The organism is Enterobacter sp. P82 (assembly GCF_037053385.1).
GTDB lineage: Bacteria > Pseudomonadota > Gammaproteobacteria > Enterobacterales > Enterobacteriaceae > Enterobacter.
On the sequence record NZ_JBALHX010000004.1, the window covers coordinates 171,149 to 283,350 of the forward strand.

The 112,202-nt window shown below is 53.9% G+C and carries 115 protein-coding genes, 1 tRNA gene, 2 pseudogenes and 1 riboswitch (2 of these 119 running past the window's edge); of the genes and pseudogenes, 68 read left to right on the top strand and 50 right to left on the bottom strand.

All coding sequences use genetic code 11. From position 1 onward, the window contains the following. The 4 genes from sstT to WB237_RS18030 all read right to left on the bottom strand — a co-directional run. Positions 1-556, bottom strand: partial view of a serine/threonine transporter SstT gene (sstT, locus tag WB237_RS18015; protein ID WP_114978797.1) — the beginning only. 686 nt of this gene lie to the left of the window's left edge; 556 of the gene's 1,242 nt are visible here — the first part of the coding sequence; the start codon lies at positions 554-556; the stop codon falls past the left edge of the window. Positions 557-782: 226 nt separating this feature from the next. Beyond that, positions 783-1,751, bottom strand: coding sequence for a TerC family protein (locus WB237_RS18020; protein ID WP_336215032.1), 969 nt, complete (start codon positions 1,749-1,751; stop codon positions 783-785). Between the two features lie 252 nt (positions 1,752-2,003). Further along, complete coding sequence (locus WB237_RS18025) at positions 2,004-3,002, bottom strand: Gfo/Idh/MocA family protein (protein WP_336215034.1); 999 nt, start codon at positions 3,000-3,002, stop codon at positions 2,004-2,006. Between the two features lie 70 nt (positions 3,003-3,072). Continuing rightward, the gene (locus WB237_RS18030) at positions 3,073-3,576 is read right to left on the bottom strand and encodes a M48 family metallopeptidase (RefSeq protein WP_336215036.1); all 504 of its coding nucleotides are present in this window, start codon (positions 3,574-3,576) and stop codon (positions 3,073-3,075) included. A gap of 82 nt (positions 3,577-3,658) precedes the next feature. On the opposite strand from WB237_RS18030, the gene rlmG reads away from it, so the two are divergent. After that, the gene (gene rlmG / locus WB237_RS18035; RefSeq protein WP_028017110.1) at positions 3,659-4,795 is read left to right on the top strand and encodes a 23S rRNA (guanine(1835)-N(2))-methyltransferase RlmG; all 1,137 of its coding nucleotides are present in this window, start codon (positions 3,659-3,661) and stop codon (positions 4,793-4,795) included. Here the strand turns inward: rlmG and WB237_RS18040 are convergent. The 3 genes from WB237_RS18040 to lsrR all read right to left on the bottom strand — a co-directional run bounded on the left by WB237_RS18040 (position 4,792) and on the right by lsrR (position 9,557). Next, positions 4,792-6,813, bottom strand: coding sequence for an NADPH-dependent 2,4-dienoyl-CoA reductase (locus WB237_RS18040; protein ID WP_336215039.1), 2,022 nt, complete (start codon positions 6,811-6,813; stop codon positions 4,792-4,794). The genes rlmG and WB237_RS18040 overlap by 4 nt on opposite strands. A gap of 165 nt (positions 6,814-6,978) precedes the next feature. Further along, complete coding sequence (lsrK, locus tag WB237_RS18045) at positions 6,979-8,553, bottom strand: autoinducer-2 kinase (RefSeq protein ID WP_336215041.1); 1,575 nt, start codon at positions 8,551-8,553, stop codon at positions 6,979-6,981. Positions 8,554-8,585: 32 nt separating this feature from the next. Continuing rightward, complete coding sequence (gene lsrR / locus WB237_RS18050) at positions 8,586-9,557, bottom strand: transcriptional regulator LsrR (protein WP_114978791.1); 972 nt, start codon at positions 9,555-9,557, stop codon at positions 8,586-8,588. 215 nt (positions 9,558-9,772) lie between these two features. Here lsrR and lsrA point away from each other — a divergent pair, with 215 nt between their 5' ends. From lsrA to lsrG, 6 genes are read left to right on the top strand one after another with little or no spacing between them, the layout of a single operon-like run. Continuing rightward, positions 9,773-11,260, top strand: coding sequence for an autoinducer 2 ABC transporter ATP-binding protein LsrA (gene lsrA / locus WB237_RS18055; protein ID WP_336215351.1), 1,488 nt, complete (start codon positions 9,773-9,775; stop codon positions 11,258-11,260). Continuing rightward, positions 11,257-12,288: an autoinducer 2 ABC transporter permease LsrC gene (gene lsrC, locus WB237_RS18060; protein ID WP_336215044.1), complete on the top strand. Its 1,032-nt coding sequence runs from the start codon at positions 11,257-11,259 to the stop codon at positions 12,286-12,288. Before lsrA ends, lsrC begins: the two co-directional genes overlap by 4 nt. Further along, positions 12,289-13,266, top strand: a complete 978-nt coding sequence (lsrD, locus tag WB237_RS18065) for an autoinducer 2 ABC transporter permease LsrD (protein WP_336215047.1) — start codon at positions 12,289-12,291, stop codon at positions 13,264-13,266. Position 13,267: 1 nt separating this feature from the next. Continuing rightward, a complete protein-coding gene (lsrB, locus tag WB237_RS18070) occupies positions 13,268-14,269 on the top strand; it encodes an autoinducer 2 ABC transporter substrate-binding protein LsrB (protein WP_028017117.1) in 1,002 nt (333 codons plus the stop codon). 11 nt (positions 14,270-14,280) lie between these two features. After that, positions 14,281-15,168: a 3-hydroxy-5-phosphonooxypentane-2,4-dione thiolase gene (gene lsrF, locus WB237_RS18075; RefSeq protein WP_028017118.1), complete on the top strand. Its 888-nt coding sequence runs from the start codon at positions 14,281-14,283 to the stop codon at positions 15,166-15,168. Further along, complete coding sequence (lsrG, locus tag WB237_RS18080; RefSeq protein ID WP_049007647.1) at positions 15,165-15,458, top strand: (4S)-4-hydroxy-5-phosphonooxypentane-2,3-dione isomerase; 294 nt, start codon at positions 15,165-15,167, stop codon at positions 15,456-15,458. Before lsrF ends, lsrG begins: the two co-directional genes overlap by 4 nt. Before the next feature lie 36 nt (positions 15,459-15,494). Here the strand turns inward: lsrG and ygjG are convergent, their stop codons facing one another. Next, positions 15,495-16,874, bottom strand: a complete 1,380-nt coding sequence (gene ygjG, locus WB237_RS18085) for a putrescine aminotransferase (RefSeq protein ID WP_167587185.1) — start codon at positions 16,872-16,874, stop codon at positions 15,495-15,497. A gap of 435 nt (positions 16,875-17,309) precedes the next feature. Here ygjG and WB237_RS18090 point away from each other — a divergent pair, with 435 nt between their 5' ends. Beyond that, complete coding sequence (locus tag WB237_RS18090; RefSeq protein WP_108090497.1) at positions 17,310-18,830, top strand: methyl-accepting chemotaxis protein; 1,521 nt, start codon at positions 17,310-17,312, stop codon at positions 18,828-18,830. Between the two features lie 336 nt (positions 18,831-19,166). After that, positions 19,167-20,726 (top strand): methyl-accepting chemotaxis protein, encoded by a 1,560-nt coding sequence (locus tag WB237_RS18095; protein ID WP_316942988.1) that lies wholly within the window; start codon positions 19,167-19,169, stop codon positions 20,724-20,726. Here WB237_RS18095 and WB237_RS18100 read toward each other — a convergent pair. Then, complete coding sequence (locus WB237_RS18100; protein ID WP_336215054.1) at positions 20,723-21,217, bottom strand: PadR family transcriptional regulator; 495 nt, start codon at positions 21,215-21,217, stop codon at positions 20,723-20,725. The two genes, WB237_RS18095 and WB237_RS18100, sit on opposite strands and share 4 nt — an antisense overlap. A gap of 146 nt (positions 21,218-21,363) precedes the next feature. On the opposite strand from WB237_RS18100, the gene WB237_RS18105 reads away from it, so the two are divergent. After that, positions 21,364-22,128: a siderophore-interacting protein gene (locus tag WB237_RS18105; protein ID WP_336215059.1), complete on the top strand. Its 765-nt coding sequence runs from the start codon at positions 21,364-21,366 to the stop codon at positions 22,126-22,128. Here the strand turns inward: WB237_RS18105 and WB237_RS18110 are convergent, their stop codons facing one another. Next, positions 22,129-23,298 (bottom strand): DNA repair protein, encoded by a 1,170-nt coding sequence (locus WB237_RS18110; protein ID WP_336215061.1) that lies wholly within the window; start codon positions 23,296-23,298, stop codon positions 22,129-22,131. Between the two features lie 366 nt (positions 23,299-23,664). On the opposite strand from WB237_RS18110, the gene WB237_RS18115 reads away from it, so the two are divergent. Further along, positions 23,665-24,348 (top strand): outer membrane protein, encoded by a 684-nt coding sequence (locus WB237_RS18115; protein WP_336215064.1) that lies wholly within the window; start codon positions 23,665-23,667, stop codon positions 24,346-24,348. 609 nt (positions 24,349-24,957) lie between these two features. Here the strand turns inward: WB237_RS18115 and WB237_RS18120 are convergent. The 6 genes from WB237_RS18120 to WB237_RS18145 all read right to left on the bottom strand — a co-directional run bounded on the left by WB237_RS18120 (position 24,958) and on the right by WB237_RS18145 (position 29,863). Further along, positions 24,958-25,410 carry a Shiga toxin A subunit gene (locus WB237_RS18120; protein WP_336215066.1) on the bottom strand — a complete coding sequence of 151 codons (453 nt, stop codon included), beginning with the start codon at positions 25,408-25,410 and terminating at the stop codon, positions 24,958-24,960. Then, complete coding sequence (locus WB237_RS18125) at positions 25,407-25,775, bottom strand: tlde1 domain-containing protein (RefSeq protein WP_336215068.1); 369 nt, start codon at positions 25,773-25,775, stop codon at positions 25,407-25,409. Before WB237_RS18125 ends, WB237_RS18120 begins: the two co-directional genes overlap by 4 nt. An 11-nt stretch (positions 25,776-25,786) precedes the next feature. Then, complete coding sequence (tssD, locus tag WB237_RS18130) at positions 25,787-26,278, bottom strand: type VI secretion system tube protein TssD (RefSeq protein WP_336215070.1); 492 nt, start codon at positions 26,276-26,278, stop codon at positions 25,787-25,789. A gap of 963 nt (positions 26,279-27,241) precedes the next feature. Next, a complete protein-coding gene (locus WB237_RS18135) occupies positions 27,242-28,279 on the bottom strand; it encodes a hypothetical protein (RefSeq protein WP_336215072.1) in 1,038 nt (345 codons plus the stop codon). Continuing rightward, a complete protein-coding gene (locus WB237_RS18140; protein WP_336215075.1) occupies positions 28,266-29,285 on the bottom strand; it encodes a phage integrase in 1,020 nt (339 codons plus the stop codon). Before WB237_RS18140 ends, WB237_RS18135 begins: the two co-directional genes overlap by 14 nt. Then, on the bottom strand, positions 29,285-29,863 hold the full coding sequence (locus WB237_RS18145) for a phage repressor protein CI (protein WP_336215078.1): 579 nt from the start codon (positions 29,861-29,863) through the stop codon (positions 29,285-29,287). The genes WB237_RS18140 and WB237_RS18145 overlap by 1 nt, the downstream gene beginning before the upstream one ends. 129 nt (positions 29,864-29,992) lie before the next feature. Here WB237_RS18145 and WB237_RS18150 point away from each other — a divergent pair, with 129 nt between their 5' ends. From WB237_RS18150 to WB237_RS18200, 11 genes and pseudogenes are all read left to right on the top strand, one after another. Beyond that, complete coding sequence (locus tag WB237_RS18150; RefSeq protein WP_064149077.1) at positions 29,993-30,256, top strand: hypothetical protein; 264 nt, start codon at positions 29,993-29,995, stop codon at positions 30,254-30,256. A gap of 30 nt (positions 30,257-30,286) precedes the next feature. Next, complete coding sequence (locus tag WB237_RS18155) at positions 30,287-30,796, top strand: phage regulatory CII family protein (RefSeq protein WP_000459331.1); 510 nt, start codon at positions 30,287-30,289, stop codon at positions 30,794-30,796. Between the two features lie 7 nt (positions 30,797-30,803). Then, complete coding sequence (locus tag WB237_RS18160) at positions 30,804-31,004, top strand: phage filamentation protein Fil family protein (protein ID WP_336215081.1); 201 nt, start codon at positions 30,804-30,806, stop codon at positions 31,002-31,004. After that, a complete protein-coding gene (locus tag WB237_RS18165; RefSeq protein WP_029883532.1) occupies positions 30,968-31,306 on the top strand; it encodes a DUF5347 domain-containing protein in 339 nt (112 codons plus the stop codon). Before WB237_RS18160 ends, WB237_RS18165 begins: the two co-directional genes overlap by 37 nt. Positions 31,307-31,372: 66 nt before the next feature. Continuing rightward, positions 31,373-31,600, top strand: a complete 228-nt coding sequence (locus WB237_RS18170) for a DUF2732 domain-containing protein (protein WP_029883533.1) — start codon at positions 31,373-31,375, stop codon at positions 31,598-31,600. Next, on the top strand, positions 31,600-31,821 hold the full coding sequence (locus WB237_RS18175; protein ID WP_336215087.1) for a TraR/DksA family transcriptional regulator: 222 nt from the start codon (positions 31,600-31,602) through the stop codon (positions 31,819-31,821). Before WB237_RS18170 ends, WB237_RS18175 begins: the two co-directional genes overlap by 1 nt. A gap of 1 nt (position 31,822) precedes the next feature. Beyond that, the gene (locus tag WB237_RS18180) at positions 31,823-34,039 is read left to right on the top strand and encodes a replication endonuclease (protein ID WP_336215091.1); all 2,217 of its coding nucleotides are present in this window, start codon (positions 31,823-31,825) and stop codon (positions 34,037-34,039) included. A 115-nt stretch (positions 34,040-34,154) separates the two neighbouring features. Beyond that, positions 34,155-34,343, top strand: a pseudogene (locus tag WB237_RS18185) (DinI family protein); the annotation flags it as partial. Positions 34,344-34,694: 351 nt separating this feature from the next. Further along, the gene (locus WB237_RS18190) at positions 34,695-35,261 is read left to right on the top strand and encodes an ABC-three component system protein (RefSeq protein ID WP_336215093.1); all 567 of its coding nucleotides are present in this window, start codon (positions 34,695-34,697) and stop codon (positions 35,259-35,261) included. Further along, positions 35,255-35,755 (top strand): ABC-three component system middle component 5, encoded by a 501-nt coding sequence (locus tag WB237_RS18195; RefSeq protein ID WP_336215098.1) that lies wholly within the window; start codon positions 35,255-35,257, stop codon positions 35,753-35,755. The genes WB237_RS18190 and WB237_RS18195 overlap by 7 nt, the downstream gene beginning before the upstream one ends. Next, the gene (locus WB237_RS18200) at positions 35,742-37,679 is read left to right on the top strand and encodes an AAA family ATPase (protein WP_336215101.1); all 1,938 of its coding nucleotides are present in this window, start codon (positions 35,742-35,744) and stop codon (positions 37,677-37,679) included. Before WB237_RS18195 ends, WB237_RS18200 begins: the two co-directional genes overlap by 14 nt. 321 nt (positions 37,680-38,000) lie before the next feature. On the opposite strand, the gene WB237_RS18205 is transcribed toward WB237_RS18200, so the two are convergent. Continuing rightward, positions 38,001-39,029, bottom strand: coding sequence for a phage portal protein (locus WB237_RS18205; RefSeq protein WP_336215103.1), 1,029 nt, complete (start codon positions 39,027-39,029; stop codon positions 38,001-38,003). A gap of 1 nt (position 39,030) precedes the next feature. Continuing rightward, positions 39,031-40,800: a terminase ATPase subunit family protein gene (locus WB237_RS18210; protein ID WP_336215106.1), complete on the bottom strand. Its 1,770-nt coding sequence runs from the start codon at positions 40,798-40,800 to the stop codon at positions 39,031-39,033. 165 nt (positions 40,801-40,965) lie between these two features. Between WB237_RS18210 and WB237_RS18215 the strand changes: the two genes are divergently transcribed. From WB237_RS18215 to WB237_RS18265, 11 genes are all read left to right on the top strand, one after another. Further along, positions 40,966-41,820 carry a GPO family capsid scaffolding protein gene (locus WB237_RS18215; protein ID WP_336215110.1) on the top strand — a complete coding sequence of 285 codons (855 nt, stop codon included), beginning with the start codon at positions 40,966-40,968 and terminating at the stop codon, positions 41,818-41,820. Positions 41,821-41,877: 57 nt separating this feature from the next. After that, positions 41,878-42,972, top strand: coding sequence for a phage major capsid protein, P2 family (locus WB237_RS18220; protein ID WP_095450156.1), 1,095 nt, complete (start codon positions 41,878-41,880; stop codon positions 42,970-42,972). 3 nt (positions 42,973-42,975) lie between these two features. Next, positions 42,976-43,725, top strand: a complete 750-nt coding sequence (locus WB237_RS18225; protein ID WP_336215116.1) for a phage terminase small subunit — start codon at positions 42,976-42,978, stop codon at positions 43,723-43,725. Positions 43,726-43,824: 99 nt separating this feature from the next. Then, complete coding sequence (locus WB237_RS18230; protein WP_095450158.1) at positions 43,825-44,331, top strand: head completion/stabilization protein; 507 nt, start codon at positions 43,825-43,827, stop codon at positions 44,329-44,331. Further along, on the top strand, positions 44,331-44,534 hold the full coding sequence (locus WB237_RS18235) for a tail protein X (RefSeq protein WP_336215120.1): 204 nt from the start codon (positions 44,331-44,333) through the stop codon (positions 44,532-44,534). Before WB237_RS18230 ends, WB237_RS18235 begins: the two co-directional genes overlap by 1 nt. Further along, positions 44,525-44,746, top strand: coding sequence for an HP1 family phage holin (locus tag WB237_RS18240; protein ID WP_095450160.1), 222 nt, complete (start codon positions 44,525-44,527; stop codon positions 44,744-44,746). The genes WB237_RS18235 and WB237_RS18240 overlap by 10 nt, the downstream gene beginning before the upstream one ends. Beyond that, positions 44,730-45,239 (top strand): lysozyme, encoded by a 510-nt coding sequence (locus tag WB237_RS18245; RefSeq protein ID WP_336215123.1) that lies wholly within the window; start codon positions 44,730-44,732, stop codon positions 45,237-45,239. The genes WB237_RS18240 and WB237_RS18245 overlap by 17 nt, the downstream gene beginning before the upstream one ends. Next, positions 45,236-45,661, top strand: a complete 426-nt coding sequence (gene lysB / locus WB237_RS18250) for an Rz-like lysis system protein LysB (protein WP_336215125.1) — start codon at positions 45,236-45,238, stop codon at positions 45,659-45,661. The genes WB237_RS18245 and lysB overlap by 4 nt, the downstream gene beginning before the upstream one ends. Then, positions 45,549-45,794, top strand: coding sequence for an Rz1-like lysis system protein LysC (gene lysC, locus WB237_RS18255; protein WP_095450163.1), 246 nt, complete (start codon positions 45,549-45,551; stop codon positions 45,792-45,794). Before lysB ends, lysC begins: the two co-directional genes overlap by 113 nt. Continuing rightward, positions 45,757-46,224: a phage tail protein gene (locus WB237_RS18260; RefSeq protein WP_095450164.1), complete on the top strand. Its 468-nt coding sequence runs from the start codon at positions 45,757-45,759 to the stop codon at positions 46,222-46,224. The genes lysC and WB237_RS18260 overlap by 38 nt, the downstream gene beginning before the upstream one ends. After that, on the top strand, positions 46,217-46,672 hold the full coding sequence (locus tag WB237_RS18265) for a phage virion morphogenesis protein (protein ID WP_336215129.1): 456 nt from the start codon (positions 46,217-46,219) through the stop codon (positions 46,670-46,672). Before WB237_RS18260 ends, WB237_RS18265 begins: the two co-directional genes overlap by 8 nt. 55 nt (positions 46,673-46,727) lie before the next feature. Here WB237_RS18265 and WB237_RS18270 read toward each other — a convergent pair whose 3' ends face one another. Beyond that, complete coding sequence (locus WB237_RS18270; protein ID WP_255220598.1) at positions 46,728-47,744, bottom strand: pentapeptide repeat-containing protein; 1,017 nt, start codon at positions 47,742-47,744, stop codon at positions 46,728-46,730. Between the two features lie 148 nt (positions 47,745-47,892). On the opposite strand from WB237_RS18270, the gene WB237_RS18275 reads away from it, so the two are divergent. The 14 genes from WB237_RS18275 to WB237_RS18340 all read left to right on the top strand — a co-directional run bounded on the left by WB237_RS18275 (position 47,893) and on the right by WB237_RS18340 (position 59,722). Continuing rightward, positions 47,893-48,534, top strand: a complete 642-nt coding sequence (locus WB237_RS18275; RefSeq protein WP_095450166.1) for a phage baseplate assembly protein V — start codon at positions 47,893-47,895, stop codon at positions 48,532-48,534. Next, the gene (locus WB237_RS18280) at positions 48,531-48,881 is read left to right on the top strand and encodes a GPW/gp25 family protein (protein ID WP_095450167.1); all 351 of its coding nucleotides are present in this window, start codon (positions 48,531-48,533) and stop codon (positions 48,879-48,881) included. Before WB237_RS18275 ends, WB237_RS18280 begins: the two co-directional genes overlap by 4 nt. A gap of 5 nt (positions 48,882-48,886) precedes the next feature. Beyond that, positions 48,887-49,795 (top strand): baseplate assembly protein, encoded by a 909-nt coding sequence (locus WB237_RS18285; protein WP_336215136.1) that lies wholly within the window; start codon positions 48,887-48,889, stop codon positions 49,793-49,795. Next, the gene (locus WB237_RS18290) at positions 49,788-50,318 is read left to right on the top strand and encodes a phage tail protein I (protein WP_336215138.1); all 531 of its coding nucleotides are present in this window, start codon (positions 49,788-49,790) and stop codon (positions 50,316-50,318) included. The genes WB237_RS18285 and WB237_RS18290 overlap by 8 nt, the downstream gene beginning before the upstream one ends. An 11-nt stretch (positions 50,319-50,329) precedes the next feature. Then, positions 50,330-52,576, top strand: a complete 2,247-nt coding sequence (locus WB237_RS18295) for a phage tail-collar fiber domain-containing protein (RefSeq protein ID WP_336215140.1) — start codon at positions 50,330-50,332, stop codon at positions 52,574-52,576. A gap of 3 nt (positions 52,577-52,579) precedes the next feature. Beyond that, on the top strand, positions 52,580-53,002 hold the full coding sequence (locus tag WB237_RS18300) for a tail fiber assembly protein (protein WP_336215142.1): 423 nt from the start codon (positions 52,580-52,582) through the stop codon (positions 53,000-53,002). A 123-nt stretch (positions 53,003-53,125) separates the two neighbouring features. Further along, positions 53,126-54,319, top strand: a complete 1,194-nt coding sequence (locus WB237_RS18305) for a phage tail sheath protein (RefSeq protein WP_336215144.1) — start codon at positions 53,126-53,128, stop codon at positions 54,317-54,319. A gap of 12 nt (positions 54,320-54,331) precedes the next feature. Further along, entirely contained in the window at positions 54,332-54,850 is a 519-nt protein-coding gene (locus tag WB237_RS18310; RefSeq protein WP_023209060.1) for a phage major tail tube protein, read from the top strand. Positions 54,851-54,910: 60 nt separating this feature from the next. Beyond that, on the top strand, positions 54,911-55,204 hold the full coding sequence (locus WB237_RS18315) for a phage tail assembly protein (protein ID WP_336215148.1): 294 nt from the start codon (positions 54,911-54,913) through the stop codon (positions 55,202-55,204). 32 nt (positions 55,205-55,236) lie between these two features. Then, entirely contained in the window at positions 55,237-55,359 is a 123-nt protein-coding gene (locus WB237_RS18320; protein WP_032658721.1) for a GpE family phage tail protein, read from the top strand. Continuing rightward, positions 55,349-57,796, top strand: a complete 2,448-nt coding sequence (locus WB237_RS18325; protein WP_336215153.1) for a phage tail tape measure protein — start codon at positions 55,349-55,351, stop codon at positions 57,794-57,796. Before WB237_RS18320 ends, WB237_RS18325 begins: the two co-directional genes overlap by 11 nt. A gap of 11 nt (positions 57,797-57,807) precedes the next feature. Next, on the top strand, positions 57,808-58,272 hold the full coding sequence (locus tag WB237_RS18330) for a phage tail protein (protein ID WP_336215155.1): 465 nt from the start codon (positions 57,808-57,810) through the stop codon (positions 58,270-58,272). Beyond that, positions 58,269-59,435, top strand: a complete 1,167-nt coding sequence (locus tag WB237_RS18335; protein ID WP_336215157.1) for a phage late control D family protein — start codon at positions 58,269-58,271, stop codon at positions 59,433-59,435. The genes WB237_RS18330 and WB237_RS18335 overlap by 4 nt, the downstream gene beginning before the upstream one ends. A gap of 68 nt (positions 59,436-59,503) precedes the next feature. Further along, positions 59,504-59,722: a DNA-binding transcriptional regulator gene (locus tag WB237_RS18340; protein ID WP_095450178.1), complete on the top strand. Its 219-nt coding sequence runs from the start codon at positions 59,504-59,506 to the stop codon at positions 59,720-59,722. A gap of 156 nt (positions 59,723-59,878) precedes the next feature. Here the strand turns inward: WB237_RS18340 and WB237_RS18345 are convergent. Beyond that, positions 59,879-59,954: transfer RNA gene (locus WB237_RS18345), tRNA-Ile, on the bottom strand. A 124-nt stretch (positions 59,955-60,078) separates the two neighbouring features. On the opposite strand from WB237_RS18345, the gene mug reads away from it, so the two are divergent. Next, on the top strand, positions 60,079-60,585 hold the full coding sequence (gene mug, locus WB237_RS18350) for a G/U mismatch-specific DNA glycosylase (RefSeq protein WP_336215160.1): 507 nt from the start codon (positions 60,079-60,081) through the stop codon (positions 60,583-60,585). A 30-nt stretch (positions 60,586-60,615) separates the two neighbouring features. Here mug and WB237_RS18355 read toward each other — a convergent pair whose 3' ends face one another. From WB237_RS18355 to rpsU, 5 genes are all read right to left on the bottom strand, one after another. Continuing rightward, entirely contained in the window at positions 60,616-62,613 is a 1,998-nt protein-coding gene (locus tag WB237_RS18355; protein WP_336215162.1) for a TonB-dependent receptor domain-containing protein, read from the bottom strand. 10 nt (positions 62,614-62,623) lie between these two features. Beyond that, positions 62,624-63,673 carry a 7-bladed beta-propeller protein YncE gene (gene yncE, locus WB237_RS18360; RefSeq protein ID WP_336215164.1) on the bottom strand — a complete coding sequence of 350 codons (1,050 nt, stop codon included), beginning with the start codon at positions 63,671-63,673 and terminating at the stop codon, positions 62,624-62,626. A gap of 161 nt (positions 63,674-63,834) precedes the next feature. Then, positions 63,835-65,682 carry an RNA polymerase sigma factor RpoD gene (rpoD, locus tag WB237_RS18365; protein ID WP_114978745.1) on the bottom strand — a complete coding sequence of 616 codons (1,848 nt, stop codon included), beginning with the start codon at positions 65,680-65,682 and terminating at the stop codon, positions 63,835-63,837. A 154-nt stretch (positions 65,683-65,836) separates the two neighbouring features. Further along, positions 65,837-67,582, bottom strand: coding sequence for a DNA primase (gene dnaG / locus WB237_RS18370; protein ID WP_442892517.1), 1,746 nt, complete (start codon positions 67,580-67,582; stop codon positions 65,837-65,839). Positions 67,583-67,697: 115 nt separating this feature from the next. Further along, on the bottom strand, positions 67,698-67,913 hold the full coding sequence (gene rpsU / locus WB237_RS18375; protein ID WP_001144069.1) for a 30S ribosomal protein S21: 216 nt from the start codon (positions 67,911-67,913) through the stop codon (positions 67,698-67,700). A gap of 236 nt (positions 67,914-68,149) precedes the next feature. On the opposite strand from rpsU, the gene tsaD reads away from it, so the two are divergent. Then, positions 68,150-69,163 carry a tRNA (adenosine(37)-N6)-threonylcarbamoyltransferase complex transferase subunit TsaD gene (tsaD, locus tag WB237_RS18380; protein ID WP_024906472.1) on the top strand — a complete coding sequence of 338 codons (1,014 nt, stop codon included), beginning with the start codon at positions 68,150-68,152 and terminating at the stop codon, positions 69,161-69,163. A 43-nt stretch (positions 69,164-69,206) separates the two neighbouring features. Here tsaD and ureG read toward each other — a convergent pair whose 3' ends face one another. From ureG to plsY, 9 genes are all read right to left on the bottom strand, one after another. Beyond that, positions 69,207-69,824 (bottom strand): urease accessory protein UreG, encoded by a 618-nt coding sequence (ureG, locus tag WB237_RS18385; protein WP_028017131.1) that lies wholly within the window; start codon positions 69,822-69,824, stop codon positions 69,207-69,209. Positions 69,825-69,833: 9 nt separating this feature from the next. Then, on the bottom strand, positions 69,834-70,508 hold the full coding sequence (locus WB237_RS18390; protein WP_336215170.1) for an urease accessory protein UreF: 675 nt from the start codon (positions 70,506-70,508) through the stop codon (positions 69,834-69,836). Beyond that, positions 70,508-71,047, bottom strand: coding sequence for a HupE/UreJ family protein (locus tag WB237_RS18395; protein ID WP_336215172.1), 540 nt, complete (start codon positions 71,045-71,047; stop codon positions 70,508-70,510). The genes WB237_RS18390 and WB237_RS18395 overlap by 1 nt, the downstream gene beginning before the upstream one ends. 9 nt (positions 71,048-71,056) lie before the next feature. After that, positions 71,057-71,521, bottom strand: a complete 465-nt coding sequence (gene ureE / locus WB237_RS18400; protein WP_108090491.1) for an urease accessory protein UreE — start codon at positions 71,519-71,521, stop codon at positions 71,057-71,059. A 9-nt stretch (positions 71,522-71,530) separates the two neighbouring features. Beyond that, positions 71,531-73,234 carry an urease subunit alpha gene (gene ureC, locus WB237_RS18405; RefSeq protein WP_336215176.1) on the bottom strand — a complete coding sequence of 568 codons (1,704 nt, stop codon included), beginning with the start codon at positions 73,232-73,234 and terminating at the stop codon, positions 71,531-71,533. After that, complete coding sequence (locus tag WB237_RS18410) at positions 73,227-73,541, bottom strand: urease subunit beta (protein WP_336215180.1); 315 nt, start codon at positions 73,539-73,541, stop codon at positions 73,227-73,229. The genes ureC and WB237_RS18410 overlap by 8 nt, the downstream gene beginning before the upstream one ends. Positions 73,542-73,551: 10 nt before the next feature. Next, positions 73,552-73,854 (bottom strand): urease subunit gamma, encoded by a 303-nt coding sequence (locus WB237_RS18415; RefSeq protein ID WP_003862556.1) that lies wholly within the window; start codon positions 73,852-73,854, stop codon positions 73,552-73,554. 10 nt (positions 73,855-73,864) lie between these two features. Then, a complete protein-coding gene (locus tag WB237_RS18420; RefSeq protein ID WP_028017137.1) occupies positions 73,865-74,692 on the bottom strand; it encodes an urease accessory protein UreD in 828 nt (275 codons plus the stop codon). 110 nt (positions 74,693-74,802) lie between these two features. Continuing rightward, positions 74,803-75,417, bottom strand: coding sequence for a glycerol-3-phosphate 1-O-acyltransferase PlsY (plsY, locus tag WB237_RS18425; RefSeq protein WP_028017138.1), 615 nt, complete (start codon positions 75,415-75,417; stop codon positions 74,803-74,805). A gap of 107 nt (positions 75,418-75,524) precedes the next feature. Between plsY and folB the strand changes: the two genes are divergently transcribed. Further along, positions 75,525-75,893 carry a bifunctional dihydroneopterin aldolase/7,8-dihydroneopterin epimerase gene (gene folB / locus WB237_RS18430; protein WP_023309215.1) on the top strand — a complete coding sequence of 123 codons (369 nt, stop codon included), beginning with the start codon at positions 75,525-75,527 and terminating at the stop codon, positions 75,891-75,893. A 107-nt stretch (positions 75,894-76,000) separates the two neighbouring features. After that, complete coding sequence (bacA, locus tag WB237_RS18435; RefSeq protein WP_114978737.1) at positions 76,001-76,822, top strand: undecaprenyl-diphosphate phosphatase; 822 nt, start codon at positions 76,001-76,003, stop codon at positions 76,820-76,822. Positions 76,823-76,832: 10 nt separating this feature from the next. Here the strand turns inward: bacA and WB237_RS18440 are convergent, their stop codons facing one another. Further along, a complete protein-coding gene (locus WB237_RS18440) occupies positions 76,833-78,074 on the bottom strand; it encodes a multifunctional CCA addition/repair protein (RefSeq protein WP_129994944.1) in 1,242 nt (413 codons plus the stop codon). Between the two features lie 60 nt (positions 78,075-78,134). After that, positions 78,135-78,755 (bottom strand): TIGR04211 family SH3 domain-containing protein, encoded by a 621-nt coding sequence (locus WB237_RS18445; protein ID WP_028017142.1) that lies wholly within the window; start codon positions 78,753-78,755, stop codon positions 78,135-78,137. Between the two features lie 229 nt (positions 78,756-78,984). On the opposite strand from WB237_RS18445, the gene WB237_RS18450 reads away from it, so the two are divergent. Genes WB237_RS18450 through hldE form a run of 3 tightly spaced genes read left to right on the top strand, consistent with a single transcriptional unit; the run spans position 78,985 to position 84,634 of the window. Further along, entirely contained in the window at positions 78,985-80,286 is a 1,302-nt protein-coding gene (locus WB237_RS18450) for a CYTH domain-containing protein (RefSeq protein WP_336215187.1), read from the top strand. 18 nt (positions 80,287-80,304) lie between these two features. After that, positions 80,305-83,163, top strand: coding sequence for a bifunctional [glutamate--ammonia ligase]-adenylyl-L-tyrosine phosphorylase/[glutamate--ammonia-ligase] adenylyltransferase (gene glnE, locus WB237_RS18455; protein ID WP_336215355.1), 2,859 nt, complete (start codon positions 80,305-80,307; stop codon positions 83,161-83,163). 40 nt (positions 83,164-83,203) lie between these two features. Next, entirely contained in the window at positions 83,204-84,634 is a 1,431-nt protein-coding gene (hldE, locus tag WB237_RS18460) for a bifunctional D-glycero-beta-D-manno-heptose-7-phosphate kinase/D-glycero-beta-D-manno-heptose 1-phosphate adenylyltransferase HldE (protein ID WP_336215189.1), read from the top strand. 78 nt (positions 84,635-84,712) lie between these two features. Here the strand turns inward: hldE and ubiK are convergent, their stop codons facing one another. Further along, positions 84,713-85,009 carry a ubiquinone biosynthesis accessory factor UbiK gene (gene ubiK / locus WB237_RS18465; RefSeq protein WP_336215191.1) on the bottom strand — a complete coding sequence of 99 codons (297 nt, stop codon included), beginning with the start codon at positions 85,007-85,009 and terminating at the stop codon, positions 84,713-84,715. Between the two features lie 120 nt (positions 85,010-85,129). Continuing rightward, positions 85,130-85,280: riboswitch (FMN riboswitch) on the top strand. Between the two features lie 107 nt (positions 85,281-85,387). Here ubiK and ribB point away from each other — a divergent pair. Next, positions 85,388-86,041 (top strand): 3,4-dihydroxy-2-butanone-4-phosphate synthase, encoded by a 654-nt coding sequence (gene ribB, locus WB237_RS18470; RefSeq protein WP_336215193.1) that lies wholly within the window; start codon positions 85,388-85,390, stop codon positions 86,039-86,041. A 45-nt stretch (positions 86,042-86,086) separates the two neighbouring features. Here the strand turns inward: ribB and WB237_RS18475 are convergent, their stop codons facing one another. From WB237_RS18475 to WB237_RS18495, 5 genes and pseudogenes are all read right to left on the bottom strand, one after another. After that, entirely contained in the window at positions 86,087-87,148 is a 1,062-nt protein-coding gene (locus WB237_RS18475; RefSeq protein WP_336215195.1) for a type 1 fimbrial protein, read from the bottom strand. Then, entirely contained in the window at positions 87,132-87,890 is a 759-nt protein-coding gene (locus tag WB237_RS18480) for a fimbrial biogenesis chaperone (RefSeq protein WP_336215357.1), read from the bottom strand. Before WB237_RS18480 ends, WB237_RS18475 begins: the two co-directional genes overlap by 17 nt. Positions 87,891-87,899: 9 nt before the next feature. Further along, the gene (locus WB237_RS18485; protein ID WP_336215197.1) at positions 87,900-90,344 is read right to left on the bottom strand and encodes a fimbria/pilus outer membrane usher protein; all 2,445 of its coding nucleotides are present in this window, start codon (positions 90,342-90,344) and stop codon (positions 87,900-87,902) included. 74 nt (positions 90,345-90,418) lie between these two features. After that, positions 90,419-90,979 carry a fimbrial protein gene (locus WB237_RS18490; RefSeq protein ID WP_336215199.1) on the bottom strand — a complete coding sequence of 187 codons (561 nt, stop codon included), beginning with the start codon at positions 90,977-90,979 and terminating at the stop codon, positions 90,419-90,421. Positions 90,980-91,309: 330 nt separating this feature from the next. After that, positions 91,310-91,435: pseudogene (locus WB237_RS18495) on the bottom strand (zinc transporter ZupT); the annotation flags it as partial. A 143-nt stretch (positions 91,436-91,578) separates the two neighbouring features. On the opposite strand from WB237_RS18495, the gene ygiD reads away from it, so the two are divergent. Next, a complete protein-coding gene (gene ygiD / locus WB237_RS18500) occupies positions 91,579-92,367 on the top strand; it encodes a 4,5-DOPA dioxygenase extradiol (protein ID WP_336215201.1) in 789 nt (262 codons plus the stop codon). A 72-nt stretch (positions 92,368-92,439) separates the two neighbouring features. On the opposite strand, the gene WB237_RS18505 is transcribed toward ygiD, so the two are convergent. The 3 genes from WB237_RS18505 to tolC form a co-directional block, all read right to left on the bottom strand. Continuing rightward, positions 92,440-93,600 carry a glutathionylspermidine synthase family protein gene (locus WB237_RS18505; protein ID WP_049005062.1) on the bottom strand — a complete coding sequence of 387 codons (1,161 nt, stop codon included), beginning with the start codon at positions 93,598-93,600 and terminating at the stop codon, positions 92,440-92,442. A 2-nt stretch (positions 93,601-93,602) separates the two neighbouring features. Continuing rightward, positions 93,603-94,268, bottom strand: coding sequence for a DUF1190 family protein (locus WB237_RS18510; protein ID WP_336215205.1), 666 nt, complete (start codon positions 94,266-94,268; stop codon positions 93,603-93,605). Positions 94,269-94,429: 161 nt separating this feature from the next. Beyond that, positions 94,430-95,908 carry an outer membrane channel protein TolC gene (tolC, locus tag WB237_RS18515; protein WP_108090477.1) on the bottom strand — a complete coding sequence of 493 codons (1,479 nt, stop codon included), beginning with the start codon at positions 95,906-95,908 and terminating at the stop codon, positions 94,430-94,432. 204 nt (positions 95,909-96,112) lie between these two features. Here tolC and nudF point away from each other — a divergent pair, with 204 nt between their 5' ends. The 5 genes from nudF to parE are packed head-to-tail and all read left to right on the top strand — an operon-like array spanning position 96,113 to position 100,521. Next, complete coding sequence (nudF, locus tag WB237_RS18520; protein ID WP_028017156.1) at positions 96,113-96,745, top strand: ADP-ribose diphosphatase; 633 nt, start codon at positions 96,113-96,115, stop codon at positions 96,743-96,745. Beyond that, positions 96,742-97,164: a DUF1249 family protein gene (locus WB237_RS18525; RefSeq protein WP_014833293.1), complete on the top strand. Its 423-nt coding sequence runs from the start codon at positions 96,742-96,744 to the stop codon at positions 97,162-97,164. Before nudF ends, WB237_RS18525 begins: the two co-directional genes overlap by 4 nt. Before the next feature lie 27 nt (positions 97,165-97,191). After that, positions 97,192-98,019: a 3',5'-cyclic-AMP phosphodiesterase gene (gene cpdA, locus WB237_RS18530; RefSeq protein ID WP_108090476.1), complete on the top strand. Its 828-nt coding sequence runs from the start codon at positions 97,192-97,194 to the stop codon at positions 98,017-98,019. Next, positions 98,019-98,600: an esterase YqiA gene (gene yqiA, locus WB237_RS18535; RefSeq protein WP_336215210.1), complete on the top strand. Its 582-nt coding sequence runs from the start codon at positions 98,019-98,021 to the stop codon at positions 98,598-98,600. The genes cpdA and yqiA overlap by 1 nt, the downstream gene beginning before the upstream one ends. Before the next feature lie 28 nt (positions 98,601-98,628). Next, on the top strand, positions 98,629-100,521 hold the full coding sequence (parE, locus tag WB237_RS18540) for a DNA topoisomerase IV subunit B (RefSeq protein WP_049005057.1): 1,893 nt from the start codon (positions 98,629-98,631) through the stop codon (positions 100,519-100,521). Between the two features lie 36 nt (positions 100,522-100,557). Here the strand turns inward: parE and WB237_RS18545 are convergent, their stop codons facing one another. Next, positions 100,558-102,699, bottom strand: a complete 2,142-nt coding sequence (locus WB237_RS18545) for a TonB-dependent siderophore receptor (RefSeq protein ID WP_336215213.1) — start codon at positions 102,697-102,699, stop codon at positions 100,558-100,560. A gap of 383 nt (positions 102,700-103,082) precedes the next feature. Between WB237_RS18545 and WB237_RS18550 the strand changes: the two genes are divergently transcribed. From WB237_RS18550 to WB237_RS18570, 5 genes are read left to right on the top strand one after another with little or no spacing between them, the layout of a single operon-like run. Continuing rightward, positions 103,083-103,895 carry an ABC transporter ATP-binding protein gene (locus tag WB237_RS18550; protein ID WP_336215215.1) on the top strand — a complete coding sequence of 271 codons (813 nt, stop codon included), beginning with the start codon at positions 103,083-103,085 and terminating at the stop codon, positions 103,893-103,895. After that, positions 103,892-104,875: a FecCD family ABC transporter permease gene (locus tag WB237_RS18555; RefSeq protein WP_336215217.1), complete on the top strand. Its 984-nt coding sequence runs from the start codon at positions 103,892-103,894 to the stop codon at positions 104,873-104,875. The genes WB237_RS18550 and WB237_RS18555 overlap by 4 nt, the downstream gene beginning before the upstream one ends. Continuing rightward, positions 104,872-105,912 (top strand): FecCD family ABC transporter permease, encoded by a 1,041-nt coding sequence (locus WB237_RS18560; protein WP_336215219.1) that lies wholly within the window; start codon positions 104,872-104,874, stop codon positions 105,910-105,912. Before WB237_RS18555 ends, WB237_RS18560 begins: the two co-directional genes overlap by 4 nt. Before the next feature lie 10 nt (positions 105,913-105,922). Further along, on the top strand, positions 105,923-106,873 hold the full coding sequence (locus tag WB237_RS18565) for an iron-siderophore ABC transporter substrate-binding protein (RefSeq protein WP_336215221.1): 951 nt from the start codon (positions 105,923-105,925) through the stop codon (positions 106,871-106,873). Then, positions 106,870-107,757, top strand: coding sequence for a MurR/RpiR family transcriptional regulator (locus WB237_RS18570; RefSeq protein WP_336215223.1), 888 nt, complete (start codon positions 106,870-106,872; stop codon positions 107,755-107,757). Before WB237_RS18565 ends, WB237_RS18570 begins: the two co-directional genes overlap by 4 nt. Positions 107,758-107,802: 45 nt before the next feature. On the opposite strand, the gene WB237_RS18575 is transcribed toward WB237_RS18570, so the two are convergent. The 4 genes from WB237_RS18575 to qseB all read right to left on the bottom strand — a co-directional run bounded on the left by WB237_RS18575 (position 107,803) and on the right by qseB (position 110,829). Beyond that, complete coding sequence (locus WB237_RS18575; protein ID WP_028017166.1) at positions 107,803-108,117, bottom strand: putative quinol monooxygenase; 315 nt, start codon at positions 108,115-108,117, stop codon at positions 107,803-107,805. 31 nt (positions 108,118-108,148) lie between these two features. Further along, positions 108,149-108,730: an NAD(P)H-dependent oxidoreductase gene (locus WB237_RS18580; protein ID WP_023616895.1), complete on the bottom strand. Its 582-nt coding sequence runs from the start codon at positions 108,728-108,730 to the stop codon at positions 108,149-108,151. Between the two features lie 105 nt (positions 108,731-108,835). Further along, positions 108,836-110,173 (bottom strand): quorum sensing histidine kinase QseC, encoded by a 1,338-nt coding sequence (gene qseC, locus WB237_RS18585; protein WP_336215228.1) that lies wholly within the window; start codon positions 110,171-110,173, stop codon positions 108,836-108,838. After that, the gene (gene qseB / locus WB237_RS18590) at positions 110,170-110,829 is read right to left on the bottom strand and encodes a quorum sensing response regulator transcription factor QseB (protein ID WP_336215230.1); all 660 of its coding nucleotides are present in this window, start codon (positions 110,827-110,829) and stop codon (positions 110,170-110,172) included. The genes qseC and qseB overlap by 4 nt, the downstream gene beginning before the upstream one ends. 138 nt (positions 110,830-110,967) lie before the next feature. Between qseB and WB237_RS18595 the strand changes: the two genes are divergently transcribed. After that, positions 110,968-111,369 carry a YgiW/YdeI family stress tolerance OB fold protein gene (locus tag WB237_RS18595; RefSeq protein WP_336215232.1) on the top strand — a complete coding sequence of 134 codons (402 nt, stop codon included), beginning with the start codon at positions 110,968-110,970 and terminating at the stop codon, positions 111,367-111,369. 118 nt (positions 111,370-111,487) lie between these two features. Continuing rightward, on the top strand, positions 111,488-112,202 hold the 5' portion of the coding sequence (gene parC, locus WB237_RS18600) for a DNA topoisomerase IV subunit A (protein WP_336215234.1). 1,544 nt of this gene lie beyond the right edge of the window; 715 of the gene's 2,259 nt are visible here — the first part of the coding sequence; its start codon is at positions 111,488-111,490; the stop codon falls past the right edge of the window.

A 112,202-nucleotide genomic window follows, 5' to 3' on the forward strand; every position in this document is an offset into this window, starting at 1 on the left:
GTTTCACCATGAAGGTCACGGCGTTGGACATATCGTTGACCAGATTTTTGGTGGTGTCATTACCGTGACGCAGCGCAAAGCCCAGACCAATCGCCCAGACCAGGATGCCGATGTAGTTTCCGCTCATCAGTGCTGTGACTGGGTTAGAAACCATGCTCATCAGCAGACCACGCAGCACTTCCACAATCCCGGATGGCGGTGTGATATCACCCGCAGCGCTGGTCAGATGCAGCGTGGACGGGAAGAGGAAGCTAAACACAACGGCAGTTAATGCAGCAGAGAAGGTTCCCAGAAGATACAGGAACAGAATAGGGCGAATGTTGGTTTTTTGTCCGTGCTGGTGGTTAGCAATCGATGCCATGACCAGCATCAGTACCAGTACCGGTGCGACGGCTTTCAGTGCGCCAACGAAAAGGGTACCGAGCAGTCCCGTGGCTTCTGCAGCAGGTTTTGACACCATCGCCAGCAGAATACCCAGTACCAACCCGACCAAAATTTGTTTAACGAGGCTGCCCTGCGCCAGGCGCGCGAACAGACCGCTTGATTGTGTGCTCATACGTTATTCCTGAGTGAAATTGCGTTCCATCCTGGATGTGCTCTTAGTCACATTTATGTCCGGATGTAAGTATTTGTTTGCCTGGTTGAGTATCAGGGAAAGCAGTGAAAGGCGGAAGAGTAAAATGCTGGATTTTACGTGTTGCATCATATTTTTTAACTACTGCGTTACAAAAGTGTGTTCACCCTCTCCCTGTGGGAGAGGGCATCAGTCCGCACTGAACGTTTTACTCCACCTGCTGCTTCTTATCGTGCTGGCGGTTAACCCAGGTATTGATAATCAGCGTCACGATCAGAATGCCAAACACTACGCCGAGCGAAATGGCGATAGGGATATGGTAGAAATCGACAATCAGCATCTTGATACCGATAAATACCAGGATCACCGACAGGCCGTACTTCAGCATTGAGAAGCGCTCCGCCGCACCCGCCAGCAGGAAGTACATGGCACGCAGGCCAAGAATGGCGAACAGGTTAGAGGTCAGAACGATAAACGGGTCAGTGGTCACGGCGAAGATAGCCGGGATACTGTCTACCGCGAAAATCACGTCACTCAGCTCCACCAGAATCAGCACCAGCAGCAGCGGGGTGGCAAACAGCAGGCCGTTCTTACGTACAAAGAAATGTTCGCTCTCGATCTTGTCGGTCATGCGCAGATGGCCACGGATCCACTTCACCAGCGGGCGATCGCCAATCGCTGAGCCATCTTCTTTTGCCAGAGCCATTTTGACCCCGGTGAACAGCAGGAACGCACCGAAGACATACAGCAGCCATTCAAACTGAGTAATCAGCCAGCTACCGGCGAAGATCATGATGGTACGCAGAACGATCGCGCCAAGCACGCCATAGACCAGCACGCGGCGCTGCAGGGCAGCAGGCACGGCAAAGTAGCTGAACAGCATCAGCCAGACGAAGACGTTATCAACCGCCAGGGCTTTTTCAATCAGATAACCGGTGAGGAAGGCGAGCGCTTGAGGATCGGCCACCGCGCGGCCTTCAGTCGAGGCCAGATACCACCAGAAGGCAGCACAGAAGAGCAGGGAGAGGGTAACCCACACCAGCGACCAGACGGCGGCCTGTTTCATGGTCATACCGTGTTCGCCACGACGCCCCTGCAAAAAGAGGTCGATCGCCAGCATGATGAGCACGACAACCGCGAATCCGCCCCACAACATTGGAGTGCCGACAGAATGCATACTATTTTCCTTACACATAAAAAAACAAAAACGGCTATGGTCAGAAGACGATAGCCGTTAGCTTTTTATGCATAGACCTCGCCTTCCGGCAAGGTCTCACTTACAACCACGAGGGTTGCCCGGCGACCGGATGCGGTATTGCACGCATCGTAATGACGATCCACCGGCAAGGAAGTTACTCCCCTTTGCGGGTAACAAAATATGTCAGACCATCGGTTTCGTCAATGGTTGACAGGGTTTCATTACACAGCTTTACGCGATAGCTTCTGCGCTCATGTCATCTGCCGGGAAGACCACGCCAGTCTGACGGCGGATCTCCGTTTGCAGTTTCGCGGTGGTGCGACTGACCGCGAGTCCAGGGTGGTTCACTTCGTTGTCTTCGACCAGACGGGCAAAGACCTCTGCCTCATAGAGCATAGTGTTAATATGCTGAGGCTGCGTCAGCTCTTGCGCTTTACCGCCGCGCGGGACAAAGCTCAGCTTCTGACACTCAGAAATTTTTTCGATAACCAGCGATCCCGCTTCACCCTGAATTTCACTTGGCAGCACAGAATCACTCACTTTTGAATGTTGCAGCGTGACGCTGAAATCCCCGTAATCCAGCGTCACTACGCCGTGCGCATCTACGCCGCTTTCCAGCAGGCTGGCTTGTGCACTGACGCTGTGTGGCTCGCCCCACAGTGCCACGGCGGAAGCCAGGCAGTAAAAACCGATATCCATAATCGAGCCGTTAGAGAAGGCTGGGTTAAAGGTGTTCGGGTTCTCGCCGTCGAGGTAACGCTGATAGCGAGATGAGTACTGGCAGTAGTTAATAAAGGCTTTACGCACTTTGCCAATTTTCGGCAGGGACTTCTGCAACAGCAGGAAGTTCGGCAGGCTGGCGGTTTTGAACGCTTCGAACAACACCACCTGGTTTTCGCGGGCAAGCGCAATGGCGGCTTCCACTTCCTGAATATTCGAGGCCAGCGGCTTCTCGCAAATCACATGCTTTTTATGGCTGAGGAACAACCTGGTTTGCGGGAAGTGCAGGGAGTTCGGGCTGGCAATATAGACCGCGTCAATGGCGTCACTTTTTGCCATCTCGTCGAGCGAGGTGAACAGATGTTCGACCAGGTAATCGTTCGCGAAGGTCTGCGCCTGCTCAAGGCTGCGGGAATAGACTGCGGTGAGTTTATATTTGCCGGTTTCGTGGGCGGCGTCGACGAACTGGCGTGTGATCCAGTTCGTTCCAATGACTGCGAAACGTATCATAAACGTTTACGTACTCCGTAGCTGGGAACCTTTAGCCACTGTAGCACGTCATCATGACAATTCGCGTGCGCTACTGCGCATTACCCTTTAACGATAAATGCGTAAGCCACAAACGAGTATCAAACTCGAGCTGGTGGTACTGTGGCTCCATATGGCAGCACAGGGAATAGAACGCCTTGTCGTGCTCTTTCTCTTTCAGGTGTGCGAGCTCATGCACGACGATCATTCGCAGAAAGGCTTCCGGCGCGTTACGAAATACGGTCGCAACCCGGATCTCCGCTTTGGCTTTCAGCTTGCCACCCTGCACGCGGGAGATGGCGGTATGCAGGCCGAGGGCGTTTTTCAGCACGTGGATCTTGTTGTCGTACATTACCTTGTTGATCGGCGGCGCGCTCTTCAGATACCGGCTTTTCAGATCCTGCGTATACTGCCAGAGGGCTTTGTCGGTCGTGAAATCGTGGGTCCCGGGGTAGCGTTTTTCCAGCACCGCGCCCAGCTTCTGCTCGGCAATCAGGCTGTGAACCTGAGAAAGTAAATGCTCCGGGTAGCCCTGGAGATAAGTAAGTTGGTTCATCAACGCCCCAAATCGACAATAAAACGGTATACTCACGCACCCTTTTCAGGGATACGCCAAATTTTACCATTCAGGAGGGCCGATGAGCCACTTAGACAACGGTTTCCGTTCACTCAACCTTAAACGTTTCCCGGAAACGGACGACGTTAACCCACTTCAGGCGTGGGAAGCGGCGGATGAATATCTGCTGCAGCAGTTGGATGACACTGAAATCAGCGGCCCGGTTTTGATCCTGAATGATGCGTTTGGCGCGCTGGGCTGCGCCCTGGCGGAACATACGCCATACAGCATTGGTGATTCCTATTTAAGCGAGCTGGCGACGCGTGAGAACCTGCGTCATAACGATATCGAAGAATCCAGCGTGAAGTTTCTCGACAGCACGGCGGAGTACCCGCAGGCGCCTGGCGTGGTGCTGATTAAAGTGCCCAAAACCATGGCGTTGCTTGAGCAACAACTGCGCGCGCTGCGTAAAGTCGTCACCCCTGAAACCCGCATCATTGCGGGGGCCAAAGCGCGTGATATTCACACCTCGACGCTGGAGCTGTTCGAGAAAGTGCTCGGCCCAACCACGACCACGCTGGCGTGGAAAAAAGCGCGTCTGATCAACTGTACTTTCAGTGCACCGGAACTGGCTGATGCGCCAGAGACGTTGAGCTGGAAGCTGGAAGGAACCGACTGGACTATCCACAACCATGCGAACGTCTTCTCCCGCACCGGTCTGGATATCGGGGCGCGTTTCTTTATCGAACATCTGCCGGAAAATCTGGAAGGCGAAATTGTAGACCTGGGCTGCGGTAACGGCGTAATTGGCCTGACGCTGCTGGCGAAAAACCCGCAAGCCAGCGTGGTGTTCAGCGATGAATCGCCAATGGCGGTGGCTTCCAGCCGTCTGAACGTGGAAACCAACATGCCAGAGGCGCTGGATCGCTGCGAGTTTATGATCAACAACGCGCTGTCGGGTGTGGAGCCTTTCCGCTTCAATGCCGTTCTGTGTAACCCGCCGTTCCACCAGAAGCACGCCCTGACAGATAACGTCGCCTGGGAGATGTTCCACCACGCGCGCCGTTGCCTGAAAATTAACGGCGAGCTGTACATCGTAGCGAACCGCCATCTGGACTACTTCCACAAGCTGAAGAAGATTTTCGGTAACTGCACCACGATTGCCACCAACAACAAATTCGTGGTGCTGAAATCCGTGAAGCTGGGTCGTCGTCGCTAAATCTTCAGTGCCAGCTGGGTGCCCTGCGCAATTGCGCGCCGTGCATCCAGCTCCATCGCCACATCACATCCGCCAATCAAATGCACTGTTTTACCCGCTTCGCGCAGCGGATCGGCCAGATCGCGCTTCGGTTCCTGTCCGGCACATAAAATCACATGATCAACCTGCAGCAGCTGCGGTTCACCGCCGATCAGCACGTGCAGCCCCTCATCGTCGATCTTCTGATAACTGACCGCCGGGATCATCTTCACGCCGCGAGAGAGCAGGGTGGCGCGATGGATCCAGCCGGTGGTTTTGCCCAGCCCTTCGCCTGGTTTGCTGGCTTTACGCTGCAACATCACGATCTGACGCGGGCTTTTGGGGAGTTGCTGCCCTTCAGGGCGTAACCCACCGGACTGATTCAGGCTGGTGTCGATGCCCCATTCCACGCAAAACTCGGCAATATTCTGGCTGGTTGCTTCTCCCGGCTGACTTAAATACATCGCGGTATCAAAACCGATCCCGCCGCAGCCGATAATCGCCACCTTTTCGCCGACGGGTACTTTGTCACGCAATACATCCAGGTAGCTCAACACTTTCGGATGATCGACGCCCTCGATCGCCGGGGTACGCGGGGCGATCCCGCTCGCCAGGATCACTTCGTCAAAATCTACCAGATCGTCTGCCTTCACAAACTGGTTAAGACGCAGATCGACCCCTGTGAGTTCGATCATCCGGCGGTAGTAGCGCAGAGTTTCATAGAACTCCTCTTTGCCGGGGATCTGTTTGGCGATATTAAACTGTCCGCCGATCTCCGTTGCGGCATCAAACAGCGTCACGCTGTGTCCCCGTGAGGCGGCATTCACCGCGAATGCCAGCCCTGCCGGACCCGCGCCGACCACAGCGAGGCGTTTTTGGTTGAGAGCCGGTACGACGGGCATTTTGGTTTCGTGGCAGGCGCGCGGGTTGACGAGACAAGAGGTGACTTTGCCGACGAAGATCTGATCCAGACACGCCTGGTTGCAGCCGATGCAGGTGTTGATCTCATCCGCGCGGCCGCTTTGCGCTTTGGACAGCAGTTCGGCATCGGCCAGGAACGGACGTGCCATCGACACCATATCGGCATCGCCGCGTGAAATGACATCGTCCGCCACCTGCGGATCGTTAATACGGTTGGTGGTCACCAGCGGAATAGAGACTTTGCCTTTCAGCTTGCGCGTCACCCAGCTGAACGCCGCGCGCGGTACCGGTGTGGCGATGGTCGGAATGCGCGCTTCGTGCCAGCCGATGCCGGTATTAATGATGGTTGCACCTGCGGCTTCAATCGCCTGTGCCAGTTGCACGGTTTCGTCTAATGTTCCACCTCCCTCCACCAGATCGAGCATCGACAGGCGGAAGACGATAATAAAATCAGCACCCGCACGTTCACGCACGGCGCGTACCACTTCTACCGCAAAGCGCATGCGGCGGGCATAATCACCACCCCATTCGTCGTCACGATGGTTAGTGCGGGCGGCGAGGAATTCGTTAATCAGGTAGCCTTCTGAACCCATCACCTCGACGCCATCGTAGCCCGCTTCGCGTGCCAGCGCGGCGCAGCGGGCAAAGTCATCGATCAGCGCCAGGATCTCGTCGTGGCTGAGGGCATGCGGTTTGAAGCGGTTAATGGGAGCCTGAATCGCCGAGGGGGCGACCAGATTCGGTTGATAGCTGTAGCGGCCGGTATGCAGGATTTGCAGAGCGATTTTCCCGCCTTCATTATGTACCGCATCGGTCACGATGCGGTGGTGAGGTAGTTGTGACACGTCATTCAACACCGCGCCGCCCTCCATGCCGACGCCGGAAGGCGCAGGCGCGACGCCACCTGTAACAATCAGCGCCACCCCGTGCCGGGCACGCTCGGCATAGAAGGCCGCGAGACGTTCAGCCCCGTCCGGATGCTCCTCCAGACCGGTGTGCATAGAGCCCATTAACACGCGGTTTTTGAGCGTTGTGAACCCCAGATCAAGGGGGGCGAATAGCGACGGGTAGCGGCTCATAGTGTCTTCCAGTGTAAAATTATTGTTATGTGGTCGGATGAGTTACTAATTTAGCCAGCGTCAGCAGAAAGGTAAAAGCGGGATCAAATGATTGTGATAGAACTCAAAGAACTTCCCCGGTGGCGCTGCGCTTACCGGGGCTACAAAACTTAATCGCCCTCTTCCTCAGGGGGAGCGCACCAGCCCCGGAGCCTGCCACATCGACGTCGTCAGCCCGCTGTCCACCAGCCCAAGCTGGTCGGCATACACCGCCTGCCACTTCTGCATCATGCCGTCGTACAAGTCGCGGTGTTCCGGATTCGGCGTAAACTCCCGGCTCCACTTCACCAGCCGCTCACCCGTTGAGGCCATATCTGCAAACAGTCCCGCCCCCGTTCCGGCTGCAATCGCACAGCCCAGTGCCGTGGCCTCTTTCACTTCCGGAACACGTACCGGCAGCCCGGTGACGTCGCTTAAAATCTGGCTCCACAAGGCACCTTTCGCTCCCCCACCGGCGAAGACGAGGCTCTCAAACGTCACGCCGGAAAAGCGCGAAATCTGTGCCAGATTGCAGGCCGAAACAATTGCGGCGTTCTCTTCCAGCGCACGAAACAGCGTCGCCTTATTGCACTTTTCCGGGTCGATGGAGAGGTTAATAAACGACGGTGCAGCGTGATACCACTGCTTAAAATGCATAGCATCAGAGAAGATCGGCATCACCCCATGTGAGCCCGCAGGCACGCGGCTGGCCATCTCTTCCAGCAGGGTGTAGGTATCCATGCCCATCCGCTCAGCAATCAGCTTTTCCTCTGCGCAGAAGGCATCACGGAACCAGCGCATCGTCAGCCCGGTAAAGAAGCTGATTGACTCCGCCTGAACCATGCCAGGAATAACATGTGGGTTTACGCGGATGTTCATCTCAGGATCGGTTCGTACCTGAGGCAGGTTGACCACCTGTTGCCAGAAAGTTCCGCCTAACACTGCCGTTTGCCCGGCGCGCACCACGCCCAGCCCCAGACCCCCAAGCTGCACGTCACCGCCACCCATTACCACCGGCGTCCCTTCACGCAGACCGCTCTGCTGCGCAGCGGCTTTGGTGATCGCGCCCAGTACGGTGCCGGTTTCTTTTACCGGGGAGAGGATATCGGCGCGCAGCCCGGCCATGTCCAGCAGTGCGGGTCGCCAGTCGCGGGAGAAGAGATCCAACATGCCGGTCGTGCCCGCGTTCGACGGATCAACCGCCAGCTCGCCGGAGAGTTTCGCCGCCAGCCAGTCGCTGATCATAGTGATGGTCGCCGCTTTGCGGTAGATATCCGGACGATGGTGCGCCAGCCAAAGCAGGCGCGGCATGGCGCTCAGGGCCAGGGTCTGGCCGGAGACGTCATACACTTCGGATTCAAAATGGTTGTCGTGGATCTCTTTGAGTTCAGCCACCTCGCGGCTGGCGCGGGCGTCGACATTGGCGCAGGCCCAGATGGCTTCACCGTTGCGGTCATACAGCACAATTCCCTCGCGCATTGAGCAACAGGCAACGGACTGAATATCCGCCGCGCTCAGTCGCGCACGTTCCAGCGCCTGGTGAATGCACTGGCAGGTGAGCTGCCAGTTGGTGTCGAGGTCAAATTCCATCGAGCCCGGCACGTTCTCCACGCTCAGGTGTTTCCACTCGGCCTGGCCGACTGCAATCTGGTTGCCCTGCAAATCAAAAATAACGGCGCGAACGCTGCCTGTCCCTGCATCTAACGCTAAAAGGTAACTCATGAGCTTGCCTCGTGTCAGGCGCAGGGCTGCTCTTATCCAGCCAGAGCCAGCACCGCGCGGGCTGTCGTCTCTTCCGTCACCAGGCCATTGATACGGCGACCTTTCAGTGCGGCATAAATCGCATCGGCTTTCTCTTCACCTCCGGCCACGCCAACGATGGTGGGCAACTGCGCCAGTTCATCGAGCGTGACGCCCAGTAATTCTTTATGGATCTCCAGCTCCTCGACGCATTCCCCTTCGGCATTCAGGAAGTACCCGAGAATGTCCCCCACCGCCCCTTTACGGGCATACATCAGCTGTTCACCTTCACTGATATAGCCAGAGCGCAAGATCGTCGCGTCACGGCGCTGGTTCACGGAACCAATTCCCACCACTGCGACATCGGCCGCCTTCGCGGCGAGGATCACGTCCCGCACGCTGGTTTCGCGTTTTAAGATCCCGGCTACTTCGGCAGACGAAACGCGAAGCGGAGCGGGGATCATGCTGACGCTACAGGCCGCATCGAGCTGACCAATGCCGGTCATATACGGTCCTACACCGCCGGAGAGCGTCACCAGGCGGATCTGCTGCGAGCTAATAAAACCGCTTAAGTGCTGCAGGCTGCTCATGGTGGTTTCACCAAATCCCACCGCTAAAAGCTGTCCGGGTTCCAGCACGCCCATCAGAGACTGTGCGGCACCAATGCCCAGTCGGACGTTCATTGGCGGAGTATTCAGGGCGGGCATCACGCGCACCAGCTTGAGCCCAAAACGCTGCTGTAATTCAGTTTCCAGCGCCAGACAGCCCTCATAACGAGAGTTGATCTGCACGCGGATCACTCCGGACTGGCGGCCTTTTTCCAGCAGGCGCGAGATCTTCAGACGCGGCAATCCGAGCCGTTCGCCAATATCGTTCTGGGTCAATCCATCGTGGTAGTAACACCACGCCACGCGAGCCACCAGCTCCTCTTCCGCCAGTGCCAGCCCGGCAAACCGACCTTCTTCCGCAGTGCGTTTATCGCTCATAATTGAACTCTTATAAAAATTTAGATCATATGTTCGTGATGACGCGGGTGGAAAGTGTGAGCCGCGCGGCAAAACGGATCTTTTAGTTTGTTTCTGGTTTATCTGGATCTTAATCAATAAAACTGTGATCCCTGCACGGTTGTAAATATAGTTCACCGTCTACGCTTTTGAACATTATTAAATCTAAAAATCATTTGTTCAATAGCGGGGCGATGATGACCTTACTTCTCGAAGCGCGTGATATCTGCAAGCAATTCTCCGGCGTGCCGGTCTTAAAAGGCATTGATTTCACGCTGTTTGCGGGTCAGGTGCATGCGCTGATGGGCGGTAATGGCGCGGGGAAATCGACGCTGATGAAGATCATTGCCGGGGTGGAGACGCCGGACAGCGGTGAACTTTCGGTATCCGGACAGTCATTTGCGCGGCTTACCCCAGCGCAGGCACACAAGCTCGGCATTTATCTGGTGCCGCAGGAGCCATTGTTGTTTCCCAACCTGACGGTGCGGGAAAACATCCTTTTTCGCCTGCCGCGTGAACGCGAGCTGAATAAACGCCTGGCGGAGAAACTTCAACAGTTGCAGTGCCAGCTTAATCTGGATGCCACTGCCAGCACCCTGGAAGTGGCGGATCAACAGATGGTGGAGATCCTCCGCGGGCTGATGCGCAACGCGACGATCCTGATCCTCGACGAACCTACGGCGTCACTCACGCCGGGGGAAACCGAACGGCTGTTCCGCCAGATCCGCGCCCTGCAGGATCTCGGCGTTGGCATTGTCTTTATCTCGCATAAATTGCCGGAAATCCGCACGCTTTCGAGCCACGTCTCGGTGATGCGCGACGGCGCGGTGGTACTTAGCGGCGAAACAGCACAGTTCGACGATAACGCCCTGATCGCCGCCATGACGCCGGTGAGCCGTGAAAAAGGCTTAAGCGATGCACAAAAACTGTGGCTGGCCCTGCCGGGTAACCGCCGCACCCAGCCGCAGGATTTCCCGGTGTTGCGCGTGGAAGAGCTCACCGGGGAAGGTTTTATCGATCTGAGTCTGGAGATTTACGCGGGTGAGATCGTCGGTCTTGCGGGGCTGGTGGGGTCCGGACGCACCGAGTTAGCCGAAACCCTCTACGGCTTGCGCCCTGTGCGCGGCGGCCGCGTCTGGCTCGAAAATCAGGAGATCACCGACGATCCGGTATTTTCACGGCTCGATAAAGGCCTGGTTTATCTGCCGGAAGATCGGCAGGTTTCCGGCTTATTTCTGGATGCGCCTGTCCGCTGGAACACCGTAGCGCTGAATGAACCTTCCCTCTGGCAGCAGCGCAAGCGGGAATCTGCGGTGGTGGAGCGTTACCACCGGGCGCTGGGGATCAAGCTTAACCATGCGGAGCAAACCGTGCGCACACTCTCCGGTGGTAACCAGCAGAAGGTGCTGCTGGCGCGCTGTCTGGAGGCCAATCCGTTACTGCTGATTGTTGATGAGCCGACGCGCGGCGTGGACGTCTCAGCACGCGCCGATATCTATCAACTGCTCAAAAGCGTGGCGGCACAGAACGTGGCGGTACTGATGATCTCAAGCGATCTCGATGAGTTTCCCGGGCTTGCTGACCGCGTGCTGGTGATGCACCAGGGCGTACTCAGCGGCGAATTGCCGCGCCACGCCGTCAGCCTCGACAGAATGATGGCGCTGGCGTTTGGAGGGCAATCATGAAGATCTTACTGAAAAACCGTGAACTGAGCGCCTTTCTGGCGATCCTCGCCCTGTTTGCTGTGCTGGTGGCGCTCAATCCTGCGTATTTCAGCTTGCAGACGCTGGGGATGATCTTCGCCAGTTCGCAAATTCTGATCCTGCTGGCACTCGGTGCCGCGCTGGTGATGCTGACCCGCAATATTGATGTCTCTGTGGGCTCGACTGTCGGGCTGTCTGCCATTGCCGTTGGCGTGGCACTGAACAGCGGCTACAGCCTGTCGGTATCCATGCTTTTTGCGTTATCGGTTGGCGCGCTGGCGGGGGCATTCAACGGTTTTCTGGTCGTGGGCCTGCGCATCCCGGCGATTGTCGCCACGCTCGGTACGCTGGGATTGTATCGCGGGGCGATGCTGCTCTGGACGGGCGGGAAGTGGATTGAAGGGCTGCCGCCGCAGCTGAAATCTCTCTCTGAACCTGTCGCCTTCGGTATATCACCGCTCGGTATGGTGGTGCTGTTTTTCGCGGCGGCAGGGGCGTGGACGCTGTCGCGCACCGCCTTTGGTCGTGATTTTTATGCCGTAGGCGATAACCTGGCAGCCGCGCGCCAGTTGGGTGTGGCGGTGAATCGCACGCGGATGATCGCCTTCACGCTGAACGGCATGCTGGCGGCCTGTGCCGGGATTGTCTTTGCCGCGCAGATCGGTTTTGTGCCGAACCAGACCGGAAGCGGGCTGGAGATGAAAGCTATCGCCGCCTGCGTGCTCGGCGGTATTTCGCTTTTGGGTGGCACGGGCACGCTAATTGGCGCGTTACTTGGCGCCTTCTTCCTGACGCAAATCGACACCGTGCTGGTGTTGTTTAAGCTCCCGGCCTGGTGGAACGACTTTATTGCCGGGCTGGTGCTACTTGGCGTGCTGGTGCTCGATGGACGTCTGCGCCAGGCGCTGGCGCGTCATCAGCGGGCACTGAAGTACAGCCGTTTCCAGCCGGGAAACAAAGGGGGAAAGCATGTCACCCCGTTTCCGAAACGCAAAAAAGAGGTGGCGTAAATGAAGCTTAACTGGGAAAGCACGCTGCTGATTTTACTGGTGCTGGAGATCCTGCTTTTTGGTGCCATCAACCCGCGTATGCTGGATATCAATATGTTGCTGTTCAGCACCAGCGATTTCATCTGCATTGGCATTGTGGCACTGCCGCTGACGCTGGTGATTATCAGCGGCGGGATCGATATCTCCCTCGGCTCGACCATTGGCCTGTGCGCCATCGCGCTGGGAGTGATGATGCAGTCGGGGTGGCCGATGGCGGTGGCGATTCCGCTGACTTTACTGCTCGGTCTGCTGTGCGGTTTATTCAACGCCGCGCTTATCCACTACACCGGCATTAGCCCACTGGTGATCACCCTCGGCACGCTCTACCTCTACGGCGGCGGGGCGCTGCTGCTCTCCGGTATGGCGGGGGCGACGGGCTATGAGGGCATTGGTGGCTTCCCGGACAGCTTTACCGCGTTCGCCAACCTCACACTTTTCGGCTTACCGGTTCCGCTGGTGCTCTTCGCGGCGATCACCGCTTTCTTCTGGCTGATTACCCATCGCGGGCGCTTTGGCCGTCATCTGTTTTTGATTGGGCAAAACCCACGCGCAGCGCGCTATGCGGCGCTGTCGGTCAACGGCATGCCGTACGCGCTGTATGGTCTGGTCGGGGTTGCCTCGGCGATTGCCGCGCTGGTGATGGTCTCCTATTTCGGTTCCGCGCGCTCGGATTTAGGGCGCGATTTACTGATGCCTGCGCTGACCGCCGCTGTACTTGGCGGGGCCAATATCTACGGCGGTTCAGGTTCGGTAATCGGTACTGCACTGGCGGCACTGCTGGTGGGGTATCTGCAACAGGGTTTACAGATGGTCGGCATCCCCAACCAGGTGTCGAGCGCGCTGTCAGGGGCGCTGTTGGTTGTGGTGGTGATGGGACGTTCGTTGAGTCTGCACCGTGAATGGGTGCGATCTCTCTTCACAAAACTACCCGGAGCGTAAGATGAAAACAAAACTGATAGTCCTGGCGATGGCCCTTAGCATCGCATCGGCGCAGGCGGCGGATCGCATTGCCTTTATCCCGAAACTGGTGGGCGTGGGTTTCTTTACCAGCGGCGGCAACGGTGCAAAAGAGGCGGGAAAAGATCTGGGTGTGGACGTCACCTACGATGGCCCGACCGAGCCAAGCGTCTCTGGCCAGGTGCAGCTCATCAATAACTTCGTTAACCAGGGCTATAACGCGATTATCGTCTCCGCCGTGTCACCGGATGGCCTTTGTCCGGCGCTGAAGCGCGCGATGCAGCGCGGCGTAAAAGTTCTGACCTGGGACTCCGACACCAAACCGGAGTGCCGCAGCATTTACATCAACCAGGGAACGCCGGAACAGCTTGGTGGCCTGCTGGTGGAGATGGCATCGAAGCAAGTGACGAAACCGAATGCCAAAGTGGCATTCTTCTACTCCAGCCCCACCGTCACCGACCAGAACCAGTGGGTGAAAGAGGCGAAAGCCAAAATCGAGAAAGATCATCCTCAGTGGCAGATCGTCACCACGCAGTTTGGCTATAACGATGCCACCAAATCCCTGCAAACCGCAGAGGGGATCTTAAAAGCGTATCCGGATCTGGATGCGATCATCGCCCCGGATGCCAACGCGTTGCCTGCGGCAGCGCAGGCGGCGGAAAACCTCAAGCGGGAGGGGGTGGCGATCGTTGGTTTTAGTACGCCGAACGTGATGCGTCCGTACGTTGAGCGCGGCACAGTGAAAGCCTTCGGTCTGTGGGATGTCGTGCAGCAAGGCAAAATTGCGGTCAATGTCGCCGATCGTTTGCTGAAAAAAGGCGATCTTAACGTTGGCGACAGCGTGGACGTAAAAAATATCGGGGCGCTGAAGGTCGAGCCAAACAGCGTACAGGGCTACCAGTATGAAGCGAAGGGCAACGGCATCGTGCTGCTGCCGGAGCGTGTGGTGTTCACCAAAGAGAACATCAATAAATATGATTTCTGACGGGGGAGCAAATGGCTGATTTAGACGACATCAAAGACGGTAAAGATTTTGGCATTGGCACACCACAGCAGAACGTACCGTTCACCCTGAAAGGCTGCGGTTCGCTGGACTGGGGCATGCAGTCCAGGCTGGCGCGCATCTTCAACCCGAAAAGTAACCGCACGGTGATGCTGGCCTTTGATCACGGCTATTTCCAGGGGCCGACCACCGGTCTTGAGCGTATCGATCTTTCGATTGCCCCGCTGTTTGGTGAAACCGACGTGCTGATGTGCACCCGCGGTATCTTGCGGAGCACCGTACCTGCCGCGACGAACAAACCGGTGGTGCTGCGCGCCTCCGGCGGTAACTCGATTCTGGGTGAGCTCTCCAACGAGTGCGTGGCGGTAGCGATGGAAGATGCGCTGCGCCTGAACGTCTGCGCGGTGGCGGCACAGGTGTACATCGGCAGCGAGTTCGAGCATCAGTCGATCAACAACATCATCAAGCTTGTCGATGCGGGCGCGCGCTATGGCATGCCGACGCTGGCAGTGACGGGTGTCGGCAAGGAGATGGCGCGCGACGCACGCTATTTCTCGCTCGCCAGCCGTATTGCCGCCGAAATGGGGGCACAGTTCGTCAAAACTTATTATGTGGATGAAGGCTTTGAAAAAGTGACCGCCAGCTGCCCGGTGCCGATCGTCATCGCCGGGGGCAAAAAACTGCCGGAGCATGAGGCGCTGGAGATGTGCTGGCGGGCAATCGACCAGGGCGCATCCGGTGTGGATATGGGACGCAATATCTTCCAGTCCAGCGCGCCGCTGGCGATGCTGAAAGCGGTGAAGAAAGTGGTTCATGAGAACATGAGCGCGCGGGATGCGTTCCAGTTCTGGCAGGAAGAGAAACAGGGAGAAGCGAAATGAACGTGACGTTAGTGGAGATCAACATCAAGCCTGAACGGGTGGATGAGTTTCTGGAGGTATTTCGCGCCAACCACGAAGGGGCGATCCAGGAGCCGGGAAACCTGCGTTTTGACGTGTTGCAGGATCCAAGGGTGAAAACCCGGTTCTTTATCTACGAAGCCTATAAAGACGAAGCGGCGGTGCTGGCGCACAAGCAAACGCCGCATTATCTGGCGTGCGTGGATAAGCTCGAGGAGTTGATGTCGGAGCCGCGCAAAAAACGCAGTTTTGTGGGTTTGTTACCGGAGTAAAAACTTTCCCCCTCCAACGAGGAGGGGGAATTCAGATCACGCCTCTTCCACGCTCACTCTCAGCGCTGCCAGCGCTTTACGCGCCGCTTTCAGCACCTGCTCACACTGCTCAATGGTCAGCGTCAACGGTGGTTCAACACGGATGGTTTTCGAGTTGTTGAGTGTCCCGGCCACCAGTACCCGCTGGCGGAACATCTCGCTTGCGAAGCTATAACCGATTTCGTTATCAACAAACTCAATTGCCATCAGCATCCCTTTGCCGCGTGCGTCCTGAACCAGATCCGGGTATTCCCGTCCTAACTGGCGGAAGCCGTCCAGCAGCATGTCACCTTTCTGCTCCGCCTGAGCAGGCAGGTTTTGATCCAGCAGTACGTTGATGGTCGCCAGCGCCGCTGCACAGGCCAGTGGATTACCGCCAAAGGTTGTGGTGTGCAGGAAGGGGTTATCGAACAGCACCGAGAACACCTCTTCGGTGGCAACCGTCGCACCAATAGGCATCACGCCGCCGCCGAGCGCTTTCGCCAGACACAGAATGTCCGGCTGAACGTTCTCGTGCTCGCAGGCAAACATCTTGCCGGTACGCCCCATCCCGGTCTGGACTTCATCGAGGATCAGTAGTGCACCAAACTCATCGCACAACTGACGCACGGCAGGCAGATAACCCTGCGGAGGGAGGATCACACCGCCTTCACCCTGAATCGGCTCCAGGATCACCGCTGCCACGTCATCGCCGGTTTTACGGCATTCGCTCAGCACGGTGCGCATAGCGTTAATGTCACCAAACGGCACGTGGCGGAAGCCCGGCAGCAGTGGCATAAACGGTTTACGGAAGGTGGATTTCGCGGTAGCAGACAATGCGCCCAGAGATTTACCGTGGAACGCGCCGCTGGTGGCAATAAAGGTGAATTTCCCGCGCGGAGACTGGTACGCTTTGGCAAGTTTAATCGCCGCTTCGACCGATTCCGTACCGCTGTTGCTAAAGAAGCTGTATTTCAGTTTGCCGGGCGTTAAGGCTGCCAGCGTTTTCGCGAGCATGGCGCGAAGCGGGTCGAGCAGTTCCTGGCTATGGAGAGGTTGTTTCGCAAGTTGATTCTGTACGGCGGAAACCACAACTGGATTACGGTGCCCCACGTTGAAGATACCAAAACCACCAAGGCAATCGATAAACTCCTGTCCCTGGGTGTCGACAAGCGTGTTCAGACTCCCCGCTTGCCACTCTACGGCTCCGTAATCCCCGCCGGCGGTAACAGATTTGCGATACTCCAGAAAACCTGGATTGACGTGCTCTTTAAAGTAATCGATGACCTCTCGGTTAAGTTGTTTCATCTCCTCATGATCAAGCGTTCGCTTCTCAATGAGATTCAGTGCGTGCGCGGTACAGGCAAGAGCCGAGGCGCTGGAAGGTAACCTGTTCAAAATGTGCTCCCGGGGATCGCGTATCACATGATACTGCGTTAAGTATTGCAGGGATTACGCCACTTCAGTTGACTTAACGAAAATCGGGATAAACACCAGGTTAAAATTATGTTGCACAATATTTAATCATGCCGATGCAACCGAAACGGGATTTCGCTATCCAGGGCAGATAGCTTAAAAAGAGGCAGGAAAAGGCAATCGCACCAAAGTGGGGCATTTGCTGCTACTTAAGTGGGCGTTAACACGTCATGCTTTGCAGGTAATTTCTTTGCGAAAGTATTTGAAATCAATGAATTATAAAATCTCACAAAAAGTGCGGTTTAAGTGAAATCTGCGATCTCTATCAAGTTTAACAACTAAAGATAAATTGTTTACCGCCGAAAAAACATAAATCCACAAAATTAACATTCAAATAACCTGCAAGGGATGCTCACGATGTCTTCTCCTATCTATGTCAGCCAGAATGAATATCCTCTGGATGATGACACCACCTTAATGTCTACCACAGACATCCATAGCTACATTACACACGCTAACGACACGTTTGTGCAGGTGAGCGGCTACGAGCTCGACGCGCTGACAGGCCAGCCGCACAACATGGTGCGCCACCCGGATATGCCAAAGGCGGCATTTGCCGATATGTGGTACACCCTGCAACAGGGCGAGCCGTGGAGCGGGATTGTCAAAAACCGACGTAAAAACGGCGACCACTACTGGGTTCGCGCTAACGCAGTGCCGATGGTGCGTCACGGGCAGGTGACAGGCTATATGTCCATCCGCACCAGAGCCACGGAACAAGAGATTGCCACCGTGGAGCCTCTCTACCGGGCGCTGAATGACGGAAGCTGTAAGAAACGTATTCATAAAGGGCTGGTAGTACGTAAAGGCTGGTTGGGGAAACTCCCGGCAATGCCGCTGCGCTGGCGTGTTCGCAGCGTGATGGCAGTGCTTTTTGCTGTGCTCGCGGCCACGCTGGTCACGACTTCCGCAGGCTGGGTACCGCTCGCGGCGGCTGCGGTGGTGATGCTGCTGGGAACACTGATGTTTGAGCAGCAGATTGTCCGTCCGGTAGAGAATGTGGCACGTCAGGCGTTGAAAGTGGCGACCGGTGAGCGCAACAGCGTGCAGCACCTGAACCGCAGCGACGAACTGGGGCTGACCTTGCGTGCGGTAGGGCAACTGGGGCTGATGTGTCGCTGGTTAATCAATGATGTATCAAGCCAGGTGGTGAGCGTACGCGACGGTAGCGACAAGCTTGCGCAGGGTAATGAAGATTTGAACGATCGTACGCGCCAGACTGTAGCGAATGTGCAGCAGACCGTCGCGACAATGAACCAGATGGCGGCTTCTGTTCAGAGTAATTCTGAAACCGCAGCAGAAGTGGACAAACTCTCTGTGGCCGCAAGTAGTGCGGCAACGAAGGGAGGGAATGCGATGCAGACCGTGGTGAAAACCATGGATGATATCGCCGACAGCACGCAGCGCATTGGTTCGATTACCTCCTTGATTAATGACATCGCTTTCCAGACTAATATTCTGGCGCTCAACGCGGCGGTTGAAGCAGCAAGGGCGGGTGAACAGGGCAAAGGTTTTGCTGTGGTCGCGGGCGAAGTTCGCCATCTCGCCAGCCGCAGCGCCAGTGCGGCTAATGATATTCGTAAGCTCATTGATGCCAGCGCCAGCAAGGTGCAGTCCGGCTCTGAACAGGTTCACGCCGCAGGCCGTACAATGGATGACATCGTTGAGCAGGTGAAAAACGTGACCCAGCTTATCGCCCAGATTAGCCACGCGACCTCCGAGCAGGCAACTGGATTGTCTGAGTTAACCCGTGCCGTGGCAGAGCTGGACAGCATCACGCAGAAAAACGCCGACCTGGTCGAGGAGAGTGCGCACATTTCCGCCATGGTGAAACATCGCGCCGGACGTCTTAAGGATGCGGTGACGGTTCTCCATTGAGTGAGTCATGTTCCAGAAAAGCCGTTTATTCCTTACGGGGTAAACGGCTTTATTATTTGAGGTTGTAATTATTGATGTGTTTTATTGTTAATTTAATATTAAATAACTAAAAAAATTACCTCAGTTATTTATTCCTGCCTAAGCCAATTTTCCACGATGCTATTTTGAAAAAACCTCATCCGATGGTTGAGTAACGATCAATGAGGCAATATTAATAGTCTCCACCTATCCATTGTGATGGTTATGAAATAAAAAAACTATCAAAGTCATAAAGTTAGCGAATTAGTTACCGATAACAGCGATCGTCTGAGAAATAATCACATCGATGGAGAAAATATGTTCTTACATGACGTAAAGATCGGCACGAAATTATTTCTGGCATTTGGGCTATTAATTGTCCTGATGGTAGTGAGTGCGAGTTTGTCCTTGCTGAGCCTGAACCGGGCCAATAACGGGATGCAATCTATCATTACCAGTGACTATCCTACGACGGTAAAAGCGAACCAGTTAATCGACAACTTCCAGGAATTTATTAGCACTCAGCAGCTCATGTTGCTGGATGATCAGGGAACCTATACGGCGCAATCGCAACAGCGTCTGAAGGAGATCAGTGGGAATATCACCGTGATCCTGGGTGAGCTGAACAACGCGCTGCATGATGCAAAATCACAGCAGGCACTGGCGGATATCCGCGGTGTGCGTCAGCAGTATCTGGACTCGCGTTACCGTATTTTACAGGCAGTGCAGAATAACGATCGCGCGGGTGCTATCAGGGAGATGATGACCACGACCCTTAACCTGCAGCAGGAGTACAAAGCGAAGGTGCAGGCGCTGATTGCTATTCAGAACACCGAAATGCAGGACGCAGGCGCGCAGGTGGAGGGAGATTTCAGAACCAACCGCCTGCTGCTGATCCTGATTACCCTTTTCAGCGTCGCGGCAGGCAGCCTGATTGGCTGGTTTATCGTACGCTCGATTACCCGTCCTCTGGGCCAGGCCGTGACTTTTGCTGAAGCCATCGCCGAGGGTGACCTGACCGGCAGTATCACGCCGCACGGCAAAGACGAAACGGGTCTGCTGCTGCATGCGCTGATGGAGATGAAAACACGCCTGATGGACATTGTGCAGCAGGTGCAGACCGGCTCGGAGAATATCTCCAGCGCTGCCGCGCAGATTGTCGCCGGTAACCAGGATCTGGCCGCGCGCACGGAAGAGCAGGCAAGCTCTGTTGAACAGACCGCCGCTTCCATGGAGCAGATCACCGCTACGGTGAAAAACACCGCGTCGCATACCGGTGAGGCGACCACCCTCTCAGCAGATGCCGCTACGGTGGTTAAAAACAACGGTGAGATGATGAAGCAGGTGACCAGCAAAATGCGCCTGATTAACGAGACCTCAAATCGGATGTCCGACATTATCGACCTGATCGATGCCATTGCTTTCCAGACCAACATCCTGGCGTTGAACGCGGCAGTGGAAGCGGCACGTGCGGGTGAACATGGCCGTGGCTTTGCGGTTGTGGCAGGCGAGGTGCGTCAGCTTGCTCAGAAAAGTGCATCGTCTGCCAGTGAAATTCGTGAGCTGATTGAGAGCTCCACCAGTCAGACCCAGGACGGGATGAACCTGGTCGAAAAAGCGAGTGGGCTGATCAACGGGATGGTCGGTAACGTGGAAGAGATGGATGTTATTCTGCGTGAGATCCGCCAGGCCAGCCACGAACAGACAGAAGGTATCTCGCAGATCAACAGCGCGATTGGCCTGATTGATGCCACCACCCAGCAAAACTCTGCGCTGGTGGAGGAGTCTGTCGCGGCGGCGGCATCCCTTAACGAACAAGCAATGCACCTGAAAGAGCTGGTACGCGTCTTCCGCGTGAGCGAGTACGCACCGGCTTAATCCAGCTGGGAGATCTCCAGCGCTGCGCGGTCGATTACGCCGATGATCTGCTTAAGCTGCGCATCGCTGAGCTCTCCCTGATTGACCTTCAGGTCTAATACCGCTTTGAAGTTATCCAGCGCCCGCTTCATCTGCGGGTTTTTTCGCAACTGGAAACCGACGGAACGCGCTTTGATACGCGCCTGTATCTGCGCCAGATGTTCCTGATTTTCATCCAGCCACTGCTGACCCGCCACGGTAATCGTAATGCTCTTACGACCGTTTTCTTCTTCCGTAATGGTGATAAAGGCCTGATCCTGTAGATAATCCAGAGTCGGGTAGATTACGCCCGGGCTTGGGGTGTAATTCCCCTGAGTCATGTTTTCGATCTCTTTGATCAACTCGTAGCCGTGGCTCGCATTGCGCGTCAGGATATCCAGAATCACCAGACGCAGATCGCCGTGGCCAAAAAAGCGCGGTCGACGTCCGCCGCCATCATGTTCGTGTCGCATACTGTGCCCTTTGTTTTGATATATCTAAACTATATCTAAGATATATTCAGATGCAATCTAAAAGATCTTGCATTCTTGCTGATTAGCAATCATTATCATTTAAAATTAATTTAGATATATCGTATTCACCTGAGAAGGGTCTAAAAATGACATCTACCCGTTACCCACAACGTGTTCGTAATGACCTGCGTTTTCGCGAGCTGACGGTGCTCCGTGCTGAGCGCGTAAGCGCGGGTTTCCAGCGCATTGTTTTAGGCGGCGAGGCGCTGGAGGGCTTTAGCTCACGCGGTTTCGACGACCATACCAAAGTCTTTTTCCCGGCACCCGGAGCGACGTTTACGCCGCCGGTGGTTACCGATGAAGGTATCGACTGGGGCGACGGTGTGCGTCCACAGGCGCGCGACTATACGCCACTGTACGATGCGGTAAATCATGAGCTGGTGCTCGATTTCTTCGTTCATGACGGCGGAATTGCCAGCCACTGGGCGGTCGAGGCGAAGGCGGGAGACAAGCTGACGATCGGCGGTCCACGCGGTTCGCTGGTGGTACCGGAAGATTACGCCTGGCAGTTGTATGTCTGCGATGAGTCCGGCATGCCCGCGCTGCGCCGTCGTTTAGAAGGCATCGCAAAACTGCCTGTTCGCCCGGAAGTTCATGCAGTGGTGACGGTTGGGGATGAATCGTATAAGGATTATCTGGCACACCTGAGCACGTTCAACATCACCTGGATTGTTGGTCATAACGAGCAGGCGGTGGCGGACCATCTGGCGACGTTAACCGTCCCGGCGGAAGATTACTTTATCTGGCTGACCGGTGAAGGGAAGGTGGTGAAACGCCTGAGCCGCCAGTTTGAAACCGAAACGATTGATCCGCAGCTGGTGCGTGCCAGCGCTTACTGGCACGCCAAATAATCAGGCTGCGGAATCCAGTTGCGCTTCGCTCACCTGATGTTCGAGCGAGGCGCGAACTTCGTGCAGCGCTTTCTCCTGCTGAGCGAAGTAGGCTTCCATATTGCTCAGCGACGACACCAGAAGCCAGGACTCCTCTTTCTCCAGCTCCGCCAGCTCGTTCACTAAAATGTCGATTTGCTCGCGGACCTGCGCCATTTTTTTGCGGATACGTTCCAGATCGTTCAGCCTGTCGCTGGCCATCAGAGGCTCGAAGCCTTGCTGCAGGCGCGCCACCAGAGAGCGTATGGCTTTGACGTCGCCACGCTGTTTGGCCTGGTTGAGTTGCACCATCATCGCGTTGGCTTCTTCTTTCAGATCGTCGGCCACCAGATCCGGGTGGCAAAGCTTGCTCGCCTGGCGCCAGAGGCGCTTCAGTTCGTTCTGATCTTCTTCCGAGAGAGCCTTACCTTTACGCAGACGCACTTCGGCATCGTGGTGCTGCTCGCGGTATTTCTCGTACTCTTCGTTGGCTTCGTCACGCGCCTGACGCGCAGGCTCTTCTTCGCGCGTTAAGCCGCTTTCAAGCTCCAGCGCTTCGGCCAGCAGGTTGGCAATCAGGTTACTTTGCTGCTGCAAATGTTTGCGCGCTTCAGCGGCTTGCACGGAATCGGCAGGCAGATCGCGCCAGCGCTGGGTAAGGGTTGCCAGCACCTCCACTGCCTGCGCCATATATTGCTGGCAGCGACGGTAATCTTCCTCACGACGACGGGCTTCCGCCTGCTGACGACGCAGGTTCAGCTCCGCCAGCGTTTTGCGCAGGGCGAGGATCTGCTGCATCAGCGGGCCGAGGCGAGAGAAATAAAGATCGTTGAATTCATCCAACTGCTGCACCCGCGCATTGCGGCGGTCTATCAGATCGCGTAGACGTTCTTCCAGCGCCTTCAGCTCCAGCTTGCTGGCCGCCACCTGTGGATCGCGCCACTGGGTGATTGCGCGTTGGCTCTGTAGCCAGGCGGTAATGGCCGCCATAGCCGCGGTGTAGTTCTTCTGCTCAAGCGCCACGACGATTGCCTGTAGCTCCTCGTCAAACGCTTCATTTTTCAGCCGGGTCAGCTGGCTCTGGATGATGTCGTCATCTTCCAGTTCAATGGCATTTTTAATGATTTCTAGCCGTTTGATCGGTGTGCTCATGATGCCTTTCGCTTTGGCGCTTAAGTATTTGAGTTAAGGTTAGTTGTTGTAAAAGCTACAGGAAATAATACACACGGATGATGATCGGCGCGATGGGGGATTTCTTTAGTTTTGCAGTTTGTGAAGGAGGGGGGAAGTGAGACGCTTCACGCAGTCCGTTGAAAATCTCATATATTAATTCATTGAAACTACTAATTATTGTTAGAAAAATAAGACCAGTCCCTACGTAACATTACCAGGTAAAACCCGTAATCACCCGAATAGTTTGCCCGTGACGGGCCATTTACTATCCCTCTCACTGACTATTTTTCCTGACATCGGCGGGCGACTGTTCGACGTGCGGAATATTTTTTCAACGGAGTAGAGATGAGTATGAAAGCTATTTTAGCCGCCCTGCCGATCGCGATGATCCCGGTCACGGTTCTGGCAGCAAATACTGAAGAAGGGTATTACGGTTCCGCAAAATACCTGCAGATTGAACAGCGTGCGAAGGAGATGGATACCAGTGCACGTCCTGGAGTAGGGCAGTTTGTGGGCGGTAAAGAGAAAGAGCACTTCGGCGGCGCGGCGATTGCTGCGGGCTATCAGTTTGGTAATGGCTGGCGTACCGAGGGCGAATATACGTTCAGGCAAAAGGCCGAATACACCAGCGGTTCCAGTACCTTTGCCAACAGCTATAACCACCTGAAAACCGAAACCGAGCGCCTGATGGTCAATGTTTATCGTGATTATGAGCTGGGGTATGGTGTTTCCCTGTACGGTACGGCAGGTTTGGGCGTAAGCAAGATTAAAGCCAACGGCTGGCAGGGTAACTCTAGCCGCGAATATGCTTCTACCACGCAAAACAACCTGACCTATGCTGTAGGGGCTGGCGTGAGCTATACGCCACTTGAACGTCTGTATGTCGACCTGGGCTACCGTTATATTGATATGGGCAAGATCGAAAGTGGGTATAACAACTTCACTAACGCGCGTGGTTTAAAAGACGAGCAGATGAAAGCCCACATCGTCTCTAACGAATTTACCCTTGGCATGCGTTATGTCTTTTAACCTGTTGTAACTGTCACTGCTTTAAAACAGGGCCAACTCCGTGGGAATATGGGGTTGGCTTTTTTGTGGTTTGTCGATACCACCACGTTCTATCACTGATTCTGCAGTTCCTGCAATGCTACTTGCGCTGTATTTTCAATCTTTTCTCAGGATGGTTGATTATTTTCCGGGCAAAGCTCCCTGGTGTTTTTCATTACTTCAGTCCTAAATGGCAGAGGCGGCGTTATCTGCTTTGTCCATTTCTTTAACAGAAGTACAGTCATTTGCATAAGCGCCGTGAAATATCAGCCTAACCCTGGCGGGTGACTGGGTTAGGCTGACAGACCAGTCGATCACTGAAACCTCTGTTGCGCGTGTGGTGAAGGTTGATGCGGAACAGCGGGAGCAGGTCAATGAAATAATCGTTCCCTACTTAGATTTTGCGTTTTTGTAATCTTAATTTCTTTTGATGTGAAATATATCCCGCAAACTTTATGTTGAAAATCTAAATTTTGATCCCCTGGTTGCTTTAATTGATTGTTGATTACTTTGTAAATATCTTCATTTTTATTCATGAGTAAATCTGTAATATTATGTTTGCCCGCCAAGGAATAAGGTGGGCTTTAATCATTAAAACTCTCGCGATAACGTCAGATAACCATTAAAGAGTACTGAGCACTCATCGTTGTTGAACAGGCTGGAGGCAATGAATACATCACGCTTTCCGCTGGTGGATGTGTAGGTGTACTTTGCCGTGATGCTTTTCGCGCCGTTGGCATGAAAGCTGTCGAAATACTCTTTTTCTGTCAGATCTGCCTTTCCTCCATTCCTTTTTTTGTCCGCTTCGAAATACGATCTCGCCAGCTGGTGAGCGAGGAAATAGGAAACCGGAGTGACGTCAATCAGGTCTGACGTGATTTTGTCATTTTGGATAGTGGCGATATCAATGCCCAGCTCGTTTTTAATCGTGACCTGCAGCATGTTGTCCATATAGTGCCCTGGCGCTGCGCACTCGGTATCAGGGGAGGATGCGTAAACAAATACCGGCAATCCCATGAGCGCCAGCAGGAGTATACGAATCATCGGACGACCTCCAGCTCTGCGCCATGATTTTGTTTTACCAGCAGGCGAGTTGAATGGCTCATGATGATGCAGCCCTCTGAGGCGAATCCGGGAATGCCGTGGGCTTTATCGCCGTGCATACGAAACGACGTCATATCTCGATTGTAGCTATTGCCGCTGACGTGTATCAGCGTGATGGTTAGAGGGCCTTTGCTGGTGCCGCTACTACCGATTTTCCACATACCACGAGGAAGTGGGCCCATGCCGCGTACATGCTCACGATCTGGATTGTTTTTGTTGGTCAGTGCACCAGAATAGCCTGTTTCAATTAATTTGCCGTTGCGAAACAGTTCGCCGGTACTTTGCTTATAAAGCCATTTAGCCATGAGTGATCTCCTTATGCTGTTTTACGGTCTTTCCAGCTGTCGGCGTGCTGGATATTGCCATCGACATAGTTCCACGTGATTTTTTCGTAACGCAGGCCTACATGCTCTATATGCCCGTGTTTTTCGAAGTCGGGATCTTTGATATCAAACATAACTGGCACAACGTGGCACACCTTCACGTTTTCCAGCACAACATTGAAATATTCTTCTTCCATGCCGTTATGGTTGATGCGGTAGTATTTGAATTCGGCTTTTACCAGCGTGCGACCGGTTGTCAGTGCGCGATACAAAAGCGGGGATGATGGGTCGATCTCTTTTTCAAAAGTATATGCTTCATGCTGACGTGTTCCGGTAACGGCTCCGGTCATATCGTCTGTGGGAATAAACACGTCGTGCTGCATACCCACCAGCTCTATGCTTCCCTCTCGTCCATTAACATCAACACCGCCTTTCAGTAGCTTTCCGTCCTCTTCGTAAAGCCATAGATAAACTGGTATTGCCATTGCTATATATCCTCATGTGTTTATGAATTTAAGTAACCATACTGCACGTAAGGTTTTTAATTTGTAATAATTGGTTTTAACTGATTAACCGCTATTCAGATGATTTATGATTAGCTGATATTCATTCGTAAATCACAGGTAATGCGCTGACTGGGAGCTGTCTATGAATAGAGAAAGCCAGCATCATGACAATAGACCTAATTTTTAGCAGTCCACGTAAGGGGGGGCAAAAAAAATTGCACAGATGGCACATGTTCATCTTCTGAAAACACGGGTTTATTTGTCACATCATTCCTACTTCACAATATTATAAAATAGCAATATTGATCAGTTTAAAAAGAATTTGGAAGAAATCAGCAATACTAATCAACTTCGTTTTGATGAGCTTTTTAACACTGAATTTCTTTCTGAGCATACATAATTCACGTCCTTAGAAGATATGATTCGAAAAATCAGGCTTTAAAGTCGAATCAGCAGATGACTCCAGGGCGATTCCCGATCAGGAATGGGAAGATTTTATTATTGCTAATACTTCCTTTGAACGCTGGGAAGATATGCAAAAAGCAGCGGCCGTGGCAGTGTTGAGTAAACGGATGCATTTAGAGTTGAAGTGATAAATCTTGTAGTTAAGTCCCTCTGAGTATCAGGGGGATTTTTTTATTGGGGGGGGGGAAAGTTAACAGTGAGGGGACAAAAAGGGGGGCATCACACAATGCTAGAATAAAAAAGCCACTCAATCGAGTGGCTTAATCATATGATTTTAAAGCTAAAATTTGGTGGCCCCTGCTGGACTTGAACCAGCGACCAAGCGATTATGAGTTCCTACCAGAACAACCGAAAATCAATACTTTGTATTATTTATCATTGACATAGTTTGCATCTGTTTGCCAATGATAACCCATTATTCGCCATTTCTACCGCCACTTTATCGCCATTGAGTATGCTCAGATTTAGATGGGGCACTTACATGCGAGCTTCAATTATAGGGAGTGCGTGCCTGACCATCAGATTGTGGTTTAGTGCACATTTTTTTGCCTCGTCATATAATGTGTTGAAAAATGTTTCTAATCCTTCCTTTTGTGTAAATTCCGTAAGAATTGCAGAGTAGAAGTCTAAACATGGTTTCCAATTCTCAATAATGAAGTTTATGTCGTTGTCTTGACATTTGAAATTATGAATAATTCTGTTCCTTGACTCTACAAATTTTTTGAATTTATTTATTCCTTTTCTATGTTTGTTATATATTTTAGGGTTGGTTCTGGAAGAGAAATCTAAGTTTATTCTGAGTAATAGATTTAAATCCCCCATACCTTGCTTGGATATTGTTTTAATATTATCATTTAATTCTGTAATTACATCCTTATGCTTGGTTAATAAACGTAAGAATTTTAGGCTGCTTAATTTTATTATTTCACGAATTAAAGGTTTTGAGCAATCTTCGACATAGCTTGCTAGTGTTCTGGCGAATGAGGATCTTGTCATGTATAACATTTCTTGTTTGTTTTCTGAGTTTGAAAATTCAATGCACTCAAGCACCTCAAGCATTACGAATTGATAGTCAAAAAGAAAATTCAATACCCCAGAATATATATCTATTGAATCATCACTTATACTATTTTCTATGATGAAATCATTTTTTATGTCATTCATTATATCTCGTTCTAATGCGTCAAGCACATCATTTAATACTTTTTTGTTATATGTGTAAACATCGTTATCAAAATCTTCAATAATTTTTTCAATATAATTTGAGGATAGGTTGTTTTCCTCTAAAACTACAGTTGTATGCTCTTGGTAAAGTATCGATAAGTGGCGGAAATAAAACTCATTCCAATAATTTTTTGTTTTTACTATCTCTAATGAGGATCTATTTATTTTTGGGTTTCTTAGTAAATTAATAACATATAAACTCAATAGAACACTCAGTGTCAGCGTTAGAGAGCCACTTAAATTTCTTTTCAGATTGTTACTGTGCTGGCTTAATTTTTCAGTCGTTGCCATCGAATTTTTCCATTTTTCTTAGGGGATTCAATTTTACCGCGTCTTCTAAATGGTCAGGGGCAAAGTGCGCATAACGCATCGTCATTTTGATATCTGTATGACCAAGCACACGCTGCAAAACCAGAATATTACCACCATTCATCATAAAGTGACTGGCGAAGGTATGGCGCAATACGTGGGTCAGTTGTCCTGCCGGTAGTTCGATGCCTGTTCTTTCCAGAGCTGACCGGAACGCGCCATAACAATCACTAAATAAAAGGCCTTTTTTATCATCAGGCAGAGACTCATAGAGCTCTTTGCTGATTGGGACGGTGCGGTTTTTTCTGCCTTTCGTGTTGGTGTATGTGATTTTGTATTTCGCGAGCTGGCTTTTTTTCAAACTCTCGGCCTCAGACCACCGTGCACCAGTGGCGAGACAGATTCTTACCACGGTCTCTAAATCAGGGTGGTCATGTCGTTTACACTCTCCGAGCAACTGCGAAATTTGGTCGTGAGTTAGCCAGGCCATTTCCATTTCTTCTGTGCGGAATGGACGCATATTTTTCAGTGGGTTTTCACCCTTCCATTCTCCGAGGCGGTTTAGCTCATTAAACACTGCCCGGAAGTAGGCCAGCTCAAGATTAAGCGTGCGAGGCGATACCTCTTTCACTCTGTTTGAACGGGCATACTCACCTTTTAACCGTTTTTCTCGGTAGCGGGAAAACATCTGCGCATCGAAATCGCGTGCGAGTGGTTCGCCCATACACTCAAAAGCATGGTGCATAGCTAACTGGCGTTTTAAGCCGTCTTTCAGGGTAATGCCATGAGCGCTATACCATGAGTCAACGAGCTCTTTTAACGTGCGCCTGTCTTCCTTTTCTTCCTGCCACGGGTTTTGAACGGTGTACTGTTCAAACGCCAGAGCCTCGCCCTTAGTAGCGAATTTCTTTCTGATACGTTTGCCTTTTGCACCGTTTGGGTATAGTTCACAAATCCAACCGCCAGCTGGATTTTTACGGACGGTCATTAGTTAACCTCGCTGTATACACCCACCACACGCCCCAGCGCTTTAATATCGTCAATGCCGCATTCGAAAGGAACTTTGCCACCTGCTACATGGAGTTTCTTACCGGGGAGTTTGGTTAGCTCTCGAATGCTTATCGCATCATCAATGTTAACTAACCACAAACCATCGGAGAGAGTTGAGTCTCTATCTATGAAGTGAAGTTTTCCATCAGCACGAACTACGTAGCAATCAGATTCCGGCTTGTTGATTAACTTAGGGTCAATACTCAAAGGGGAGTCTTCAGTTAATCTTTCTTCACTCAAAGTGAATAATGGGATTTCTTTTGCGTTGGAGTTAATTGCGTTTTCGCTGTACTGCTCTCCCTCTCCCGTCAGTAACCATTTTAGGCTGGCACCAGTTTCCAGCGCGCATATAGCCGCAAAATCATATGAGATAGTGCCGCGTGTATAGCGGTTTGAAAGAGAGCTTGCGGAAATTTCAAAATGGTCTGCTAACTGAATTTTCTGGCGAAAACCATAAATTTCGCATATGCGATCCAGTATAGACACAGCCTCAAATGTGTAGTCTCTAATCTTCATTTGTGATTTCCATGTTGACAGCTACTCATTTGTTGAATAGAGTCCTCAATTGTGAAGTTCATTGATGGCAAATGTTGGCAAAACTTCGGCTATCAATGGAAAATGTTTACCAATGGGGAATCATGCAATATGGCTTCTGAAATCGCAATCATCAAAGTGCCTGCACCTATCGTTACTCTGCAACAATTTGCCGAGCTTGAGGGTGTTTCTGAACGCACCGCTTACCGCTGGACAACTGGCGACAACCCTTGTGTACCAATCGAACCCCGCATCATCCGTAAAGGTTGCAAGAAAGCCGGTGGCCCGATTCGCATTTATTACGCACGCTGGAAAGAAGAGCAGTTGCGTAAGGCGTTGGGTCATTCCCGTTTTCAACTTGTTATCGGTGCTTAATTCACTTTATGTGAATTTTAAGGATGCAACATGTTTGATTTTCAGATTTCCAAACATCCCCACTATGACGAAGCGTGCCGCGCTTTCGCGCAGCGTCACAACATGGCGAAGCTGGCCGAGCGTGCGGGTATGAATGTTCAGACGTTACGCAACAAGCTAAACCCGGAACAGCCTCACCAGTTCACGCCGCCTGAATTGTGGCTGCTGACTGACCTGACCGAAGACTCAACCCTTGTTGATGGTTTTCTGGCGCAGATTCATTGCCTGCCATGCGTGCCGGTTAATGAGCTGGCTAAAGACAAATTGCAGTCTTATGTCATGCGCGCAATGCGTGAACTCGGCGAACTGGCGAGCGGTGCGGTATCAGATGAACGTCTTACCTCCGCCCGTAAACACAACATGATTGAAAGCGTTAACGCTGGCATTCGCATGTTGTCATTGTCGGCGCTGGCGCTGCATGCGCGTCTGCAGACTAATCCCGCTATGTCGAGCGTGGTCGATACCATGAGCGGTATTGGCGCATCATTCGGTCTGATTTGAGGTGCTCATGCTGAAAAATGAACCGTCATTTGCGTCTCTGCTCGTTAAGCAAAGCCCCGGCATGCACTTCGGCCACGGCTGGATCGCAGGTAAGGACGGCAAGCGCTGGCACCCGAGCCGCTCACAGGCTGATTTACTGGCTGACCTCTCTACTCAAAAGCAGGGGGAATCATGGCTATCGAAGCTGTATCCGCGACTGTTCCGCTAAAAGCGGGTCAACGTCTGGCCGGTCTCAATCATGTGGCTGAATTGCGCGCGAGATATTGGGGTGATAGTTGGAAAGAGGTTGAACGTTTTGTCGATGATATGCGCGATAAACGCGATCCACAATTTGAAGAAAATACTCGGGCGCTGGCCGCTATTTTCTTTCTGGCAAAAATACCGGCGGCTCGTCATGAGCTCGAATTAAGTGAGCTGACTACTGATGAGAAAAAAGCATTGATTACAGCGATGAATCATTTTCGTGCAGTGGTGAGCTTATTTCCAAAACGGCTAACCATGCCGAATTAATCCAAACAGAAATTAATGGCGTAAACCCGCCGGGCTTCTTATTGCCCGAAATCAGGAGAGTCAATTATGCGTATAACCGAAACTCGTTGTTTTAACACTGATAGTGATGCGCTGGCCGTATTGCTGACCGATGCCAAAAAAGAAGAGCGCAAAGACCGCGCTCTTGCTGTTTCCATCCGCCTTGAGGCACTGGCTATCCATATCACCAAAGAGGGGATGAGCGGCACCGAAGCTGCGGAGCTGCTGCGCCGTGAGGCTACCCGCTATGAGAATGAATCACAGGAGTTGCACTGATGGCCGATGCAATGGATTTAGCACAACAGCGCGAGCAGGAAGACCGCGAGCGCCACATCAGCAACGCGCGCAGCCGTATCACCGCGCCATCTAGTTTCCTTTGTGAAGCATGTGAAGCTCCAATCCCAGAGGCTCGTCGTGCTGCAATTCCGGGCGTGGTCTTTTGTGTGACCTGTCAAGAAATCTCAGAACTGAAATATAAACATTATCGGGGGGTATGAATTGGCGGTTCAATTCGCTTATCCGTGGAATAAACCACGGTCGGCAATAGCCAGCCCATATCTTACCTACGATCAACAGCATCGCCGTGACCGTATGTTCGCGGCTTTGCTGCATGCGAGAAAGGTGCTTTCTCTGCAGCCAGAGTGTGTGCGTTTTGATGTATACCGCACCGCTGCGGTGCTGGGGCAAAATCAGGGCAGTCAACGAGCCAATGCGTTTTTAATTAGTTTTTGCAAAAAGGCATTGCCGCGTCTTGAGCTGGTCGCAAAAAAATACGAGTGCGTGGGTATCGACAGCAAAGTTTCAGTCGCTGTTTTCGGTGGTCATTTCGATACTGAGCTTAGGCAGTATTTGGCGTCACGCATGGTCAATATGGTTGCCAGATTCAACCGCCTCCCTGATATGTCGCGCGCCGATATTGACCTGCTGGCCGCTGATATCGCTAATTTCATTCGCGCTGAACTGGCTGACATTGATGACGCCGGATTTAGTGAGCTAAAAACGCTGTACACCTGGTATATACGCGCCGGTTTTATTTCCCTGCAATTCAACGTTACCCCGCCGCATTGGGATCGCGTGACAAAAAAGTATGTCGGTCTGGATGAGATCGCACCGGCAGTAATGCGCATGTTTAATGAGGTTTGGTGGCGTGGCCGTCTGCGACGCATTGCGGCGTCATGGCGCGAACATCTAAAAATTGCAGTCGGCAACGTAAGCAAGAAACGGCACGCCTACGCGAGTAAAAACTGCGTGACAGACTGGCGCGAGCAAAAGCGCCGCACGCGTGAATTTCTCAAGGGGCTGGATCTCGAAGACGAAGACGGCAACCGCATCAGCTTGATTGAAAAATACGACGGTTCTGTCGCTAACCCTGCGATACGCCGCTGCGAGCTGATGACCCGCATCCGTGGGTTTGAAAATATCTGCAATGAGCTCGGTTATGTCGGGGAGTTTTACACCCTGACCGCGCCGTCTAAATATCACGCCACCACTAAAGCAGGCTACCGTAACAGCAAATGGAACGGAGCCAGCCCGTCGGACACTCAGAGCTATCTAACAGGCCTTTGGGCGCGTATACGTGCCAAGTTGCACCGGGAAGAAATCCGCATTTTCGGCATACGTGTTGCCGAGCCTCATCACGACGGCACGCCGCACTGGCACATGCTTATGTTCATGCTGCCGGAAGATGTCGAGCGAGTGCGCCTCATCATTCGCGATTATGCGTGGGAGGAAGACCATCACGAACTGAGAAGCGATAAAGCCAAAAAGGCACGCTTTCACGCCGAGGCCATTGACCCGGAAAAAGGCAGCGCCACCGGCTATGTCGCTAAATACATTTCAAAAAATATCGACGGCTATGCTCTCGATGGTGAGACCGATGACGAAAGCGGCGAACTACTGAAAGAGACAGCACCCGCCGTTTCAGCATGGGCGGCGCGCTGGCACATCCGACAGTTTCAGTTTATCGGCGGTGCGCCGGTAACGGTCTACCGTGAGTTGCGTCGTCTCGCTGATACAGAGACTGCGCACTGTCTGAGTGTTGAGTTTGCTGCCGTCCATGATGCCGCCGACGCCGGTGATTGGGCTGGTTACGTTAATGCGCAGGGTGGGCCGTTTGTCCGTCGCGATGATTTGCAGGTGCGCACACTGTATGAACCGCGCGCCGAATTTAATCAGTATGGCGAGGAAACCGTATGCATCCGTGGTGTATACGACTCTGTTGTCGGCGCTGGCACCCCGATTTTAACCCGGCTAACGCAGTGGAAAATTGTGCCGAAGCGTGCCGTTGATTTGGCCGTTGACGTTAAGGGCGCTCCTGCGCCCTCTCGGAGTTCTGTCAATAACTGTACGGGAAGCGAAAGCGATCCACCGATACTGGATTTATCAAAACCACTGAGTTGGCGTGAAAGGCGAGATCTGACGAACCGACTCAGGAAGCAAAAGCCAGCAACACGGCGAAAATTTCTCCACGGAACGGATGAGCAAAATGCAGCCATAGCGAAAATTATCGACGAGATACATCTGACAACCGACACCACTATCAGCCGGGGAGAAGCCCTGCATCTGATGGCCGGTGGTAAAAGTTGTTTTAACGGAAAATGGTTGCGCGGAACGGCCAAAGGAGAGGTTTTTCCTGCAGCCCCATCACTCGCTTTCCGGGCTAGAAAAATCCTTAATCGCGTTGCGATTTTAGCCAGAGCTGCAACGAGGAATTGATGTTAATCGTTTTTCCTATCATGCACATACGAGCCAATGAATATTGAATTTTTTCTTCCATTTTTATCAATACATGATACTGTATGTATGTACAGTATCTCGTTTTGGAGGTTGTGTGGATAGAGAGCTTAGCGAGCACGTAATGATTGAGAGGGTTGAGATGATTGCGCGTCTTACGGCTGAGGGGGCTTGTCAGGAAAGAGATCGCGAAATCGCGTTAGGATTGATTGCTGAAATTGCGAAAGGAAACATCTTGAAAAGCAAGGGGTTCACAGTAGTCTTCTCAGCATCCCCTGTTAAGGATGGAGCAGATAGCGGTTATGGACGGAAATAAATTGTGTTATCGACAGGCTTGATTGTGAATCCTGTATATGATGCTGATGTGCATAAGTTGTAGATGAGCCGTATTCATTTTAATATGTGTACACAAAATCTACGTTAAGGATATCAGAATGGACTGGATTACACATATCATCACTTTTTTTGTTGGGCTTGGGGCTGGTTGGTCAATTCGGATTGTGTATTCGTCGCGTAAGCAAGTGGGCAACGTCACTGCAAACTCACACAATCATACTGTGACACAGAATAGTAACAGTGTTACGAATGGAAGCATTGTCGGTGGTAATCAGGATAGTTCACATTAAGAGGGGTTAGTGTGTCTATCGAACAGTCGGGCAATGCTGTAACCAATGGCAGCATTATTGCGGGTAATCAGACAAACCAGACCATTCATCAGTACGCTGCAAAGGGGACTAATCGCGAGATTCAGGATCTTTATGAGCGCTTGAAAAGAGGGGATGCGGGGGATTCAAACTCGGATTTCTGTGCTGAGCTTGAACATTATATGTCCCTTCAACCCGAAATCGATGTCCGGGGGCTGGATGCTAAATTGATCGAAAGCAATAGAAAGGATTTGTTGTTTTTAGCGAAGCAAATGAAGGAGAAAGCTGCAAAAGCTATAATGCGCCGCCAAACCTCACGAACAGCACAAAGGATATTTGTAATAATTTTAGATCAGATCCATTATGATTTTATAATGAAGGTAACACCACTTATAGAAGCAGATAATCCTAGAGTTATTGTAGATGAAAAAATTAGTACAATAATTGACGAACTCTATACTTCATTAGGTGAAAATCTTTTAGAGTTGACAGCAAAAGATCTTCTAGGGCTATTATTTTTTCTTGGTGGTAATTGTCATATAAGGTGGGATAAATGTTAATTTATCATCCGGCGTATGATGCGTATCATTGTCTTTTCAGAATGATTGCGTTAATAGACCATGTAAATGAAATTGAGGTGGATAAAGCTAGGATTTTAGATTTTTATCTGGTTTTTCCTGCTTTGCTTTCAGAAGTAAGAATGCCTTATAATTATAGTGTTATAAAAAAAGAGGCGAAAAAATATTCTAATGCATATCGTAACCCAATAAATATTACGTCAACATTTCGAGATATGCATGAGATTCAAATGGCAGCTATTAGGTGTTTGGCTGCGACAGGCTTAATTGAAATAACGTCTCTAGAAAAAAATATTATCAAGCGGACCGATAAATCTATCCCCGATGGTTTTCTGCTTTCCATGTGTGATTTTCTTAATGCTAAAGAAGAAATTTATACATTTATCATTAGCAAATTATCGCAATTTCCTCTAACAGGAAAGGATGGATTAAAGGATAGAACGAGTTTAATGGAGTTTAGATATGACTTTTCTTAATCCATCTTTTTCTGTAAGTAAGTTAAAAGTCTTTCAGAATGGACGTGAAGCATTTAGTTGCGACTTTCATAAAGGTGTTAATGTTATCCGAGGTCGGAATAGTTCGGGCAAAACCACCATCATGGATTTGCTTGCGTTTTCTATTGGGGCTGAAAATATTCGATGGAAACCACAAGCTCTTATGTGCACTTTAACTCTTGTTGAAGTTCTTTTAAATGATAAGCCAGCATGTTTTAGACGCGAAATTAGCAAGGAGTCCATGCGGCCTTTAAGCATTTTTTGGGGAGGAATGGAGGAAGCTCTGCAATCTTCACCAAGTCAGTGGGAGACGTATCCTTTCAAGCGTTCTGAAAAATCATTGAGTTTCTCTCAGGTTATTTTAAATGCTCTTGATATGCCATTGGCACAAGGTGAAGGTGCATCAATTTTAACGATGCACCAGATTCTCCGTGTACTTTATGCTGATCAACCATCAGTGCATAGCCCTATTTTTAGGAACGATAATTTTGATAAGGCTCTTACTAGGGAAACGGTTGGTGACTATCTCTGCGGTATTTTTGATGATGTTCTTTATAGCTCATTAATAAGAATGAAGCAGGTGGATTCTGAGCTGTCGACTAAAATCACAGAGTTGAAAAGTATTTTTACAGTGCTTGGACGTTCAGGTCAGTCTGAAAATATTCATTTTATTGAGCAGAGGATAACTGATTTAGAGTTAGAGAAAAATGATATATACAATAAATTAAATGAGTTAAAAGGAAAGGCTGTATCCGAAGGTAATAATAAAAATTCCGATAGGAATAAAACTAGTGACCTTCGTAAAAGATTGAATAAAGCAAAGGAGGCGGAGGTTAAAAATACTGACAACATTAATGCCTTAGAAATGGAAGTGGCTGATTCTGAGATGTTTATCAATGAATTAGAGGCTAGGTATCAGGCGTTGAACGAGTCAGCCAAAGCCAGAGAATTTTTCAGTAATGTACAATTTCAATTTTGCCCTAGCTGTTTAAGTGAATTGCATAGTTCCCCAGAGGGTGGATGTTCTCTGTGTAAAAGTCATGCCCCTGAAGGAAGCGAAGCTCCTCAGTTATTAAGGATGAAAAATGAAATTTCGGTGCAATTAAAAGAGTCAAGGTATTTACTTCAGCATAATTTAGATAAATTAAAAGAACTTAAGCTTCAGGCTCCAACTTTGAAGAAAAATGTTCAGGCACTTGTTCGTGAGTATGAGGCTGTTTCGACTATCTGGGAAAATGCTTACGAAATAGAGTTTGAAGCACTTACTAAAGCGCTTGGTCGTGTTGAAGAAGAAATTAATCAAGCATATGAGTCGCAAAAATTAAGCGATGTAATATCTGACCTGCAAAAAAAACGTGATGAGTTGCAATCTGAGAAAGAACGATTAGAGTCACTCATTGAATCATTGCAGAGTAAAGAAGAGAGCAGAAAGGAAGATATCTCGAAAACTGTTGAATCTATTATGTCGAGACTTTTGAAGCTTGACTTGCCATTGCAAACTGAATTTATTGATCCTAAACAAATTAATTTTAGTTTTGTGGATAATGAGGTTTATGTTAATGGTTCTAAAAATTTTTCGGAAAGCTCGGCTGTTGTTCTAAGGCATATCTTCCATTTAGCGCTTCTTACTGCGAGCCTTGAAAAACATTATATGAGGTTGCCTCGTTTCTTAATGTTAGATGGTATTGATGACGGCGGGATGGAGAAGGAACGCAGTCACAATTTACAAAAAATTATTGTGCAAGAAGCTGCGACATACACGTTTGATTTTCAGTTGATCTATGCAACTTCAGAAATTAATCCTACTTACGACAATACAGATATGATTGTCGGCAGATACTTTAATCCTGAAGATAGATCTCTTAATGTGAGTTATGTAGCAGCTGATAACGGTAAATTAATTTAAAAGTGCGGAAGCCATGCATCATTTTGCATGGTTTTGCATTTTTTATTTAAGTCCTTTTTTTCTAATCAGTGCCAGTGTAGACGCGGGTCACGGCCCATGATACACCTGCATTAAAAGCGCCCCGTTAAGCGCGCAGGCGAGGCGGGGATAGCACTGCGCGCCAGCCGTGGTGACGGAATTTATTTTACGCGCCTGTGCGCGTCGTGGCGACGTGCTGAGGTGTGGGATCGTTCATGGTGATGTTGGTGCAATTGCGTCGCGTGTGCGGTGTCTGGCTGGCTCTGAGGGGATGCCGCCCTGAGGCGGCATTTCAGTCGGGGTTTATTCTGTCTCGATGCTGTAATCCTTAAAGCGGATCACTTCCATACCGAGCCATTCATTGATTTCTTTGAAACGCTCCTGCAACGGCGTCAGTTCGTTACGCACAAACACCCGTGCCACCTTCTCGATATCGCCCATCGAGCCGATATTTTCAGGCTTGCCGCCCATGAGCTGAAACGGCACGCGGTGCGCGTCGAGCAGGTCAGCGGCGCTTACCTTCTTGATGTTAAAAAAATCATCCTTCGTAGCGACTTCACTCAGAGGCACGATCTTAATGCCATCCGGTTTCCCGTTCGGGGCGTAGAAAAACAGGTTTTTAAAATTCCCGAGTCCTTTCGAGTCGCGCATCGCGGAGCGCAGCGCCTCGACGTCGGTGCTGCTCTGCGCCGCGTCGGTCACGTACATGATGTAACCCGCGTGCGCGCCGTTCTGGTAATACTTGCGACGAAACAGCGTGGCGGATTCATTCAGCCAGGCTGAATTGAGTGCGCTCAGGTATTCCGGCATCCCGTAGAGCTCCTGATTGATATCGGGCTCAAGCAAATGGCACACCGAGCCGGGGGCGAACTGGTGCGGGTGGGTAAAACTCGACACGTACCAGTAAACGTCATCCTCGACGCCCCGGCGGGTGTATTTGGCCGGGGAGGTTTCCAGCTTCATGATCTGGCCGGTCACGCTCATGCGCTTTTCAAGGTAGCCGTTTGCAAACACCAGAAAATCGAGCACAAGGCGGCTGAAGTCCTGACGTGACAGCAACGGGTGCGGAATGTAGGTGCTCGTCAGGATGTTGCGCTTAACGTAAATCGGGGAGCTGTGATGTACTGCGGCGCGCAGGCTTTTCGCCAGCCCCGAGAAGTTGACCGGCGGCTCGTACCATTTGCCGTTATTGATGCACTCGACATAGTCGAGGATATCGCGGCGATCCAGAACGGGCGACGGCTCACCAAAGGTGAACGCCTCCATTTTCTGCGGCGCGCTGGCGGTCATGGTTGCTGTCTGTTTCGGCTGTTTCTTTTGGCGTTTTTTCATCTTAGTTAATATCCAGAATGGAGCTTGATTGCATACCGCTACCGGCGGAAAGCGGCTCGTTTAACAGCGCGTGCATGGTTGCCCACGCGATATCCGCATGGCTGGCCTCCTCACTGCGGCTGGCTTCATAAGTGGCGCTGCGGCCACTGCTGGTCATGGTTTTGCGGATAGCCATAAATGACTGCGTGATGTCGGTCGCCCCGGCGTCATATTCCAGACACCCGCGTCGGATGGTGTCTTTTGCTTTGAGCACCATTGCGGTTTTCATTTCCGGCGTGTAGCGGATGGCGCGCGCTGCCGGGAAGAATGAGCGCACGAGCTGGTAAACACCCTGGCCGATGCCGGTTGCATCAATGCCGATATAGTCGACAGTGTATTTCTCTGTCAGCGCACGGATGGCCCCGGCCTGCGCGGCAAAGTCCATGCCTTTCCACTGGTGGCGCTCAAGGATGCGGAACTTACCACCGGCAACCAGCGGTGGAGCCAGTACCGCGCACCCGGCGCTGTCGCCGGTGTGTGACGGGTCATAGCCAATCCACACAGGACGCCAGTTAAACGGACGGTCGGCGAACGGCTCGAAGTCCTCCCATTCTTCCATCGCATCGACCATGCAGCGCTGCAGCTCCTCGAACGGAAATACCGACGCCTTATCGTCGACGAACTCGCACATAAACAGGTTACGGAAGTCATCAGCGCTGTTTTCCTGTTTTAGCTGGTCGAGGTTAAACAGGGTGCAGCCACCGGCGAGGGCATCCTCAATGGTGACAATCTGCCGCCACTGACCGTCTCCGCATAACATGCCCCCGGCAAGCGCCTGATGACTGATATCAATGTCGACACGTTCGTCGCGGTTACTGCGGCCACGGTTAAACAGCTCACCTGACCAGAACGGGTAAGCACCGTGCGCCAGCGTGGACGGCGTCGAAAAATAGGTGGTGCGCAGGTGTGACTGCGACGCCATGCCCGAGGCCACTTTGCGCAGGCGCTGGAAATTGGGTATCCAGAAAATTTCGTCGACGTACAGGTCGCCGTTGTGGCTCTGCGCGGTGTTGGAATTGGTGCCGAGAAAAATCAGCTCTGCGCCGTTATTGCCGATGACAATCGGGTCGCCTGACAGGTCGACGTCAACCAGACGGGCAAAGGCGATGATGTACTTACGGAAAACGTAGGCCTGCGTTTTACTCGCCGATAAAAATATCTGGTTTTGTCCGGTCCTGAGCGCGCGCAGGAGTGACTCACGCGCAAAGTAGAACGTCGCGCCAATCTGGCGCGATTTCAGGATGTGGCGGATGCGGTGCTCTAAACCGGCCTTATGCCAGTTGAGCTGATACTCAAACGACTGGTCGAAGAAAATTTCTTCCAGCTTCTCTATGGCCTCCTCGCTGAAATAGTTGCGTTTCGGCTTTTTGCGATCCCCTTTGTTGCGGCTGGCGATATTGGGGTTTAAATCCACCTCGTTTCCGGTCTGGCCGTAGCGGTTAATGCGCGCGAGCCGCTCCATCTGGCGCGACAAAAAATCGGCGACTTTGAAGTCATGCGCGGTCAGGTCTGGCTTAGCGTAGAGCTGGATAAGTCGCGCCTCTAACGTCGATTCCACGCGGTTAATCGGCGCGGTTTCTTCCCATCCGTCGCGCTGCTTCCAGCTCTGCACCGTCGGGCGCTTGAGCTGCAGCATGTCGCAGATTTGCGGCACAGCGAACCCCTGCCAGTACAACAGACGCGCCTGCCGTCGCGGGTCATTTAACAGTGAAAGGTCAGTTGAAATAGTCATGCTTGCCTCGTTTTGGTGTCACGTGGCAAGGCTAAGGAAATGGGGCGCTGTTAGCGCTAAGTGCCTGTTGTGTCAGAGCTAACAGGAGCTCAATCGGTGGCTGATGCGGGAGAGAGTCGGGAAACTAACCCCGACCCGAAAACCCAACATCAGGACACCTGAACAATGGCAAAGAAAGTTTCTAAATGGTTTCGCATCGGCGTCGAGGGTGACACCTGCGATGGCCGTGTCATCAGCGGCGATGATATTCAGGATATGGCCGACACGTTCGACCCGCGCGTCTACGGCTGCCGTATTAACCTCGAACATATCAAAAGCCTCTGGCCTGACGGTCCGTTTAAACGTTACGGCGACGTGACCGAAGTCAAAGCGGAAATCATCAGCGATGGCTCTGCGCTCGATGGCAAAAAAGCGCTGTTTGGCAAAATTCAGCCGCTTGATGAACTGGTCAGCATGGTCAAGGCCGGGCAGAAGGTTTACACCTCAATGGAGATCCGCCCGAACTTTGCCAACAGTGGCAAATGTTATCTCATCGGGCTGGCCGTCACCGATGACCCGGCAAGCCTCGGCACTGAATACCTCGAATTCTGCAGCCGTGCGAAACAAAACCCGCTCGCCGGTAGAAAAGACCAGCCTGACGACCTGTTCTCTGTGGCCTCACTGGCTGAGCTGGAATTTGAGGACATTCCCGACACCATGCTCAACAGCCTGACCGACAAGGTCAAAGCCATTTTCAGCCGCAAGCAGGTCAGCGACGACGCACGTCTCGCCGATGTGCATGAGGCGGTGACCACCGTCACCGAACAGGTGCAAACCAATCTCACCGCCACCGACCAGCGTGTCACCGAGCTGGAGACTGCTTTTGCGCAGTTTAAGCAGGAGGTGACCAGCAAAGTTGATGAAAACGCGCAGGCGTTTACCTCCCTGAAAAGCTCCCTCGATAACACCGAAAGCCAGCGCCAGCCGCGCCGCGAGCTTTCAAAAGGCGGTACGGGCGACGAGCTGCTGACCAACTGCTGATAACACGCCGGGCGCGTTGCCCGGCCAGAGATACCTATTACCCGAACAGGAAAAACCATGCGTAAAGATACCCGTTTCAAACTTAATGCCTACCTGTCCCGCCTCGCGGAGCTGAACGGTATTTCCACCGATGATGTGGCGAAGAAATTCACCGTCGAGCCGTCGGTCACGCAAACCATGATGACCACCCTGCAGATGTCATCCGCGTTTCTGACCAAAATCAACATCGTGCCGGTCGACGAGATGAAGGGCGAAAAAGTCGGGGTAGGCGTTAACGGTACGATTGCGAGCACTGCCAACACCGCCGGTGATGATGAGCGTAAGACCGCTGACTTTACCGCGCTGGAGTCCAATAAATACGAGTGCGATCAGATTAACTTTGATTTCCATATCCGCTACAAACAGCTCGACCTGTGGGCGCGATTCCAGGACTTCCAGACCCGTATCCGTGACGCCATCATCAAGCGTCAGTCCCTTGATTTCATCATGGCCGGTTTTAACGGTATCGAGCGTGCGGCAACGTCCGACCGTAAAAAAAATCCGATGCTGCAGGACGTGGCGACCGGCTGGCTGCAGAAATACCGCGATGAAGCGCCAGCGCGCGTGATGTCAAAAGTTACGGCCGAAGACGGTACGGTCATTTCCGATGTGATCCGCGTGGGTAAAAACGGCGACTATGCAAACCTCGACGCGCTGGTTATGGATGCCACCGGCAACCTGATTGACGAAATTTATCAGGATGACCCGGAGCTGGTTGTTATCACCGGACGTAAGCTGATGGCGGATAAGTATTTCCCTATCGTCAACAAAGAGCAGGAAAACACTGAGTCGCTGGCTGCTGACATCATCATCAGCCAGAAGCGAATCGGCAACCTCCCTGCCGTGCGCGTACCGTATTTCCCGGCTAATGCCCTGATGGTGACGCGTCTCGACAACCTTTCTATCTACTTCATGGATGACGCGCACCGTCGCAGCATCATCGAAAACCCGAAGAAAGACCGCGTCGAAAACTACGAGTCCATGAATGTTGACTATGTGGTCGAGGCTTATGCCGCCGGTTGCCTGATTGAAAACATCACGCTCGGTGACTTCACGCCTCCTGCAGCACCGGAAAGCGCTTCCGCCCCTGCTGATGACAAAGACGGAGAGTAAGCCATGACGAGTCCCGCAGCGCGTCACATGATGCGGGTCTCGGCCTCTGAAACTGCGCAGCGGGCTGCTGTCCCGCTGCGTAATGCAACTGCCTATGAGCAGATGCTCGTTAAGCTGGCCGCAGACAACCGCACGCTAAAACAAATCCGTTCCAATGAGCGCAAGGCAGAAAAAAAGCGCGAGCTGTTGCCGTTCTATCTGCCGTGGGTGGCTGGCGTCCTCGCAAACGGCAAGGGTGCGCAGGATGACATTGTCATGACTGTCATGCTGTGGCGTCTCGATGCTGACGATATCGCCGGGGCGCTGGAGATTGCCCGTTATGCCATGACCTACGGCCTGACCATGCCGACCGGGCGACGTCCGACGCCTTACCTGCTGGCCGAAGAGGTGGCACTGGCCGCGCAGCGCCTGCTTGCTGCTAAACAGCCTGTCGGGCTCGAAAACCTGCTCGACACCCTCGCGCTGACTGAGCGCGCGGATATGCCCGATATCGTGCGCGCGAAGCTGCACAAAATCACCGGCTACGTGCTGCGTGATGCGAAGCAACTGCCCGAGGCACTGGCGCACCTGCAGCGTGCGATTCAGTTAGAAAGCACTATCGGCGTGCGAAAAGACATCGAGCAGTTAGAGCGTCAGCTCAGGCCAAAGCCTGAACCGGCACCGAAAATGACTAAACCGCGCACGCGCAAACCTGCCGCCAAACCAGCGGCACGGCGCGGGCGTCCACCAAAGACGGCAAAAGCCGCAGGTTAACCGAGCGCTCCCCGAGCCGGGCGGCACGCCGGTCAATGCGGGTATTTATTGCCCTGACTGCGACCGGCGTCCACCGCCCACCCATTACCCGAGGTTGTCATGACGACACTGATTATTGAGCCAAAAAAAGAGCCGCAGGATGTGCCGGGCGTGGTGATACCGCCGCCGGGTGTGAGCGAGCCGGTAATCAAAAACACCCCGTTTTTTCCTGACGTTGACCCGAAGCGTGTGCGGGAAGAAATGCGCTTAGAGCAGACCGTTTCCCCCGTTCGCCTGCGCCGGGCGATTAAGACCGCCATCGCGGAGACTAACGCGGAGCTGGCTGAATGGCGCGAGCGTCAGCTCGATGCCGGTTACGCCACGCTGGCTGATGTCCCGACCGACAAGCTCGACGGCGAGAGCGTGCGCGTTTTCCACTACTTCAACGCCGTGTGCTCGATGACGACGGCCACGCTTTATGAGCGTTTTCGTGGCGTGGATGCGACCGCCAAGGGTGACAAAAAAGCCGACAGCATCGACAGCACGATTGATGAAATGTGGCGGGACATGCGCTGGTCTGTCGCGCGCATCCAGGACAAAGCGCGCTGCATTGTGGGGCAAATCTGATGAAAGCGTATGGGCTGCAGGGCGACACCCTCGACGCGATTTGCGCGCGGTACTACGGGCGCACGGAGGGTGTGCTCGAAACCGTGCTAGAGGCGAATCCCGGCCTGTCTGAGCTCGGCGTGATCCTGCCGCATGGTACGGCGGTTGAACTGCCCGAAGCTGACAGTGCGGCCAGAACTGAAACGGTGAATCTATGGGACTGACGATGGAAAAAATCACCACCTTTATCGCCTACTGGCTGGCCGTTGTGCTGGCCTATTTCGGGGCGATGTCACCCGAAAAGGTGGCGCTTTATGTGGGTGGCGGATGTGCCATTTTTACCGCGCTGACGAATTACTGGTTTAAGCGCAAAACCTATCGCTACCTGACCTCGCTCGGACTCGATAAAGGGGCTATTCGTGAAATCAATCATTAAACGATGCAGTGTGGCCGCAGTGCTGGCGCTGGCGGTGCTGATGCCTGACTTTCGTCTGCTTAACACCTCGCCTGAGGGGCTGGCGCTGATTGCCGACCTCGAAGGATGTCGCCTGACGCCTTACCAGTGCAGCGCGGGAGTGTGGACGTCAGGCATCGGCCACACTGCCGGGGTAGTACCGAAGGGGGAAATCACCGAGCGCCAGGCGGCGGCGAACCTCGTCGCGGATGTGCTGAACGTCGAGAAACGTCTCGCGGTCTGCGTGCCGGTGGAAATGCCGCAGCACATTTACGACGCGCTGGTCAGTTTCTCATTCAACGTGGGAACCGGCGCGGCCTGCCGGTCGACGATGGTCTCGTATATCAAGCGTCATCAATGGTGGCAGGTGTGCGACCAATTCTCCCGTTGGGTGTATGTGAATGGAAAAATCAGCGCCGGGCTGGAAAACCGTCGCGCGCGTGAGCGTGCTTACTGCCTCAGGGGAATTCCATGAAAGTGACGTTGTTTTTAGTGGCCGCACTGATTGCGGTTGTGCTGTGGCAACGCCACGAAAACGGCAACCTGACGCGTTCTTTTGAACGGGCGAACAAGGTCGCCACCGAACAAAAAAACGTGATCGGGATGCTGACAAATCAGCTTTCCGTTTCGCAGGGGATCGCTAGGCGAAATGAAACCGCGCAGGTCAGTTTACGCGGTGAACTGATTGCCGCCGGTGCGATGGCCGTGCGGCGTGAAAAAACCATTACGAGGCTGATAAATGAGAATGAAACCTTACGCCGCTGGTATAGCGATAAACTGCCTGATGTTGTGCGCAGGCTGCACACCCGCGCCGGTTGCGCCTCCGCCGGTCATTGTTTACAGCGCGTGTCCGAAAGTGAGCTATTGCCCGATGCCGGGAAGCGATCCGGTGACTAATGGCGACCTGAGTGCAGACATCCGCAGGCTTGAGCACGCGCTCACCGCCTGCGCGCTACAGGTCGAAACCGTCAAAGATTGCCAGGATAAACTCGATGAAGAAAGCACACAGCCTGCGCGAAGCGTTAACTGACGCCGTTCCGCAGTTAAAAACAAACCCCGAAATGATGCGTATTTTTGCCGATGAGGGGAATATCGATGTGCGTCTGGCCGCATCTCTGTCACACGAAAAGATTTACACCCTGAATGTGATCGTGTGTGACTTTGTGGGTGACCCGGATTTGATTTTCGTACCGGTGGCCGCGTGGTTACGTGAGAATCAGCCGGATATCTGCACCACTGATGACGGGCGTAAAAAGGGCTACCGCTTCCAGATGGATTTAAACGACGGGGACAGTGTCGATATCAGTATCAGCCTGCAGCTCACCGAGCGCACCATCATCCAGGAGGAAAACGGCACGCTGCATGTGAGCTATGCCCCTGAACCGCCAATGCCTGAGCCCGTCACCCGACCAAAAGAGCTCTATATCAACGGTGAACTGGTGAGTAAGTGGGATGAATGACTTTAAGCCTCTTGATGACCAACTGGCGGGGCTGATTGGCGCGTTGTCACCGGCAGGGAGGCGCAAGCTTGCCGCTGAAATTGCGAAAGAACTGCGCAAATCACAACAGCAACGCATCAAACAGCAAAAATCCCCGGACGGCATACCGTATCAGGCGCGAAAACGTCAGCCACTCAGGGCAAAGTCGGGGCGTATTAAACGGGCGATGTTTGCGAAGTTGCGCACCAGTCGCTATTTGAAAGCCAGTGGTCGCAGTGATGCGGCTGTGGTGGAGTTTACCGGTAAGGTGCAACGGATTGCGCGGGTGCATCAGTATGGGTTGATGGAGAAGCCTGGGAAAAACAGTAAATTCATAAAATATCCTGAGCGTGCTTTGCTAGGAATCAGTGAGATTGATATCATTAAAATAGATGAAATCATCCTCAACTATATAAATCAAAGCCATTGACAAGCAATAAATCAATGGCCATTATATCAGGCAGTTATAGAGGTAGACTGGCGTCTTAGGTGGGCTTGCCCACTGATTTGGGTTCGATTCCCTTGCCTCGATCCTTACCTCTGGCAAATTTTATGCTGTCATTTTTTGCTTTTAGCTCTTGCTTTATTTTTTCGTCACAAATTAGATAATCCAAGCAACCCGCCTTAATTAATTGAGTAATATCGATATTTTTGGCGTCTGTTAAATTCGCACTCCTCATGTTTGCTCCTTCATAGGTAACATTTTTAAAATCACATCCTTTGAGTATGCAACTTTTAATCTGACTATCGTTGAAATATGCCCCATCTAGAATGCAGTTTTCAAAATATACATTTTGGAAATCCACATTCTGCGCTTTCAGGTTTTTTAAATTACAATTTACAAATCGCACATCTCGCAGGGTGCAGTTATCGATATTCATTGCAGATAAAATGCATTTCTCAAAATTGCATTTCTTGATGTAGGAATGACTCATATTGATACTGTTTAAGTCAGCATCCTTAAATTTAAGATTCTTTATCCCTGCTAGTTCATTCATTTCAATTCTTTGGACTTTAATATCAAAAACTCCCTTCTGGTTTAGTTGTCTCATGATTTTTAATTTCATGATGTTTAGTTCGCCGGATGAGTGTTTTGCTAAGTTTTCAAGATCACTAATGAGTTCTTGGATAGCATCATTATTCTGTCTTTTGTGTTCAAAGTAATACAGGATGACACCCAAAATAAGAAAATCTAAAATAGATGAGTTGGCATTGACGAGAAAATTTTGGAGGAAGTTATCATTGTAATTATTCGTCTTATCAGTGATAAATATTATAAAAAACGCATAAGCTATAAAAATTAATATGATATTTTTCATGTTGGATAGGGTTCGCATGAATGAGTCAAATTCGCCTGGTAGCGTAGATTGAAACTTTCTCCAGGAGTCTTTTGCATGCAAAACATCAGACTTTATATCTAAAGTGTATTTTTTGAATGCAGCCAATTTTAAGTTAAACGCTGCGATTATTCCGTTCAATACCTTATCAAAATAATTATTCATGTTTGTATTTTAACCTGCGTGTGATTTTTTGAGTGTTCGAATATTGATTCGATTAAATGGATCATACATGAACGAGAGTGTAGTTGTGTAGTGTGCGGAACAAATGAATATCTTTGTGAGGTTTGAATGAAAGATGCATTCTTTCCCCATGACTATTTCAAATACTTTAACTGAAATTACTCGAGCAATCAGGAATCTGATTCGTACCGGCGTCATCATTGAGACTGATCTCGATTCTGGTCGCTGCCGAGTGCAAACTGGCGGCATCGTTACTGATTGGCTCCAGTGGTTAACTTCTCGCGCCGGTCGCTCGCGGGTGTGGTGGGCCCCTTCTGTTGGCGAACAAGTGATGATTCTTGCCCTCGGCGGCGAGCTCGACACGGCCTTTGTGCTGCCGGGCATTTTCTCTGATGACCATCCCGCACCGTCGTCCTCACCTGATGCGTTTCATGTTGCCTTTCCTGACGGGGCGGCCATCGAGTATGAGCCCGAAAGCGGTGCGCTCACCGTGTCAGGTATCAAAACCGCCGACGTGACCGCGTCAGATTCCATTACGGCCACCGTGCCGCTGGTACTGGTGAAAGCGGAAACCCGTATCACGCTCGACACACCCGAGGTGGTGTGCACTAACAAGCTGACGACCGGCACGCTCGAAGTGAAGAAAGGCGGGAAGATGACCGGCGACATCGAGCACACCGGCGGGAAACTGACCTCGAACGGTGTGCAGGTGGATGACCACGACCACGGCGGCGTCGAACGGGGCGGAAGCTGGACGGAGGGCATCAAATGACGGTGCGTTATCTGGGAATGAACAGCCAGACGGGGCTCAGTATCTCTGAGGTTGAGCATATCAGGCAAAGCGTGCGCGACATTCTGGTCACGCCAGTTGGCTCGCGCGTCATGCGCCGGGAATACGGCTCGCTGTTATCGGCGCTGATTGACCAGCCGCAGACCCCGACACTGCGCCTGCAGATTATGGCCGCGTGTTATTCCGCGATCCAGAAGTGGGAGCCGCGCGTCAGCCTGACAACCATCAACTTTGAACGGTCGGACGCCGACGGCGGGCTGTATGTCGATATCACCGGCACGCGGTCGACATCAGGCCAGCCGTTTTCCATCACCATTCCACTGAGTTAAACGCTATGGCAATTGTTGACCTGAGCCAGCTCGCCGCGCCGGATGTCGTGGAAGAGCTGGACTATGAAACCATCCTGAGCGAACGCAAGGCGACGCTCGTCACGCTTTACCCCGAAGACCAGCAGGAGGCGGTCGCGCGCACGCTGACGCTTGAATCTGAGCCGATTGTGAAGCTGTTGCAGGAAAACGCCTATCGGGAAGTTATCTGGCGACAGCGTGTCAACGAGGCCGCGCGTGCGGTCATGCTGGCTTACGCCACCGGCGCTGACCTCGACCAGTTAGGGGCAAACGCCAGCGTTGAGCGTCTCATTATCACCCCTGCGGATGACACCATGTTACCGCCAACACTTGCCGAAATGGAGTCGGACACCGACTATCGTCTGCGCATCCAGCAAGCCCCGGAGGGGCTGAGCACCGCAGGTTCAACCGGTGCATATCAGTTTCATGGCCGCAGCGCCGACGGGCGGGTCGCAGATATTTCCGTTATCAGTCCCGAGCCCGCGTGTGTGACGGTCTCGGTGCTGTCCCGCGAAAGTAACGGCGTGGCCTCCGACGAGCTGCTCGCCATCGTGCGCGCTGCCCTGAATGATGAGGACGTGAGGCCGGTGGCCGACCGCGTGACCGTGCAGTCAGCAAAAATTGTCGACTATAAAATCACCGCGTCGCTTTACCTGTATCCCGGTCCCGAGAGCGAGCCGGTGCTCAGTGCGGCAAAAGCAAAACTACAGGCGTATATCACCACGCAGCACCGGCTCGGGCGTGATATCCGAAAATCGGCCATTTATGCCGCGCTCCACGTCGAAGGTGTGCAGCGCGTCGAGCTGGTCGCGCCGGTGGCCGACATCGTGCTCGACGAGACTCAGGCGTCATGGTGCAGCGAGTACAGCGTCACCATAGGGGGTAACGATGAATGATACCCGCCTGTTGCCGGTGGGCTCCTCGCCGCTGGAGGTGGCAGCGGCGCGCGCCTGTGCTGAGATTGAACAGACCCCCGTTCCGCTGCGTCGCCTCTGGAGTCCTGACGACTGCCCGGCAAATCTGCTGCCGTGGCTGGCGTGGGCGTTTTCCGTTGACCGCTGGGATGAGAACTGGCCGGAGGCCACCAAACGCGATGTGATCCGCGCGGCGTGGTTTATCCATGCGCACAAAGGCACGATTGGGGCAGTGCACCGCGTGGTGGAGCCTCTCGGCTATCTGATTAACGTGACTGAGTGGTGGGAAACAAACGACCCGCCCGGCACATTTCGGCTCGATATCGGTGTGTTAGAGACCGGCATCACCGAGGAAATGTATTACGAGATGGAACGGCTCATTGCTGATGCAAAGCCAGCCAGCCGCCACCTTATCGGCCTCAATATTATTCAGGACATACCCGGCCACCTGTACACCGGAGCCCTGACCTATGACGGCGACATCATTACGGTTTATCCCGGATAAGTGAGATAACAATGACAGTGAAATATAAAACGGTCATCACCAAAGCCGGTGCAGTTAAGCTGGCCGCAGCGACCATCCCGAACGGGAAAAAAGTGAATTTAACGGCGATGGCCATCGGTGACGGTGGCGGCACGCTGCCAGTGCCTGACCCAAACCAGACGAAGCTCATCAAAGAGGTCTGGCGTCATGCCCTGAATAAAATCAGCCAGGACAAGAAAAACAAAAATTATGTCGTGGCGGAACTGCTCATCCCGCCTGAAACCGGCGGTTTCTGGATGCGTGAAATGGGTCTCTATGATGACACCGGCACGCTGATTGCAGTCGGTAATATGGCTGAAAGCTACAAGCCAGCGCTGGCGGAGGGCTCAGGGCGTGCGCAGACCGTGCGTATGGTCATCATGGTCAGCGACATCGAGTCAGTCGAGCTCACGATTGACACCTCAACGGTGATGGCAACACAGGACTATGTCGACGATAAAATCGCAGAGCATGAGCAGTCCCGCCGTCATCCTGACGCCACCCTTACTGCAAAGGGTTTCACTCAGCTAAGCAGTGCAACTGACAGCACGTCTGAGACGCTCGCAGCGACGCCGAAAGCGGTTAAGGTAGCATATGACCTCGCGAAAGCGAAATATACGGCTCAGGACGCCACCACGGCGCAAAAGGGTATTGTTCAGCTCAGCAGTGCAACAGATAGCTCGTCCGAGGTACTTGCAGCGACGCCGAAAGCAGTTAAAGCGGCGTATGACCTTGCAAAAGGTAAATACACGGCTCAGGACGCCACTACAGCACAAAAAGGTATTGTTCAGCTCAGCAGTGCAACAGATAGCTCGTCCGAGGTACTTGCCGCGACACCGAAAGCAGTAAAATCAGTTAATGATTCGCTAACTGAACTGAAAAAAAGTCTTGGCACCGCAGCAGTCAAAGACGCACAGACATCAAAAGATGACGTGACCGCCGGACGTTTGCTGGTTAATGGTGGAGCCATAGCTGTGCGTACAGTAGCCGCAAAAGCTGACGGTGCAGGTAATAATGTTAATGACGCCAACAACCTGCCAGCTAACTCGGTATCATTTTTGTATCCAACTGCCGGAAATTCTGCCGGGATTAATGGCTCTTTACTTAGCTTTTCGGGACTGTCGGGTAACTATCCGGTACAGATTACCGCGTCTTACAACGACGGAAAAAATATAAAGTTCAGAACGTATAACGGTGATGCGGCACAAAAATGGAACCCCTGGTATGACATTTATCATTCAGGTAATAAACCCACTGCGGCAGATGTTAACGCCATTCCTCTTACGGGAAGTAATGAGGTAAAGGGCGTTGTAAGGAACGCTGCTGAGTTTCAGTCAACATCTGCTAACTCATACCGAATTGTTGGGGGTGGTTACGGTACATTCTGGCGAAATGACGGTAATAATCTTTATCTGATGCTTACCAACAAGGACGACGCTTATGGAAGCTATAACGCGCTTCGTCCTCTGTGGGTTAATCTCGAAACCGGGTCATTGCAGTCAGGCGCGCCGCTGACGGTCAATAACACGATTAATGCTGGTAAAGATATAACTGCGGGTTATTCCGGAGCATATGCATGGGCTGAGCAGTACACAGCAAAAGCGGCATTTTATAATTCGTATTCAACCACTGGCACGAGTGAATACCATCCGGTAATCAAGCAGCAGGCAACGGTTACCGGAAAAAACTCCTGGGCTTTTTCAATGGGGTCACTGGTAGCGGGTGCTGAGCTTTCATGGCATCTGCATATGAAGGGGAGCGGAAGTGGGGAAGTTAATTATAAATGGGACGTTAACGGAAACTTTACCGCACCGGGGCAAATTTTTCCGGGTAGTTTTGCGAACTTTGACAGCCGTTATTACACCAAATCACAGTCAGATGCCGGGTACATGCCTAAAACAGGGGCTTACACCAAAGCAGAGAGTGACGGCAGATATCAGCCCAAAGGCAGCTATGCGGCACCGGATACTTCAGGCATAAGTGGCAACATTATATGGTGGAAAAATACTGCCACTGGCGTGATTACTATGATGGGACAGACTACCGGAGTGGCAAACAGTGGCAGGGTGACATTCCCCTTTGCATTTCCCTCAAAATGCTTCGGGGTTATCCCAACCCGAAACAACTCAACAGGGCAAGGTGCTGCAATGCAGCCATATGATGTAAACACCACGGGGTGGAATTTGCGTATCGCTGGCGGTGGTACTGAAACAGTTATGTGGACAGCGATGGGGAAGTAAAAAATGAAAACATACTACAGCCCGACAACAAACGGATTTTATGATGATTTTTTAAGAGAATCTTATGAAGCCCAAGGAACGTGGCCGGATGATTTGGTCGAAATATCTCAACGGTGGCGGGAGTATTTAATTCAGGAACAGGGCAACGGAAAAATTATTTCGCCAAATGAATATGGTCAGCCAGTTCTGACTGAACAGCCTGCGCCTACAGAGGCAGAATTATATGCTCTTGCCGAAAGTAAAAAATTAAAACTGATGGCAGAAGCAACCGATAATATTGCACCGTTGCAGGATGCCATCGATTTAGGTGAGGCAACGCCGGAAGAAATCGGCAAACTTGAGTCATGGAAGCGTTACCGTGTGATGTTAAACCGCCTCGATATGAGCGCCGCCCCCTCGATAGAATGGCCTGAATTACCTGCCTGACCTGAGCCCTCCACCCGGAGGGCTTTTTGTTTGTTGTCTCATACCTCCACCAACGCCATTGCATCGCACCCGCAGAGCACACAACAGAAAATAGTCGCACCCCTTAACCACGGAGTTAAACAGATGGGCGATTATCATCACGGCGTCGAGGTCATCGAGATTAACGATGGCACGCGAACCATTTCCACCGTCTCGACGGCCATCATCGGCATGGTCTGCACGGCCAGCGATGCTGACGCAAAGACATTCCCCCTTAACGAGCCGGTGCTGATTACCAGTGTGCAAACGGCTATCGGTAAAGCCGGTAAAAAAGGCACGCTGGCAAAATCCCTGCAGGCCATCGCCGACCAGTGCAAACCGGTCATTGTGGTGGTGCGTGTTCCCGAAGGTATCGAAGACCCTGACGCCCCGGAAGCGGCACAGAAAGAGACGATTTCTAACATCATCGGCACGACGGATGAGAACGGCAAATACACCGGTCTGAAAGCGCTGTTAACGGCGAAAACCGTCACCGGCGTTAAGCCACGCATTCTCGGCGTGCCGGGGCTGGATACGCAGGAAGTGGCGACCGCGCTTGCATCGACCTGCCAGAGCCTGCGCGCGTTCGGCTACGTAAGCGCGTGGGGCTGCAAGACCATTTCTGACGCCATCAAATACCGTGAGAACTTCAGCCAGCGTGAGCTCATGGTGATTCACCCTGATTTTCTGGCATGGGACACCACGGCAAACGAAACCGATATTGCATGGGCGACCGCCCGGGCGCTCGGCCTGCGTGCCAGAATCGACCAGGAGACCGGCTGGCACAAAACGCTGTCCAACGTGGGCGTGAATGGCGTCACCGGTGTCAGTGCCTCGGTCTCATGGGATTTGCAGGAGCAGGCCACCGACGCCAACCTGCTGAATCAGGCCGGGGTGACAACGCTCATCCGCAACGACGGCTTTAAATTCTGGGGCAACCGCACCTGCTCGGACGATCCGTTATTCGTGTTTGAAAACTACACCCGCACGGCGCAGGTGCTGGCCGACACGATGGCGGAGGCGCACGCGTGGGCGATGGATAAGCCGGTTTCTGCAACGCTCATCCGCGACATCGTCGCCGGTATCAATGCCAAATTCCGTGAGCTGAAAAATAACGGCTATATCGTTGACGGCTCATGCTGGTACGACCCGGAGTCAAACAGCGTGGAAACCCTGAAAGCCGGGAAACTGTACATTGACTACGACTACACCCCCGTCCCGCCGCTGGAAAACCTGACCCTGCGCCAGCGCATCACTGATACCTATCTGGCAGACCTGTCAGACTCGGTCAACAGCTAAGGAGCTCAGAGCATGGCGTTACCACGGAAACTGAAATATCTGAATATGTTTAACGACGGTCTCAGCTACATGGGCGTCGTTGAATCCGTCACCCTGCCAAAGCTGACCCGTAAGCTCGAAAAATATCGCGGCGGCGGGATGCCGGGCGCGGTGTCGATTGACCTCGGCCTCGACGACGATGCGCTGTCGCTTGAGTGGACGCTGGGCGGCCTGCCTGACGTTGAGCTGTGGGCGCAGTACGCGTCACCGGGTGCGGACAGCGTGCCGCTGCGTTTCACAGGCTCATTCCAGCGCGACGACACCGGCGCAATTTCTGCCGTTGAGGTGGTCATGCGTGGCCGTCACAAGGAGTACGACGGCGGCGAAAACAAACAGGGTGAAAGCGGCACGACCAAGATGTCGACCGAGTGCGCTTACTACCAGCTCACGATTGACGGCAAAGAGGTCATCGAAATTGACGTCATCAACATGGTGATGAAAGTCGACGGCGTCGACCGTCTCGCTGAGCACCGCCGGGCGATTGGCCTGTAATCCCTTAACCGGTCAGCCTGGCTGGCCGGGCATTTACTCAATTTCAAAGAGAGCAACATCATGGAAAACATCAACGAAACCGAAAACCAGAACATTGTGATCCTCGATAACCCTGTCATGCGCGGTGAGCAAAAAATCGAACAGGTGACGCTGACCAAACCCAATGCCGGAACCCTGCGCGGTGTGAGTCTGGCGTCACTGGCAAACTCTGACGTCGATGCGCTGATTAAGGTGCTGCCTCGCATGACTTACCCGGCGCTGACCGAGCACGAGGTCATGCGTCTGGAAGCATCAGACCTGATTTTATTCGCCGGTAAGGTGGTCGGTTTTTTGTCACCATCTTCGGCTCGCTGACCTTCCCTGATAACCTTTCGGTCGATGACCTGATGGCGGATATTGCGGTGATATTTCACTGGCCGCCATCAGAGCTGAATTCCCTGAGTGTGACCGAGCTCATCACATGGCGCGACAAGGCGCTGCAGCGAAGCGGAAACCACCATGAGCAATAACGTCAGGATTGAGGTACTGCTGAACGCAGTAGACCGGGCAAGCCGACCGCTCAAAGCTATCCAGACTGCCAGCAAGACTCTTGCTGGCGACATCCGCACTTCTCAAAACAGCCTGCGCGATCTGAATGCGCAGGCGTCCAGAATTGACGGATTCAGGAAAGCGAGCGCACAGCTTGCCGTGACCGGTCAGTCGCTTAACAAGGCTAAACAGGAAGCCGCTGCGCTGGCCGTCCAGTTTAAAAACACGCAGAACCCTACAACCGCGCAGGCGCGCGCGATGGAAGCGGCAAAAAAATCCGCTGCTGACCTGCAACTCAAATACAACCGCCTCAGGCAGTCGGTACAGCGTCAGCGCACCGAACTCGCGCAGGCCGGGATTAACACCCGCACCCTGTCGGCAGATGAGCGCCGCCTGAAAACCAGCATCAGTGAAACCACCGCTCAGCTTAACCGGCAACGTGAAGCACTGGCGCGGGTCAGTGCTCAGCAGGCGAAATTAAGCCAGGTGAAAGAGCGATATAAATCTGGCAAGGAGCTAGCGGGAAATATGGCCGCTGCAGGCGCTGCCGGTGTAGGTATCGCCACGGCGGGAACGATGGCCGGGGTAAAACTGCTGATGCCTGGCTATTCGTTTGCACAGAAAAACTCTGAGCTGCAGGCCGTGCTCGGGGTCGACAAACAGTCACCCGAAATGGAGGCGCTGCGCAAACAGGCGCGCCAGCTCGGTGACAATACCGCCGCGTCTGCAGACGATGCGGCGAGCGCGCAGATTATCATTGCGAAGAGTGGCGGGGATGCTGCAGCCATTCAGGCGGCGACGCCGGTCACGCTGAATATGGCGCTGTCTAACCGGCGCTCGATGGAAGAAAACGCCGCCCTTCTGACCGGGATGAAATCCGCGTTTCAGATGTCAAACGACCAGATCGCACACATCGGCGACGTGCTGTCTATGACGATGAACAAAACGGCCGCTGACTTTGACGGGCTGAGCGACGCGCTGACCTATGCCGCGCCGGTGGCAAAAAATGCCGGGGTCAGTATCGAGCAGACTGCCGCAATGGTCGGCGCGCTCCATGACGCCAAAATCACCGGCTCGATGGCGGGAACGGGTAGCCGTGCCGTCCTGAGTCGCCTGCAGGCTCCGACCGGTAAGGCATACGAGGCCATTAAAGAACTCGGTGTTAAAACGTCGGACAGCAAGGGCAACACGCGCCCGATATTCGCCATTCTGAAAGAAATCCAGCGCAGTTTTGAGAAAAACAATCTCGGAACCAGCCAGAAAGGCGAGTACATGAAAACCATTTTCGGTGAGGAGGCCAGCTCGGCGGCGGCGGTACTGATGACCGCAGCCTCAAGCGGCAAACTCGACCAGCTCACGGCGGCGTTTAAAGCTTCTGACGGCAAAACCGAGGAGCTGGTCAAAATCATGCAGGACAACCTCGGGGGCGACTTCAAAGAATTCCAGTCAGCTTATGAGGCCGTAGGTACTGACCTGTTTGACCAGCAAGAGGGCTCACTGCGTAAGCTGACGCAAACGGCTACACGATATGTTTTAAAGCTCGACGGGTGGATCACCCAAAATAAAACACTTGCGACCACTATTGGTGTCATTGCCGGTGGTGCGCTGGCGTTGATTGGCATTATAGGCGGTATTGGTCTCGTTGCGTGGCCGGTAGTGATGGGTATCAACGCCATTATTGCCGCTGCCGGTGTGCTGGGAACCGTGTTTACCGTGACCGGCAGTGCGATAGTGACCGCAATCGGGGCAATCAGTCTGCCGGTGGTTGCAGTAGCTGGTGCAGTGGTGGCCGGGGCGCTCCTGATTCGGAAATACTGGGAGCCAATCAGCGCATTCTTTTCCGGCGTGGTGGAAGGTCTTAAAGCGGCCTTTGCGCCGGTGGCCGGAATTTTCTCACCACTTGCGCCGGTGTTTGATTCCATCATTGAGAAACTGCGCGGAGTCTGGCAATGGTTCACTGACCTGATAGCACCGGTGAAGGCGACGCAGGAAACGCTCGACCGTTGCAAAAATGTCGGCGTGGCGTTTGGTCAGGCGCTGGCTGATGCGCTGATGGCTCCACTCAATATCTTCAACAGCCTGAGCGGTAAGGTTAGCTGGCTGCTGGAAAAGCTCGGAGTCATCAAAAAAGAGTCGGGTAACCTCGACCAGACCGCAGCAAAAGCCAGTGCCGCAACGGGCTCGCAAAATGGGTCTTATATTCCGGCAACCTCAACATATGGCGGTTATCAGGCATATCAGCCGGTAACGGCTCCCACTGGAAAGACTTACGTCGACCAGAGCAAGCCGGAATATAACATTCACCTGAATGGTGGCATCGCGCCGGGTAGCGACCTTGACCGTCAGCTCCGCGAGGCGGTCGATAAACTTGACCGGGAAAACCGTGCGCGCCAGCGCTCAAGTATGCGCCATGACTGAGGGGGAAATGCATGTTAATGGTTTTAGGTTTGTTTGTGTTTGAGCGCCACACGATACCGCATCAGTCAATGCAGTACTCGAAAGATTACCGCTGGGTGTCAAACGACCGTATCGGCAAGCCACCGGCTTATCAGTATCTCGGGGAAGGGGAAACCACGCGCACGCTGTGGGGAGTGCTCTATCCCGAAATCACCGGTGGTCGTCTGTCGCTGACCGCCATCGAGCTGATGGCCGACGAGGGCAGAGCGTGGCCGTTGATTGACGGAACGGGCATGATCCACGGCATGTACGTCATCGACAAGGTGACGCACACGCACACCGAACTTTTCAGCGACGGTGCAGCCAGAAAAATCGAGTTTAGCCTGTCGCTAAAGCGGGTCGATAAATCGCTCGCGGCCATTTATGGCGACCTGCAGACGCAGGCCGACAATCTGGTCACGTCTGCCGGTAACTGGCTGGGAGGGCTGGCAGGATGATTACAGGAATGGATATTCATGCCGGGGCGAAGATAGCCCCTGCGTTTATGCTCACGCTTGATGGTGCGGATATCACGCAGAATTTCAGCGACCGGCTTATCGGTCTGACCATGACCGACAATCGCGGATTCGAGGCGGACCAACTTGATATTGAGCTGGATGACACCGACGGGCTTGTCGAGCTGCCGCCACGCGGGGCAATGCTCACACTGTGGTTAGGCTGGCAGGGAGCGGCTTTGCTGAATAAAGGCACGTTCACGGTCGACGAAATCGAGCACAGAGGCGCGCCTGATACGCTGACCATCCGGGGGCGCAGCGCCGATTTTCGCGGGACATTGAATTCACGCCGCGAGCAGTCATGGCATAACACCACCATCGGGCAAATCTTGGAGACGATTGCAGCACGCAACAAACTGACGGCCAGTGTGGCCGACACGCTGAAAGCGATCTCCGTGCCCCACATTGACCAGTCGCAGGAGTCCGACGCGGTGTTTCTTTCCCGCCTGGCTGACCGGAACGGTGCAGCGGTCTCGGTAAAAGCGGGGAAACTGTTATTCCTGAAAGCCGGGAGCGGTAAGACGGCCAGCGGGAAGCCCATCCCTCAGATGACCCTTGAGCGTGGCGACGGAGACCGTCATCAGTTTGCCATTGCAGACCGGGAAGCTTACACCGGCGTTACGGCTAAATGGTTGCATACGAAAGACCCGAAACCGCAGAAGCAAAAGGTAAAGCTCCAGCGTAAACCGAAAGAGCAGCACCTGCGCGCGCTGCAGCACCCGAAAGCGACCAAAGCCCCGACAAAGGTCAAAACCCAAAAAGAGCAGGAAGCGCGCGAGGGTGAGTATATGGCCGGTGAATCTGACAACGTGCTGGAGCTCACGACCATCTACGCGACAAAGGCGCAGGCCATGCGCGCCGCTCAGGCAACGTGGGACAAGCTGCAGCGAGGTGTCGCTGAGTTTTCAATCTCGCTGGCAATTGGACGGGCGGATTTATTTCCTGAAACGCCAATAGCGGTCAAAGGCTTTAAGCGCGTTATAGACGAACAGGCGTGGATAATCAGCCGGGTGGTGCATAACCTCAACGGAAACGGCTACACGACGGGGCTAGAGCTTGAGGTAAAAGTATCTGATGTTGAATACACAACTGTAGATGAAGAATAAATAAGTTATTCTCAAATGGTGAAAATTTGAGTATCATTCATTCACTTTATGTGAATTGAGGGCGATTTATGTTTCACTGTCCTAAATGTCAGCACGCAGCGCATGCGCGCACAAGTCGCTATCTGAGTGAGAATACTAAAGAACGCTATCACCAGTGCACAAACATCAACTGTAGTTGTACGTTTGTGACGATGGAGTCGGTAGAGCGTTTTATTGTTACGCCCGGGACGGTAACTCCTGCTCCACCGCACCCGGCTGTCGGTGGTCAGCGTACATTATGGCTATGACAAATTTTCTCTAAATGCCCGCCGCGCGCGGGTTTTTTTATGCGCGAAGAAAAGTGGCGGTAAAAAAACACCGCCATTTCATCGCCATTCGAAAAAAAGACAACAAAAAAGCCACTCAACTGAGTGGCTTAATTATATGATTTTAAAGCTAAAATTTGGTGGCCCCTGCTGGACTTGAACCAGCGACCAAGCGATTATGAGTCGCCTGCTCTAACCACTGAGCTAAGGGGCCGTGGCGGTGAATTATAAAGTAACTCCCCTCAGCAATCCAGCCATTCAAACCTGCCTGCTGTTTTTATAAACAACGCATAATCAATCCTTTATACTTCCATAACGATGTATCAGTGGGAGTAAAGATGATCAACGACATTCTGGCCCCCGGGCTGCGGGTGGTGTTCTGCGGAATTAACCCGGGTAAGTCCTCGGCGCACACCGGTTTTCACTTCGCCCATCCGGGGAATCGTTTCTGGAAGGTTATCCATCAGGCGGGGTTTACTGACCGGTTACTCAAGCCCGAAGAAGAGCAACACCTTCTGGATACGCGCTGCGGGATCACCATGCTGGTTGAGCGTCCTACGGTGCAGGCAACGGAGGTCAACCTGCATGAACTGCGTAGCGGCGGGCGGGAGCTGATCAAGAAAATAGACGATTATCAGCCGGCAGCTCTGGCAATCCTCGGTAAGCAGGCCTACGAGCAGGCGTTCAGCCAGCGTGGAACGAAGTGGGGCAAGCAGAGCATCATGATTGGCGTTACGCAGGTGTGGGTGTTGCCGAACCCGAGCGGATTGAACAGGGCGACACTGGACAAACTGGTTGAAGCGTATCGTGAACTCGATGAGACACTGGTCGTACGGGGGTTGTAACTGCCGGAGCGTCACGCTCCGGCATTACCCTTAAAACTCGAATCGAGCACCCATGTTATAGCGGCGTCCTTCCAGGATGGAAGACTGGTTATAGTTCGTTTTGTATATCGGGTTCACGTCGAACAGGTTATAGATACCCGTCATTAGCGTGATGTTTTTGTTGAGATGGTAACGTAACCCTAAGTCAACCAGCGCATAGGCTTCTGTTGAGGTTGATTTACCGGTGTTTGGCGTATTGCTGCGCCAGCTGGCTTTGGTCCACAGTTCAAGGTCATTTAACGCATTCCATGTCAGTGACAGGTTGGCCATACTGCTCGGGAATTCGTTCAGTGCTTCTCCCTTGTATTGACCACTTTTTTGCTCACTATGGGTGTACGTATAGTTTGCATTAGCCTTCAGCGCTGGCGTGACCTGCCAGTCGCCGTTTAGCTCCAGACCATAGATTTCCGCATCGCTGACGTTGAAATACTGAGAAACCTCTTCTGCTTCGTACCCGTTGTAGACACATTTCTGTGTGGCCGTTGCGGTACAGATGGTGTAGTCGCTGATCTTGTCTTTGAATTTGGTGAAGAATACGGTGGCATCCAGCGCCAGTGCATCCTGCTGCCAGTAAACGCCCACTTCGGTGTTGAGGCTTTGCTCCGGCTTCAGGTCATCGTTACCGATCCCGATATACGAATAAGGATAGGAGCCATAGACGCTGGTAAAACCTTCGTTATTTTCACGCAGATCTGGTTTTTTATACCCCGCAGAGATGCCGCCTTTCAGCGCCCAGCTTTCATCGATCGTCCAGTTACCGTAGAGTTTCGGCGTCACGTGGTAGCCAAAGTAGCTGTCGTGATCGAGACGCGCTGAGGTGGTGAGGGTGAAATCTGGCACCATCATCCAGGCATCTTCGGCAAACACGGCCCAGCCGTTGCGGCTGATTTCGCTGACCGGTGTGACCCCCGGAACCTCTTTGTCTGCGATACCGAACGTATCGTCCAGCTCATTACGCGTAAAGTTGATCCCCAGTGTTAACTTGTGATCGCCAAGCGAAAAGGTGTTCGCACTGTTGGCTTCATAGTTACGCTGCTTGATGAATTGCGAGCTCATGCCCGGTATCCGGTATTCAGTTTTGGCGTTCTCGTAGCTGACGAAGTTCTTCACTTCCAGCAGATCGTCGCCGTACCAGGCGTGCTGGGAAAGTGATGCGGCATCGCGATCAAAATCCCATTGCCAGGCTTTATCGTTATGTGATTTGACCTGATGCCCTTTGACGACGTTTAAATCCCACAGCTGGGTATCGGTTGGCGACATATTGATGGTCGCGTCCAGGTTGCCAGCCTGGTGCTTCACAAAGCGTTCATCTTTCTGGCTGTCGTCATCGCGACGGTCCAGATAATCCGCTGCCACGCTCACGCCGAGTTTTCCCGGAATAATAGGGCCCATCAAAAAGGCATTGGTCTGGTTGGTGTTGCCGTACTCGCTTTTCTCCTGCAGGAAGTAGTTATCTTCCAGTACGCCTGTCCAGGCATCCAGGTTGTACGCTTTTTTGGTAATGACGTTGACCACGCCGCCAATAGAGTCAGAGCCGTACAGGGAGGACATGGGCCCACGGATCACCTCTATACGCTCAATGGCGGCAAGTGGTGGTAAAAACGCCGCTTCGGTGCCTATGTGGTGCCCATAAGGACGGGACTCACGGGTTCCTTGCTTGATGCCATTGACCATATATGAGGTATAGGTCGAGTCCATCCCACGCATCTGTACGTCACCTGTAGCAAGGCTACCGTTACCGTTGCCCACTAATACACCGGGCATTTCACGAAGGGCTTCAGTGACGTTCTGGTTAGAACGGGTGTTGAGTTCTTTTTCGCCGACGACAGAGATGGTCGCAGGCGCTTCGCGGCGTTCCTGTGCGAAACCGGTGGCGGTCACCACCAGTTGATCTTCATTAACAGGGGCGGTTTCTTCAGCGAAAACGGCCGCAGGAAGGCTGGTGAGGGCGAGCGAAATCGCCAGCGCCGAACGTGTCTGGTTAATCACATCGCAATCCTCAGAATTGGGTTAAATCGAGTTTGAGTACGTAGTCGGCCTGGGAAGATTTTTCATCCTGCTTCACGCTGACGAAGAGCGTTTTGTTATCAGGAGAAAGCACCATGCTATTCGGCATCGCTGCTGTTTTGATGGTGTGTTTCAGGCTGTAAGTATTGGCATCGATAACGCTAATCTGACGGGCATTGCGATGGGTGACATACACTTCGTTGCGCGCAGGATTGTAGACGGCAGCAATGGCGTTAGGGGTTGGAACCCGGTGGAGGATCTTGCCAGAGTCAAGCTGGACAACCAGCACGTCGACGGTGTTGCTATCGGTGATGAAACCAACCCCTTTGGCGGTATTCAGGGCGATGTTCAGGAAGTAATGCTTAGGTTCGGTTGGGTCAACTGCCACACGGGAAAGAACCTGAGAGGTTTTGCCATCCAGAGTAACCAGTTCACCTTTGCCAGTAACGGCATAGACTTTATCACCCGCTTCATCGACCGCAAAGCCGACCGGATCCATCCCTTTAAGGGCGTGCAGAAGCGTCTGGTTTCGCGTATCGACAACCCACAGAATCCCTTTGCCTTCACTGGCAATCCCTGAGACATAGAGGCGCTGATGCTTTTTATCGAGCACCACTTCGCGGACGTGGGCATTATTCTCCGTATTCGCGAGTTGTAGGGTTTTGACTTCTTTGTTGGCGCGGGTATCCAGCAGAGTCACTGAGCCATCCAGTGCGTTGCCTGACCAGAGAATGTAATTGGATTCATCCAGTGCAACCGCAAAAGATCGACGACTGGTGACGATCCGTTCGCGAATCTTCAGCGTATCGGTTGAAAGCAGGAAAGCTTCCCCTGCAGTTTTATCTTTGTCGAAAGAAGGGGCAGAAGCGGCATAGATCGCCTGTTGTCCGGCGTCATAAGCCAGTTCGTAAACTCCATGACCCAGTGCCCTGGAAGCAAACTGCTCCTCAGAGAAATCCTTAGCAAAAGTGGAACCCGTATGAAGAACCACAGAAATAGCGAACGCGCAGAGGGACCGATTTTTTAATATTTTGAAATTCATGTAATTTTTCTTTACAGTGATTTACGAAAAGAAAAATGATAATGAAAATAAATATCATTTACAATTGCGTATGTGGGCCGTTTACCCTACCAATTTTTGCACTCCGCGGAAAAACCCCAAAAAAAAGCTCCCAGAAGGGAGCTTTTCAATTTCAGGACTGATTAGTCGTCCAGGAAGCTACGCAGCACTTCAGAGCGGCTTGGATGACGCAGTTTACGCAGCGCCTTCGCTTCGATCTGACGGATACGTTCGCGGGTAACGTCGAACTGTTTACCCACTTCTTCCAGCGTGTGGTCGGTGTTCATGTCGATACCGAAACGCATACGCAGAACTTTTGCTTCACGGGCGGTCAGGCCAGCCAGAACGTCGTGCGTCGCGGCACGCAGGCTCTCGGTGGTGGCAGAGTCCAGCGGCAGCTCGAGGGTGGTATCCTCGATGAAATCACCCAGATGCGAATCTTCATCATCACCGATTGGCGTTTCCATGGAGATTGGCTCTTTGGCAATCTTCAGCACTTTACGGATTTTGTCTTCTGGCATCAGCATGCGCTCAGCCAGCTCTTCCGGCGTCGGTTCGCGACCCATTTCCTGCAGCATCTGGCGAGAAATACGGTTGAGCTTGTTGATGGTCTCAATCATATGCACCGGAATACGGATGGTGCGCGCCTGATCCGCGATAGAGCGGGTAATCGCCTGACGGATCCACCAGGTTGCATAGGTGGAGAACTTGTAGCCACGACGGTATTCAAACTTATCTACCGCTTTCATCAGACCGATGTTGCCTTCCTGAATCAGATCCAGGAACTGCAGACCACGGTTGGTGTATTTCTTGGCGATAGAGATAACCAGTCGCAAGTTCGCTTCAACCATCTCTTTCTTCGCACGGCGGGCTTTCGCTTCACCGATGGACATGCGACGGTTGATGTCTTTGACCTGCTCAATGGTCAGGCCGGTTTCTTCTTCAATCTGTTGCAGTTTCTGCAGGCCGCGATGCACATCTTCTTTCACGTCATGCAGTTTTTCAGACCACGGCTTGTTCATCGCGATCGCTGCGTTGAACCAGGTTTCGCTGGTTTCGTTGCCGGTGAAGAGGGTGATGAAGTTCTTCTTCGGCATTTTGCACTGTTCAACACACAGTTTCATGATGATGCGTTCCTGGGTACGTACGCGATCCATCATCACACGCATGCTGTTAACCAGGTAGTCGAACTGTTTTGGCACCAGGCGGAACTGTTTGAACACTTCAGACAGTTTCAGGATCTCTTCCTGAGCGGCGGCATGGCTGCGGCCTTTCGCTTTGATGGTGTCACGCGTCACTTCGTACTGGGTACGCAGTTCGGCAAACTTCTCACGCGCCAGTTCAGGGTCGATGCTGTTGTCATCATCGCTGCTGTCGTCGTCGCCGTCTTCCTCATCTTCGTCTTCGTCGTCATCCATCTCTTCCTGAGACAGTTCAGAACCGACGTGAGTGGCGGTTGGTGCCATATCTTCTTCGGCGTTCGGGTCGACAAAACCGGTGATCAGGTCCGACAGGCGCGCTTCTTCCGCTTCAACGCGATCGTACTGCTCCAGCAGATAGGTAATCGCTTCCGGGTATTCGGCAACAGAGCACTGAACCTGGTTGATCCCGTCTTCGATGCGTTTTGCGATGTCAATTTCGCCTTCGCGGGTCAACAGTTCAACGGTACCCATTTCGCGCATGTACATGCGGACCGGGTCAGTGGTACGCCCGATTTCAGATTCCACGCTGGACAGTACCTGTGCAGCAGCTTCTTCCGCATCTTCATCAGTGTTGTTGGAGGTTTCAGCCAGCAACAGATCATCGGCATCCGGTGCTTCTTCCATCACCTGAATGCCCATGTCATTGATCATTTGGATGATGTCTTCGATTTGATCTGAATCGACGATATCTTCCGGCAGATGGTCATTGACCTCGGCATAGGTCAGATAGCCTTGCTCCTTACCGCGTTGGACAAGAAGTTTCAGCTGTGACTGCGGGTTTTGCTCCATAAGACGGTATCCACACTTAATTCGTTTGATTGGTGTCGGCGATGGGGCTGCCAACCTTTAAAGCGAGGGCGTACTTATATTTTTGCCGCTGCCTCTCAGTGCGGCTGCCGGGGGCTCCCCGATCGATATTCGGCACTTAAGCCGTTAAATTCTTTTATTTCTTCGCCAGTTCCTGGTTAATCATCCAGAGTTCCCGGCGTTCTTCGCTGCTTAAGCCGTGTGTGCGCTCGCGAGCAATCAACTCTTCCTGGCGCAGCTCAAGCATCGAATCAAACATATGGTTGAGTGAGTCGGTGAACGTTTTTTCTGCAATATCCTTATCTGCTATATCGTCCCACATCGACAGTTTTTCAAGGGTTGCAGCCTCTTTTGTGCCGCGATAATGTTCTAAAAGTTGTCCGGTGGTCAGACCTGGTTGTGACAAACAAGTGTTGACCAATTCTGAAAATAAACCAAGTCCGGGCAATTTTTCGTGGTTCAAACCCGCCAGCGACGGCACTTGCGGAGCAAGTTCGGGGTTTTGCACCAGTAACCCTATCAGTATACGCATGGTTGTGCGTTTTAGCTGAGGCGCGGGGCGAACCGCACCGTTTTCAGCCTGTTTTGGCATTAAACGTTCAAGCTGGCTGTCATCCAGAATGCCAAGCTTGTTGCCTAACTCCTGACGCAGATAGATGCGCAGCGTTTCGCCGGGCACCTGGCTGATTAACGGCAGCGCCAGCGTACTGAGCTGCGCGCGCCCGTCAGGGGTACTCAAATCCACCTGCGGCATCAGGCTGTTAAACAAAAACGTGGAGAGCGGCTGAGCCTGCTCCATCCGCGCTTCAAACGCCGCTTTGCCCTCTTTACGCACCAGCGTATCCGGGTCTTCACCGTCGGGCAGGAACATAAAGCGCAACTGACGCCCGTCGGTCATGTAAGGAAGTGCTGTTTCCAGCGCGCGCCAGGCGGCATCCCGTCCTGCGCGGTCACCGTCGTAACAGCAGATGACATTGTTAGTCACCCTGAACAGCAACTGAATATGATCGGCCGTGGTGGACGTCCCTAACGACGCAACGGCGTAGTTAATGTCGTACTGCGCCAGTGCGACGACGTCCATATAGCCTTCGACGACCAGAAGACGCGGAGGTTCCGCATTATCTTGCTGCGCCTCATAAAGGCCATACAGCTGACGGCCTTTATGGAAAATATCGGTTTCCGGGGAGTTGAGGTATTTCGGCAGGGCATCACCCAATACGCGACCACCAAAACCTATTACCCGTCCACGCTTGTCGCGGATCGGGAACATCACCCGTTCGCGGAAGCGGTCGTAGCTTCGTCCCTGGTCATTGGTGACCAGCATGCCTGCATCGATGAGGGATTTACGATCTTCGCTATTGCCGCCAAAACGCTTTAACACGTTGTCCCAGCCGGGCGGGGCGTAACCAATAGCGAAACGCGCAATGACATCGTCGCTCAGTCCGCGCTTGCTCAGATACTGACGCGCAGGCTCAGCCGCAGAGTGCTTAAGAGACTGTTGGTAAAACGAATTCAGGCCATCCATCAGCTGATACAGCGTTTGCCGTTGATGGCGCTCTATCTGGCTTGGCCCACTGCCTGCTTCATACGGCACTTCAAGGTTATGCATTGCCGCCAGTTCTTCGACGGTTTCAACGAACTCGAGCTTGTCGTAGTTCATTAAAAAATCAACGGCGTTACCGTGAGCACCACAGCCGAAGCAATGGTAAAACTGCTTTTCACCGTTTACGGTGAAGGAGGGGGTTTTTTCGTTATGGAACGGACAGCACGCATGGTAGTTCTTGCCCTGCTTTTTCAGCTTTACCCGCGCGTCGATGAGATCGACGATGTCGGTTCTGGCGAGCAGGTCATTGATGAAAACGCGTGGGATTCTTCCGGCCATATGCCCCAAAAATTTAAGCGACTTATAAACGAAAACAAGCCGCGCATTCCTTCCGGAAGCACGGCCTTACGACTATTACTCTGTCTGTCAATTGAGGGCTGAGGCCCTCAATCAATTAGTACAGACGAGTACGGCGTGCGTTTTCGCGAGCCAGTTTCTTCGCGTGACGTTTCACTGCAGAAGCTTTAGCGCGCTTACGTTCGGTCGTTGGTTTTTCATAGAACTCACGACGACGAACTTCAGCCAGAACACCTGCTTTCTCGCATGAACGTTTGAAGCGACGCAGTGCTACGTCGAACGGCTCGTTTTCACGTACTTTAATTACCGGCATGTAACTCTCACCTTTAATAAATTCGGTTTGCCGCTGGCATCAACGCCAGCTTATTTCAAAATGGTGCGGAATTTTACTGCAAATGCTGCTGCTTTGTAAAGCACCGATGCGATTTTGAAAGGGACTTTAATAAGGGTGAGGAGTATACACGAGCCTTCTTCCTGGGGCGAACAAAGTTTTACATCAACCCGCCCAGGCTCTACACTGCGCGGTATTGAAACGAGGTAAAACAAGTCATGCGTGTACTGGGTATTGAAACATCCTGCGATGAAACCGGCATCGCCATTTACGACGACGAGAAAGGGCTTCTGGCCAACCAACTGTATAGTCAGGTGAAATTGCACGCTGACTACGGCGGCGTCGTGCCAGAACTGGCCTCTCGTGACCACGTGCGTAAAACGGTTCCCCTGATTCAGGCGGCACTGAAAGAGGCCGGGTTGAGTTCAACAGATATTGATGCCGTGGCGTATACCGCAGGCCCGGGTCTTGTCGGTGCCCTGCTGGTGGGTGCAACGGTTGGCCGTTCACTGGCCTTTGCATGGGATGTTCCGGCCATTCCGGTTCACCATATGGAAGGGCATCTGCTGGCGCCAATGCTGGAAGAGAATCCACCTGAGTTTCCGTTTGTGGCACTGCTGGTTTCTGGCGGTCATACCCAGCTGATTAGCGTGACGGGCATTGGCAAGTATGAGCTGCTGGGCGAGTCGATCGACGACGCCGCCGGTGAAGCGTTCGATAAAACCGCCAAGCTGCTGGGGCTGGATTATCCTGGCGGCCCAATGCTTTCTAAGATGGCGTCGCAGGGTACGGAAGGGCGCTTTGTCTTCCCGCGTCCGATGACCGACCGTCCAGGGCTGGATTTCAGCTTCTCTGGCCTGAAAACCTTCGCAGCCAATACCATTCGTAATAACGATGATAGCGAGCAGACCCGCGCCGATATCGCCCGTGCGTTCGAAGATGCGGTAGTCGATACGCTGATGATCAAGTGCAAACGCGCGCTGGATCAGACCGGCTTTAAGCGTCTGGTGATGGCTGGCGGCGTCAGCGCCAACCGTACGCTGCGTGCGAAGCTTGCTGAGATGATGCAAAAGCGTCGTGGGGAAGTGTTCTACGCGCGTCCGGAATTTTGTACCGACAACGGTGCGATGATTGCCTACGCCGGGATGGTACGTCTGAACGCCGGTGCAACGTCCGATCTGAGCGTCTCCGTGCGTCCGCGCTGGCCGCTGGCGGAACTGCCTGAGGCGTGATTTTATTGCCCGGTGGCGCAGCGCCTCCGGGCAATAAACCGCACTATACCCGCAACATCCCTTTCTCTTCTAAAAAACCAATAATCGTCGCCAGACCGTCTCCCGCCTTCAGGTTGGTAAAGGTCCACGGACGCTCGCCGCGCATGCGGTTGGTGTCGCGCTCCATCACCTCAAGTGAGGCACCCACGTACGGCGCGAGATCGGTTTTGTTGATCACCAGGAAATCGGATTTGGTGATCCCTGGCCCTCCCTTGCGCGGGATCTTCTCCCCCTCGGCCACGTCGATCACGTAGATCGTCAGATCTGCCAGTTCGGGACTGAAGGTCGCACTCAGGTTATCGCCGCCACTTTCAACGAAGATCAGATCCAGATTACCGAATTTCTCGCTTAATGCTTCTACAGCGGCCAGGTTCATCGAGGCATCTTCACGGATGGCGGTATGCGGGCAGCCACCGGTCTCCACGCCCACAATGCGTTCCGGCTCCAGCGCGCCCGCTTCGGTCAGGATGCGCTGATCCTCTTTGGTGTAGATATCGTTCGTCACCACCGCCAGGTGATAGGTGTCGCGCATCGCTTTGCACAGTGCTTCCAGCAACGCAGTTTTGCCAGACCCTACCGGGCCGCCGACGCCCACGCGCAAGGGATGTTTGTAATCAGCCATGTTCACTCCTCAGGAACGGAATAACCGTGAATATTGTGTTTCGTGGCGCGCAGAGGCGATAGCGGACAGCGGTGTCGCCGCGCCTATCTCGTCATCACTGCGCAAAAATGCCTGTTCAAGCCCGTCGGCAAAATGGTTGCTCAGGTCGATAATCAGCTGCTGCGCGGCCTGTTGCCCAAACGGCACCAGCTTCACGCCTGCCATGACCGCGCTCTCCATCCAGCTGTAGCCCAGGCTCAGCGCCAGCTCGCGCACGCCGATGCCCCAGCGCACGCCGAGCCACGCCATGCCGCAGAGCTGGCTTTGCGTAAACAGTGGCAGCCATTCGGGGGGGCAGTCCGGCTCCCAGCTTTTGATGAGGCGCGTAAAGGCCGCTCCGCGGTTGCGCTCTTCTTCTCGCAGCTCGCGCGTTTCCCGGCAGGCGAGCAGATACGCTGTCCAGCGTTTGGCTGTAACGAGATCCTGTTGCTCACAGGCCTGATACAGGCGGATAAACAGCGGCAGATCGACACAGAAAAAACTCTGCTCCATCTGTTGCGTCTGCCAGCGTTTGAAGGCGTCGGCGTCTGTGATCCAGCCTGCCTCAACGGCCCATTCCAGCCCCTGTGACCAGGTAAATGACCCGACCGGCAGGCTGCTGCTGGAAAGCTGCATCAGGCGCAGCCACTGGCGGGAGTGCTCCATTAGCTCATCAGCGCCAGCAGGGCGGAGACAATCAGCCCGCCGCCGAAGGTTTTACGCAGTCCGTCGTGACGGCGCAGCAGCAACCCTGCGGCGAAACTGGCGCACAGTACGGTGGCGCTGGCAAACATGAACCCGCTGGTGAACAACCAGAAGTTGTGGCCGGACATCTCCACACCGTGCGCCCAGCCGTGGAACATCGCCAGGGCAGGGACGGCCAGCAGCAGACGGTTTTCGGTTTTAAACATCATCACGCCGCAGACCGCCAGCGAGGCGATAATCAGCATCTCCATGCCGCTAAAGCCACCAAGCAGACTGCCCGCAATGGCGCCGACAAGCATCATGCCGAGGGTGGCAAAGGGCAGTATCAACTTGCGGCCGCTCAGGGCGGAGAGTACGCCTGCACCTGTCAGCATCAGCAGATGATCGAGGCCGGTCAGCGGGTGGAAAAATCCGGCATGGAAGCTGTCGGCTCCGTGTCCCGGATGTGCCAGCGCAGGCAGGGAAAAGGCCAGCAGTAACAGGGGTAAGTACTTGCGCATGATTAATCCTTAATGTGAATGAGCGTGAGAGTGGCTATGACTATGAGCCTCGCTGGTGTAGGCCCCTGCTTCGGGTTCAAATGGCAGGCTGGCAAACGTCACCTCAAGCCCGAACTGGCGCAGCATATCGTCGAGAACATGATCGTGGTGATAGCGCAGCTCGCCGGGCATGATTTGCAGCGGCACGTGACGGTTGCCCAGGTGATAGCAGGCGCGGGCGAGCAGGAACGGATCGGCGCAGCGCACCACAGAGACGGACTCCGCGGCAGCGATCACTTCAATCACCTCACTGCCGTCGTCGGTGGTCAGCAGGTCTCCGCCGCGAAGCAGCAAGCCGCGTGGCAGCATCAGCCCGGCTTCGCGGCCGTCGTTCAGCGCCACGCGGGCGCGGCTTTTCACCCGCACGTCAATCGGCAGCGTGACGCTGGAGGTTACGGGATGGGCATGGTCCAGGCGTTGGGTTAAATAGATCATCATCACTCCTCAAAACAGGAAATAGCGTTGCGCCATCGGCAGAACGTCAGCCGGTTCGCTGGTAATCAGTTCGCCGTCGACGCGCACCTCGTAGGTTTGCGAATCGACGGTGATGTTCGGCTGCAGAGCGTTGTGGATCATGTCGGCCTTTTTCACCGTCCGGCAGCCTTTCACCACGGCGGTGCCACTTTGCAGATTGAGCTGCTGCGGGATGCCGTTCGCACTGGCGGCTTGCGAGATAAACGTCAGCCGTGTGGCGTGGCGCGCGGCACCGAGTGCGCCAAACATCGGGCGATAATGGACTGGCTGCGGCGTGGGGATAGAGGCGTTGATATCACCCATCGGCGCGCAGGCGATCATCCCGCCTTTGACGATGGTGGCGGGTTTCACGCCAAAGAAGGCCGGTGACCAGACCACCAGGTCAGCCAGTTTTCCTGCCTCAATCGAACCCACTTCATGGGCGATACCGTGGGTCAGCGCCGGGTTGATGGTGTATTTGGCGATATAGCGCTTTACGCGGAAGTTGTCGTTATCGCCGGTCTCTTCCGGCAGGGTGCCGCGCTGCACCTTCATGCGGTGCGCCACCTGCCAGGTGCGGATAATCACTTCCCCCACGCGGCCCATCGCCTGAGAATCTGACGAGGTGAGCGAGAATGCGCCGATATCGTGCAGCACATCTTCAGCGGCGATGGTTTCACGGCGAATACGTGATTCTGCAAAGGCGACGTCCTCAGCAATATCCGGATCGAGGTGATGGCAGACCATCAGCATGTCGAGATGCTCGTCGATGGTGTTCACCGTGTAGGGCAGCGTCGGGTTGGTAGAGGAGGGCAGAATATTCGGGTGCGCGCAGGCGGTGATGATATCCGGCGCGTGGCCGCCGCCCGCGCCTTCGGTGTGGAAGGTGTGGATGGTACGCCCGCCAATCGCCGCCAGCGTATCTTCGACAAACCCGGATTCGTTCAGCGTGTCGCTGTGTAGCGCCACCTGAATATCCATCTCGTCTGCAACCTCCAGAGAACAGTTTATGGCGGCAGGCGTGGCACCCCAGTCTTCGTGGATCTTCAGCCCGATAGCACCGGCGGCGATCTGCTCGCGCAGAGCGTCCGGGTTTGAGCCGTTACCCTTGCCGAGCAGACCAATATTCACCGGCAGCGTATCTGCGGCCTGTAACATGCGGGCGATATACCACGGCCCCGGCGTGCAGGTCGTGGCGTTGGTGCCTGCAGCGGGCCCGGTACCGCCGCCGATCATGGTCGTGACGCCGGAGACCAGCGCCTCTTCCGCCTGCTGCGGGCAGATCCAGTGAATGTGGGTGTCGATCCCGCCGGCTGTGACGATCTTCCCCTCGGCGGCGATCACTTCTGTTGCCGCGCCAATCGGGATCGTCACGCCGGGCTGAATATCTGGGTTACCGGCTTTACCGACGGCGAAGATCCGCCCGTTCTTCACGCCGATATCGGCTTTCACGATCCCCCAGTGATCAACTATCAGGGCGTTGGTGAGGACCAGATCCACGCAGTCGTCTGCGACCATCTGTCCCTGGCCCATGCCGTCGCGGATCACTTTTCCACCGCCGAATTTGACCTCTTCACCGTAAACAGTGAGATCCTCTTCCACTTCGATCCACAGATCGCTGTCGGCCAGCCGCACTTTATCGCCCGTGGTGGGGCCGAACATGTCGGCGTAGGCCTGACGTGAAATTTCAGCCATTGCTCACCTCTCCCATCACCTCACCGCGAAAACCGACAATGCGCTTTGCGCCGCTGATCTGAACCAGCGTCACTTCGCGCTTTTGGCCGGGTTCGAAACGTACGGCGGTCCCGGCCGGAATATTCAGCCGGTAGCCTTTGGTTATCGCCCGGTCGAACTTCAGCGCCGGGTTGACCTCGTAAAAGTGGTAGTGCGATCCCACCTGGATCGGCCTGTCACCGTGGTTTTCGACGATCACACTCTGCATTGTTCGCCCTACGTTGATGGCAATATTTCCGGGCTGGATCTGATATTCACCTGGGATCATCACGCGCTCCTTAGACGATCGGGTTATGGACGGTGACGAGCTTTGAACCGTCCGGGAAGGTCGCTTCTACCTGAATGTCGGGGATCATCTCGGGTACGCCTTCCATCACCTGGTCGCGCGTGAGGACATGGCGGCCCGCCTCCATCAGTGAGGCGACGGTTTCGCCATCGCGCGCACCTTCCATAATAAAGGCGCTGATCAACGCGACGGATTCCGGATAATTGAGCTTTACCCCGCGTGCAAGGCGGCGTTCGGCAACCAGCGCGGCGGTGAACAGCAACAGCTTGTCTTTTTCTCTGGGGGTCAGTTCCATAACGTTTCTCTTATGTCTGCCAGATACGCGGCGAACAGGCAGTTTTGTGGGATAAAAGCGGGCGAAGCGACTGCCAGATATCGCGCATCACTCGCTGACAAATCAGGTTATCGTGAGAGAGAAAGCGCACCGACAGCAGATCGTCAGTGAGGGTTGCCCCGGCAACGTTTTCCAGTGGTGTAAGCAGTTCACGTACCCTGTCGAGATGCTCTTCCCTGGCCGGATAGAACAGCAGCGTGCCGACCCACGGATGCCCGGCAACGGGCGTGAGATCGCCATCGCTAAGATGCTGACGCTCAATCAGGCGAGGTTCGTCTTCAATCCAGATTTCAAGGCGGCTCTCCAGCCTGCCGTGGCTGAAGGTCTCACCGATCACCGGGCGCCCCAGACAGTACAACTCCCAGGCCATCAATGTACTGGAGGCCTTCAGATGGAAGACGGAACGCAGCGCGGCGTTCGCGCCGGGAAAGATAATGGTGTCCTGCGGCAACCACTCCAGCGTGGCGTCTTCATCGAGATAAAAGTGCTGGCTCAGACGAGCCTGCGGGCCACTGCTGCGATAGAACTTACTGGCACCGGGCATGGTGATGAGCGCATGGCTTTTGGCGTCCAGCCGAACGGAAATGTCCAGCGTATCGCCACCCACAATTCCGCCGGGTGGATGCAGCAGGTAAAGGTGGCAGGTATCCCCTTCCGGGTAAAACGGACGCTGAACCGTAAGCGGCCCGAGGTGATGAGCGGAATGCAGGAGGGTTTTCTCAGGCGTGTGGCAAAACTGCAGGGCAAGCGACGCCTGCCAGCCTTTATACGTAGTATCAGTGACCTGAGCTGCTAACATGCTGCATCCATTTGCTCACCATCGGGATACGTTTCAGTATGCCCTGGCGGAAATGAAGGCTGTCATATGAGTCGCTTATGGATACGTTATCTGCTGCGGGTGTCGCGCGATTACTCCGGCTCTTTTTTCTTTCTCTTGAGCTTTGTCCAGATTTTGGTTTCCTGGCGACGCCACAGGCGCTGGATGTTGTCATGATGACGCAGCAGGATAAGGCAAGAGAGCATCGACACCGGGAAGGTGAATTGAGGTTTGAACCACCAGACGTAAAACGGGGCGATCAGCGCGCTGACAATGGCACCCAGTGACGAGTAGCCGCTCAGCAGAATGGTCAGCAGCCAGGTGCCGGCCATGACGCCAGTTAAGTCCCAGCCGATAGGCGCAATGGCACCAAAGGCGGTTGCAACGCCTTTGCCACCTTTAAATCCGAAGAATACGGGCCAGATATGACCGACACAGGCAGCGATGGCAATGAGTCCCAGCCAGAACGGCGTGACGCCCAGCGCATATGCGCCCCAGACGGGTAGCATCCCTTTCAGAACATCAAAAATCAAAACCGCTACGGCTGCACCCTTGCCGCCAATTCGTAGTACGTTGGTCGCCCCCGGGTTCCCGGAACCACTTTCACGCGGGTCGGGTAACCCTGCAATGCGGCAGACCAGAATGGCGCTGGAGATTGAGCCGCAAAGATAGGCGAGGAGGATCATTCCAGGCGCGATTGCACTCATAACGCTGTTCCGTTTTGAAAATGTATCTGTATTCTCAGCATCTGTGGATAATACGCATAATTCGCCGGAAGTGGTATCCGGTTTAGCCAAAAAGCAGGCAGGTCGTGATGGATATTGTATTTATAGAGCAACTTTCGGTAATCACCACTATTGGTGTTTACGACTGGGAACAGACCATTGAGCAGAAGCTGGTGTTCGATATCGAAATGGGCTGGGATAACCGCAAGTCAGCAAAAAGTGATGACGTGAATGACTGTCTGAGCTATGCCGATATTAGTGAAACGGTCATCGCCCATGTTGAAGGGCAACGTTTTGCGCTGGTCGAACGGGTGGCTGAAGAAGTCGCAGAATTGCTGCTGAAAAAATTCAATTCACCGTGGGTGCGCATTAAGTTAAGCAAACCTGGCGCAGTGGCGCGTGCCGCCAATGTTGGCGTTATTATTGAGCGTGGCACAAATCTGAAAGGAAAGATTTAACGTCATAATAGCTAAACCATTTTAGGTTATATCGGTCTTAACGCTGTATCTTTCTCGGTTGTCCGCATGGGACACCGTTTTTTTTATATCTTTTTAGGGGTTTATAGATGAGCGATATGCACTCGCTGCTGGTGGCGGCAATACTGGGTGTGGTCGAAGGATTGACGGAGTTTTTGCCGGTTTCCAGTACGGGCCATATGATTATCGTTGGCCATCTGCTGGGCTTTGAAGGCGATACCGCTAAAACGTTTGAAGTGGTCATTCAGCTGGGTTCTATTCTGGCGGTGGTGGTGATGTTCTGGCGCCGTCTGTTTGGCCTGATCGGTATCCATTTTGGTCGCCTCCCTCAGCGCGAAGGTGAAGGCACAGGCCGTCTGACGCTTATCCATATTCTGCTCGGGATGATCCCTGCGGTGGTGCTGGGTCTGGTGTTCCACGACACTATTAAATCTCTGTTTAACCCGATTAACGTGATGTACGCGCTGGTAGTGGGTGGTTTCCTGCTGATCGCGGCGGAAGTGCTGAAGCCGAAGACCCCGCGTGCGGAAGGTCTGGATGACATGACCTACCGTCAGGCGTTTATTATTGGTTGCTTCCAGTGTCTGGCGCTGTGGCCGGGTTTCTCACGTTCAGGCGCGACCATTTCTGGCGGGATGCTGATGGGCGTAAGCCGTTATGCGGCTTCTGAGTTTTCGTTCCTGCTGGCAGTACCGATGATGATGGGTGCCACTGCACTCGACGTCTACAAAAGCATTGGGTTCCTCACCACGGGTGACATTCCGATGTTCGCCGTTGGTTTCATCACCGCCTTTATCGTGGCGCTGATTGCCATTAAAACTTTCCTGCAGTTGATTAAGCGTATCTCGTTTATTCCGTTCGCGATCTATCGCTTTATCGTGGCGGCAGCGGTTTACGTGGTCTTCTTCTGACCGATAGCCCTCAGTCTTTCGGCTGAGGGCAATGCTTTTCTTTCCAGTCCGTCACCGCCTGAATCCGCCGTCTGGTGAGTTCTTCACGGATCTCAGGTCCTTTAAAGCCCGCTTCGACAACATCCTTCGTTGGCACCGCTTTCGCAACTTCCCAGGCTTTACGCAATAAACGTCCCTGCGGGTAATCGCAGGCTTCAAACCCGGTGCGCCCGCGCACGTCAGCTTCACTGGTCAGGGCGATTTGCTCGACGCGGTGAGGTTTGCGCCAGGCGTCTATGTTATCGAACAGTTTGACGATGGTGGCCGGTTTCAGGATGGGGAAGGTGTGGATCAGGTCGTGGAACTCGGCCACCAGTTTCGCCAGATCGCGGATCTCATTCGGCACGCGCAGACGCTGACAAAGCCCCTCGACCAGCTTCACGCCTGCCGGGCCATGCCCGTGATGACGCGGCCAGAACTCTTTTGGCGTTAAGCCTTTGCCCAGATCGTGGCACAGGGTGGAAAAACGGATGTCGACCTCGGGGCTGAGCATAGCCGCCATACTGAGCGTCATCAGGGTATGAACGCCGGTATCAATTTCCGGGTGCCATTTCGCCGGTGCAGGGACACCAAACAGTGCGTCGATTTCCGGGAACAGCACCTTCAGTGCGCCGCAGTCGCGCAGAACCTGGAAAAAGACCTGTGGGTTGCGCGTGGTCAGGGCATTTTCCGTCTCTTTCCAGACGCGTTCAGGCGTCAGGTGTTCAAGTTCACCCGCCTCGGTCATGGCGGTCATCAGCGCCATTGTCTCATCGGCAATACGGAAGCTCAGGTGGGCATAACGCGCGGCAAAACGCGCCACGCGCAGAACGCGGAGCGGATCTTCAGAAAACGCCGGGGAGACGTGACGTAAAAGGCGGTTACGCAGATCGTCCTGACCGCCATAAGCGTCAATAATCTGACCCTGCTCGTCCTGCGCCAGCGCGTTGATGGTGAGATCGCGACGCAGGAGATCTTGCTCCAGCGTGACATCCGGCGCGGCATAACAGGTGAAACCCGTGTAGCCAGAACCGGATTTCCGCTCGGTACGCGCGAGGGCGTACTCTTCCCGGCTTTTTGGGTGCAGGAATACGGGAAAATCGCGGCCTACCTGCTGGTAGCCCGCGTTGAGCATCTCTTCGGGGGTGGCACCGACCACCACCCAGTCTTTATCTTTGACCGGCAGACCTAACAACGCATCACGTACCGCACCACCGACCAGATAACTCTTCACGCCCTACACTCCCGTTTTCTCTTTTCCAGGATCATACGTAAGTCTGGCAGAGAAGACGAGTTAGTTCATCCAGCGGTCTTTACGCTTACGGCTTGGGATCAGATGCGGCAGCACCAGACCGAGCACCAGACCCACGCCCAGCACGCCACCGCCATACATAAACCACTGCATGATGATGGTGCGCTGTTTGTCGTCAAGCTGCAGATTGGCGGCATTCACTTTCTTCTGCGCGACAATCAGCTCGTTTTTGAGTTTTTGGTTCTCTTCTTTCAGACCGTTGATCACACCGTCACTCTGCGCCACTTTCTGCTGCATTTCAGCGGTGCGTTGGTTCCAGGTTCCGTCGATGTTATTCAGCTTATCGGTCAGGGTTTTCACCTGGTTTTCCAGATCCGGTACGCGGGTGCGCAGGCTTGGCACGGTGCTCAGCTCTTTCAGCGGGATCCAGGACGTACGGCCGGTACTGTCGCGAACCTGGCCATAGTTGGTGTCCGCGTTGGTCTGTAACAGGGTGACTTCCTCGCCGGCATTTACCGTGCCCACAAGGCGATAATTATCTCCGGGGCCACTGCGTACCCAAGTGTTCAGTTCGTCAGAAACGTAACGCTTCTCTTCAGCGTGCACGGTGGTTGCGGCGCTAAAAGCGAGTAAAGTAAGTCCAATCAGGCGTAATTTAAGCATCATTAGTCGTTATTTTCATAAATAGTGGAACGATAGTAGTGGCAACAGTGTCTCTACGCAAAGCATTCGTCAGCAATCAGAATCATCTGTGTCACGACTCTACACATTTACGCCCGTCAAATTGCTCATTGCATGGCAATTTGGCGCAAAATACTATGTACTGACAAACAAATGGCGAGGAAGTTCGCCCTCATTGACGCGTCTGTGACGCCCGCAAAAGTACAAGGCTATGGCACAAGAAATTGAATTAAAGTTTATCGTCGAAAAAGACAGCGTTGACGCTCTTCGTCAGCATCTGCACACGCTTTCCGGCGAACACCATGCACCGGTACAACTGCTTAATATCTATTACGAAACGCCAGACAACTGGCTTCGCCGCCACGATATGGGGCTGCGCATCCGTGGCGCGAACGGACGCTACGAGATGACGATGAAAATTGCCGGTCGCGTGGTCGGTGGTTTACATCAGCGCCCGGAATACAATATCGACATCACTAAGCCAGAACTTGAGCTGGAACGTTTCCCGACAGAGGTTTGGCCTGAGGGTAAACTGCCTGAAACCTTATCCGCAGACGTACAGCCTCTGTTCAGTACCGATTTCTGGCGCGAAAAATGGCTGGTGACGGAAGGCAAGAGCCGCATTGAAATCGCGCTGGATTTAGGTGAGGTGAAGGCGGGTGAGTTCCAGGAGCCGATCTGCGAGCTGGAGCTTGAACTGCTGGAAGGGGATGCGAACGATGTGCTGAAGCTGGCGCGCAAGCTGGTGAACCAGTCCGGGTTGCGTCAGGGTAGCCTGAGCAAAGCCGCGCGCGGTTATCACCTGGCGGCCGGAAATGCGCCACGCGTGGTGAAAGAGACAACGATTTTGCACGTTGCGCCGAAAGCCAGCGTAGAGCAGGGTCTGGAAGCCGCGCTGGAGCTGGCGCTTTCACAGTGGCAATACCATGAAGAGCTATGGGCGCGTAATGTGAAAAACGCCAAAACCCATGTGCTGGCGGCCATTGCTCTGGTGCGCCATACCCTGACGCTGTTCGGCGGCATCGTTCCTCGCAAAGCGAGCACTCACTTACGTGATCTGTTGACGCAGACCGAAACGCTGATGCTCTCCGACGTATCGGCACAAACAGCGATCTATAGCCCGCAAACGGCGACGGCAAAACTGGCACTGACCGAGTTTCTGGTCACGCGTGGCTGGCGTACTTTCCTGGATGCGAAAGCGCAGACCAAAATCGCGGAGAACTTCAAACGTTTCGCGGATATTCATCTCTCTCGTCATGCCGCCGAGTTGAAGAGCACCTTTGCTTACCCACTGGGTGACCAGTATGGCGATCAGCTTCCTCGTCTTTCGCGCAATATCGACAGCATGCTGCTGCTTTCCGGTGCCTATGACGGCGTGAAGGCTCAGGCCTGGCTGGAGAACTGGCAGGGGCTGAAGCATGCCATTGAAACCCGTCAGCATATTGAGATTGAGCATTTCCGTAACGAGGCCATTTCGCAGGAGCCGTTCTGGCTGCACAGCGGAAAACGTTAACTCTGGCAAGGAACCCCAATCATGCCGCTTTCTTCGCAGTTACAGCAGCAGTGGCAGACCGTTTGCGAACGTCTGCCTGAGTCATTACCAGCGTCATCATTAAGCGAGCAGGCGAAGAGCGTGCTCACTTTCAGTGATTTTGTGCAGGAAAGTATCACCGCCAACCCGGACTGGCTGGTGGAGCTTGAAAAGTCACCGCCACAGGCAGAAGAGTGGCGGCATTATGCTGACTGGTTGCAAACCGCGCTTGCTGAAGTTGCGGATGAAGCAACGCTGATGCGCGTCCTGCGCCAGTTCCGTCGCCGGGTAATGGTGCGTATTGCCTGGGCGCAATCTCTGGCGCTGGTGAGCGAAGAGAGCACGTTACAGCAGCTAAGTGAGCTGGCACAGACGTTGATTGTTGCTGCGCGAGACTGGCTCTACACCGCCTGCTGTAAAGAGTGGGGCACACCGTGCAGCGAGGAAGGGGTTCCTCAGCCACTGTTGATTCTGGGGATGGGTAAGCTGGGCGGTTGCGAGCTTAACTTCTCCTCCGATATCGATCTGATTTTTGCCTGGCCGGAGAACGGCTCTACGCGCGGCGGGCGCCGTGAGCTGGACAACGCCCAGTTCTTTACCCGACTCGGTCAGCGTCTGATTAAGGCCCTGGATCAGCCGACGCAGGATGGTTTCGTCTACCGCGTGGACATGCGTCTGCGTCCCTTTGGCGACAGCGGACCGCTGGTGTTGAGCTTTGCCGCACTGGAGGATTATTACCAGGAGCAGGGGCGCGACTGGGAACGCTACGCCATGGTCAAAGCGCGGATCATGGGCGACAGCGATGATGCCTACGCCAACGAGCTGCGCGCCATGCTGCGCCCGTTCGTGTTCCGCCGTTACATTGACTTCAGCGTGATCCAGTCCCTGAGAAACATGAAAGGGATGATTGCCCGAGAAGTGCGCCGCCGTGGGCTGAAAGACAATATTAAGCTCGGTGCAGGCGGTATCCGCGAAATCGAATTTATCGTCCAGGTCTTCCAGCTTATTCGCGGCGGGCGTGAGCCGTCCCTGCAATCACGTTCGTTGCTGCCAACGCTGACATCGATTGAGCAGCTTCACCTGTTACCGGACGGTGACGCGCAAACCCTGCGTGAGGCCTATCTGTTCCTGCGTCGTCTGGAAAACCTGCTGCAAAGTATCAACGACGAACAGACCCAGACCTTGCCAGCGGATGACCTGAACCGGGCGCGTCTTGCCTGGGGGATGCGCGCAGATGACTGGTCAATGCTGACCGAACGGCTGGATGCGCATATGGCAGGCGTACGCCGTATCTTTAACGACCTGATTGGCGATGACGAAAGTGAGTCGCAGGATGATGTGCTTTCCGAGCACTGGCGCGAGCTGTGGCAGGACGCGCTTCAGGAAGATGACACCACGCCAGTACTGGCACACCTGAGTGACGACGCCCGCCATCGTGTGGTGGCACTGATTGCTGATTTCCGTCTTGAACTGAATAAACGTGCGATTGGGCCACGTGGTCGTCAGGTACTTGATCATTTGATGCCGCATCTGCTGAGCGAGGTTTGCTCCCGCGCGGATGCGCCGGTGCCGCTCTCGCGCATGATGCCGCTGCTGAGCGGGATTATCACCCGTACCACGTACCTTGAACTATTGAGCGAGTTTCCAGGAGCGCTTAAACACCTGATTACGCTCTGCGCCGCGTCGCCGATGGTGGCCAACAAGCTGGCACGTTATCCGCTGTTGCTCGACGAACTGCTCGACCCGAATACGCTCTACCAGCCGACGGCAACGGATGCTTATCGGGACGAGCTGCGTCAGTATCTGCTGCGTGTGCCGGAAGAGGACGAAGAGCAACAGCTGGAGGCGTTGCGTCAGTTTAAGCAGGCACAGATGCTGCGTGTGGCGGCGGCGGATATCGCCGGAACGCTGCCGGTGATGAAAGTGAGTGATCACTTAACCTGGCTTGCAGAAGCGATCATCGACGCGGTAGTGCATCAGGCCTGGGTGCAGATGGTGGCTCGCTACGGCCAGCCGAAACACCTGGCCGATCGTGAAGGTCGTGGTTTTGCGGTGGTGGGGTACGGCAAGCTCGGCGGTTGGGAGCTGGGTTATAGCTCCGATCTGGATTTAATCTTCCTGCACGATTGCCCGGTCGACGTGATGACTGACGGCGAACGTGAAATTGACGGGCGTCAGTTCTATCTGCGTCTGGCTCAACGTATTATGCACCTGTTCAGCACCCGTACCTCATCCGGCATTTTGTACGAAGTGGATGCACGTCTGCGACCCTCCGGCGCGGCGGGCATGCTGGTCACCTCGACGGAGTCCTTTGCTGATTACCAGAAGAACGAAGCCTGGACGTGGGAGCATCAGGCGCTGGTGCGTGCCCGCGTGGTGTACGGCGATCCGCAGCTTAAAACGCAGTTTGACGTCATCCGCAAGGAGGTCATGACCACCCCGCGTGACGGCAGTACGTTGCAGACCGAAGTGCGCGAAATGCGCGAGAAAATGCGTGCGCATTTAGGCAATAAACATCGCGATCGCTTTGATATCAAAGCCGATGAGGGGGGGATTACCGATATTGAGTTTATTACCCAGTACCTGGTGCTGCTGCACGCGCACGATAAACCGAAGCTGACACGCTGGTCGGACAATGTACGCATTCTGGAACTGCTCGCGCAAAACGACATTATGGACGAGCAGGAGGCACAGGAGTTAACCCGCGCCTATACCACGCTACGCGATGAGCTGCACCACCTGGCGCTGCAGGAACAACCGGGGCATGTGGCGCTGGACTGTTTCAGCAGTGAACGCACTCAGGTGACGGCAAGCTGGCAGAAGTGGCTGGTGGAACCGTGCGTAACAAAACAAGTGTGATATTATCGCGCGCAAATTGTGAATCTTTCTGGAGTCAGGAATGAAAGTAACACTGCCAGAGTTTGAACGTGCTGGAGTTATGGTTGTCGGGGATGTGATGCTGGATCGCTACTGGTATGGGCCAACCAGCCGCATCTCTCCGGAAGCGCCGGTACCGGTGGTTAAGGTCGACACCATTGAAGAGCGTCCCGGCGGCGCGGCAAACGTGGCGATGAACATTGCCTCTCTGGGCGCGCATTCGCGTCTGGTAGGCTTGACCGGCATCGACGATGCGGCGCGTGCGCTGAGCAAGTCACTGGCGGACGTGAACGTGAAGTGTGACTTCGTTTCTGTACCGACCCACCCGACGATCACCAAACTGCGCGTGCTGTCGCGCAACCAGCAGTTAATCCGCCTCGACTTTGAAGAAGGGTTCGAGGGAGTTGACCCTGAGCCGCTGCACGAGCGTATTAATCAGGCGCTGGGCAATATTGGTGCGCTGGTGCTGTCCGACTATGCCAAAGGTGCGCTGGCGAGCGTGCAGACGATGATTCAGCTCGCGCGTAAAGCCAACGTGCCGGTGCTGATCGACCCGAAAGGCACCGATTTTGAGCGCTATCGCGGCGCAACGCTGCTGACGCCAAACCTCTCTGAGTTTGAAGCGGTGGCGGGTAAGTGCAAAACGGAAGCAGAAATTGTCGAACGCGGCATGAAGATCATTGCTGATTTCGAGCTGTCTGCACTGCTGGTGACCCGTTCAGAGCAGGGGATGACCCTGATTCAACCAGGCAAAGCACCCCTGCATATGCCCACTCAGGCGCAGGAAGTGTATGACGTGACCGGTGCTGGCGATACGGTGATTGGCGTGCTGGCGGCGACGCTTGCAGCCGGGAATTCCCTTGAAGAAGCCTGTTACTTTGCTAACGCAGCGGCGGGTGTTGTCGTCGGCAAACTCGGTACTTCAACCGTTTCGCCTATTGAGCTGGAAAATGCCGTGCGTGGCCGTGCAGACACCGGTTTCGGTGTGATGAGCGAAGACGAACTGAAAGCCGCCGTTGCCGCAGCGCGTAAGCGCGGTGAGAAAGTGGTGATGACCAATGGTGTGTTTGACATTCTGCACGCGGGTCACGTCTCTTATCTGGCTAATGCGCGCAAGCTGGGCGATCGTCTGATTGTGGCAGTGAACAGTGATGCGTCAACGAAGCGTCTGAAGGGGGAAACGCGTCCGGTGAACCCGCTGGAACAGCGTATGATCGTTCTCGGTGCGCTGGAAGCCGTGGACTGGGTGGTGTCGTTTGAAGAAGACACACCGCAGCGTCTGATTGCCGGTATTCTGCCGGACCTGCTGGTGAAAGGTGGCGATTACAAGCCGGAGCAAATTGCGGGCAGCGAAGAGGTCTGGGCCAACGGCGGCGAAGTGATGGTGCTCAACTTTGAGGACGGGTGTTCAACCACCAACATCATTAAGAAGATCCAGAAAGACAGTCAGTAAAAAAACGGACCAATTGGCCCGTTCGTTTTTCACCCTCTCCCTGTGGGAGAGGGTTGGGGTGAGGGCATCAGGCCGCTCTTACTCCTGCTCATCCATCGGTGGAATGGCCGGCGCCGGCTTCACTTCTTCCTGCGTATTGCGGTTTTCCAGCTCGGTCAGACGCTGTTCCAGCAACGCCAGCTTCTCGCGGGTACGCAGCAGAACCTGGGTCTGCACGTCGAACTCTTCACGGCTGACTAAATCAAGGCGAACCAACTGCGCCTGCAGCGTCTGGCGGATTTTCTTTTCTACGTCATCACCAAATTCACGAATGCCTTTCGGCATGGATTCGTGTACCTGACGCGCAATTTGCTCAATTTTTTTCGGGTCAATCATTGTCGTTTCCCTTGATGAAAAGGTGTCAGTGCCTATTGTAGCGCGTCATGCCGCGGGTTAAACAAAATTGTTTGATGCTTATGCATTGCCCAGGGTAATCAATAGCGTTATAGTTATCTCGCTTATTCTCAGGGCGGGGCGAAATTCCCCACCGGCGGTAAATCAGCTTCACGCTGAAAGCCCGCGAGCGCTTTGGGTTAACACTCAAAGGTCAGCAGATCCGGTGTAATTCCGGGGCCGACGGTTAGAGTCCGGATGGGAGAGAGTAACGATCCAGTCGGGCATGGGCCCGCTCACGTTATCTTTTTGCCGCTTATACGGCGCTCCTAAGACTGCCCTGATTCTGGTAACCATAATGTTAATGAGGTTTTTTTTACCATGAATCAGACGCTACTTTCCTCTTTTGGCACTTCAACTCAACGTGTTGAACATGCACTGGATGCACTGCGTGAAGGTCGCGGTGTGATGGTGCTTGACGATGAAAACCGTGAAAACGAAGGCGACATGATTTTCGCCGCCGAAAACATGACCGTTGAGCAGATGGCGCTGACCATCCGTCACGGTAGTGGCATCGTATGCCTGTGTATTACCGAAGATCGTCGTAAGCAGCTCGAGTTGCCGATGATGGTCGAAAACAACACCAGCGCCTTTGGTACCGGTTTTACCGTGACCATTGAAGCGGCGCATGGCGTGACCACCGGTGTGTCTGCGGCTGACCGTCTGACCACCGTACGTGCCGCCATTGCTGATAATGCGAAGCCATCCGATCTGCATCGTCCAGGCCACGTCTTCCCTCTGCGCGCGCAGGCCGGCGGTGTGCTGACCCGTGGCGGCCACACCGAAGCGACTATCGATCTGGTGACGCTGGCAGGCTTCAAACCTGCAGGTGTTTTGTGTGAACTGACCAACGATGACGGCACCATGGCGCGCGCGCCGGAGTGCATCACCTTTGCCCGTCTGCACAATATGCCGGTAGTCACGATTGAAGATCTGGTCGAGTACCGCCAGGCGCACGAGCGCAAAGCCAGCTGAAACCACTAAACATAAAAAAGCCGGGGAAACCCGGCTTTTTTATGTTTAGTGGTAGTTAATTTTAAACAGCACCACGGTTTCGAATGGCCCGGACTGGATCGCTTTTCCCGGCACCGGTGAGAGCTCAGCGGTATAGGTCTGTTCGTACTGCAACGTACTGCCGGTAAAATCGGCATACTCTTCGTATCGGTTAAAGGTGTAGGGCTGCGTTCCGTTCAGGATGCGTAATTTCAGGCCGTTACCGATGAGCAGGGCGGTATCTTCATCGCTCAGCGTCTCGTTCGTATAGAACGACGAATCCATTTTGAACCCATCGGAACACTCGGCGTCCTGTATCTTGGTCGTTCTGACCGAGAACGTGCGCGTTCGCTTTCCCTGATTCATCATGTCGCGGGCGCTGAACGTACCAAAATCAATCTCCTGATTTTCCGGATAGATGCTGAAGGTCGCCCCGCAGTCCAGCACGGTGATATTGTTCAGGCCATTAATATGATACTTAAGGTTTTTCGCGTCGGACATCTGGTTGACGCCGCCCTTGCCGTCGAACTGCACCACGATATAGTCCCCGAGCGTGCTGACGTAGCCGTGCGGCGGCATGACCTTGATTCTGACGTACAGACGAAAGCGCACGATGAACGTACGTGAGGTGTGAATGTCGTTTGCATTGCCGGAGCAGATGCGGTTCTCCCAGCCCATTTGCTGGATTTGGGCAGGTGTATAGATAGTGATCTGTTTGTTATCAAGGCACTGGGACGTATCGACCCCGTTGGGTTGTCCTGTCGCATCGTAGTCGATCCCTTCATAAGTTACGCCGAGATCGTAGTAGGGATCGGACGCCGACGGGTAGGGGTTAACCCAGGCATAGATGTCCTCTTTTTCAAAATTACTGGTGGCATTGTGGTCGCAGGTCACAGGAACTTTGATATCGTCAGATTCCCATATTTTCTCCCCCACCTGCGCGTTGCTGGGAATGGCAAAAGGCGAGATTGTTTTTGTCTCCTCCACAGGCCCGCCGGAAACGCCGAGATAGCAGTCAAGCGCCAGCGCCTCCCTGAATGGCAGAAGGGCAAGTAGCAGCAAAAACAAAAAATTAGCGAGCTTGCACATTGTTTTGACCCTTCCGCTCGCTGAGCTGGCATTGAGCCTTACCCGCACAGGTAACGTCCACTTTTTTCAGCGCGCCGTAATCATCAATGTAACCCACACAGTAGTAGCTCCCGTGGTAGTCGCCGGTAGAGGTGGACGCTGTGGCAAACGGAGCAATCATCAGGCTGTCGAAGCCCGGCAGCTGGGTTTTCGCATTTTTACTCAGCCACGCGAGAGTGATGTAATAGGGCGTGGGGTTGTGCACGCTGAGCCCCGTTGCGGTGGCGGTAATTTCCATGCGCATTTCGCTTTGATCACCCGGCTTTTTGGTGATGGCTTTTGGCCGCCAGAACAGCTTAATGCGGCTCTGCATGGCCACCTGCATAACGCTGCGCGCCTCGCTGGCGCTGCTTGTGGGCGGAACTTCGCGCAGGTTGAAGTAAAACAGCGACTCTCTGTCCTTCGGCAACTGCCCAACCGCCGCCTGCTTCACAATTCTGACCTGCGATGACGCGCCCGCTTCAATGCGCTGAATGGGCGGCAGCGCCATGAAGTGGTTGTCCTCTTTGCGCCCGTTTTCGTTTTCAATCCAGGAAAGCGCCAGGTAGGGTAATGTTTTGCTCTGGTTATCGACTTTCAGGCTGCTTGCCTTGTCCCCTTCGGGAAAAACGATCCGCGTACGGTCCAGGTTAATGGCGGCATGCGCGTTCAATGCGGTGCCGAGCAACATCAGGCTCAGGGCCTTGAGTGGGGTGAGTTTCATCATGGTTTCTTACTGGCAAGGCAGCATGAGCTGCATACTGTTTTCAAGGTGAGAAGGTAACGAGAAGCGACACTGATGGTTGTCTCCCCACGTGACCAGGAACTGTTGCTCAGGCTGGACGGCGCCCAGCCAGACGCGACCCTCCTCGGCGACCATACCTACCTGCTGGCCGTTATCCTGCAGGCGGACCAGGGCGCCGAGCGGCGGTGTCCCGGAAGGCGTTCGCAAAATGCCGGCAATATCGTTACCGGCTCGGGTCGCGATTTGACGATAGCCGATGGCGCCTTCTGTCCAGGTGGAAGTGACCACCCGCGTATCGACGTCAACACCGTCAGGCAAATTGTTCATGTTGACCCGCAGGCTGGCCGGGGTATAGCTGGAAAACGATGGCAGAACACCGATACCCGACGCGTTGGTTTCGTCATGCGATACGTTCAGCGGGATATGGCCCACGCCGTCGGTGCTGACCATGACGCGTGGCTCATTGCCGTAGCTGCGACGGTGCAGGGCAAACCCTTTCGCCGTCCCGGTAAACGATCCGTTCCAGCTGGCGCTCATTGAGTTGTACTCATTCGCCTTATAGCTGCCCGAGACGTTGAGATCCCCCAGCGAAGAATAGTGCTGATAGTTTCCGCTGAACTGTGCGCCTGCATCGGCTTTTTCGCTCTCGGTGCCTGCAGAGACGCCCCAGGTATTGTTCCGGTCAGATGTATCGTACCAGGAGACGCTCTGGCTCAGGCTGTCGCCGTTGCGAAGATCGTAGTTCAGGCGATGGTCAGGATCGAGCGGCACGCTCAGCGAGAGATAAAACTGGTTGTCGTCCTCTTCATCATCTTCGTAATGGGTTCTGCTCAACGACAGGGTCAGGCCAAGGTTTTTCCAGCGGCCAAGGTCGAAGTTATAGCCTGCGGTGACGCTGCCGGTCGTGGAAGGCGAGTCATCCCACCATGTTTGGCGCAGCATGCTTAGATAAAGGTTTAGCGAGAGGGCCGATATGTACTGACTGGCGGTGACGCTGAGAGTCTGTTTTTCCGTCTGGCTGTCGCTGTTGTCGTTATCCAGATAACGCGCGTAGCTCAGGAACTGGCGGTCTGAGTAACGGTAGCTCCCCAGCGTAAGCTGGCTACCGGTTGTGTCGAACCGCTTACTGTAGTTAAAACGGTAGCTGTAGCCCGTCTGCGGACTCTCGCCCGGCAACTGGCTGGTGGCCCGGGTGATATCAAACGAGAGCGCGCCCAGATACGCCATGTTTTGTCCCAGCCCGGCGGCAAAGGCGTTGTAGTGGTCACCATCGGCCAGCGTTCCTCCATAGAGTGAGGTTTGCGACAGCATGCCCCAGGAAAACTCGCCGCTCATGAAGGTGCTGTCCTCAACATCATGCGACGCGTCCTTTCGCGGCTTGCCTGCTGCCAGCTTGTAGCGAACCTGTCCCTGACGCGTCAGGAAGGGAACGGATTCGGCAGAGACCTGGAACGTACTCACCCGGCCATCTTCTTCCGTTACCTTCACGTCGAGCGTGCCCTGCACCGACTGGTTGAGATCCTGAATGATGAACGGGCCCGGCGGGACTTTTGTTTGATAGATGACCCTGTCGGCGAGGCTTACGGTGACCGTCGCGTTGGTTTGGGCAATGCCGGAGATTTGTGGCGCATAGCCGCGCAGTGACCACGGCAGCATGCGCTCATCGCTGATAAGCGACGCGCCGGTGTAGGTGAAGGCGTCAAAAATCGACGACTGGAAATCCGTTTCGCCGAGCGTCAGCTTTGCGCCCATGGTGGGCAGGGGGCGGAACATATAAACGCGCGAGAAGCGCCCGTTATGCTCTGAACCGCCGTCCGCGTGCGTCTGGTTGTATTGATAATCGCTGCGCAACCGCCAGGCGCCGACGTTTGCGCCCGCCGTGCCGTAAGTGTTGGCATTATCTGAACTGCTGCCGCTGTTGGGCTGATAGTGGCTGGCAAAAAGATTGTAGTCCAGCAGGATGCCCGCCACGCCGTGATCCCAGGTTGACGGGGGCATCCAGTCGGCAGAACGGTACTGCAACCACGCCTGGGGAATGGACACGTTTAGCGTCTGGCTTGCTTGTTCAAAGGTAAAATGAATGTCCGGCAGCGGGGCGAAGTCTATACAGCCCTCTTTTTCAGTTAGCGATTCCCGCATTTTATCCTGCAGGCCGAACGTGTCGGCCAGCTCGCTGGGAATACAGACCTGGACTGCATCATTCACTTTTTTCCACGTTAACTGCCAGCCGTTTGCTAAGGGGATGTCATTAATCGAAACCGTAACAAAATAACGTCCGGGGACGACGGAGGCGCGATCTTTAAACTGTGTTAAATCGACGCTGTTGCGCTGTTCTTTATCGATGGCATTAATATTAAATTCGGTACCAGAGGCGACTTTTGTCATTAACAGGGCGGTAATGATGATTATGCATGTTGATTTATGTTTCATCATCCTGTTGCCCAAAGTAAATATAAAATGCCGACTGGCATAACGAGCCAGTCGGTAGATAACGAGGTAAATTTGAATTATTTATAAGCCAGCACATAGTTTGCGGTGGCTTCAACCTGACCTGGCGTTGCCGTTTTGCCGCTCAGTACTTCCATTTGCGCCTTAAAGTGCAGCGTCTGGGTGGCGGAGCCTGCCAGCAGGGTAACTTCACTGGCACTACCCAGGGTGATGTTCGCTTCCGCATTATCCAGCAGGCGGACGCCCACGTTCTGCGCACCGTTGGCATACGTGTTGGTCATCAGACTGGTATCCGTTGTATCCGTGGCGGAGCTGGTGAACGTGACGTCAACCTTGGTTATTGGGGTGTCGGTTTCATCGCCTGGATCGTCTAGCTGGCAGTTTTCCAGGTTGATATCTACCGCCACGGGTGACGATTTTTTATTGGCATTAATAACGGCGGTCGTAATTTCACCCAAATCGACTTCTTTATCAACGCTGTCTGGTGCAATATTGCATGGTGCATCAATCACCACACCTTTGAATTTGATCTTACCGGAACCTTGTTCTGCAGCAAACGCCGACCGAGAAATAAGCGTGGCCATTGCCACGGCTAAAAGCGCTTTTTTTCCTGTAAACATGAAAATATCCTTTTTCAGTTGAATTCATATCCTGAATATTAGTCAGAATATTGCCAGGGGAGTATACCGATCTCCGGAGAGTTAATGCGATTAATCAAGCTTAAAAATCATTGTAGATATAATTAAAATATAAGCATTTTTTATTGTGATCGAATGAATCTCAAGATGCGTAAATTATAATGCACGCTATATTGTTTCGTGTTGTGTCGCGCGGGGATGTTCGATGAAAAAATTGATTTTTTTATATGAAAGGAGGCGGATCGTATATTTCGCGAACAATTATTTTTTTTACAAATAATATGCCCCCCTTTACAGAAGGCGCATGTCAAGTCAGCTGATGCCTGCGGCCTGAAGTAATATCAGACTTAACCCCATCACCGACATCCCACACAGGACCCCATAGCTTGGGTTGTTGTTTGGGTCGATCTCTTTGGCAAGCGGCATCAATTCTCTGACAAAGCGAGTGAGAAAACGCGGCGTTACACATTCCTTACATTCAAATTTCCTGAAGATGATCTTCACGCTTATCAGCGTTCATCTTTGCCAGATTGCGCGTAATGTAGCACCATTAAATTGACACCTTCTGTAAGGATATCACCATGACTTCTTCCCGTATGCCAGCCCTGTTTTTAGGCCACGGTAGCCCAATGAACGTTCTGGAAGATAATGTCTATACCCGCTCATGGCGTCATCTGGGTGAAACGTTGCCGCGTCCGAAAGCGATTGTGGTGGTATCTGCGCACTGGTTCACCCGGGGGACGGGCGTAACCGCCATGGAAACACCAAAAACCATCCATGATTTCGGCGGTTTTCCACAGGCGCTGTATGACACGCATTATCCGGCCCCAGGCTCACCTGAACTGGCACAGCATCTGGTGGAGCTGCTTGCTCCTGTTCCGGTGGCGCTGGATAAAGAAGCCTGGGGCTTTGACCATGGCTCCTGGGGAGTGCTGATTAAAATGTATCCTGATGCGGATATCCCGATGGTGCAGTTGAGCATCGACAGTACCAAACCTGCCGCCTGGCATCTGGAGATGGGTCGTAAGCTGGCAACCCTGCGTGATGAAGGCATTATGCTGGTGGCAAGTGGTAACGTGGTACATAACCTGCGTACGGCACGCTGGCACGGTGAAAACACGCCATATCCGTGGGCGACCTCTTTTAATGATTACGTCAAAGCGAATCTGACCTGGCAAGGCCCGGTAGAGGAGCATCCGCTGGTGAACTATCTGGATCACGAAGGTGGTTCGCTCTCTAACCCGACGCCGGAACACTTCCTGCCGCTATTGTATGTTCTTGGTGCGTGGGATGGTCAGGAGCCGGTTACGATCCCGGTCGACGGTATTGAGATGGGGAGCCTGAGTATGCTTTCGGTGCAGGTGGGGTGAAAACATGCCGGGTGGCGGCTTCGCCTTACCCGGCCTACAGGTTGAGCGTAGGCCTGGTAAGCGTAGCAAGTCTTACTCCACGAAAATATGTGGGTAGAACCGCGACAGATCCTGCGTGATCAGCGCGCGATCTTCGCGGATGCCAATCCCGGCAGGCTGATCGTTGATGAGCCAGCTGCCAATCAGCGTGTAGCTGTCGCCAAATTTCGGCAGTTGATAAAATTCCTGGACGATCATCCCTTCTTCGCCGTAAGGCCCTTCAACCGCTTCCAGCGTTTTGCCGTTTTCGATAATCGACACGTTCGCCCCTTCACGGGAGAAGATCGGCTTCACGACGTATTTTTCCATTTGCGGATAATCATCTTCCGCAAAATACGCAGGCAGCAGGTTAGGATGGTTCGGGAACATTTCCCACAGCAACGGCAGCAGGGCTTTGTTGGAGATAATGCTCTTCCATGCCGGTTCTAGCCAGCGTACGCCTGCATCTTCCAGCTTGGTGGAGAACATTTCGCGCAGCATATATTCCCACGGGTAGAGCTTGAACAGGTTGCTGATCACCTGATCCTGCAGGTCGGTAAACTGACCTTTTTCACCCAGGCCGATATCTTCGATATAGAGGAATTCGGTTGCCACTTCCGCTTCGGCGGCGCAGTCCTGCAGATACTGAACCGTCCCGCGATCTTCTTCCGTGTCGCGGCAACAGGCGAGGTGCAGCAGGTTGAAGCCAAATTGTTCGCGCAGCTCGGCAAAACGCTCTATCAGCTTTTCCTGCAGGCTGTTGAACTGATCGCTGCCTTCCGGCAGGTTTCCGGCATTGGCCTGGTCTTCCAGCCAGATCCACTGGAAGAACGCCGCTTCGTATAAAGAAGTGGGCGTGTCGGCGTTATTTTCAAGAAGCTTAGGTTCACCCACGCCGTCCCATGCCAGGTCAAGGCGAGAGTAAAGCGAAGGCTGATTCGTTTTCCACGACTGACGGACAAAGCTCCAGGTGTGCTTTGGAATGCGGAATTTTGCCATCAGCTCGTCGCTGTCGATGACTTTATCCACCACCTTGAGGCACATCTGGTGCAGCTCGGCCGTCACTTCTTCCAGTTTCTCAACCTGGGCGAGCGTGAGTTTGTAATAGGCATCTTCACACCAGTACGGCTCGCCGTACATGGTGTGGAAGTTAAAACCGTATTCGGTGGCTTTTTCGCGCCAGTCCGGGCGCTCGGTGATACTGACTCGCTCCATGATCAGCCGCCCATTGAGCGAGTAGAAGTGCCTGACGCGCTACGCTGCATGCTGGTCTGCTTCGCTACGGATTCACCAAACCCGCCACGGGTGATGGTGCTGGTGGTCGCAGGCTTCGGCGCCATCGCCGTTTTCGGGACGGTCACGGTGCGGCCTGGGGTTGCTGCGCCGTAGCCTTTGCCGCTGGCGTCGGTGTATTGGCCATAAGCCGGGCTGGCCGGGTTTTTCGAGCTAAACAGCGGTTGCTGCTGATAACCCGCACCGCCACCCATCAGACGGCCCATCATATAACCTGCCATCAGCGGCATCCAGAAACTGCCGCTGGACTGCGCCTGTGCCTGATTTTCCGGGGCAGTGCCCGCCTGAGCAGGCGTCTGCTGGCACTGACCTTCACCGAACTCTGCCACACAGTCTGCGCGTGAAGCATATTTCGGTGCGGTACGTTCTGCTTCTTTCAGCGCGTTGGTGTATGCCGTTTTACATTCAGCGGCGTTACCGGTTGCGGCAGAGCAGTCGTCGGCGTTTTGATACAGCGAAACCGTTTCGTCGTTTTTCTCACAACCTGCCAGCATAAAGACAGCCGTAACTGCCAGCGCAACAGGGGTGAGGTGACGCGCGTTCCAGCTCTTGCGGAACGATGCGTGATTAATCGTTTTTGTCCGTTTCATCTTTGTCTTCCAGGACCCAGTGGTAATAACGCTCAGGATAGAGGATGAGTGGTTGAAAATGAAGCGAAGAGGGGGGGAATCAGGGGGATCTTTACGTTGGCTTACGTTCGGGCGTGATTCAGATGCGCCCTCTCCCTGTGGGAGAGGGCCTGATGACAATCTTAGTTACGGAACGGATTGCTGCCGTTGCTTGCTGGCTTGGTAGAACGCGCGGCGGCAGGCTGTGCAGCAGGGGCGCTGCTGTTAGCGTTGAAGTTATCAACGGCGGCAACCTGCTCCGGATTCTCCGGTGCAACGCTGTCCGGCGACGTTGAGACTGGTTTGCCCAGTGCGCTGTTCAGCATCTGCAGGTCCTGCTCGTTCAGTGTACCCAGAGCCTGTTTGATGTTCAGCTGGTTAATCAGGTACTGGTAACGCGCGCTTGAAAGCTGCTGTTTCGCGTTGTACAGCGTGGTGGTTGCGTCCAGCACGTCAACGATAGTACGTGTACCGACCGAGTAACCTGCTTCCATCGCATCCAGGGAGCTCTGTGCAGACACCACGGCTTGTTTATACGCGTTGATGCTGCTGATAGAGGCGTTCACGTTGTTGAAGGAAGAGCGCACGGTCTGCACCACGTTGCGGTGAGCACTTTCCAGCTGCTCGCTCGCGCCAACAAAGTTGTACTGCGCCTGTTTCACCTGCGAGTTGACCTGGCCGCCCTGATACAGTGGCAGGGAGAAGTTCAGACCCACTTTGTTCTGACCCATATTGCTGTCGTCATACTGGGCTGAGTTCGTTTTGGAGCCGCTGTAGGTCGTATCAGAAATACCGGTAGATGCACTGAGGCTCAGGGTAGGCAGGTGGCCATCCTGTGCCTGACGAATCTGTTCGCGGGCCAGATCCTGGCTCAGACGCGCCTGCAGCAAGGTCAGGTTACGGTTTTCCGCTTCTTTCAACAGGGCGTTGACCGCCTGCGGTTTATCCGTTTTGAAGCTGTCCACGTTCAGAGACGCCAGCTCAGGGTAGTAATTCCCGGTGACCTGACGCAGTGATTCCAGCGCATTGTCGAGATTGTTACGCGCGGTCACTTCGTTGGCCAGTACGCTGTCGTACTGTGAACGGGCGTTCTGCACGTCAGTGATCGCAACCAGACCCACGTTGAAACGCTGCGTGGTTTGGTCTAACTGGCGGTAAATGGCCTGTTTCTGCGCTTCGGTGTAGGAGAGCGAGTCAATCGCGCTTAGCACGTTGAAATAAGCTGTGGCGGTGTTCAGGATCAGCGTTTGCTGGTCAGTCTGATAGGTCACATCCTGGATGCCTGCGCTCTTTTCCTGCAGGGTCAGGGCACGCCATTTGGACATATCAAACAGCGTCTGTGTTAATTGCAGTGAGGCACTGGTAGCATTGGAGTTTACGCCGTTAGCGTCGCGGAAACCGTTGCTGTAGGTATAATCTGCACCTAAACCTAACTGTGGCAGCAATGGGCTACGCGCTTCGTTAATCTTTTCAAACGCAGCATCACGATCGGCCGCTGATTTACGTAAATCAGGGTTGCCCAGACGTGCCTGCTGGTAGACCTGTAACAGGTTTTCCGCCTGGCTCATTGCACTGAAGCCCGTCAGGCTCAGGCCGATAAGGATGGGGAGCAATTTCTTCATTTGCATTCCTTGTTGTGAAGCAGTATTAGCGCTGATCTAATTAAAAAATAATTGCCGATTCTAACAGAATCTTCCATACCAAAAGGTTGGCGTTACGTGCCATCTGGCGGTAATTTGCACCAATCTAACATATAGCCTTACAAACGGCAGCCAAACAGCCTTGAAATTCACAATTTCATCACCATTGCTACCAGGACTCGACTCATGCAGAAACCAGAAAAGTTGCCCGTGACATTCGCCAAAAACGATGTAGAAATTATTGCACGAGAAATGCTTTATAGCGGTTTTTTTTCGATGGAACTTTACCGTTTCAGGCATCGCCTGTTTAACGGTGAAATGAGCGGCGAAATCAGACGCGAAATTTTTGAGCGCGGGCATGCAGCAGTCTTGCTACCCTTTGACCCAGTGCGCGACGAAGTTGTGCTGGTGGAACAGATCCGAATTGCGGCTTACGACGTCAGCGAGAGCCCATGGTTACTGGAGATGGTAGCCGGGATGATCGAAGAGGGCGAATCGGTCGAAGACGTTGCCCGCCGTGAGGCACTGGAAGAAGCAGGATTGGTGGTGGGACGTACAAAACCGGTGCTGAGCTATCTGGCAAGCCCGGGGGGCACCAGCGAACGCCTGTCGATTATGGTGGGCGAAGTGGACGCCACGACGGCGGAAGGGATCCACGGTCTGGCAGATGAAAACGAAGATATTCGGGTTCATGTGGTGAGCCGGGAACAGGCTTATCAGTGGGTAGAAGAGGGGAAAATCGACAACGCAGCGTCTGTCATCGCCCTGCAATGGCTGCAACTGCATTATCAGACATTACGAAACGAGTGGAAAAAATGAAGCGTTATACACCTGACTTCCCAGAAATGATGCGCCTGTGCGAAACTAATTTCGCACAATTGCGCCGCCTGCTGCCGAAAAATGACGCACCCGGCGAAACGGTAAGCTATCAGGTGAGCAACGCACAGTATCGGTTAACGATAACAGAATCAACGCGCTACACCACGCTGGTGGAGATTGAGCAAACGGCACCCAGTATTAGCTACTGGAGCCTGCCGTCGATGACGGTGCGCCTCTATCACGATGCAATGGTCGCTGAAGTGTGTTCAAGTCAGCAGATCTTTCGCTTCAAGGCACGGTATGATTACCCGAATAAAAAGTTGCATCAACGCGACGAAAAGCATCAAATTAACCAGTTTTTAGCTGACTGGCTAAGATATTGTTTAGCACATGGAGCAATGGCGATTCCGGTTTGTTAGCGTCATAAACCTACCTAAGGACACCATTTGGAAAGCCTGTTGAACCTGACTGTTGCTGGTGGGGCGCCAGTCAGGATATTACAAATCACCGATACCCACCTTTTTGCCGAAAAGCATGAAACTCTGCTGGGGGTCAACACCTGGGAGAGCTATCAGGCGGTACTTAGCGCCATTCACGCTGAAAATCGTGCATGCGATCTGATTGTCGCAACGGGCGATCTGGCGCAGGACCAATCCTCCGCGGCCTATCAGCATTTTGCTGAAGGCATCGCGAGTTTTAGCGTGCCTTGCGTCTGGCTACCTGGAAACCACGATTTCCAGCCGGCTATGTACAATGCCCTCCAGGATGCGGGGATTTCTCCGGCAAAATGTGTCTTTGCGGGTGAACAGTGGCAGATCCTGCTGCTGGATAGCCAGGTGTTTGGTGTCCCGCACGGTGAGTTAAGCGAGTTCCAGCTCGACTGGCTGGAGACCAAACTGGCTGCTGAACCTGAACGTCATACGCTGTTATTACTTCATCATCACCCTCTGCCAGCGGGTTGCAGCTGGCTCGATCAGCACAGTCTGCGTAATTCTGCTGCGCTGGATCGCGTGCTGGCGAAATTCCCGCGTGTGAAGAATCTCCTGTGCGGACATATCCATCAGGAACAGGATCTCGACTGGAATGGTCGCCGTATGCTGGCGACGCCATCGACCTGCGTTCAGTTTAAGCCGCACTGTGCCAACTTTACGCTGGATACCATCGCACCAGGCTGGCGCTGGCTGGAACTGCATGCCGATGGTTCGCTGACCACGGAAGTCTGCCGTTTGACAGGCGCAAAATTCCGTCCGGACACCGCTTCAGAAGGCTACTGATGTCTACGCTCCTTTATCTGCACGGATTCAACAGCTCGCCGCGCTCCGCAAAAGCGACACAGTTTCGCCAGTGGCTGAGTGTGCATCACCCTGATGTTGAGATGATTATTCCGCAACTGCCGCCTTACCCGGCGGAGGCTGCGGAGATGCTGGAATCTATTGTGCTTGAACACGGCGGCGAATCATTCGGTGTGGTCGGCTCATCGCTGGGCGGATACTACGCCACCTGGCTCTCGCAATGTTTCATGCTGCCCGCTGTTGTCGTTAACCCGGCGGTGCGGCCATTTGAGCTGCTTCGGGACTTTCTTGGTGAAAACGAGAACCCCTACACCGGTCAGCAATATGTGCTAGAGTCACGCCATATTTACGATCTCAAAGTTATGCAGGTTGACCCGCTAGAAGCGCCGGATCTTATCTGGCTGCTGCAACAGACGGGTGATGAAGTGCTGGATTACCGCCAGGCAGTGGCGTATTACGCCTCCTGCCGCCAGACTATAGAAGAGGGCGGAAACCATGCTTTCACGGGCTTTGAGAATCATTTCACCCAGATTGTCGATTTTCTTGGACTGCACAGCCACTGACAATCAATGCGAATTGCTAGTTTAAATCATGACGCAAACCTATAACGCTGATGCCATTGAGGTCCTCACCGGGCTTGAGCCGGTTCGCCGCCGCCCGGGGATGTACACCGATACGACGCGCCCAAACCACCTGGGCCAGGAAGTTATTGATAACAGTGTGGACGAAGCGCTGGCGGGTCATGCCAAACGCGTTGACGTCATCCTGCATGCCGATCAGTCGCTGGAAGTCATTGACGACGGGCGCGGCATGCCGGTGGATATCCACCCGGAAGAGGGCGTCCCTGCCGTTGAGCTGATCCTCTGTCGTCTGCATGCGGGCGGTAAGTTCTCCAACAAAAACTATCAGTTCTCTGGTGGTTTACACGGCGTGGGGATCTCAGTCGTTAACGCCCTGTCTAAGCGCGTGGAAGTAAACGTCCGCCGTGATGGTCAGGTCTACAACATCGCGTTTGAAAATGGCGAGAAGGTTCAGGATCTGCAGGTCGTAGGCACGTGCGGTAAACGTAACACCGGCACCAGCGTTCACTTCTGGCCTGACGAAAGCTTCTTCGATAGCCCGCGCTTTTCTGTTTCTCGCCTTACGCACCTGCTGAAAGCCAAAGCGGTGCTCTGCCCTGGCGTGGAAATCACCTTTAAAGACAACGTTAACAACACCGAGCAGAGCTGGCGCTACGAGGACGGTCTTAACGACTATCTGTGCGAAGCGGTAAACGGCCTGCCGACGCTGCCGGAAAAACCGTTCGTCGGCAATTTCACCGGCGACACCGAAGCGGTGGACTGGGCGCTGCTGTGGCTGCCGGAAGGCGGTGAGCTGCTGACCGAAAGCTACGTTAACCTGATCCCCACCATGCTCGGCGGTACGCACGTCAACGGTCTGCGTCAGGGGCTGCTGGACGCGATGCGCGAGTTCTGCGAATACCGTAATATTCTGCCGCGTGGCGTGAAGCTGTCGGCGGAAGATATCTGGGATCGCTGCGCCTACGTACTCTCTGTGAAAATGCAGGATCCGCAGTTTGCCGGTCAGACCAAAGAGCGCTTGTCGTCACGTCAGTGTGCGGCATTCGTTTCCGGCGTGGTGAAAGATGCGTTTACCCTGTGGCTGAACCAGAACGTTCAGGCGGCAGAGATGCTGGCTGAAATGGCCATTTCCAGCGCCCAGCGTCGTCTGCGTGCGGCGAAGAAAGTGGTGCGTAAAAAACTGACCAGCGGCCCTGCGCTGCCGGGCAAGCTAGCGGACTGTACTGCGCAGGATCTCAACCGTACCGAACTGTTCCTCGTGGAAGGCGACTCGGCGGGTGGATCGGCCAAACAGGCGCGCGATCGTGAATACCAGGCGATCATGCCGCTCAAGGGTAAGATCCTGAACACCTGGGAGGTCTCTTCAGATGAAGTGCTGGCTTCGCAGGAAGTGCATGATATCTCGGTGGCGATCGGCATCGATCCTGACAGCGACGATCTGAGCCAGTTGCGCTACGGTAAGATCTGTATCCTTGCGGATGCGGACTCCGATGGTTTGCACATCGCTACGCTGCTGTGCGCACTGTTTGTGAAGCACTTCCGCACGCTGGTGAAAAACGGCCACGTTCACGTGGCGCTGCCGCCGCTGTACCGTATCGACCTCGGCAAAGAAGTGTATTACGCGCTGACGGAAGAAGAAAAAGCGGGTGTGCTGGAACAGCTGAAGCGTAAGAAGGGCAAACCGAACGTCCAGCGCTTTAAAGGGCTGGGTGAGATGAACCCGATGCAGCTGCGCGAAACCACGCTGGATCCCAACACGCGTCGTCTGGTGCAACTGACGATCAGTGACGAAGACGAGCAGCAAACCAACGCGATGATGGATATGCTCCTTGCCAAGAAACGTTCGGAAGACCGACGTAACTGGCTGCAGGAGAAAGGCGATATGGCGGATATTGAAGCCTGATGCTGAAAAAGCCCTGCGATGCAGGGCTTTTTTATGTCAAAACTCCATCTTCACCGTAAACTGCACTTCGCGCGGGTCGCCAATCTGGTTGCCCAGGTTATTGGTCGCGATAGATGAGGTGTAGTAAGTCTTATCAAACAGGTTCTTCACGTTCACCTGCAGCGTCACCGGATACTGCAGTTTCATCTTATAGGCCGCAAAGGCATCGGCAACAAAATAGCCCGGTAAATAATAGTCCGCGCCGTTGGTCGCTGAGCGACGGCTCACGCCGTGTCCACCTCCGCCAAGCGTCAACGTATTTCCGCCGATCGCATTGTGAATGTCATAGGTCAGGAACAGTGAGCCGGTATGGCGTGGCACGTTCGGCAGCGGTTTGCCTGCATAGTCCGGGTCTTCCAGCACTTTTGCGTCGGTATAGCCGTAGCTGGCAATAATATTGGTGTTTTCCGTCAGAGACCCTGCCAGATCCACCTCCACACCCTGCGAACGCACGCGGCCAGCGGTTTTCGCGATGGTCTCTCCCGCGATACTTTCGGTGTACAACACGTTGCGTTTGTGAATATCAAACAGCGAGATATTGGCAGTAATACCGTCGAACAGGTCAAACTTAGCGCCAATTTCATACGCATTTGATGTTTCTGGCGGCAGATCGCCGATGTAGCTCGCAATGGATGATTGCGGCATAAACGTCTGGGAATAGTTGGCAAACAGCGAGACCGCTGGCGTGAGTTTGTAAACCAGCCCCAGCTTCGGTGTCCACTGGTCGTCGCGGCTGTCGGTATTGACGTTGAACGGGCGACCTTTACCGGCGTACTGGGTGTAATACTGATAGCGCAATCCGGCGACGGCGATCCATTTATCGGTCAGGTACAGCGCGTCCTGAGCGTAGGCGGAGTAGCTCTCTTGCTTGATGGTCTGGTCGCTGTCTGACGCTGAGACAGTGGTGCACTTGCTAAGGTTGCCATACGTCGGGTTGTAGATATTGAAATCTTTGACGTTTTTACAGCGCATCATATCCGTGCGCAGCAGATCGTAATTCTCATACGATACGCCGGTCAGGATCTCGTTGTAGAAGCCAGCGATGTCCACATTCCCCTGCAGATCCGCACGCGTCGTATGCATCCGCTGGGTCGAGCCTTGCGTCGCATCTACGCGGCGGGTCAGGTTGCCCGTTTTTGAATCGTAGGCCATTACGCGGGCCTGGTTATCGCTGTATTTATCCTGGCTAAAGCTGTAGTCGAACTTTGCGGTCCACTGGCTGTTCAGGCGATATTCTGCGTTGAGCTGCGCCAGGTCTGACTGACCATCGGTAATGTTAAACGGTTCGTCAAAACGCGTTTTGCGATCAACGTTTACCGGCTGTTTGGTGTTGAGATCGAAGATCGTTCCACGATCGAATGGTGTCTTATAGTCGCGATGCGAATAGAGCACGGTGACCGTGGCATCATCGCCAAACCAGGTCAGCGACGGTGCGATAAAGGTGCTGCGCTCGTTGCCAAAATTGCGCCAGTAATCTTCGTCCTGATACTCACCCGTGAGACGATACGCCAGACGCGTGCCGTCAATCGGGCCGGTAACATCAACCTGTCCGGTGCCGCCGCCAAAGCTGGAAGAGGTGGCAGAAAGTGAGCCGCCGAAGGTTTTCTCCGGGCGTTTGGTCACGACGTTTATCAGACCACCTGGATCGAGGATGCCATACAGCGTTGAGGCCGGGCCTTTTAGCACTTCCACGCGCTCGGTAGCGGCATTAAAACTGCGCGGCAGTACGGTGCGCAGGCCGTTGGTCATCACCGAACCGTCGCGGTTCGCGCCAAACCCACGGCGAACAAATGCATCCTGCGTACCGCCCAGAGTATTGGTTTGCACCACGTTACTGACGTTATAGAGCGCTTCATCAAGCGTAGTGGCGTGCTGATCTTCCAGCACTTTATCACTGACGGTATTGACCACCTGCGGGATATCCAGCATTGGCATGTTGGTCAGTGTCGCGGTGGAGGTATTCAACGGCTGATAGCCATTTGTAGCATCTACCGTAGCATTCGGACTGGCGGTGACGGTAAGCGTTTCGCCGTCTTTAGTCGTTGTGTTGTCCGCTGCCTGCACCAACGGCGCCATAAACAGCAGTGAAAAGAGCGCGCGCCCTTTTGCCCCAGAGAGAGAAGGTGTGTACGTAGCCATTACATCTGTTTTCCCAAGATATCCCGCGCATGAAGGGGCGCGGAAGAATATGTGAGTCATTGCCCTTAATTGTCTGCTCGTTAACCGTATGGCATCGAACATGTAATTGAGAATCATTCAATCATGTGGGGGTGTAGTAGTAAATGGAAAAAAGCAAAAATCGGCTACAACATTTAACCATGCGTATAAGTGCATCAGAATGCTGATTAATATGTTGAAATTAATGCTTTTATTGGCCATGTTTCATTCATGTTTCTTCAGGTTTATCCCTGGTTTTATCAGGGTGTTTCTTCTCTTGACTACTACATGGCGCAGCGTCAAACTCTTCAAAAGAGAATGAGTTTTATTTTTATTTGTTGGTTTTTCATTACGTTGGCGTTCACGTGGCTCACAACACAAAACAACCGGGACTGGTTCTGGAGAACCTCTCTGCGGGCTATCAGAAAAAAATCATCGTTGATGATATCTCCCTTGCGATCCCTCAGCAGAAAATGACGGTGCTGGTAGGGGCGAACGGCTGTGGAAAATCCACACTGTTGAGCACTATCGCGCGGCTGCTGCTGCCGCTCGGGGGCACCGCGCTGCTGGACGGTAAAGCCATTCATGAGCAGCCGACCAAAACGGTTGCCCGTCAGCTTGGCATTCTCCCGCAGTCTCCGCTGCTGCCGGAAGGGTTAACCGTCTTTGAGCTGGTTTCACGCGGGCGCTTTCCCTGGCAAAATTTTATGCGCCAGTGGAGCGATGAGGACGAACGGGCTGTTGAAGAGGCGCTGCGGCTGACGGGGACGGCGGAGTTTGCACATCTGCCGGTTGAAAGATTGTCTGGCGGTCAGCGTCAGCGCTGCTGGATCGCCATGGCCCTGGCGCAGCAAACGCCATATATCCTGCTGGATGAACCGACAACCTTTCTCGATCTCCGCTATCAGGTGGAGATCCTGGAACTGCTGCATATGCTGACCCGCCAGCACGGACGCACCGTCGTGGTGGTGCTGCACGATCTTAACTTCGCGGTGAACTACGGTGATTCGCTGATCTTTTTACGTCAGGGGAAAGTTGAAGGCGTATTGCATGAGGGCGATGCCTGCACGCCGGAGTTGATCAAAGCCGTGTTTGATGTCGACGTGCATATGTCGGTTAACCCGTTGACTGGCAAACCGTTTTTTATGCCGTTCCGTCAGGTCACTGAAAAACCATGATACGCACAACGCTGGCTTTTATTCTCTTTGCGTTACTGCTGATGATGGGGGCGATCGCCCACCTGGGTATCGGCGCGCGCGTTATTCCTCCGCTGACGGTGGTCCAGGCATTTTTTGATTTTAATCCCCATAATTTCGACCATAACGTCATTATCAAATTAAGACTGCTGCGTCTCTGCGCCGCGATGGTGACAGGCGCCGCGCTCGGCGTGGCGGGCGTCCTGCTACAGTCCGTGATCCGCAACCCGCTCGGCGAGCCGCATATTCTGGGGCTGAATGCCGGGGCAGCTCTGGCGGTGGTGCTGACGAGTGCGCTCGGGATGACGCTGCCGTTTGGTCGCCCGCTCGTTGCCGCCGCCGGTGCCGCCGCGCTGTTTTTGCTGGTGCTGATGTTCTCCTCGTCTGGCCGCACCGGGCTCACACCCATGAAAGTGACGCTGTGTGGCGTGGCACTGTCGGCATTTGCCTCATCGGTGACTGCCGCAGTTCTGATTCTGGATGAACAGACGCTACTTGCCCTGCGAACCTGGCTGGCGGGGGATTTAGCGGGGGTAAAACAAGAAACGCTTCAGAGTGCCCTGTGGGCTGCTGCTGGCGGTTTTGTTCTCGCTATCGGAGTGTCCCCGTCGCTCAATATGCTGGCTCTGGGCGACCGGATGGCGCAAGGGCTTGGCGTTTCACTGCTCAGGACGCGCCTGCTGGCCCTGCTGGCCATCGCTCTGCTCTGCGGTGCGGCCGTATCTATCGCCGGGCCGATTGGCTTTATCGGCCTGGTCGTGCCGCAGCTCATTCGCCGTCTGGTGTCGGTCGATTTACGCGTGATGGTGCCGCTGTCTGCCCTGTGTGGCGCGCTGGTTCTGCTGCTGGCAGATATTGCCGCCCGTACGTTGTTTACGCCCTGGGAGCTGGCAACCGGCATCATGACAGCCCTGGTTGGCGCACCAGTCTTCATTTTCATGGCGTCGAGGATGTTCAAATGAACCGGGCCGGATTCCGCGCGATCCGTATTGGTCGCCTGTCGGCATTGGTTCGCCCGAAGACGCTTGTATGCCTGGCGTTTTTAGCACTGGTGGCATTAAGTCTGCTGGGCTTTGTTCTGACGCACGGTTCGTTGCCCATTCCCACCTCCGCTATTGCCCGCACGCTGTTTTCTCCTGAAGGTCTGACAGCAGAGGCGCACTATATCGTGATGGATATTCGTCTGCCGCGCCTGCTGATGGCGGTACTGTGCGGCGCAATGCTTGGCATGGCCGGAGCGGCCATGCAGTCCATCACCCGCAATGGCCTGGCCGATCCCGGTCTTATCGGCGTGAAAGAGGGCTGCAGTGCGGCAGTGCTGGTGCTGATCTTTCAGTTCCCGGCGTTGAGCCTGGCCTGGCGTCCGCTGGCAGGAATGGCCGGGGGACTACTCACTGCGATGCTGGTGGTCTTGCTGGCGCGTGATATTTCGCGTCCGCGATTCATCCTGATTGGCATCGGTGTGTCATGGGCCTTTGCTGCCGCAATGGGTGTCTTTATGACCACCGCCGACGTGCGTGACGTGCAGACGGCAATGCTCTGGCTGGCAGGAAGCCTGCATGCGGCAAACTGGACGCTGGTGGGGCTGGCTGCACTCTGGACGCTTCCTGCGTTTGCGTTGTTACTGTTTACCGCGCGTGCCGCCGATGTTGCGTTACTCGGTAATCAGGCCGCAACAGGCCTGGGCGTGCGTACAACCCGACTGGCACTGCTGCGCGTTCTCGCCCCGGTGGTGCTGACGGCGGCCTGCGTCTCCTGCGTAGGCAGTATTGGTTTCGTGGGACTCATTGCCCCACATATGGCACGTCTGCTGCTGTGTGGTGGGCAAACCGCGCTCCTGACGGGAAGTGCCGTGCTGGGGGCGCTGCTGGTGTTGCTGGCGGATAACGTCGGGCGTCTGGCATTTCTCCCGCTGCAACTGCCAGCGGGAATTGTGATTTCATTGATTTGCGGACCGTTTTTCCTGCTGTTGCTCTGGCAGCGTCGGGACAGATTTTAGGGGACTGAGGATGCGCGTACTTTTTTCGATGTTGTTGCTGGTCGGGTTTGCGGTGAGCGCGGCAGAACCGACTCAGACATTTACCGATGATTTGGGGCGCAAGGTCGTTGTGCCGGTTCATCCGAAAAGGATTGTCTCGCTGCATGACCTGGATATCACCATCCCGCTCATTGAGCTTGGCGTACCGCCGGTAGCCAGCCACGGCCGTACGCGACCGGACGGCAGCCATTTTCTGCGTTCCAGCGGCATGCTAACGGGCGTCGATTTCGATAATTCCGACATCAAGTTTATCGGCACTGCGGATATCGACATTGAGGCCATCGCCGCTGCAAAACCGGATCTGATTATCACTGAACCGACCCGCAACACGCCGGTGGAACAGCTGCAAAAAATTGCCCCGACGGTGAGCATCGATCATCTCGACGGCGGTGCGCCGGAAATCTACCGCAAGCTGGCGCAACTTACCGGCACGCAGGCGCGACTGAAGATCCTGGTGCGCCGCTATCAGGAACAAATCAACGCACTGAAAGCGACGGTGGATACCCGCAAAATTAGCGTGTCAGTGATTCAGGCGAATCAGGGAAAGATTAACGCCATGCACAGCTACCACTCGTTGGGTCGTGTACTGCGTGATGCCGGGTTCACCTTCCCGCCGCTAATTGAGGCCATACCGGACGGGGGACGGATTGACGTCAGCGCCGAGCGTCTGCCGGAGCTGGATGCCGATTTCGTCTTCGCTACCTGGCGCGGGGATACCGGGGGTAAACCGCAGGACGAGCTGGCAGCGATGGAGGCGGTAATGCCTGGCTGGTGTCAGTTCCTGAACGCCTGCCGAACCGGACACTACGTGCTGATCTCACGTGAAGAGGCCATCTCGAATTCCTTCGCGTCTTTAGGCCTGATGGCTGCGCAGGTGCAATCGCAGATAGCCGGGCGACCACTGCCGGAGGCATCACGGTGATCCGCAAAGAGAAAGGGCGCGTGGATGTCTACGGTGACCGCTTTCGTTCGCGTGCGCACCAGTTGACGCCGCGCGTGCTGCAGGTGGCAAGCTATATCAATGAGAACCGCGAAGCGGTGATGGAACAAACGGCAATGGAGATTGCTGCACTGTTAAAAACCTCAGATGCCACCGTGGTACGCGCCATTCAGGCGCTGGGGTTCGCCGGGCTGCGCGATCTCAAACAGACGCTGGAACAGTGGTTTGGTCCAGTAGTCAGCTCCAGCGAAAAGATGTCTACCACAGTGAATACACTGACCAGCGATGTCAATGCGAGCATTGATTTTGTGCTGGAGGGACATCAGCACACCCTGGACGTATTATCCGAACCCCACAACCGCTATGCGATGGCTCAGGCGGTCTCACTGCTGGCACAGGCGAGGCAGGTCGCGATTTTTGGTATCGGCGCTTCGGGTATTCTGGCCGAGTACACCGCCAGGTTGTTCAGCCGTATGGGATTACCCGCCACACCGCTTAACCGTACTGGAATAGGGCTTGCCGAACAGCTCATCACCCTTCAGCGCGGTGACGTGCTGGTGATGATGGCGCAGAAATCCGCGCACCGGGAGGGGCAAACCACGCTGCGTGAAGCAAAACGTCTCGGTATTCCGACTATCCTGCTGACCAACGCCCTGGACTCGCGTTTCAGTAAAGAGGCCAGCGTAGTGATCCACGTCCCACGCGGCGGCGAAAAGGGCAAAATCCCACTTCATGGTACGGTACTGTTGTGTCTGGAGATGATTATTGTGTCCGTTGCCTCCACCGAGCCGCAGCGCACCATCAAATCAATGAAGCGGATCAACGAGTTTCATCGGGGATTAAAACCGGGGAAGAAAAGCAGCTAAAAACAAAGCCCGGTGGCGCTAGCGCACACCGGGTCTGGGGGAAACTTAAACCCCTTGCTCCAGAATACGGATGTGGGTTTCCAGCACGTCACCCTTCACCGCGTCGCTCCACGCTTTCATGTGCGGGGTCTGCAGGTGCGCTTCAAGATGCGCGACGGTTTCCCACTGCTCAACCATGATGATCGAGTCCGGCGCGGTGGCCTGGAAGCTGGCGTCAGTGGTGGCATCCACCATTGGCGCGTAGCCATGGCAGCCTTCTTCTTTCAGTACGGTCGGGATAATTTTCGCGAACTGATCCAGCACCGCCTGACGGTGATGTTGACCTGGACGAGTACGGATTTCTGCGATAACGGTAAGCATGTTTACTACTCCTTTAATTCCAGGCTACCAGTTAAGCAAAAATTTCCGCGAGATGCTTGCGATATTCTGCGATATAGCGTGGGACATCAGGCATTTTAATCACGTCGTTGACGATAAAGGTTGGCAGCGGATCCATCCCCAGGAACTGGTTAGCCTTATGGAACGGCAGGTATGCGCCGTCAACGCCTACGCCTTCGAAAAACTGATCTTTCTCGGTGAAGGCTTCCAGCGGGGCGTTCCAGGTCAGTGACAGCATATATTTTTTGCCCTGAATCAGACCGCCTGAACCGTATTTTTTGGACGCGTCAGAGCGGGTGCGGCCATCGCTGGCATACAGAGAGCCGTGACCTTCAGTGAACACGTCATCCATGTATTTTTTCACGGTCCACGGCGCGCCCATCCACCAGCCCGGCATCTGCCAGATCACCACGTCAGCCCACAGGAAGTTCTGCACTTCGGCTTTCACGTCATAGTTGCTGTCTGCACGCACGACCTTAACATCATGCCCGGCGTCGCGCAGGAAACCGTCCGCGACCTCGGTCAGGGTGTCATTCAACTGGCCTTTAGAATGCGCAAATTCTTTTGCACCGTTAATAATCAGAATGTTGCTCATTATTTGTCCTCGATGATGAGAGTATGGCGGGTATTCTACGCGCGAGGACGGAGCGGAAAAATGAGCAAAATGTGCAAAGTCTTTTGCGCTAAATGCAATAATCCCTTACCAGCTGACCTTCACTTCAAAACCGCCTTCCGCCGCATTGCTTAATGAAACACGCATACCGTGCAGGGCGGCGATGCGTTTCACAATGGATAATCCGAGCCCGCTGCCCGTGGCATCCTGCCCCGGTGGTCGATAAAATCGCTCGCCGAGGCGCGCCAGCGCATCAGGCGAAATGCCGTTGCCGTTGTCGCGCACGGTAAAGCTTCGGGTGTCCAGCGTCACGTCCACCACGCTGCCTCGCGGACTATAACGAATGGCGTTATCCAGTAGGTTGCGAACAAGCAGGCTCAGGAGCAGCTGCTGACCCGTGCGTGTAACCTCTGGCGCATTGATGTTCAGCCGGATATCAATGCCTGCCTGTTGAGCGGGATGCCAGATATCCAGCACGGCCGACTGCAGTAAATCGGCCAGGGTGATCCGTTCGACATCGTCAAGGTTATCCAGTGAATCCAGACGCGACAGCGTAAGAAGTTGATCCACCAGCCGGGACGCACGGTCAATACCCGCATGCAGTTGTGTCAGCGCTTTTGCCTGTGCCTGCGGATCGTCCGAGGAGAGTTGTGCCACGTCAGTTTGCACTTTCAGGGCCGCCAGCGGACTGCGTAATTCGTGGGCGGCATCAGAGGTAAAGCGGCGCTCGCGGGTCATCATCTCCTGGGTGCGGGCGAACAGATGATTTAGCGAGTCGAGCAGGGGGCGCACTTCCGTGGGGACACCCTGAACCGTCAGTGCTTCGGTGGCATCTGGCGAGCGAGAACGCAGGGTCTGCGCCAGTTTTTTCAGCGGCCTGAGTTCACGGCTTAACAGAAGGATTAGCAACAATAGCATCACGGGGAGCGCCACCAGCCACGGCGTAAGCTGCGAACTGACTATATCCAGCGCCATATCCTGCCGATACTCCCACTCCTGGCCGATCACCACGCGGTACTTTCCGTCGGGGGAGGTCAGCCATAAAAAACGCCACTCATCGTTGTCGCCCTGCAGCTGCCCGTTATCAAACCCGTCGCGGCGATAGTGGTACGGAATATCGCGCCCGTTTTCCCCGTCGTTCAGGAGCATTTTGCCGTCGACGGCGTAAATGGCGAAAGCCAGCGCGTCGTCATCCAGACGACCATGCTTCACTTTTTTGGGGATCTCGCGCATGCGCTCGGGGGCACGGATCTCATCAAGATCCATTGTCAGCAGCCGTTTGGCAAAAAGCATTTGCTGGGTATCAAACAGTTTATCGAGCTTGTGGGTCGTCTGCTGCCAGGCGACCAGGCTGGCGGCAAACCAGGCCGTCAGAGAGAGCAGCAGGAAGAGAAGCGTCAGGCGAAGTTTCAGGCTCAGTTTCATGCGTCACCCAGGGTATAGCCGATGCCATGCACGGTGCGGATAAACTCGCTGCCAAGTTTACGGCGCAGATGGTGGACGTGAACCTCGATGGCATTGCTGGAGACCTCATCGTCCCAGGTATACAGTTTTTCTTCGATCAGCTTACGCGGCAACACCCGACCTGCATTACGCATCAGCAGCTCAAGCAGCGCGAACTCTTTGGGTTTGAGCGTCAGCGTTTCGCCGTCCATCGTGGCGATGAGACGGGTCGGATCGAGCGTGACGTTGCCGTGGCGAAGCTCGCTGCGTGCCTGTCCATGGCTGCGGCGGACCAGAGCTTCGAGACGGGCACCGACCTCGATCAGGGCGAACGGCTTACAAAGGTAATCATCCGCGCCCAGACGCAGCCCTTCAACGCGCTGGTTAAGTGCATCCCGCGCGGTCAGGATCAGCACCGGTTCGCTGCGCCCGCTTTCACGCCAGCCACGCAGGATCTCCAGCCCGTCGATTTCTGGTAATGTCAGATCGAGCACTACGGCATCATACGGCGCGCTATACAGTGCTGCCTGACCCGTTTTTCCGTCGGTAAACCAGTCCACGCTAAAGCCCATTTTGCTTAAACCCGCTTTGATACCATCGCCGATTAACTTGTCATCTTCTACCAGTAAAATGCGCATGTTCCCTCCTTGATGTCGTCAGTAAACCCTCTGTAAGCGCCTGCTGTACAGCAATAATAAATAAATTTTCCCCTTAAGAAGTTGTTAAGGATTACCCTGTTAAATGGACCGCGAAACCAGATTAAAGGGAGAGTTAATATGAAAAAATTCGCTGCGATTGCCGCCATCATGATGATGACCACTGCCCCTGTATTTGCTGCACAAGGGGGATTCAACGGCCCGTCGGCCACACAAACCCAGACTCAAACTCAGACTGGCGGCTTTGTCGATAATGACGCCAACCTCACCACGGCGGTGAAGGTGAAAGAGATGAAAGATGATAGTTGGGTGAAGCTGCGCGGGAACATCACCGAGCGCCTGTCTGATGACCGCTACACTTTCCGCGACGAGACCGGAACGGTAGTGGTAGAGATTGACCACAAGCGCTGGAACGGCGTAACCGTGACCCCGCAGGATAAAGTGGAACTCCAGGGTAAGGTCGATAAAGACTGGAACGAGTTTGAAATCGATGTGAAGCAGGTTATCAAGTTGAACAAATAACCCAGAAAGGGCCGCTTATCCGGCCCTTTTTCTTTGTGACTCAACCCGGCAGATAAGGTAGTATCTGCGGCAATATTGCCTGAAACCCTTCGGTTTCTGAGTTGAGGAATCACACGTAATGAGCGATATGGCAGAGCGCCTCGCGCTACATGAATTCACGGAAAACGCCTACCTGAACTACTCCATGTACGTCATCATGGACAGGGCGTTGCCGTTTATCGGGGATGGCCTGAAGCCTGTTCAGCGCCGCATCGTCTATGCGATGTCCGAGCTGGGGCTGAATGCCAGCGCCAAGTTCAAGAAATCCGCCCGTACCGTCGGTGACGTACTGGGTAAATACCATCCGCATGGCGACAGCGCCTGTTATGAAGCGATGGTGTTGATGGCACAGCCGTTCTCTTACCGCTATCCACTGGTGGATGGCCAGGGGAACTGGGGGGCACCGGACGATCCAAAATCCTTCGCAGCGATGCGTTATACCGAATCCCGTCTGTCTAAATATGCCGAAGTGCTGCTGGGCGAACTGGGTCAGGGAACCGTTGACTGGGTGCCAAACTTCGACGGCACGCTGCAGGAGCCGAAGATGCTGCCTGCGCGCCTGCCGAACATCCTGCTGAACGGCACCACCGGTATCGCGGTTGGTATGGCGACAGACATCCCGCCGCACAACCTGCGTGAAGTGGCGAAAGCCGCCATCACCCTGATTGAACAGCCGAAAACCTCGCTGGACGAGCTGCTGGATATCGTGCAGGGACCGGACTATCCGACTGAAGCGGAGATCATCACCTCCCGCGCGGAAATCCGTAAAATCTACCAGAACGGTCGTGGCTCCG

What these genes read in the sequence shown, in the direction of transcription:
- WB237_RS18020 (WP_336215032.1), bottom strand. Translation starts at nt 1,751, where the DNA reads ATGCATTCTGTCGGCACTCCAATGTTGTGGGGCGGATTCGCGGTTGTC.
- WB237_RS18025 (WP_336215034.1), bottom strand. Translation starts at nt 3,002, where the DNA reads ATGATACGTTTCGCAGTCATTGGAACGAACTGGATCACACGCCAGTTC.
- WB237_RS18030 (WP_336215036.1), bottom strand. Translation starts at nt 3,576, where the DNA reads ATGAACCAACTTACTTATCTCCAGGGCTACCCGGAGCATTTACTTTCT.
- rlmG (WP_028017110.1), top strand. Translation starts at nt 3,659, where the DNA reads ATGAGCCACTTAGACAACGGTTTCCGTTCACTCAACCTTAAACGTTTC.
- WB237_RS18040 (WP_336215039.1), bottom strand. Translation starts at nt 6,813, where the DNA reads ATGAGCCGCTACCCGTCGCTATTCGCCCCCCTTGATCTGGGGTTCACA.
- lsrK (WP_336215041.1), bottom strand. Translation starts at nt 8,553, where the DNA reads ATGAGTTACCTTTTAGCGTTAGATGCAGGGACAGGCAGCGTTCGCGCC.
- lsrR (WP_114978791.1), bottom strand. Translation starts at nt 9,557, where the DNA reads ATGAGCGATAAACGCACTGCGGAAGAAGGTCGGTTTGCCGGGCTGGCA.
- lsrA (WP_336215351.1), top strand. Translation starts at nt 9,773, where the DNA reads ATGACCTTACTTCTCGAAGCGCGTGATATCTGCAAGCAATTCTCCGGC.
- lsrC (WP_336215044.1), top strand. Translation starts at nt 11,257, where the DNA reads ATGAAGATCTTACTGAAAAACCGTGAACTGAGCGCCTTTCTGGCGATC.
- lsrD (WP_336215047.1), top strand. Translation starts at nt 12,289, where the DNA reads ATGAAGCTTAACTGGGAAAGCACGCTGCTGATTTTACTGGTGCTGGAG.
- lsrB (WP_028017117.1), top strand. Translation starts at nt 13,268, where the DNA reads ATGAAAACAAAACTGATAGTCCTGGCGATGGCCCTTAGCATCGCATCG.
- lsrF (WP_028017118.1), top strand. Translation starts at nt 14,281, where the DNA reads ATGGCTGATTTAGACGACATCAAAGACGGTAAAGATTTTGGCATTGGC.
- lsrG (WP_049007647.1), top strand. Translation starts at nt 15,165, where the DNA reads ATGAACGTGACGTTAGTGGAGATCAACATCAAGCCTGAACGGGTGGAT.
- WB237_RS18090 (WP_108090497.1), top strand. Translation starts at nt 17,310, where the DNA reads ATGTCTTCTCCTATCTATGTCAGCCAGAATGAATATCCTCTGGATGAT.
- WB237_RS18095 (WP_316942988.1), top strand. Translation starts at nt 19,167, where the DNA reads ATGTTCTTACATGACGTAAAGATCGGCACGAAATTATTTCTGGCATTT.
- WB237_RS18100 (WP_336215054.1), bottom strand. Translation starts at nt 21,217, where the DNA reads ATGCGACACGAACATGATGGCGGCGGACGTCGACCGCGCTTTTTTGGC.
- WB237_RS18105 (WP_336215059.1), top strand. Translation starts at nt 21,364, where the DNA reads ATGACATCTACCCGTTACCCACAACGTGTTCGTAATGACCTGCGTTTT.
- WB237_RS18110 (WP_336215061.1), bottom strand. Translation starts at nt 23,298, where the DNA reads ATGAGCACACCGATCAAACGGCTAGAAATCATTAAAAATGCCATTGAA.
- WB237_RS18115 (WP_336215064.1), top strand. Translation starts at nt 23,665, where the DNA reads ATGAGTATGAAAGCTATTTTAGCCGCCCTGCCGATCGCGATGATCCCG.
- WB237_RS18120 (WP_336215066.1), bottom strand. Translation starts at nt 25,410, where the DNA reads ATGATTCGTATACTCCTGCTGGCGCTCATGGGATTGCCGGTATTTGTT.
- WB237_RS18125 (WP_336215068.1), bottom strand. Translation starts at nt 25,775, where the DNA reads ATGGCTAAATGGCTTTATAAGCAAAGTACCGGCGAACTGTTTCGCAAC.
- tssD (WP_336215070.1), bottom strand. Translation starts at nt 26,278, where the DNA reads ATGGCAATACCAGTTTATCTATGGCTTTACGAAGAGGACGGAAAGCTA.
- WB237_RS18135 (WP_336215072.1), bottom strand. Translation starts at nt 28,279, where the DNA reads ATGGCAACGACTGAAAAATTAAGCCAGCACAGTAACAATCTGAAAAGA.
- WB237_RS18140 (WP_336215075.1), bottom strand. Translation starts at nt 29,285, where the DNA reads ATGACCGTCCGTAAAAATCCAGCTGGCGGTTGGATTTGTGAACTATAC.
- WB237_RS18145 (WP_336215078.1), bottom strand. Translation starts at nt 29,863, where the DNA reads ATGAAGATTAGAGACTACACATTTGAGGCTGTGTCTATACTGGATCGC.
- WB237_RS18150 (WP_064149077.1), top strand. Translation starts at nt 29,993, where the DNA reads ATGGCTTCTGAAATCGCAATCATCAAAGTGCCTGCACCTATCGTTACT.
- WB237_RS18155 (WP_000459331.1), top strand. Translation starts at nt 30,287, where the DNA reads ATGTTTGATTTTCAGATTTCCAAACATCCCCACTATGACGAAGCGTGC.
- WB237_RS18160 (WP_336215081.1), top strand. Translation starts at nt 30,804, where the DNA reads ATGCTGAAAAATGAACCGTCATTTGCGTCTCTGCTCGTTAAGCAAAGC.
- WB237_RS18165 (WP_029883532.1), top strand. Translation starts at nt 30,968, where the DNA reads ATGGCTATCGAAGCTGTATCCGCGACTGTTCCGCTAAAAGCGGGTCAA.
- WB237_RS18170 (WP_029883533.1), top strand. Translation starts at nt 31,373, where the DNA reads ATGCGTATAACCGAAACTCGTTGTTTTAACACTGATAGTGATGCGCTG.
- WB237_RS18175 (WP_336215087.1), top strand. Translation starts at nt 31,600, where the DNA reads ATGGCCGATGCAATGGATTTAGCACAACAGCGCGAGCAGGAAGACCGC.
- WB237_RS18195 (WP_336215098.1), top strand. Translation starts at nt 35,255, where the DNA reads ATGTTAATTTATCATCCGGCGTATGATGCGTATCATTGTCTTTTCAGA.
- WB237_RS18200 (WP_336215101.1), top strand. Translation starts at nt 35,742, where the DNA reads ATGACTTTTCTTAATCCATCTTTTTCTGTAAGTAAGTTAAAAGTCTTT.
- WB237_RS18205 (WP_336215103.1), bottom strand. Translation starts at nt 39,029, where the DNA reads ATGAAAAAACGCCAAAAGAAACAGCCGAAACAGACAGCAACCATGACC.
- WB237_RS18210 (WP_336215106.1), bottom strand. Translation starts at nt 40,800, where the DNA reads ATGACTATTTCAACTGACCTTTCACTGTTAAATGACCCGCGACGGCAG.
- WB237_RS18215 (WP_336215110.1), top strand. Translation starts at nt 40,966, where the DNA reads ATGGCAAAGAAAGTTTCTAAATGGTTTCGCATCGGCGTCGAGGGTGAC.
- WB237_RS18220 (WP_095450156.1), top strand. Translation starts at nt 41,878, where the DNA reads ATGCGTAAAGATACCCGTTTCAAACTTAATGCCTACCTGTCCCGCCTC.
- WB237_RS18225 (WP_336215116.1), top strand. Translation starts at nt 42,976, where the DNA reads ATGACGAGTCCCGCAGCGCGTCACATGATGCGGGTCTCGGCCTCTGAA.
- WB237_RS18230 (WP_095450158.1), top strand. Translation starts at nt 43,825, where the DNA reads ATGACGACACTGATTATTGAGCCAAAAAAAGAGCCGCAGGATGTGCCG.
- WB237_RS18235 (WP_336215120.1), top strand. Translation starts at nt 44,331, where the DNA reads ATGAAAGCGTATGGGCTGCAGGGCGACACCCTCGACGCGATTTGCGCG.
- WB237_RS18240 (WP_095450160.1), top strand. Translation starts at nt 44,525, where the DNA reads ATGGGACTGACGATGGAAAAAATCACCACCTTTATCGCCTACTGGCTG.
- lysB (WP_336215125.1), top strand. Translation starts at nt 45,236, where the DNA reads ATGAAAGTGACGTTGTTTTTAGTGGCCGCACTGATTGCGGTTGTGCTG.
- lysC (WP_095450163.1), top strand. Translation starts at nt 45,549, where the DNA reads ATGTTGTGCGCAGGCTGCACACCCGCGCCGGTTGCGCCTCCGCCGGTC.
- WB237_RS18260 (WP_095450164.1), top strand. Translation starts at nt 45,757, where the DNA reads ATGAAGAAAGCACACAGCCTGCGCGAAGCGTTAACTGACGCCGTTCCG.
- WB237_RS18265 (WP_336215129.1), top strand. Translation starts at nt 46,217, where the DNA reads ATGAATGACTTTAAGCCTCTTGATGACCAACTGGCGGGGCTGATTGGC.
- WB237_RS18270 (WP_255220598.1), bottom strand. Translation starts at nt 47,744, where the DNA reads ATGAATAATTATTTTGATAAGGTATTGAACGGAATAATCGCAGCGTTT.
- WB237_RS18275 (WP_095450166.1), top strand. Translation starts at nt 47,893, where the DNA reads ATGACTATTTCAAATACTTTAACTGAAATTACTCGAGCAATCAGGAAT.
- WB237_RS18280 (WP_095450167.1), top strand. Translation starts at nt 48,531, where the DNA reads ATGACGGTGCGTTATCTGGGAATGAACAGCCAGACGGGGCTCAGTATC.
- WB237_RS18285 (WP_336215136.1), top strand. Translation starts at nt 48,887, where the DNA reads ATGGCAATTGTTGACCTGAGCCAGCTCGCCGCGCCGGATGTCGTGGAA.
- WB237_RS18290 (WP_336215138.1), top strand. Translation starts at nt 49,788, where the DNA reads ATGAATGATACCCGCCTGTTGCCGGTGGGCTCCTCGCCGCTGGAGGTG.
- WB237_RS18295 (WP_336215140.1), top strand. Translation starts at nt 50,330, where the DNA reads ATGACAGTGAAATATAAAACGGTCATCACCAAAGCCGGTGCAGTTAAG.
- WB237_RS18300 (WP_336215142.1), top strand. Translation starts at nt 52,580, where the DNA reads ATGAAAACATACTACAGCCCGACAACAAACGGATTTTATGATGATTTT.
- WB237_RS18305 (WP_336215144.1), top strand. Translation starts at nt 53,126, where the DNA reads ATGGGCGATTATCATCACGGCGTCGAGGTCATCGAGATTAACGATGGC.
- WB237_RS18310 (WP_023209060.1), top strand. Translation starts at nt 54,332, where the DNA reads ATGGCGTTACCACGGAAACTGAAATATCTGAATATGTTTAACGACGGT.
- WB237_RS18315 (WP_336215148.1), top strand. Translation starts at nt 54,911, where the DNA reads ATGGAAAACATCAACGAAACCGAAAACCAGAACATTGTGATCCTCGAT.
- WB237_RS18320 (WP_032658721.1), top strand. Translation starts at nt 55,237, where the DNA reads ATGGCGGATATTGCGGTGATATTTCACTGGCCGCCATCAGAGCTGAAT.
- WB237_RS18325 (WP_336215153.1), top strand. Translation starts at nt 55,349, where the DNA reads ATGAGCAATAACGTCAGGATTGAGGTACTGCTGAACGCAGTAGACCGG.
- WB237_RS18330 (WP_336215155.1), top strand. Translation starts at nt 57,808, where the DNA reads ATGTTAATGGTTTTAGGTTTGTTTGTGTTTGAGCGCCACACGATACCG.
- WB237_RS18335 (WP_336215157.1), top strand. Translation starts at nt 58,269, where the DNA reads ATGATTACAGGAATGGATATTCATGCCGGGGCGAAGATAGCCCCTGCG.
- WB237_RS18340 (WP_095450178.1), top strand. Translation starts at nt 59,504, where the DNA reads ATGTTTCACTGTCCTAAATGTCAGCACGCAGCGCATGCGCGCACAAGT.
- mug (WP_336215160.1), top strand. Translation starts at nt 60,079, where the DNA reads ATGATCAACGACATTCTGGCCCCCGGGCTGCGGGTGGTGTTCTGCGGA.
- yncE (WP_336215164.1), bottom strand. Translation starts at nt 63,673, where the DNA reads ATGAATTTCAAAATATTAAAAAATCGGTCCCTCTGCGCGTTCGCTATT.
- rpoD (WP_114978745.1), bottom strand. Translation starts at nt 65,682, where the DNA reads ATGGAGCAAAACCCGCAGTCACAGCTGAAACTTCTTGTCCAACGCGGT.
- dnaG (WP_442892517.1), bottom strand. Translation starts at nt 67,582, where the DNA reads ATGGCCGGAAGAATCCCACGCGTTTTCATCAATGACCTGCTCGCCAGA.
- rpsU (WP_001144069.1), bottom strand. Translation starts at nt 67,913, where the DNA reads ATGCCGGTAATTAAAGTACGTGAAAACGAGCCGTTCGACGTAGCACTG.
- tsaD (WP_024906472.1), top strand. Translation starts at nt 68,150, where the DNA reads ATGCGTGTACTGGGTATTGAAACATCCTGCGATGAAACCGGCATCGCC.
- ureG (WP_028017131.1), bottom strand. Translation starts at nt 69,824, where the DNA reads ATGGCTGATTACAAACATCCCTTGCGCGTGGGCGTCGGCGGCCCGGTA.
- WB237_RS18390 (WP_336215170.1), bottom strand. Translation starts at nt 70,508, where the DNA reads ATGGAGCACTCCCGCCAGTGGCTGCGCCTGATGCAGCTTTCCAGCAGC.
- WB237_RS18395 (WP_336215172.1), bottom strand. Translation starts at nt 71,047, where the DNA reads ATGCGCAAGTACTTACCCCTGTTACTGCTGGCCTTTTCCCTGCCTGCG.
- ureE (WP_108090491.1), bottom strand. Translation starts at nt 71,521, where the DNA reads ATGATCTATTTAACCCAACGCCTGGACCATGCCCATCCCGTAACCTCC.
- ureC (WP_336215176.1), bottom strand. Translation starts at nt 73,234, where the DNA reads ATGGCTGAAATTTCACGTCAGGCCTACGCCGACATGTTCGGCCCCACC.
- WB237_RS18410 (WP_336215180.1), bottom strand. Translation starts at nt 73,541, where the DNA reads ATGATCCCAGGTGAATATCAGATCCAGCCCGGAAATATTGCCATCAAC.
- WB237_RS18415 (WP_003862556.1), bottom strand. Translation starts at nt 73,854, where the DNA reads ATGGAACTGACCCCCAGAGAAAAAGACAAGCTGTTGCTGTTCACCGCC.
- WB237_RS18420 (WP_028017137.1), bottom strand. Translation starts at nt 74,692, where the DNA reads ATGTTAGCAGCTCAGGTCACTGATACTACGTATAAAGGCTGGCAGGCG.
- plsY (WP_028017138.1), bottom strand. Translation starts at nt 75,417, where the DNA reads ATGAGTGCAATCGCGCCTGGAATGATCCTCCTCGCCTATCTTTGCGGC.
- folB (WP_023309215.1), top strand. Translation starts at nt 75,525, where the DNA reads ATGGATATTGTATTTATAGAGCAACTTTCGGTAATCACCACTATTGGT.
- bacA (WP_114978737.1), top strand. Translation starts at nt 76,001, where the DNA reads ATGAGCGATATGCACTCGCTGCTGGTGGCGGCAATACTGGGTGTGGTC.
- WB237_RS18445 (WP_028017142.1), bottom strand. Translation starts at nt 78,755, where the DNA reads ATGCTTAAATTACGCCTGATTGGACTTACTTTACTCGCTTTTAGCGCC.
- WB237_RS18450 (WP_336215187.1), top strand. Translation starts at nt 78,985, where the DNA reads ATGGCACAAGAAATTGAATTAAAGTTTATCGTCGAAAAAGACAGCGTT.
- hldE (WP_336215189.1), top strand. Translation starts at nt 83,204, where the DNA reads ATGAAAGTAACACTGCCAGAGTTTGAACGTGCTGGAGTTATGGTTGTC.
- ubiK (WP_336215191.1), bottom strand. Translation starts at nt 85,009, where the DNA reads ATGATTGACCCGAAAAAAATTGAGCAAATTGCGCGTCAGGTACACGAA.
- ribB (WP_336215193.1), top strand. Translation starts at nt 85,388, where the DNA reads ATGAATCAGACGCTACTTTCCTCTTTTGGCACTTCAACTCAACGTGTT.
- WB237_RS18475 (WP_336215195.1), bottom strand. Translation starts at nt 87,148, where the DNA reads ATGTGCAAGCTCGCTAATTTTTTGTTTTTGCTGCTACTTGCCCTTCTG.
- WB237_RS18480 (WP_336215357.1), bottom strand. Translation starts at nt 87,890, where the DNA reads ATGAAACTCACCCCACTCAAGGCCCTGAGCCTGATGTTGCTCGGCACC.
- WB237_RS18485 (WP_336215197.1), bottom strand. Translation starts at nt 90,344, where the DNA reads ATGATGAAACATAAATCAACATGCATAATCATCATTACCGCCCTGTTA.
- WB237_RS18490 (WP_336215199.1), bottom strand. Translation starts at nt 90,979, where the DNA reads ATGTTTACAGGAAAAAAAGCGCTTTTAGCCGTGGCAATGGCCACGCTT.
- ygiD (WP_336215201.1), top strand. Translation starts at nt 91,579, where the DNA reads ATGACTTCTTCCCGTATGCCAGCCCTGTTTTTAGGCCACGGTAGCCCA.
- WB237_RS18505 (WP_049005062.1), bottom strand. Translation starts at nt 93,600, where the DNA reads ATGGAGCGAGTCAGTATCACCGAGCGCCCGGACTGGCGCGAAAAAGCC.
- WB237_RS18510 (WP_336215205.1), bottom strand. Translation starts at nt 94,268, where the DNA reads ATGAAACGGACAAAAACGATTAATCACGCATCGTTCCGCAAGAGCTGG.
- tolC (WP_108090477.1), bottom strand. Translation starts at nt 95,908, where the DNA reads ATGAAGAAATTGCTCCCCATCCTTATCGGCCTGAGCCTGACGGGCTTC.
- nudF (WP_028017156.1), top strand. Translation starts at nt 96,113, where the DNA reads ATGCAGAAACCAGAAAAGTTGCCCGTGACATTCGCCAAAAACGATGTA.
- WB237_RS18525 (WP_014833293.1), top strand. Translation starts at nt 96,742, where the DNA reads ATGAAGCGTTATACACCTGACTTCCCAGAAATGATGCGCCTGTGCGAA.
- yqiA (WP_336215210.1), top strand. Translation starts at nt 98,019, where the DNA reads ATGTCTACGCTCCTTTATCTGCACGGATTCAACAGCTCGCCGCGCTCC.
- parE (WP_049005057.1), top strand. Translation starts at nt 98,629, where the DNA reads ATGACGCAAACCTATAACGCTGATGCCATTGAGGTCCTCACCGGGCTT.
- WB237_RS18545 (WP_336215213.1), bottom strand. Translation starts at nt 102,699, where the DNA reads ATGGCTACGTACACACCTTCTCTCTCTGGGGCAAAAGGGCGCGCGCTC.
- WB237_RS18555 (WP_336215217.1), top strand. Translation starts at nt 103,892, where the DNA reads ATGATACGCACAACGCTGGCTTTTATTCTCTTTGCGTTACTGCTGATG.
- WB237_RS18560 (WP_336215219.1), top strand. Translation starts at nt 104,872, where the DNA reads ATGAACCGGGCCGGATTCCGCGCGATCCGTATTGGTCGCCTGTCGGCA.
- WB237_RS18565 (WP_336215221.1), top strand. Translation starts at nt 105,923, where the DNA reads ATGCGCGTACTTTTTTCGATGTTGTTGCTGGTCGGGTTTGCGGTGAGC.
- WB237_RS18575 (WP_028017166.1), bottom strand. Translation starts at nt 108,117, where the DNA reads ATGCTTACCGTTATCGCAGAAATCCGTACTCGTCCAGGTCAACATCAC.
- WB237_RS18580 (WP_023616895.1), bottom strand. Translation starts at nt 108,730, where the DNA reads ATGAGCAACATTCTGATTATTAACGGTGCAAAAGAATTTGCGCATTCT.
- qseC (WP_336215228.1), bottom strand. Translation starts at nt 110,173, where the DNA reads ATGAAACTGAGCCTGAAACTTCGCCTGACGCTTCTCTTCCTGCTGCTC.
- qseB (WP_336215230.1), bottom strand. Translation starts at nt 110,829, where the DNA reads ATGCGCATTTTACTGGTAGAAGATGACAAGTTAATCGGCGATGGTATC.
- WB237_RS18595 (WP_336215232.1), top strand. Translation starts at nt 110,968, where the DNA reads ATGAAAAAATTCGCTGCGATTGCCGCCATCATGATGATGACCACTGCC.